General features: G+C 67.7%; 96 protein-coding genes, 1 tRNA gene, 1 other RNA gene and 1 riboswitch (2 of these 99 only partly in view). Of the genes, 45 read left to right on the top strand and 53 right to left on the bottom strand.

Annotation, left to right across the window (positions count from 1 at the left end; genetic code table 11):
- From recG to KK141_RS08375, 4 genes are all read left to right on the top strand, one after another.
- Window positions 1-717 carry the 3' end of an ATP-dependent DNA helicase RecG gene (gene recG, locus KK141_RS08390; protein ID WP_214569289.1) on the top strand. 1,386 nt of this gene lie to the left of the window's left edge, so only the last 717 of its 2,103 coding nucleotides appear in the window; its start codon lies beyond the left edge, outside the window; its stop codon occupies window positions 715-717.
- A 70-nt stretch (window positions 718-787) separates the two neighbouring features.
- Window positions 788-1,720: a nucleoside hydrolase gene (locus tag KK141_RS08385; RefSeq protein WP_214569288.1), complete on the top strand. Its 933-nt coding sequence runs from the start codon at window positions 788-790 to the stop codon at window positions 1,718-1,720.
- Between the two features lie 93 nt (window positions 1,721-1,813).
- Window positions 1,814-2,059 (top strand): type B 50S ribosomal protein L31, encoded by a 246-nt coding sequence (locus tag KK141_RS08380; RefSeq protein ID WP_214569287.1) that lies wholly within the window; start codon window positions 1,814-1,816, stop codon window positions 2,057-2,059.
- A 254-nt stretch (window positions 2,060-2,313) separates the two neighbouring features.
- Window positions 2,314-3,609, top strand: a complete 1,296-nt coding sequence (locus KK141_RS08375; protein ID WP_214569286.1) for a citrate synthase — start codon at window positions 2,314-2,316, stop codon at window positions 3,607-3,609.
- Window positions 3,610-3,679: 70 nt separating this feature from the next.
- On the opposite strand, the gene KK141_RS08370 is transcribed toward KK141_RS08375, so the two are convergent.
- Together KK141_RS08370 and KK141_RS08365 are read right to left on the bottom strand one after the other, a co-directional pair.
- Window positions 3,680-4,354, bottom strand: coding sequence for a hypothetical protein (locus KK141_RS08370; RefSeq protein WP_214569285.1), 675 nt, complete (start codon window positions 4,352-4,354; stop codon window positions 3,680-3,682).
- Window positions 4,355-4,447: 93 nt separating this feature from the next.
- Window positions 4,448-6,955, bottom strand: coding sequence for a penicillin-binding protein 1A (locus KK141_RS08365; RefSeq protein ID WP_214569284.1), 2,508 nt, complete (start codon window positions 6,953-6,955; stop codon window positions 4,448-4,450).
- A 276-nt stretch (window positions 6,956-7,231) separates the two neighbouring features.
- Here KK141_RS08365 and KK141_RS08360 point away from each other — a divergent pair, with 276 nt between their 5' ends.
- From KK141_RS08360 to KK141_RS08310, 11 genes are all read left to right on the top strand, one after another.
- Window positions 7,232-8,290, top strand: a complete 1,059-nt coding sequence (locus KK141_RS08360; protein ID WP_214569283.1) for a pilus assembly protein PilM — start codon at window positions 7,232-7,234, stop codon at window positions 8,288-8,290.
- The gene (locus KK141_RS08355; protein WP_214569282.1) at window positions 8,290-9,072 is read left to right on the top strand and encodes a PilN domain-containing protein; all 783 of its coding nucleotides are present in this window, start codon (window positions 8,290-8,292) and stop codon (window positions 9,070-9,072) included. Before KK141_RS08360 ends, KK141_RS08355 begins: the two co-directional genes overlap by 1 nt.
- The gene (gene pilO / locus KK141_RS08350; RefSeq protein WP_214569281.1) at window positions 9,069-9,722 is read left to right on the top strand and encodes a type 4a pilus biogenesis protein PilO; all 654 of its coding nucleotides are present in this window, start codon (window positions 9,069-9,071) and stop codon (window positions 9,720-9,722) included. The genes KK141_RS08355 and pilO overlap by 4 nt, the downstream gene beginning before the upstream one ends.
- Complete coding sequence (locus KK141_RS08345; protein WP_167252562.1) at window positions 9,719-10,249, top strand: pilus assembly protein PilP; 531 nt, start codon at window positions 9,719-9,721, stop codon at window positions 10,247-10,249. The genes pilO and KK141_RS08345 overlap by 4 nt, the downstream gene beginning before the upstream one ends.
- 56 nt (window positions 10,250-10,305) lie before the next feature.
- Window positions 10,306-12,504 carry a type IV pilus secretin PilQ gene (locus KK141_RS08340; RefSeq protein WP_214569280.1) on the top strand — a complete coding sequence of 733 codons (2,199 nt, stop codon included), beginning with the start codon at window positions 10,306-10,308 and terminating at the stop codon, window positions 12,502-12,504.
- 201 nt (window positions 12,505-12,705) lie between these two features.
- Entirely contained in the window at window positions 12,706-13,701 is a 996-nt protein-coding gene (locus tag KK141_RS08335) for a MoxR family ATPase (protein WP_214569279.1), read from the top strand.
- Complete coding sequence (locus KK141_RS08330) at window positions 13,698-14,636, top strand: DUF58 domain-containing protein (RefSeq protein WP_214569278.1); 939 nt, start codon at window positions 13,698-13,700, stop codon at window positions 14,634-14,636. Before KK141_RS08335 ends, KK141_RS08330 begins: the two co-directional genes overlap by 4 nt.
- On the top strand, window positions 14,633-15,157 hold the full coding sequence (locus tag KK141_RS08325) for a DUF4381 domain-containing protein (protein WP_214569277.1): 525 nt from the start codon (window positions 14,633-14,635) through the stop codon (window positions 15,155-15,157). Before KK141_RS08330 ends, KK141_RS08325 begins: the two co-directional genes overlap by 4 nt.
- A complete protein-coding gene (locus KK141_RS08320) occupies window positions 15,150-16,136 on the top strand; it encodes a VWA domain-containing protein (protein WP_168648014.1) in 987 nt (328 codons plus the stop codon). Before KK141_RS08325 ends, KK141_RS08320 begins: the two co-directional genes overlap by 8 nt.
- Window positions 16,133-18,019, top strand: a complete 1,887-nt coding sequence (locus tag KK141_RS08315) for a VWA domain-containing protein (protein ID WP_214569276.1) — start codon at window positions 16,133-16,135, stop codon at window positions 18,017-18,019. Before KK141_RS08320 ends, KK141_RS08315 begins: the two co-directional genes overlap by 4 nt.
- The gene (locus KK141_RS08310) at window positions 18,019-19,695 is read left to right on the top strand and encodes a BatD family protein (protein WP_214569275.1); all 1,677 of its coding nucleotides are present in this window, start codon (window positions 18,019-18,021) and stop codon (window positions 19,693-19,695) included. The genes KK141_RS08315 and KK141_RS08310 overlap by 1 nt, the downstream gene beginning before the upstream one ends.
- On the opposite strand, the gene KK141_RS08305 is transcribed toward KK141_RS08310, so the two are convergent.
- Window positions 19,682-20,203 carry an O-acetyl-ADP-ribose deacetylase gene (locus tag KK141_RS08305; RefSeq protein ID WP_214569274.1) on the bottom strand — a complete coding sequence of 174 codons (522 nt, stop codon included), beginning with the start codon at window positions 20,201-20,203 and terminating at the stop codon, window positions 19,682-19,684. The two genes, KK141_RS08310 and KK141_RS08305, sit on opposite strands and share 14 nt — an antisense overlap.
- Before the next feature lie 115 nt (window positions 20,204-20,318).
- On the opposite strand from KK141_RS08305, the gene KK141_RS08300 reads away from it, so the two are divergent.
- The 3 genes from KK141_RS08300 (at window position 20,319) to KK141_RS08290 (ending at window position 25,214) form a co-directional block, all read left to right on the top strand.
- Complete coding sequence (locus KK141_RS08300) at window positions 20,319-20,783, top strand: MarR family winged helix-turn-helix transcriptional regulator (RefSeq protein ID WP_167252553.1); 465 nt, start codon at window positions 20,319-20,321, stop codon at window positions 20,781-20,783.
- A 197-nt stretch (window positions 20,784-20,980) separates the two neighbouring features.
- Window positions 20,981-22,114 (top strand): efflux RND transporter periplasmic adaptor subunit, encoded by a 1,134-nt coding sequence (locus KK141_RS08295; RefSeq protein ID WP_214569273.1) that lies wholly within the window; start codon window positions 20,981-20,983, stop codon window positions 22,112-22,114.
- Between the two features lie 4 nt (window positions 22,115-22,118).
- Window positions 22,119-25,214, top strand: coding sequence for an efflux RND transporter permease subunit (locus tag KK141_RS08290; protein ID WP_214569272.1), 3,096 nt, complete (start codon window positions 22,119-22,121; stop codon window positions 25,212-25,214).
- Window positions 25,215-25,235: 21 nt separating this feature from the next.
- Here KK141_RS08290 and KK141_RS08285 read toward each other — a convergent pair whose 3' ends face one another.
- From KK141_RS08285 to KK141_RS08270, 4 genes are all read right to left on the bottom strand, one after another.
- Window positions 25,236-26,573: a PAS domain-containing methyl-accepting chemotaxis protein gene (locus KK141_RS08285; protein WP_214569271.1), complete on the bottom strand. Its 1,338-nt coding sequence runs from the start codon at window positions 26,571-26,573 to the stop codon at window positions 25,236-25,238.
- 399 nt (window positions 26,574-26,972) lie between these two features.
- Window positions 26,973-28,415: a M20/M25/M40 family metallo-hydrolase gene (locus tag KK141_RS08280; protein WP_214569270.1), complete on the bottom strand. Its 1,443-nt coding sequence runs from the start codon at window positions 28,413-28,415 to the stop codon at window positions 26,973-26,975.
- A 196-nt stretch (window positions 28,416-28,611) separates the two neighbouring features.
- Window positions 28,612-29,025, bottom strand: coding sequence for a large-conductance mechanosensitive channel protein MscL (gene mscL, locus KK141_RS08275; RefSeq protein WP_214569269.1), 414 nt, complete (start codon window positions 29,023-29,025; stop codon window positions 28,612-28,614).
- A gap of 105 nt (window positions 29,026-29,130) precedes the next feature.
- The gene (locus KK141_RS08270; RefSeq protein ID WP_214569268.1) at window positions 29,131-29,817 is read right to left on the bottom strand and encodes a fumarylacetoacetate hydrolase family protein; all 687 of its coding nucleotides are present in this window, start codon (window positions 29,815-29,817) and stop codon (window positions 29,131-29,133) included.
- A gap of 268 nt (window positions 29,818-30,085) precedes the next feature.
- Between KK141_RS08270 and KK141_RS08265 the strand changes: the two genes are divergently transcribed.
- From KK141_RS08265 to KK141_RS08250, 4 genes are all read left to right on the top strand, one after another.
- Entirely contained in the window at window positions 30,086-31,327 is a 1,242-nt protein-coding gene (locus tag KK141_RS08265; protein ID WP_345777538.1) for an efflux RND transporter periplasmic adaptor subunit, read from the top strand.
- A 65-nt stretch (window positions 31,328-31,392) separates the two neighbouring features.
- Complete coding sequence (locus KK141_RS08260; RefSeq protein WP_214569459.1) at window positions 31,393-32,079, top strand: ABC transporter ATP-binding protein; 687 nt, start codon at window positions 31,393-31,395, stop codon at window positions 32,077-32,079.
- Between the two features lie 12 nt (window positions 32,080-32,091).
- Window positions 32,092-33,255: an ABC transporter permease gene (locus KK141_RS08255; protein ID WP_214569266.1), complete on the top strand. Its 1,164-nt coding sequence runs from the start codon at window positions 32,092-32,094 to the stop codon at window positions 33,253-33,255.
- Between the two features lie 12 nt (window positions 33,256-33,267).
- Window positions 33,268-34,599, top strand: a complete 1,332-nt coding sequence (locus tag KK141_RS08250) for an ABC transporter permease (RefSeq protein WP_214569265.1) — start codon at window positions 33,268-33,270, stop codon at window positions 34,597-34,599.
- 49 nt (window positions 34,600-34,648) lie between these two features.
- On the opposite strand, the gene KK141_RS08245 is transcribed toward KK141_RS08250, so the two are convergent.
- Complete coding sequence (locus KK141_RS08245; RefSeq protein WP_214569264.1) at window positions 34,649-36,073, bottom strand: MFS transporter; 1,425 nt, start codon at window positions 36,071-36,073, stop codon at window positions 34,649-34,651.
- A 91-nt stretch (window positions 36,074-36,164) separates the two neighbouring features.
- Here KK141_RS08245 and KK141_RS08240 point away from each other — a divergent pair, with 91 nt between their 5' ends.
- Complete coding sequence (locus KK141_RS08240; RefSeq protein WP_214569263.1) at window positions 36,165-37,043, top strand: LysR family transcriptional regulator; 879 nt, start codon at window positions 36,165-36,167, stop codon at window positions 37,041-37,043.
- Window positions 37,044-37,145: 102 nt separating this feature from the next.
- On the opposite strand, the gene KK141_RS08235 is transcribed toward KK141_RS08240, so the two are convergent.
- The 4 genes from KK141_RS08235 to KK141_RS08220 form a co-directional block, all read right to left on the bottom strand.
- On the bottom strand, window positions 37,146-38,561 hold the full coding sequence (locus tag KK141_RS08235) for a TIGR00366 family protein (RefSeq protein WP_214569262.1): 1,416 nt from the start codon (window positions 38,559-38,561) through the stop codon (window positions 37,146-37,148).
- A gap of 65 nt (window positions 38,562-38,626) precedes the next feature.
- A complete protein-coding gene (gene yedA, locus KK141_RS08230) occupies window positions 38,627-39,547 on the bottom strand; it encodes a drug/metabolite exporter YedA (RefSeq protein WP_214569261.1) in 921 nt (306 codons plus the stop codon).
- A gap of 148 nt (window positions 39,548-39,695) precedes the next feature.
- Complete coding sequence (locus KK141_RS08225) at window positions 39,696-40,553, bottom strand: methylated-DNA--[protein]-cysteine S-methyltransferase (protein ID WP_214569260.1); 858 nt, start codon at window positions 40,551-40,553, stop codon at window positions 39,696-39,698.
- Between the two features lie 78 nt (window positions 40,554-40,631).
- On the bottom strand, window positions 40,632-40,913 hold the full coding sequence (locus KK141_RS08220; protein WP_214569259.1) for a hypothetical protein: 282 nt from the start codon (window positions 40,911-40,913) through the stop codon (window positions 40,632-40,634).
- A gap of 78 nt (window positions 40,914-40,991) precedes the next feature.
- On the opposite strand from KK141_RS08220, the gene KK141_RS08215 reads away from it, so the two are divergent.
- Window positions 40,992-41,333 carry a Rieske (2Fe-2S) protein gene (locus KK141_RS08215; RefSeq protein ID WP_214569258.1) on the top strand — a complete coding sequence of 114 codons (342 nt, stop codon included), beginning with the start codon at window positions 40,992-40,994 and terminating at the stop codon, window positions 41,331-41,333.
- A 16-nt stretch (window positions 41,334-41,349) separates the two neighbouring features.
- On the opposite strand, the gene KK141_RS08210 is transcribed toward KK141_RS08215, so the two are convergent.
- The 5 genes from KK141_RS08210 to KK141_RS08190 form a co-directional block, all read right to left on the bottom strand.
- The gene (locus KK141_RS08210; RefSeq protein ID WP_214569458.1) at window positions 41,350-43,167 is read right to left on the bottom strand and encodes an SLC13 family permease; all 1,818 of its coding nucleotides are present in this window, start codon (window positions 43,165-43,167) and stop codon (window positions 41,350-41,352) included.
- Between the two features lie 180 nt (window positions 43,168-43,347).
- A complete protein-coding gene (gene trmB / locus KK141_RS08205; RefSeq protein ID WP_214569257.1) occupies window positions 43,348-44,049 on the bottom strand; it encodes a tRNA (guanosine(46)-N7)-methyltransferase TrmB in 702 nt (233 codons plus the stop codon).
- 2 nt (window positions 44,050-44,051) lie between these two features.
- Entirely contained in the window at window positions 44,052-44,852 is an 801-nt protein-coding gene (locus tag KK141_RS08200) for a thiazole synthase (RefSeq protein WP_214569256.1), read from the bottom strand.
- 31 nt (window positions 44,853-44,883) lie between these two features.
- Window positions 44,884-45,084 (bottom strand): sulfur carrier protein ThiS, encoded by a 201-nt coding sequence (thiS, locus tag KK141_RS08195; protein WP_026633771.1) that lies wholly within the window; start codon window positions 45,082-45,084, stop codon window positions 44,884-44,886.
- Between the two features lie 72 nt (window positions 45,085-45,156).
- On the bottom strand, window positions 45,157-47,589 hold the full coding sequence (locus KK141_RS08190; RefSeq protein WP_250901618.1) for a DUF6600 domain-containing protein: 2,433 nt from the start codon (window positions 47,587-47,589) through the stop codon (window positions 45,157-45,159).
- Between the two features lie 240 nt (window positions 47,590-47,829).
- On the opposite strand from KK141_RS08190, the gene KK141_RS08185 reads away from it, so the two are divergent.
- The 10 genes from KK141_RS08185 to KK141_RS08140 all read left to right on the top strand — a co-directional run bounded on the left by KK141_RS08185 (window position 47,830) and on the right by KK141_RS08140 (window position 61,117).
- Window positions 47,830-47,903 (top strand) — tRNA-Gly (locus KK141_RS08185).
- A gap of 50 nt (window positions 47,904-47,953) precedes the next feature.
- Window positions 47,954-48,406 (top strand): RimK/LysX family protein, encoded by a 453-nt coding sequence (locus KK141_RS08180; protein WP_214569255.1) that lies wholly within the window; start codon window positions 47,954-47,956, stop codon window positions 48,404-48,406.
- Window positions 48,403-49,293 carry a 30S ribosomal protein S6--L-glutamate ligase gene (rimK, locus tag KK141_RS08175; protein ID WP_214569254.1) on the top strand — a complete coding sequence of 297 codons (891 nt, stop codon included), beginning with the start codon at window positions 48,403-48,405 and terminating at the stop codon, window positions 49,291-49,293. The genes KK141_RS08180 and rimK overlap by 4 nt, the downstream gene beginning before the upstream one ends.
- 310 nt (window positions 49,294-49,603) lie before the next feature.
- On the top strand, window positions 49,604-50,290 hold the full coding sequence (locus KK141_RS08170) for a response regulator transcription factor (RefSeq protein ID WP_026633768.1): 687 nt from the start codon (window positions 49,604-49,606) through the stop codon (window positions 50,288-50,290).
- Complete coding sequence (locus KK141_RS08165) at window positions 50,274-51,557, top strand: HAMP domain-containing sensor histidine kinase (protein ID WP_214569253.1); 1,284 nt, start codon at window positions 50,274-50,276, stop codon at window positions 51,555-51,557. The genes KK141_RS08170 and KK141_RS08165 overlap by 17 nt, the downstream gene beginning before the upstream one ends.
- Before the next feature lie 606 nt (window positions 51,558-52,163).
- Window positions 52,164-56,192 (top strand): non-ribosomal peptide synthetase, encoded by a 4,029-nt coding sequence (locus tag KK141_RS08160; RefSeq protein ID WP_214569252.1) that lies wholly within the window; start codon window positions 52,164-52,166, stop codon window positions 56,190-56,192.
- A complete protein-coding gene (locus KK141_RS08155; RefSeq protein ID WP_214569251.1) occupies window positions 56,189-57,514 on the top strand; it encodes a glycosyltransferase in 1,326 nt (441 codons plus the stop codon). Before KK141_RS08160 ends, KK141_RS08155 begins: the two co-directional genes overlap by 4 nt.
- Complete coding sequence (locus tag KK141_RS08150) at window positions 57,511-58,857, top strand: condensation domain-containing protein (RefSeq protein WP_214569250.1); 1,347 nt, start codon at window positions 57,511-57,513, stop codon at window positions 58,855-58,857. The genes KK141_RS08155 and KK141_RS08150 overlap by 4 nt, the downstream gene beginning before the upstream one ends.
- Window positions 58,854-59,831, top strand: coding sequence for a glycosyltransferase family 2 protein (locus KK141_RS08145; RefSeq protein WP_214569249.1), 978 nt, complete (start codon window positions 58,854-58,856; stop codon window positions 59,829-59,831). The genes KK141_RS08150 and KK141_RS08145 overlap by 4 nt, the downstream gene beginning before the upstream one ends.
- Window positions 59,828-61,117, top strand: a complete 1,290-nt coding sequence (locus KK141_RS08140; RefSeq protein ID WP_214569248.1) for a condensation domain-containing protein — start codon at window positions 59,828-59,830, stop codon at window positions 61,115-61,117. The genes KK141_RS08145 and KK141_RS08140 overlap by 4 nt, the downstream gene beginning before the upstream one ends.
- 104 nt (window positions 61,118-61,221) lie before the next feature.
- Here KK141_RS08140 and KK141_RS08135 read toward each other — a convergent pair whose 3' ends face one another.
- The 4 genes from KK141_RS08135 to ahcY form a co-directional block, all read right to left on the bottom strand.
- A complete protein-coding gene (locus KK141_RS08135; RefSeq protein ID WP_167252527.1) occupies window positions 61,222-62,139 on the bottom strand; it encodes a branched-chain amino acid transaminase in 918 nt (305 codons plus the stop codon).
- Between the two features lie 108 nt (window positions 62,140-62,247).
- The gene (locus KK141_RS08130; RefSeq protein WP_214569247.1) at window positions 62,248-62,829 is read right to left on the bottom strand and encodes a DUF4124 domain-containing protein; all 582 of its coding nucleotides are present in this window, start codon (window positions 62,827-62,829) and stop codon (window positions 62,248-62,250) included.
- A gap of 48 nt (window positions 62,830-62,877) precedes the next feature.
- Complete coding sequence (gene metF, locus KK141_RS08125; RefSeq protein WP_214569246.1) at window positions 62,878-63,705, bottom strand: methylenetetrahydrofolate reductase [NAD(P)H]; 828 nt, start codon at window positions 63,703-63,705, stop codon at window positions 62,878-62,880.
- A 269-nt stretch (window positions 63,706-63,974) separates the two neighbouring features.
- Window positions 63,975-65,423, bottom strand: a complete 1,449-nt coding sequence (ahcY, locus tag KK141_RS08120) for an adenosylhomocysteinase (RefSeq protein WP_214569245.1) — start codon at window positions 65,421-65,423, stop codon at window positions 63,975-63,977.
- 42 nt (window positions 65,424-65,465) lie between these two features.
- A riboswitch (S-adenosyl-L-homocysteine riboswitch) is annotated at window positions 65,466-65,570 on the bottom strand.
- A 148-nt stretch (window positions 65,571-65,718) separates the two neighbouring features.
- Between ahcY and KK141_RS08115 the strand changes: the two genes are divergently transcribed.
- The 3 genes from KK141_RS08115 to KK141_RS08105 all read left to right on the top strand — a co-directional run bounded on the left by KK141_RS08115 (window position 65,719) and on the right by KK141_RS08105 (window position 71,812).
- On the top strand, window positions 65,719-68,199 hold the full coding sequence (locus KK141_RS08115) for a prolyl oligopeptidase family serine peptidase (protein WP_214569244.1): 2,481 nt from the start codon (window positions 65,719-65,721) through the stop codon (window positions 68,197-68,199).
- Between the two features lie 223 nt (window positions 68,200-68,422).
- Complete coding sequence (gene ppc / locus KK141_RS08110; RefSeq protein WP_214569243.1) at window positions 68,423-71,131, top strand: phosphoenolpyruvate carboxylase; 2,709 nt, start codon at window positions 68,423-68,425, stop codon at window positions 71,129-71,131.
- A gap of 72 nt (window positions 71,132-71,203) precedes the next feature.
- Complete coding sequence (locus KK141_RS08105; protein ID WP_214569242.1) at window positions 71,204-71,812, top strand: TIGR00645 family protein; 609 nt, start codon at window positions 71,204-71,206, stop codon at window positions 71,810-71,812.
- Window positions 71,813-71,842: 30 nt separating this feature from the next.
- Here KK141_RS08105 and KK141_RS08100 read toward each other — a convergent pair whose 3' ends face one another.
- Window positions 71,843-73,705, bottom strand: coding sequence for an ATP-binding cassette domain-containing protein (locus KK141_RS08100; protein ID WP_214569241.1), 1,863 nt, complete (start codon window positions 73,703-73,705; stop codon window positions 71,843-71,845).
- 216 nt (window positions 73,706-73,921) lie between these two features.
- On the opposite strand from KK141_RS08100, the gene KK141_RS23115 reads away from it, so the two are divergent.
- Both KK141_RS23115 and KK141_RS08090 read left to right on the top strand, forming a co-directional pair.
- A complete protein-coding gene (locus tag KK141_RS23115; RefSeq protein WP_345777537.1) occupies window positions 73,922-74,302 on the top strand; it encodes a Fic/DOC family N-terminal domain-containing protein in 381 nt (126 codons plus the stop codon).
- Window positions 74,299-74,460 carry a hypothetical protein gene (locus KK141_RS08090; RefSeq protein ID WP_214569240.1) on the top strand — a complete coding sequence of 54 codons (162 nt, stop codon included), beginning with the start codon at window positions 74,299-74,301 and terminating at the stop codon, window positions 74,458-74,460. Before KK141_RS23115 ends, KK141_RS08090 begins: the two co-directional genes overlap by 4 nt.
- Before the next feature lie 66 nt (window positions 74,461-74,526).
- Here the strand turns inward: KK141_RS08090 and metK are convergent, their stop codons facing one another.
- Window positions 74,527-75,726: a methionine adenosyltransferase gene (gene metK / locus KK141_RS08085; protein WP_167252519.1), complete on the bottom strand. Its 1,200-nt coding sequence runs from the start codon at window positions 75,724-75,726 to the stop codon at window positions 74,527-74,529.
- Window positions 75,727-76,103: 377 nt separating this feature from the next.
- Here metK and KK141_RS08080 point away from each other — a divergent pair, with 377 nt between their 5' ends.
- Both KK141_RS08080 and KK141_RS08075 read left to right on the top strand, forming a co-directional pair.
- Entirely contained in the window at window positions 76,104-77,978 is a 1,875-nt protein-coding gene (locus KK141_RS08080; protein WP_214569239.1) for a protease pro-enzyme activation domain-containing protein, read from the top strand.
- 75 nt (window positions 77,979-78,053) lie between these two features.
- The gene (locus tag KK141_RS08075) at window positions 78,054-78,749 is read left to right on the top strand and encodes an SGNH/GDSL hydrolase family protein (protein WP_214569455.1); all 696 of its coding nucleotides are present in this window, start codon (window positions 78,054-78,056) and stop codon (window positions 78,747-78,749) included.
- Window positions 78,750-78,931: 182 nt separating this feature from the next.
- Here KK141_RS08075 and KK141_RS08070 read toward each other — a convergent pair whose 3' ends face one another.
- From KK141_RS08070 to KK141_RS08055, 4 genes are all read right to left on the bottom strand, one after another.
- Window positions 78,932-79,762, bottom strand: a complete 831-nt coding sequence (locus KK141_RS08070) for a class I SAM-dependent methyltransferase (protein ID WP_214569238.1) — start codon at window positions 79,760-79,762, stop codon at window positions 78,932-78,934.
- 99 nt (window positions 79,763-79,861) lie between these two features.
- Complete coding sequence (dusB, locus tag KK141_RS08065) at window positions 79,862-80,848, bottom strand: tRNA dihydrouridine synthase DusB (protein WP_214569237.1); 987 nt, start codon at window positions 80,846-80,848, stop codon at window positions 79,862-79,864.
- A 32-nt stretch (window positions 80,849-80,880) separates the two neighbouring features.
- A complete protein-coding gene (locus KK141_RS08060) occupies window positions 80,881-83,097 on the bottom strand; it encodes a TonB-dependent siderophore receptor (RefSeq protein ID WP_214569236.1) in 2,217 nt (738 codons plus the stop codon).
- A gap of 183 nt (window positions 83,098-83,280) precedes the next feature.
- Complete coding sequence (locus KK141_RS08055) at window positions 83,281-84,543, bottom strand: nucleoside permease (protein WP_214569235.1); 1,263 nt, start codon at window positions 84,541-84,543, stop codon at window positions 83,281-83,283.
- A 255-nt stretch (window positions 84,544-84,798) separates the two neighbouring features.
- On the opposite strand from KK141_RS08055, the gene KK141_RS08050 reads away from it, so the two are divergent.
- Window positions 84,799-85,434, top strand: a complete 636-nt coding sequence (locus tag KK141_RS08050) for a homoserine/threonine efflux transporter (RefSeq protein ID WP_214569234.1) — start codon at window positions 84,799-84,801, stop codon at window positions 85,432-85,434.
- Window positions 85,435-85,516: 82 nt separating this feature from the next.
- Here the strand turns inward: KK141_RS08050 and KK141_RS08045 are convergent, their stop codons facing one another.
- The 26 genes from KK141_RS08045 to KK141_RS07920 form a co-directional block, all read right to left on the bottom strand.
- A complete protein-coding gene (locus KK141_RS08045) occupies window positions 85,517-86,014 on the bottom strand; it encodes a hypothetical protein (protein WP_214569233.1) in 498 nt (165 codons plus the stop codon).
- Window positions 86,015-86,019: 5 nt separating this feature from the next.
- Window positions 86,020-87,819, bottom strand: a complete 1,800-nt coding sequence (locus KK141_RS08040) for a reprolysin-like metallopeptidase (RefSeq protein WP_214569232.1) — start codon at window positions 87,817-87,819, stop codon at window positions 86,020-86,022.
- Window positions 87,820-87,986: 167 nt separating this feature from the next.
- Complete coding sequence (locus tag KK141_RS08035; RefSeq protein ID WP_214569231.1) at window positions 87,987-89,357, bottom strand: FAD-linked oxidase C-terminal domain-containing protein; 1,371 nt, start codon at window positions 89,355-89,357, stop codon at window positions 87,987-87,989.
- 58 nt (window positions 89,358-89,415) lie between these two features.
- Window positions 89,416-91,095, bottom strand: a complete 1,680-nt coding sequence (locus KK141_RS08030) for a type IV secretory system conjugative DNA transfer family protein (protein WP_214569230.1) — start codon at window positions 91,093-91,095, stop codon at window positions 89,416-89,418.
- A gap of 175 nt (window positions 91,096-91,270) precedes the next feature.
- Entirely contained in the window at window positions 91,271-92,713 is a 1,443-nt protein-coding gene (locus KK141_RS08025; protein WP_214569229.1) for an XVIPCD domain-containing protein, read from the bottom strand.
- Complete coding sequence (locus KK141_RS08020; RefSeq protein WP_214569228.1) at window positions 92,710-93,234, bottom strand: hypothetical protein; 525 nt, start codon at window positions 93,232-93,234, stop codon at window positions 92,710-92,712. Before KK141_RS08020 ends, KK141_RS08025 begins: the two co-directional genes overlap by 4 nt.
- Before the next feature lie 89 nt (window positions 93,235-93,323).
- Window positions 93,324-93,974, bottom strand: coding sequence for a hypothetical protein (locus KK141_RS08015; RefSeq protein ID WP_214569227.1), 651 nt, complete (start codon window positions 93,972-93,974; stop codon window positions 93,324-93,326).
- Window positions 93,975-94,033: 59 nt separating this feature from the next.
- A complete protein-coding gene (locus KK141_RS08010; protein ID WP_214569226.1) occupies window positions 94,034-95,416 on the bottom strand; it encodes an XVIPCD domain-containing protein in 1,383 nt (460 codons plus the stop codon).
- 32 nt (window positions 95,417-95,448) lie between these two features.
- Window positions 95,449-96,153 carry a hypothetical protein gene (locus tag KK141_RS08005; RefSeq protein WP_214569225.1) on the bottom strand — a complete coding sequence of 235 codons (705 nt, stop codon included), beginning with the start codon at window positions 96,151-96,153 and terminating at the stop codon, window positions 95,449-95,451.
- Window positions 96,154-96,319: 166 nt separating this feature from the next.
- Window positions 96,320-97,600, bottom strand: a complete 1,281-nt coding sequence (locus tag KK141_RS08000) for a peptidoglycan-binding protein (protein WP_214569224.1) — start codon at window positions 97,598-97,600, stop codon at window positions 96,320-96,322.
- A 49-nt stretch (window positions 97,601-97,649) separates the two neighbouring features.
- Window positions 97,650-98,240 carry a hypothetical protein gene (locus KK141_RS07995; RefSeq protein WP_214569223.1) on the bottom strand — a complete coding sequence of 197 codons (591 nt, stop codon included), beginning with the start codon at window positions 98,238-98,240 and terminating at the stop codon, window positions 97,650-97,652.
- A gap of 333 nt (window positions 98,241-98,573) precedes the next feature.
- A complete protein-coding gene (locus tag KK141_RS07990) occupies window positions 98,574-98,912 on the bottom strand; it encodes a hypothetical protein (protein WP_214569222.1) in 339 nt (112 codons plus the stop codon).
- A 146-nt stretch (window positions 98,913-99,058) separates the two neighbouring features.
- Entirely contained in the window at window positions 99,059-99,556 is a 498-nt protein-coding gene (locus KK141_RS07985; RefSeq protein ID WP_214569221.1) for a DUF4189 domain-containing protein, read from the bottom strand.
- A gap of 5 nt (window positions 99,557-99,561) precedes the next feature.
- Window positions 99,562-100,644, bottom strand: a complete 1,083-nt coding sequence (locus tag KK141_RS07980; protein WP_250901617.1) for a type IV secretion system protein — start codon at window positions 100,642-100,644, stop codon at window positions 99,562-99,564.
- Between the two features lie 52 nt (window positions 100,645-100,696).
- Window positions 100,697-101,479: a hypothetical protein gene (locus KK141_RS07975; RefSeq protein WP_214569220.1), complete on the bottom strand. Its 783-nt coding sequence runs from the start codon at window positions 101,477-101,479 to the stop codon at window positions 100,697-100,699.
- Window positions 101,480-101,508: 29 nt separating this feature from the next.
- The gene (locus KK141_RS07970) at window positions 101,509-103,986 is read right to left on the bottom strand and encodes a VirB4 family type IV secretion/conjugal transfer ATPase (RefSeq protein ID WP_214569219.1); all 2,478 of its coding nucleotides are present in this window, start codon (window positions 103,984-103,986) and stop codon (window positions 101,509-101,511) included.
- A 68-nt stretch (window positions 103,987-104,054) separates the two neighbouring features.
- Window positions 104,055-104,360 carry a VirB3 family type IV secretion system protein gene (locus tag KK141_RS07965; protein WP_214569218.1) on the bottom strand — a complete coding sequence of 102 codons (306 nt, stop codon included), beginning with the start codon at window positions 104,358-104,360 and terminating at the stop codon, window positions 104,055-104,057.
- Window positions 104,353-104,694: a TrbC/VirB2 family protein gene (locus KK141_RS07960; protein ID WP_284733865.1), complete on the bottom strand. Its 342-nt coding sequence runs from the start codon at window positions 104,692-104,694 to the stop codon at window positions 104,353-104,355. The genes KK141_RS07965 and KK141_RS07960 overlap by 8 nt, the downstream gene beginning before the upstream one ends.
- A gap of 222 nt (window positions 104,695-104,916) precedes the next feature.
- Entirely contained in the window at window positions 104,917-105,969 is a 1,053-nt protein-coding gene (locus KK141_RS07955) for a lytic transglycosylase domain-containing protein (RefSeq protein ID WP_214569217.1), read from the bottom strand.
- Window positions 105,970-105,993: 24 nt separating this feature from the next.
- Window positions 105,994-107,028: a P-type DNA transfer ATPase VirB11 gene (virB11, locus tag KK141_RS07950; RefSeq protein WP_214569216.1), complete on the bottom strand. Its 1,035-nt coding sequence runs from the start codon at window positions 107,026-107,028 to the stop codon at window positions 105,994-105,996.
- A gap of 18 nt (window positions 107,029-107,046) precedes the next feature.
- Window positions 107,047-108,288: a TrbI/VirB10 family protein gene (locus tag KK141_RS07945; protein ID WP_214569215.1), complete on the bottom strand. Its 1,242-nt coding sequence runs from the start codon at window positions 108,286-108,288 to the stop codon at window positions 107,047-107,049.
- On the bottom strand, window positions 108,285-109,016 hold the full coding sequence (locus tag KK141_RS07940) for a TrbG/VirB9 family P-type conjugative transfer protein (RefSeq protein ID WP_243867853.1): 732 nt from the start codon (window positions 109,014-109,016) through the stop codon (window positions 108,285-108,287). Before KK141_RS07940 ends, KK141_RS07945 begins: the two co-directional genes overlap by 4 nt.
- A gap of 38 nt (window positions 109,017-109,054) precedes the next feature.
- Window positions 109,055-110,029, bottom strand: a complete 975-nt coding sequence (locus KK141_RS07935; protein ID WP_214569214.1) for a type IV secretion system protein — start codon at window positions 110,027-110,029, stop codon at window positions 109,055-109,057.
- A gap of 42 nt (window positions 110,030-110,071) precedes the next feature.
- Complete coding sequence (locus tag KK141_RS07930; protein WP_167252749.1) at window positions 110,072-110,509, bottom strand: hypothetical protein; 438 nt, start codon at window positions 110,507-110,509, stop codon at window positions 110,072-110,074.
- Between the two features lie 623 nt (window positions 110,510-111,132).
- Entirely contained in the window at window positions 111,133-111,489 is a 357-nt protein-coding gene (locus KK141_RS07925) for a YraN family protein (RefSeq protein WP_214569213.1), read from the bottom strand.
- A gap of 10 nt (window positions 111,490-111,499) precedes the next feature.
- Window positions 111,500-113,323, bottom strand: coding sequence for a penicillin-binding protein activator (locus tag KK141_RS07920; protein ID WP_214569212.1), 1,824 nt, complete (start codon window positions 113,321-113,323; stop codon window positions 111,500-111,502).
- An 89-nt stretch (window positions 113,324-113,412) separates the two neighbouring features.
- Here KK141_RS07920 and rsmI point away from each other — a divergent pair, with 89 nt between their 5' ends.
- The 3 genes from rsmI to mraZ form a co-directional block, all read left to right on the top strand.
- Complete coding sequence (gene rsmI, locus KK141_RS07915) at window positions 113,413-114,246, top strand: 16S rRNA (cytidine(1402)-2'-O)-methyltransferase (RefSeq protein WP_214569211.1); 834 nt, start codon at window positions 113,413-113,415, stop codon at window positions 114,244-114,246.
- 35 nt (window positions 114,247-114,281) lie between these two features.
- An RNA gene (rnpB, locus tag KK141_RS07910) (RNase P RNA component class A) lies at window positions 114,282-114,647 on the top strand.
- Between the two features lie 324 nt (window positions 114,648-114,971).
- Window positions 114,972-115,343, top strand: the 5' portion of a protein-coding gene (gene mraZ / locus KK141_RS07905) for a division/cell wall cluster transcriptional repressor MraZ (RefSeq protein ID WP_214569210.1). It continues 75 nt past the right edge of the window; 372 of the gene's 447 nt are visible here — the first part of the coding sequence; its start codon is at window positions 114,972-114,974; its stop codon lies off the right edge, out of view.

Here is a 115,343-nt window from a genome sequence, read left to right as displayed (position 1 = left end):
CGCACGCCGGTGCAGACCATCGCCATCTCCAACGCGCGCCGCATCGACGTGATCGAGCGCATCCACGCCGCCTGCCGCGAAGGGCGCCAGGTCTATTGGGTGTGCACCCTGATCGAGGAAACCGAGCAGTTGCGCGCGCAGGCCGCCGAAGTGGCGCATGCGGAGCTCTCGGCGGCGCTGCAGGACTGCAAGGTGGGCCTGATCCACGGCCGCATGAAGCCGAAGGAAAAGCAGGCGGTGATGGACGCGTTCAAGGCCGGCGAGCTGGCCGTGCTGGTGGCCACCACGGTGATCGAGGTGGGCGTGGACGTGCCCAATGCCAGCCTGATGGTGATCGAGAACAGCGAGCGGCTGGGCCTGGCCCAGCTGCACCAGCTGCGCGGCCGCGTGGGCCGCGGCGCGGTGGCCTCCAACTGCGTGCTGCTGTACCAGCCGCCGCTGGGCATGCTGGCCAAGGAGCGCCTGCAGGTGATGCGCGACACCAACGACGGCTTCCGCATCGCCGAGAAGGACCTGGAACTGCGCGGCCCCGGCGAAGTGCTCGGCACGCGCCAGACCGGCCAGCTCAGCTTCCGCATCGCCGACCTTTCCCGCGACGCGCACCTGCTGCCGGCGGTGCAGGAAGTGGGTGCGGAGATGCTGCGCCACCACGCCGCCCAGGCCGAGCGGCTGATCGAGCGCTGGATCGGCGGCGCCGCGCGCTATGCGCATGCGTGAGGGCAGGGCGCGGCCGCTTTTGCCTTGCCGCTCCGCGCCGTAAGCTAGCCGGCTCACCGAAGGAAAGCCCATGACCAAGCCCCAGCTCCTGATCGACACCGACCCCGGCGTGGATGACGCGCTCGCGATCCTGATGGCCCATGCCCATGCCGACATCGCCGGCCTGAGCATCGCCGCCGGCAACGTGGGCCTGGGGCATACCGTGCGCAATGCGCGCACCCTGGTCGATCTGGTCGGCGGCGGCGTGCCGGTATTCGCCGGCTGCCCCACGCCGCTGGTGCGCGGGCCGGAAGAAGACGCCGCCTTCGTGCACGGCATGGACGGCCTGGGCGACGTCGGCTTCGCCGAGCCGGCCGCGGCGGCCGAAGCGGAGCAGGCCGCCCTGGCCCTGCTGCGGCTCACCCGCGAACGCCCCGGCGAGCTGACCCTGGTGGCGCTGGCGCCGCTCACCAACGTGGCCCTGGCGCTGCGCCTGGATCCGACCCTGCCGCAGCGCGTGAAGCGCCTGGTGGTGATGGGCGGCGCGGTCACCGGGCATGGCAATACCGGCAACATTCCGGCCGAATTCAACGTCGGCTTCGATCCGGAAGCCGCCCACGTGGTGTTCGAGGCCTTCCCGCAGTTCGACCTGGTCGACTGGGAAGCCACCCTGCGCCACGCCTTCGACGAGGCGGAATTCGACCAGTGGCTGGCCGCCGGCGACAAGCGCGCGGCATTCTTCGGCCAGGTGTTCCGCACCGCCCGCGCCTTCAACGCCAGCAGCAAGCGCCGCGGCATCATCGCGGCCGACGCGCTGGCCATGGCGGTGGCGATCGACCCCTCCATCGTCACCCGCAGCGAAGAGCGTCACGTCGCCGTGGAACTGGACGGCCGCCTTACCCGCGGCGCCACCGTGGTGGACTGGGGCGGCCGCCTGGGCCATGCGGCCAATGCCCGCATCGTGCTGGACGTGGACCAGGAGCGCTTCGCGGCCATGGTGAGACGCGCGCTGGGCGCGGCCTGAGCGGCTTTTGCGGGGCAAGTGACTGACGCGCTTGCCCCTGGGGCGAAAGGGTCGCTATAATGCCACTCTTTCGCCCACCGCTTTGAGTCCGTCATGAAGCCCGATATCCATCCGAATTACCGCCCGGTGGTGTTCCAGGACCTGTCGTCCGACTTCGCGTTCCTGACGCGTTCGACGATCGCTTCCAAGGAAACCGTCAAGTGGCAGGACGGCAACGAGTACCCGCTGGTCAAGGTGGATATCTCCAGCCACTCGCATCCGTTCTACACCGGCAAGCAGAAGAGCATCGAAACCGGTGGCCGCGTGGACAAGTTCCGCCGCCGCTACGCGCAGAAGTAATCTTCGCGCGACCGGTCAGCCGGGTTTCCGGCTGGCGATAAAGCAAAGCCAGTACACGGAGCATGGGGCGAGCGCAAGCTCGCCCCATGCTTTTTCGCGTCCGCCATCCGACCATTCGCCAAGGGATGTTCGCCGGGTGATGTGTGATAATGGGCGGCGTTGCATCGCGCCTTCCCCAGCGCGGTGCGCTTAATTCCCCCGCCTGGCGCACCACCCCCGGTGACCGGCGGCGACATTCGCTGAAGGAGGTTTCCGTGTCCGATACCAAGACCGTCAAGCTGGTGGATGAGTCGAACAAACGCAGCAGCGAGCTGCCCCTGCTGAGCGGCACGCTCGGCCCGGCGTGCATCGACATCGGCAATCTGTACAAGGACACCGGCCACTTCACCTACGACCCGGGCTACGGCAGCACCGCCAGCACCAAGAGCGCCATCACCTACATCGACGGCGACCAGGGCGTGCTGCTGTACCGCGGCTACCCGATCGAGCAGCTGGCCGAGAAGTCGAGCTTCCTCGAGACGTCCTATCTGCTGCTCAACGGCGAGCTGCCCAGCAAGAGCGAGTTCGCCAAGTTCGAAGACGACATCACCCATCACACGATGATGCACGAGTCGCTCAAGGACTTCTTCAAGGGCTTCCACCACGACGCGCATCCGATGGCCATGCTGGCCGCCTCGGTCGCCTCGCTGTCGGCCTTCTATCACGACGACATCGACGTCGATAACGCCGAAGACCGCAAGCTGGCCGCGATCCGCCTGATCGCCAAGATGCCGACCATCGCCGCTGCCTGCTTCCGCTATTCGATCGGCTGGCCGTTCCGCTATCCGCGCAACAACCTCGAATACGTCGACCGCTTCCTGCACATGATGTTCGAAGTGCCGAGCGAGCCGTTGACCCTCAGCCCGGTCGCCGCCAAGGCCCTGGACCTGCTGTTCATCCTGCACGCCGACCACGAGCAGAACGCTTCCACCTCCACCGTCCGCCTGGTCGGTTCGACCGGTGCCAACCCGTACGCTTCCATCGCCGCGGGCATCACCGCGCTGTGGGGTCCGGCGCACGGCGGCGCGAACGAAGCGGTGCTGAAGATGCTCGAGGAGATCGGTACGGCCGACAAGGTCGAAACCGCCGTCAAGCGCGCCAAGGACAAGAACGACAACTTCCGCCTGATGGGCTTCGGCCACCGCGTGTACAAGAACTTCGACCCGCGCGCCAAGATCATCCGCGAGATGACCCACAAGGTGCTGGGCGAACTGGGCGTCAACGACCCGCTGCTGGAAGTGGCGCTGAAGCTGGAAGAGGCGGCGCTGAAGGACGAGTATTTCGTCGAGCGCAAGCTGTATCCGAACGTCGACTTCTACTCGGGCATCATCTACAAGGCGCTCAACATTCCGACCGAGATGTTCACCGTGATGTTCGCCATCGCGCGTACCGCCGGCTGGATCGCCCACTGGATCGAGCAGCACGAAACCCCCGGCGCCCGCATCGGCCGCCCGCGCCAGATCTACACCGGCGCCGACGTGCGCAACTACGTGCCGGCCGACAAGCGCTGAGCGCTTAAGGCGCCGCCACACGAAAACGCCCGGCCATGCCGGGCGTTTTCTTTTGCGTGGAAGGAAAACCTCAGCGCAGGGCCGCCGCCAGCTTGCGTTCGAATTCGTCCTCGTCGTCGCCCTCGGCGACCAGGGCTTCCACCCCGGCTAGCGAGGCGCGCCGCATGGGTTTCTCGTCGATGCGGTCCAGCGGCGGCTGGCGCAGGGAATTCACCGGCAGCACGGTGAGGTCGAATGGCAGTTCGTCGGCGGCGAACAGCAGCACCGGGTATTCGGCCTGTTCGTCGCGGCTCAGGCGCAGGCGGCGCGTCTGCGTTTCCACCGGCACGCCGTGCTCGCGCAGGTGCAGGATGACGGCCTCCGGGTCGTCGCTGAAGACGTGCAGGCACACGGCCGAATGGCTGTCCGCGGTGCCTTCCAGTACCGCGCCGACCAGGCGCGGCTCGTAGTCGCTGAGGAAACGCATGGCGTCCAGGGCCGCTTCGCGGCGCTTCTGCAAAAGCTGCGGCTGGCTGTGCGCCTGGAAGATGCGCTGGTGCTCGCGCAGCGCTTCCTCGATCTCGTTGTTGCGGGGCAGCGCCTGGGTGTCGAAGATGCCGAGCCGCTCGGCGGCCTTGAGCTTGGCGTGATGAAAATCGCGGATGCCATGCTCGCTCATGAGGCGCGCGGCCTCCTGGGCGATACGCAGGCGGTTGCGCTGGACGCGGTCCTGCGCGTGGATGCGGTGGTGCTCGCCTCGAGCCATGATCCTGGTCCCTCCTGGTCGTTGGTTGGAGGTGCGGCCGTTCGCTGACGGCCTCGCGGCGAAGCGGGTGGACCGGGCCACCCGCCTGTCGCGTCAGAAGATGTCGTACGCGTGCTGCTGGTCGGGATCCTCCTGCTGCTGGCTGGCCTGCTGGCGCAGGCGGTCCACGTCTTCCACCTTGAACATTTCCGGCATCGCATTGGGGTTGCCGGGTTCCGAGGGCAGGCCGCTGGAGCGGTCGATCTGTACCGTAGTGATGCCGGGGGGCATCGACAAGGTGGAGGAGGGGCGGTCCTTCAGGGCCGCGCCCATGTAGTCCATCCAGATCGGCAGGGCCGCCTTGGCGCCGAATTCGCCGCGGCCGAGCGAGCCGAAGTCGTCGAAGCCCACCCAGACGGCCGTGGAAAGGTCGCCGTTGAAGCCGACGAACCAGGCGTCGCGGTGCTCGTTGGTCGAGCCGGTCTTGCCGGCCAGGTCGTCGCGGCCCAGCGCCATGGCGGCTGCGCCGGTACCGCGCCGGATCACGTCCTTCATCAGCGAGGTGACCAGGAAGTCGTTGCGCACGTCGATCACCTGCGGGGCCAGCGTCGGCGGGTGGTTGCCCTCGTGCGCGTCGGCCGGCAGCACCGCGCCGCCCGTGCTGGCGGCGCCCGCCGGCGTGCCGGCGGCGGCCACCGGGTTGGCCGGGGCGGCGGTGGACGAAGGCGGACCCGGCGGGCGGGTATCGAGCAGGCGCTCCTGGCAGGTGCGGCAGGCGCGCGCCGGGTTGGCCACATAGACCGGCTTGCCGTCGCGGTCGTCGATCTCGCTGATGAAGTACGGCGTGACCAGGTAGCCGCCATTGGCGAACACCGCATAGCCGCGCGCCATGCCCATCGGCGACACCGAGGCGGTGCCCAGGGCCATCGAAAGGTTCGGCGGCAGGGCGTCGGGCGAGAAGCCGAAGCGGGTGACGTAGTCGCGCGCATAGCGCACGCCGATGGCGTCGAGCAGGCGCACCGAGACCAGGTTCTTCGATTTCACCAGCGCTTCGCGCAGGCGGATCGGGCCGTCGAACTTGTCGTCATCGTTGGACGGCGTCCACAGGCCGTCCGGGCGCGACGGGTCGGGCAGGGCCAGCGGGGCGTCGTTGACGATCGAAGCCGGCGTGAAGCCGCGTTCGAACGCCGCCGAGTAGATATAGGGCTTGAAGCTGGAACCCGGCTGGCGCGCGGCCATCACCGCGCGATTGAACTTGCTGCGCAGGAAGTTGAAGCCGCCGACCAGGGCCTGCAGCGAGCCGTCCTCCGGGTTCACCGAGGCCAGCGCGCCCTGCACCTTGGGGATCTGCGCCAGTTCCCACTCGCCCTTGGCATTGCGCGCCACGCGGATGATGTCGCCGCGCTTCAGCACCGCGGCCACGTTCTTGGGCGGGGCGCCGACGCGGGTTTCATTGACGTAGGGCTTGGCCCAGGCCACCGCGTCCTGGCCCAGCTGCACCTGCTCGCGGGTGGACAGATAGACCGTGGCGTCGCTGGCGCCCACGCCGGTGACCACGCCCGGGCGCATCCCGGCGATGTCGGTATAGCTGGACAGGATGCGGTCGAAGTCCTCGTTGCCGGCGTTCTCGGCCAGCTCCTGGTGGTCCTCGGGGCCGCGCCAGCCGTGGCGGTGGTCGTAGTCGATCAGGCCGGCGCGCATGGCGTCCACGGCGGACTGCTGGCGGGCGCTCTGCACCGTGGTCTTGATCACATAGCCCTCGGTGAGGGCGTCGTTGCCCAGGCGGTCCAGCGCCTGCAGGCGGACCATTTCGGCCAGGTAGGGCGCGTCGACCTCGATCGGCGGCTCGTGCGGGAAGGCGTTGTTCGGCTCGGCGAGGGCCTGCTGGTACTCGGCCTGGGTGATGTAGCGGTTCGCCAGCATCTGCCCCAGCACCCAGTTGCGGCGCATCAGGCCGCGCTTGGGGTTGTTGATCGGATTGACCACCGAGGGCAGCTGGAAGGTCGAGGCGATCATCGCGCACTCGGCCACGCTGAGCTGGTCCAGCGACTTGCCGTAGTAATACGAGGCGGCCGCGGCCACGCCGTAGGAGCGGTGGCCGAGGAACATCTTGTTCAGATAGAGCTCGAGGATCTGGTCCTTGCTGAGCTCGTTCTCCATGCGCAGGGCGATGAAGATTTCGGTGAGCTTGCGCGAATACAACTTCTCGGGGCTCAGGAAGAAGTTGCGCGCAACCTGTTGGGTGATGGTCGAGCCGCCGGGGCCCTTGTCGCCGCCGGAGACGATCACGTGCCAGCCCGCGCGGGCGATGCCGTGCCAGTCGACGCCGGGGTGGCGGTAGAAATCGCCGTCCTCGGCCGAGAGCACGGCATGCTTCAGCCGGTCGGGCACCGTGGCGATGCCGACCGGGATGCGCCGGGTTTCACCAAAGGTGGCGATCAGCTTGCCGTCCGCGCTTACGACGCGCAGCGGAACCTGCATGTGATAGTCCTTCAGGACCGCCACCGAGGGGATGCGGGGGGAGACCAGCCAATACGCCACACCGACCGCGGCGATCGCCAGCAGCAATCCGGTGAAAGCAAGGATCAGCACCCAGCGCAGCAGACGCTTGAGAATTTGCATGGTGTGGATATTGCGAGACCTGAGTCAAAACACGGCACAGTATAGATGTAGCACCATTTGCTTAACGGTACCGGCTGGCAGATTCCCACCTGCGGGTCACTGTTACGTCACAAAAAAGGCCGGGACGTGATTGGCGTTAATTGTGGATGCCGTCACGCCAAAACAGTCGAGATAGTTCGTGTAGGCCGTTGCCAATACGTTAATTTTTGGATTTAATGCCGTCGCGCACTCACCACTCAAATACGGTGCAGGCGTCCAGGGGCAAGGGGGAAAATCGTGGGGCTCTTTACACCCAAGAAGCCGCCGCTGATTGGCGTCGACATCAGTTCGACCGCCGTCAAGCTGCTGCAGCTCAGCCAGGCCGGTGGCCGCTATCGCGTGGAACACTACGCGGTGGAGCCACTGCCCCCCAATGCCGTGGTCGAAAAGAACATCGTCGAAGTCGAGGCGGTGGGCGAAGCGATCCGGCGCGCGGTGGCCCGTTCGGGCACCAAGTTCAAACACGCTGCCGCGGCCGTCGCCGGTTCCGCGGTGATCACGCGCATCATCCCGATGTCCAGTGACCTGTCCGAAGAAGATCTCGAAGGACAGATCCAGGTCGAAGCGAACCAGTACATCCCGTATCCGATCGAGGAAGTCAGCCTCGATTTCGAGGTGCTGGGTCCGGTGCGCGACAACCCCGAAATGAACAACGTGCTGCTCGCCGCGTCGCGCACCGAGAACGTCGACATGCGCGTCGCCGCGCTCGACCTCGGCGGCATCAGCGCCAAGGTGGTCGACGTCGAAGCCTTCGCGATGGAAAACGCCTTCGCGATGGTGGCCGACCAGCTCAACGTCGGCCGCGACGCGCTCGTCGCGGTGATCGACATCGGCGCCACCATGACCACGCTGTCGGTGCTGCGCAACCAGCGCACCATCTACTCGCGCGAGCAGGTGTTCGGCGGCAAGCAGCTCACCGACGAAATCATGCGCCGCTACGGCCTTTCCTACGAGGAAGCCGGCCGCGCCAAGCGCAAGGGCGGCCTGCCGGAGTCCTACGAGACCGAGGCGCTGGAGCCGTTCAAGGAATCGCTGATCCAGCAGATCAGCCGCCTGCTGCAGTTCTTCTTCGCAGGCAGCGAATACAGCAAGGTCGACCAGGTAGTGCTCGCCGGCGGCTGCGCCTCCATCGAAGGCCTGTGCCCGATGCTCGAGGAGCAGCTGGGCGTGTCCTGCGTGGTGGCCAATCCCCTGGCGCGCATGTCGCTGTCGCCGCGCGTGCAGGCGCAGCAGCTGGCCCAGGATGCGCCGGCGCTGATGATCGCGGTCGGCCTCGCCATGAGGAGCTTCGACTGATGGCACGCATCAACCTACTTCCCTGGCGCGCCGAACGCCGCAAGCATCGCGAGCGCGAGTTCTTCATGCAGCTCGGCGCGGCGATCGTCGCGGCGATCCTGTTCGTGCTGGTGTGGATGACCTGGATGGACCAGCGCATCGGCAACCAGAACGAGCGCAACACCTATCTGCAGGGCGAGATCGCGCAGCTCGACGAACGCATCGCCAAGATCAAGGATCTCGAGAAAGTCCGCGAGCGCCTGCTGGCGCGCAAGCAGATCATCGAGCAGCTGCAGGCCAACCGCTCGCAGATGGTCCACCTGTTCGACGAACTGGTTAAGACCATCCCCGCCAGCGCGCGCCTCAGTGGCCTCAAGCAGGTCGGCGAGTCGATGTCGCTCGACGGCGTCGCCCAGTCCAACGCCAGCGTCGCCGAATACATGCGCAACCTCGAAGCCTCGCCATGGATGGGCCACGCGGACCTGCGCAAGACCGAGAACACTCACGGCGATTCGCGCATGCCTTACGTGTTCGGCCTCGACGTCGCGCTCAGCAAGCCCAAGCCCGACGACGGTGCGGACGCCGAGCACACGCCGGTGCAGCCGGCCGGCGCCGCCAGCGCCGCGGCTCCCGCCGCTCCGGCTCCGTCCGGCACGGCGGCCCGCCAGGCTCTCGGCTCCGCCGCGCAGGCGCTGACCGCTCCGCCGGCCAAGCCCGCCCAGCCCGCCGCTGCCGCACCGCAGGCTCCCAAGCCGACCAACGCGCCGCCTAGTGCGCCGGCCAACGGGGGGGCCAAGCCATGAGTTTCGTCAGCGATCTGCGCAACCTCGACCGCAACAACATCGGCGGCTGGCCCAAGTCGGCCAAGATCACCTTCATCGTGCTGTTGTTCGCGGTGGTCAGCTTCATCGGCTGGTACTCGATCATCAGCAACCAGCAGGACGAGCTGACCCAGCTCGCCGGCAAGGAAGAGCAGCTCAAGCAGGAGTTCGCCCAGAAGCAGGCCAAGGCGGTCAATCTCGAAGCGCTGCAGCAGCAGCTCGACGAGATGCAGGACATGCTGCGCCAGCTGCTGCGCCAGCTGCCGAGCCGCACCGAAATGCCTGAGCTGCTGGTCGACATCTCCCAGACGGCGCTGTCCGCGGGCCTGGAGACCGAGCTGTTCCAGCCCGGCGCCGAGATCCCGAAGGACTTCTACGCTGAGAAGCCGATCCAGCTGCGCATGGTGGGCAACTACCACCAGTTTGGCACCTTCATCAGCGGCGTGGCCTCGCTGCCGCGCGTGGTGATCCTGACCCTGCACGACGTCTCGCTCACGCCGAAGGACAAGAGCGGCACCCTGGTGCTGCAGGGCACGGTCAAGACCTATCGCTATCTGGAAGACGACGAAAGCGCGGAGGCCAAGGCCGCCAATGCCAAGTCGTCCGCTGCCAAGAACGGGGGGCAGAAATGAGCAAGACCACAGCCCTCCGCGCCGCACGCGTCGCGCTGGCCATCGGTGCCGTACTGATGCTGGCCGGCTGCACCCGCGGCATGTCGGACCTGCGCGACTGGGTTTCGCAGGAAAAGCAGAAAAAGGGCGCGCCGATTCCGCCGCTGCCCGTCATCAAGACCTTCGAAACCTTCCTCTACAACGACCAGGACCGCCGCGACCCGTTCAGCCCCAGCACCGCTGAGCTGGACAACGGCGCCTCCAACGGGCCGCGCCCCGACCAGGACCGCACCAAGGAGCCGCTGGAAGCGTTCGCGCTGGACAGCCTCAAGATGGTCGGCACGGTCGGCACCGGCAACGGCATCGAAGTGCTCATCAAGGATCCCACCGGGGTGATCCACCGGACCCACCGCGGCGAGTACATGGGCCAGAACTACGGACACGTCACCGCCATCGCCGAAGACCACATCGAGCTGGTCGAACTGGTGCCTAACGGCAACGGCGGCTGGATGGAACGCTCAGCCAGCATCGCGCTTGGCGAGAAATAAGAATCACAGGGGCTGATGCAATGACGAACCTCAACAAACCAGTCCAGGGCCGTGTCATGCGCCATGCGAGTCGTCGCTTGTTCACCGCTCTGCTGATCGCAGGCGCCGCGTGGTCGGGGATCGCGGCTGCCGCGACCAACACCTTGCGCGAGATCAGCTACGACACCCTGCCGGGCGGCAAGGTCGAGCTGCACCTGAACTTCGCCCAGGGCCCCGTGCCCGAGCCGAAGATCTTCACCACCGGCAACCCGCCGCGCATCGCCATCGACCTGCCCGATACCGAGAACTCGGCCGCGCGCCATCTCGACATCGGCAAGGGCTCGACCATGGGCGTCTCGGCGATCGCCGCCGGCGGCCGCACCCGCGTGGTGGTCGAGCTGATCCGCGACTCGTCCTACCGCTCGCGCGTCGAAGGCAACAGCCTGGTGTTCACCGTCAACAACGGCACCGACGCGCAGACCACCACCACGGCGTCCAACATCGACCCGTCCAAGGCGCTGCCGTCCTCGGCCGCCGGTCCCGCGGTGTCGAACATCGACTTCCGCCGCGGTCCGAATGGCGAAGGCCGCGTGCTGATCAACTTCAGCGGCGCCGGCGCCAATGCGGACATGAAGCGCGAAGGCGACAAGGTGGTGGTCAATCTCGACCACGTGAACCTGCCCGCCAACCTCGCCCAGCGCCTGGACGTGCTCGACTTCGCCACGCCGGTGCAGTCGGTCACCACCAAGGCCGGCGCGCGCGGCGGCGCCCGCATGGAAATCGCCTTCAAGGGCAATGTGGACACCTCGGCCTACCAGACCGGCGACCAGTACGTGGTCGAGGTCGCGCCGAAGAAGGTGGCCCCGGGCACGGGTCCGGACGGCAAGCCGCTGCACGGCCAGGAGCCGACCTACAGCGGCAACCGCGTCACCTTCAACTTCCAGGACATCCCGGTCCGCTCGGTGCTGCAGCTGATCGCCGACATGTCCGGCCAGAACCTGGTGGCCTCCGACACCGTCGGCGGCGCGATCACCCTGCGCCTCGTCAACGTGCCGTGGGACCAGGCGCTGGACGTGGTGCTGCGCGCCAAGGGCCTGGACAAGCGCCGTAACGGCAACGTGATCTGGATCGCTCCGCAGGAAGAACTGGCCAAGTACGAGCAGAGCGTGGCCGAGGCCCGCCTGAAGGCCGAGGACACCGCCGAGCTGGTCACCGACTACGTGCCGATCAGCTACGGCAAGGCGCAGGACATCGCCAAGCTGCTGACCCAGGGCAGCATGGCCGGCGGCGGTTCGGGCGGCGGCGGTGGCGGTGGTGGTGGCCGCGGCTTCCTCTCCTCGCGCGGCAGCGTCTCCTTCGACGAGCGCACCAACACCCTGCTGATCAACGACAACCCGCAGAAGATCCGCGAGCTGCGCGAACTGATCTCGGTGCTCGACCGTCCGGTGCAGCAGGTGCTGATCGAGTCGCGCATCGTGGTGGCCACCGACACCTTCACCCGCGAGCTCGGCGTGAAGTGGGGCGTGCAGGCCACGCATACCACCAGCGGCGGCAACGTCATTTCGACCAGCCCGACCGGTACGAACGCAGGTGGCCTGGCCATCAACCAGGGCAACATCAACAACGCGGGCGGTACCGGCACCACGACCTACCAGACCGGCCAGGGCGGCTTCAACGTGAACCTGCCGGCGACGAACGCGCTCGCCAGCACGCTCGGCCTGGCCATCCTGGGCAAGAACTACCTGGTCGATCTCGAACTGTCGGCGGCCCAGAGCGAAGGCCGCGGCGAAGTGATCTCCAGCCCCCGCGTCATCACCGCCAACCAGCAGGAAGCGGTGATCCGCCAGGGCCAGGAGATCGGCTATGTGACCTACCAGAACAGCGGCGGTACCGGCACCGCGCCGACCGCATCGGTGCAGTTCAAGGACGCCGTGCTGGAACTGAAGGTGACGCCGACCATCACCGCCGATAACCGCGTCTACCTCGCCATCAACGTGAAGAAGGACGCGCTGGCCCAGTTCGTCACGACGCCGAACGGTCAGGTGCCGCAGATCGACACCCGCGAAATCAACACCTCCGTGCTGGTGGACAACGGCCAGACCGTGGTGCTCGGCGGCATCTACGAGATCACCAAGCAGAACACCGTGACCAAGGTGCCGGGCCTCGGCGACATCCCCGGCATCGGCATGCTGTTCCGCACGACCAAGCGCCAGAACGACAAGGCCGAGCTGCTGATCTTCGTCACCCCGCGCATCCTGAGCGACAGCCTGCGCTGAGCGGAGTAGACGATCGAACGAAGAAGGGCGGCCATCGGCCGCCCTTTCTTTTTGTGCCGGCCCATGGCCGCCCTTTTTTGCGCGCGGGCTCCGGGCATCGCCCTTGCTGTGCCATCAGTCGCGCCCCCGCCCTTGCGCCGGCTCGCTAAACTTCCAGGACGTACCGCTGTCTGTAGGCGGATCAAGCCGGATGGAAACCTGATGGATATGCCCGAGAGTCAACCGTCGTCGCGGCTGCAGCAGGCCTTCACGCGTCTGCGCGAAGAACTGCAGCAGAGCATCGTCGGCCAGCCGCACCTGATCGACTGCCTGCTCGTCGCGCTGCTCGCCGACGGCCACCTGCTGGTGGAAGGCGCGCCGGGCCTGGCCAAGACCACCGCGGTGAAGGCGCTGGCCGGGCGCATCGAGGCGGATTTCCACCGCGTGCAGTTCACTCCGGACCTGCTGCCGGCCGATCTCACCGGCACCGACATCTTCCGTCCGCAGTCGGGCAGCTTCGAATTCGAACGCGGCCCGCTGTTCCATAACATCGTGCTGGCGGACGAGATCAACCGCGCGCCGGCCAAGGTCCAGTCCGCCCTGCTCGAAGCGATGGCCGAGCGCCAGATCACCATCGGCCGCAGCACCTGGCGGCTGCCCGAGCTGTTCATGGTGATGGCCACGCAGAATCCGATCGAACAGGAAGGCACCTTCGCGCTGCCCGAAGCGCAGCTCGACCGCTTCGTGATGCACGTGACCATCGGTTATCCGGACGCCGCCGCGGAACTGGCCATCCTGCGCCTGGCGCGCGAACAGGCGCGGCGCAGCTTGCATCCGCAGCCGGAGCCGCCGCCGACCTTGAGCCAGTCCGACGTGTTCGCCGCGCGCGAAGCGGTGCTGGCGGTGCATATGGCGCCGGCGCTGGAGTCGTACATCGCCCAGCTGGTGCTGGCCAGCCGCGATGCCGACGCCTACGGCCCGCAGCTGAAGCGCTGGATCGCCTGGGGCGGCAGCCCGCGCGCCACCATCGCGCTGGACCGCTGCGCCCGCGCGCATGCCTGGCTGGCCGGCCGCGACTACGTGCTGCCGGAAGACGTGCATGCGCTGGCCCACGACGTGCTGCGCCATCGCATCCTGCTCAGCTACGAGGCCGAAGCCGAAGGCATCCGCAGCGACCAGGTGGTGACGCGCCTGCTGGAGCTCGTGCCCCTGCCGTGAGCGCCGTGTTGCCACCCGCCGCGGACGGCGACGGACGCGCCAGCGTCGCTCTCGCCGAACTGCTCGCCCTGCGTGCCCGCGCGGCGCGCAAGCCGCTGTCGCCGCGCCGCAGCCGCGCCACGCCGTCCGGCCCGCAGGCCAGCCGCGTGCATGGCCGCGGCATGGATTACGCCGAATCGCGCGCCTACCAGCCCGGCGACGACATCCGCCGGCTCGACTGGCGCCTCACCGCGCGCAGCGGAAAATTGCACACCAAGCTGTTCCAGGAAGAACGCGAAGGCCGCCTGCTGGTGCTGCTGGATACGCACGGCAGCATGCGCTTCGGCACCCGCGCCCGCTTCAAGTCGGTGCAGGCGGCGCGTGCCGCGGCGCTGGCCGGATGGCTGGCCGCGCGTGCCGGCGAGCGCGTCGGTGCGCTGGCCTTCGGCGAACGCCGGCATCTGCTGCGTCCGCAGGGCAGCACACGCGGCGCGCTGGCGCTGTGCGGCGCGCTGGCGGCGTGGGATGCGGAACGCAGCCCCGCCGCCGCGGCGGAGCCGCTGTCCGAAGCGTTGATGCGCGCCGGCCGCCTGATGCACGGCGCCAGCCGGGTGCTGCTGATCAGCGACGGCCTCAGCGCCGACGAAGCCGCGAAGGGCCGGCTGATCGACCTCGCGCGCCATACCGACGTGTCCGTGCTGATCGTCGGCGACGCATTGGAACTGGCTTCGGCGCCGCCCGGCCGCTATCCGCTGGAACACGGCGGCCTGCGCCGCGAAGTGGTGCTGTTCGGCGATCGCCAGCGCCGCGATTTCCAGCAGGCGCTCGGCGCCGGACAGATGAAGCTGGCCGCGCTGGCGCGCTCGCTCGGCCTGCCGCACCGCGTGATCGACACCGTCGCCGATCCGCTCGACCCCGTCGCCGCGCTGCTGGCCGGCGCGAAGGCCGGCGCATGATGCCCGCCGCCACGCCGCCGCCGGACGGCCCGGTCCTGCGCGATATCCATCTGCCGCCGGATCCTTCGTGGTGGCCGCCCGCACCGGGCTGGTGGATGCTCGCCGCGCTGCTCCTGATCGCCGGCGCGCTGACCTGGTGGCTGCTGCGCCGGCGCCGCCTGCAGCGCGAACGCATCGCCGCCGCGCTCGCCGGTATCGACGCGCTCGAACGCGCGCACGCCGAGCAGCCGCAGCGCCTCGCTGCCGAATTGCATCAACTGCTGCGGCGCGCAGCGCGCGCCTACGATCCGGCCGCCACGCATCATCGCGGCGACGCATGGCGTCGCTGCCTTGCACGGATTCCCGTCGATGCAACAACGCTGGATCGCCTCATCGCACTCGAAGACGCCATGTTCCGCCCGTCCACGCGCAGCGCGGACGTCGCCGACATCGCTGCCGCCACGCGCCGCTGGCTCGCGCTGGCACTGCAGCCGCGCCGCACCAGACGGCTGATCGCAGCGCAGGGGGCCGGCCGTGCTTGAATTCGCCTGGCCCTGGATCGCCTTGCTGTTGCCGCTGCCCTGGCTGCTGTGGCGCTGGCTGCGCCCGGCCGCGCCGGGGCAGGCGCTGCATCTGCCGCATCCGCAATTGCGCCTGGCGGTGGTCGCGCAGAATGCGCGCGAGGGCGGCCGCATGTGGTGGCTGGTGCTGGCCTGGATCTGCCTGGTCGCCGCGGCCGCGCGGCCGCAGTGGGTGGGTCCGCCGCAGGCGCAGCAGCGCAGCGGGCGGGCCATGATGCTGGCGGTCGACCTGTCCGGCAGCATGCGCCTGGAAGACATGAAACTCGCCGGCCAGGCGGTCAGCCGCTTCGGCGCGGTCGAAGCGATCGCCACCGACTTCATCGCGCGCCGCAGCGGCGACGAAATGGGCCTGATCCTGTTCGGCACGCGCGCCTTCCTGGTCACGCCGATCACCTACGACCTCGGCGCGGTCAGCGCGCAGCTGCAGGGTTCCACCGTCGGCCTGGCCGGCACCGAGACGGCGATCGGCGATGCGGTGGCGGTGGCGGTGAAGCGTCTGTCCGCGCTGCCGGAACAGGCGCGCGTGCTGGTGCTGCTCACCGACGGCGTCAACAACGCCGGCAGCATCGCGCCGCTGGATGCGGCGCGCGCCGCCAAGGCGGCCGGCGTGCGCGTGTACACCATCGGCATCGGCGCCACCGAAATGCGCGTGCCGGATTTCTTCGGTTCGCGCGTGGTGAATCCCTCCGCCGACCTGGACGAAGGCATGCTGCGCACGATGGCCTCGCAGACCGGCGGCCGCTATTTCCGCGCCACCGACACCAGCGAGCTGGCCGCGGCGTACCACACCATCGACACGCTCGAACCGATGCCGCAGCACGGCCCGGAACTGCGCCCGCGGCACGAACTGTTCGACCGCCCGCTGCTCGCCGGCATGGTCTGCTTCGTGTTCGCCATCGTGCTCACCCGGCGCCGTAGCGGCGCAAGGGCGGCCGCATGATGGCCGCCTTGCACGACTTCCACTTCCTGCATCCGTGGTGGCTGCTCGGCCTGCTGCTGGCGCCGCTGGCCTATGCGCTGGCCGCGCGCGGCGGACAGGAACGGCGCGAGCTGGCGCGGCTGGTCGATCCGGAGCTGCTGCCGCACGTGCTGTACGGGCAGGGCGGCCACAGCCGCTGGCCGGCGGCCTTGCTGGCGTCCGGCGCGGTGCTGGGCTTTCTCGCGCTGTCCGGGCCGGCCTGGGACCGCGTGGCTTCGCCGCTGTACGCCAGCCGCGCGGCGCAGGTGGTGGCGGTGTCGTTGTCGCGGCACATGCTGGCCAAGGACGTCGCGCCCAGCCGCATCGACCGCGCGCGCTACAAGGCGCGCGATCTGCTGGCGGCGAACCGCGGCGGCCTCAACGGGCTGGTCGCCTATGCCGGCGAATCCTTCAGCGTGGCGCCGCTCACCTCCGACGCGAACGCGCTCGACGACCTGCTCGACTCGCTTGCCCCCGACACCATGCCCACCGACGGCAACGACGCCGCTTCGGCGATCGAACGCGCCGCCGGCATGATCCGCGCGGCCAAGGCCGGCAGCGGCCGCATCGTGCTGATCACCGACACCGCCGATACGACCGCGCAGGAAGCCGCGCGCAAGGTGCGCAACGAAGGCATCAGCGTTTCCGTGCTCGGCGTCGGCACGCCGCAGGGCAGTCCGGTGCCGGACGGCGACGGCGGCCTGCTGCGCGACGCTCATGGCGAAGTAGTGGTGACGCGCCGCGACGACGATGCGCTGCGCGCGCTGGCCGCCGCCGGCAACGGCCGCTATGTGCCGATGAGCGACGACAACCGCGACATCGCCGCGCTCAAGCCGGGCGATGCCGGCACGCAGGACATCGTGCGCGCCGACGGCGAGCACGGCGACCAATGGCAGGACCGCGGCCCCTGGCTGCTGCTGCCGCTGCTGGCGGTGCTCGCGCTGGCGTTCCGCCGCGGCTGGCTGCTGCTGGTGCCGCTGGTGGCCTTGCCGCTGCTGCCGTCGACCGCGCAGGCCGGTACATGGAGCGATCTCTGGCGCCGGCCGGATCAACAGGCTGCCGCCGCGCTGCGCCAGGGCGATGCAAAACGCGCGCAGGAACTGGCGCGCGATCCCTCGCTGCGCGCCGCAGCGGCCTACCGCAGCGGCGATTACGCGGGTGCCGCGGCCACATGGCAGGACAAGGCCGGCGCCGATCCGGCCTACAACCTCGGCAACGCACTGGCCAAACAGGGCCGCTATAAGGAAGCCATCGAAGCCTACGACCGCGCGCTGAAAGCCGACCCCGCGAATGCCGACGCCAAGGTCAACCGCGACGCCGTCGAAGACTGGCTGCGCAAGCATCCGCCGCAGGACCAGCCCAGGCAGGACGACAAGCAGAAGAAGAAAGGCGACGGCAAGGGCAGCGACAAGGACCAGGCCGGCAAGGGCGACGACCGTCCCGACGAAAAGAAAGAAGGCGAGCAGAAACCCGGCCAGAACGAATCGAAAGACGGCGGCGGCCCCGATTCCAAGCGCGACTCTTCCGGCCAGGCCAAGCAGGACGGCAACGCGGCCGAGAAACCCGGGCAGGGCGAAGCCAAGCCGCCTTCTGCACAGGAACAGGCCGAACAGAAAGCGCGCGCCGAAGAGGCGCGCAAGGCGCTGAGCGCGCAGATGGATCAGGCCCTGCGCGAAGGCAAGCAAGGCGAGCGCGAAGGCACCCACGAACTCGGCGCGATGTCGCCGGACGACCCGCAGGCCAAGCTGCCCGCCGACGTGCGCCGCGCGCTGCAGCGCGTGCCCGACGACCCCGGCGCGCTGCTGCGCCGCAAGTTCGAACTGGAATACCGGCAGCGCCATGGCGGCGCCGGGGAGGAAGATTGATGGCTTCGTCGCGCCTGCGCTGGTGGCTGTGCCTGCTGCTGTGCTGCCTGCCCTGGCTGGCTTCCGCGGCCGACGTGCGCGCGGTGCTCGACCGCGGCAGCGTGCAGCTCGGTGAAACCGTCACCTTGAATCTGAAGGTCTCCGGCGGTTCGGTCGGCACGCCGGATCTGTCCGTGCTTGAAAATGATTTCGAGGTGCTGGGCACCTCGAGCAATTCCAGCCTCAGCATCGTCAACGGCAAGCGCACTTCGGAATTCACCTACGGCATCGCGCTGCGGCCCAAGCATGTCGGCCGCCTGACCATTCCCGCCATCGCGCTCGCCGGCGGCAGCACCGAGCCGGTGCAACTGGAAGTGACGGCGCCCGATCAGCAGGCCGCCGCGGCCGCGGGCAAGGACGTCTTCGTCGAAGCGGTGGCCGAGCCGCGCAGTGCCTATGTCGGCCAGCAGATGTCCTTCGTGGTGCGGCTGTTTTTCGCCGCCAGCCTCAGCAATGGCGCGATGGACGAGCCGCAGGCCGACGGCGCGGAACTGAGCAAGCTCGGCGACGAGGGCAACTACCAGGCCGAGCGCGGCGGCCGCCGCTACAACGTGATCGAGCGCCGCTATGCGCTGATCCCGCAGCACGCGGGGCATATCCAGGTCGGCCCGGTCTCGTTCCAGGGCGAGCTGATCGACATGGCCGACCCCAACAGTTTCTTCGGCAGCACGCGCGCGATGTCGGCCGCATCCGCGCCGGTATCCATCGACGTGCGCGCCGTGCCCGCCGCCGCGGGCAAGACCGCGTGGCTGCCGGCGCGCGCACTGTCGCTGGCGATGGAAGCGCCGCCGGAATCGACCCAGCTGCGCGCCGGCCAGCCGCTCAATCTCACCATGACGGTGCAGGCCACCGGCCTGCCGTACGAATCGCTGCCCGCACTGAGCCTGCCGCAGATCGACGGCGCCACGGTGTATCCGGACAAGCCGGTCAACGGCACGCGCGTCGACGGCGTCTGGTTGTCCGGGCGGCGGCAGCAGTCGTTCGCGGTGGTGCCGGGCAAGCCGGGCGAGTTGGTGATTCCGGCCACTACGCTGACCTGGTGGAACACGCAGACGGACAAGGCCGAGGTCGCCACCATTCCCGAGCACCGCTACACCGTGCTGCCGGCCGTGGGCGCACCTGCCACGGCGGCGTCGGCCGCGGCACCGGAAGCGACGGAAGCACCGGTCGCCGCCACTACGTCGGCAGGCGCCACGCCGTGGCGCTGGATCGCGCTGGGCAGCATCGGATTGTGGTTGGCCACCTTGCTCAGCTGGTGGGCACTGCGCCGCGCCAAACCGGCGCAGCGCAAGCCCGCGGCGGAAGCCCCGGCCAGCGACCGCCAGCGCCGCGCCGCCTTCCTCGCCGCCGCGCGCGGCAACGATGCGGCTGCACAGGCGCACAGCTTGCTTGCGTGGGCGCAGACCGAACGTCCCGGCCTGGCGAATCTCGGCGCGCTTGCCGTAGCACTCGCTTCGGCGCCGCAGCGCGAAGCCATCGCCGTCCTGCAGAAGCGCCTGTATGCGACCGATGGCGCCGCGCTTTCCGGCGAGGCGCTCGCCGCGGCTTTCCGCGACGGTTTCCAGTGGCATACCGCGGCGCCGCCGCCGGCCGATCCATCCGGCCTGCCGCCGCTTTATCCGTTCAAGCTGGACTGAGCGCCGCGCGCCACACCGCAGCCATGCGCGCGTCGAAGCAGCACAGCAATACACGCAGATCGCCATGCTCGCGCAGGTCTTCGCGCAGCGTGGCGGTAGCCACCGCCGCGGCCTGTTCCGCCGGATAGCCATACACGCCGCAGCTGATGGCAGGAAACGCGATGCTGGCGATGCCGCGCGAGCGGGCTAGGCGCAGGCTTTCCCGGTAGCAGCTGGCCAGCAGCGCAGGTTCGCCCTCGCCGCCGCCGTGCCATACCGGCCCCACCGTGTGGATCACATAGCGCGCGGGCAGGGCGAAGCCCGAAGTGATGCGCGCCAAGCCGGTCGGGCAGCGCACGCCGGGCGAGACCTGCGGCAGCGCGCGGCAGGCTTCCAGCAGGGCGGGGCCGGCGGCGCGGTGGATGGCGCCGTCCACGCCGCCGCCGCCGAGCAGGCCGGAGTTGGCCGCGTTGACGATGGCATCTACATCGAGCTGGGTGATATCGGCGATGATGATTTCGATGGCCATGGCGATAAACGCTATAACGAAAGCCGCTATGTCGTGATTGGCGTGGTCTCGCAGGTTTTTGCGCCGTATGCTTGCCGCCGGGGCGCCCCGGAGGGGCGGAGGGTTCGGGAAACACATGAAGACTGAAGACATCTCGTTCGGCTATCTGCTCAACGACGTCACCTTGCTGTTCCGCAAGCATTTCGACCGGCGCGCGGTGAAATTCGGTTTGACACGCGCGCAGTGGCGCGCGACCAAGGTGCTGTACCACCGCGAAGGCCTGCGCCAGACCGAGCTGGCGGAATTCCTGGAAATGGAGCCTATTGCCGTGGGCCGCGTGATCGACCGCCTGCAGGCGGCCGGCTTCGTCGAGCGCCGCGCCGATCCGCGCGACCGCCGCGCCTGGCGCCTGTACGTGACCGAGCAGGCGCGCGGAGTGATCGCGGACATGGAGCTGATCGGCCGCGGCCTGCGCAAGGACGCCACCAAGGGCATCGAGCTGCACGAGATGCAGCAGGCCATGGACGTGCTCAATCGCATCAAGGACAACCTGCAGGCGCTGGACCAGCCCGGCGACTCGGAAGATCCTGCGACGGGCTAACCTTACGCCATGCTTACGCCGGTCATGCCAGTGCCATTGGTCCTTGTGAGACTTTAGGAATTCTCCCGGCATAGTACGGGTCTTTTGAGCGTGCACGACGCGCCCTTCCTTTAAGTCCCGGCGAAGGATCGCGGGTCAGCATGCGTTGCGATCCTGGGAGGGAGCGCGGCGCCGGCCGAACAAGTCTGAGAGTTCCCATGCCCTGGAAGAAACTGCTCCTCATCGTGCTGGCAGTGGCGCTGCTGGGCGTCGCCATGCTCGTGTTCCGCGGCCGCCACGAAGCCACGCCTGCGCTGGGCAAGGGCGGCGGCGCACAGGCCGGCGAAGTGCCGGTGCAGGTGGCCACCGCCACGCGCGGCGACGTCGACCTCAGCCTGAAGCTGGTCGGCCGCGCCGAAGCCTTCTCCACCGTGACCTTGCGCTCGCGCGTTTCCGGCCAGCTGCAGACCCTGGCCTTCAAGCCCGGCGCGCAGGTAAAGCAGGGCGAGCTGCTGATCCAGATCGACCCCAGCCTGCTCAAGGCGCAGCTCGACCAGGCGCGCGGCACCGTGGCCAAGGACCAGGCCCAATTGGTAAAGGCGCAGGCCGACCAGCAGCGCTACACCGACATGCTGGCCAAGGGCTTCGTCTCCAAGGCCGACTACGACACCTACCAGGCCAACCTCGGCGTGGCCAAGGCCACCTTGCAGAGCGACCAGGCCCTGCAGGAAACCGCGCAGACCCAGCTCGACTACGCGCGCATCGTCGCGCCGTTCGACGGCGTGATCGGCTCGCCACTGGTGTGGCCGGGCGCGCAGATCACCGCCGACAGCACCGACATCGTGGTGCTCAACCAGATCGAACCGATCCGCATCGCCTTCAGCATCCCCGAGGAAAGCCTCGCCGCGCTGCGCGCCGCGCAGGCGCGCGAACAGGTCGCCGTGCAGGCGGCCATTCCCGGCGACAAGGGCCAGCCGCTCGGCGGCACGCTGGAATTCATCGATAACGCGGTGGATGCCACCACCGGCACCATCGTGGTGAAGGGCCGCTTCGAGAACACCGACCACCGCCTCACCTCCGGCCAGTTCGTGCAGGTGACCCTGCCGACCACGCGCATCGCCAACGCGGTGAGCGTGCCGGTGGAAGCGCTGCAGAGTTCGGCCAAGGGCAGCTTCGTGTTCGTGCTGGGCCACGACGGCAAGGTGCAGCAGCGCTACGTCACGCCGGGCCCGACCGCCGGCCAGCGGCAGGTGGTCGACAAGGGCCTGGAGGCCGGCGAGCAGGTGGTGACCGAAGGCCAGATGCTGCTGGTCGACGGCGCGCGCGCCAAGGTCAAGGCGGGAGGCGGCTGACGCCATGAGCCTGCCCGAGCTGTGCATCCGCCGACCGGTGATGACCACGCTGCTGATGGCGGCGCTGCTGGTGTTCGGCATCGCTGCGTATCCGCGGCTGGCGGTGAACGAACTGCCCAACGTCGACTTTCCCACCATCAGCATCAGCGCCAGCCTGCCGGGCGCTTCGCCGGAGACCATGGCCTCCGCGGTGGCCACGCCGCTGGAGTCCCAGCTGTCGACCATCGCCGGCATCAGCTCGATGAGTTCGACCAGCGCGCTGGGCTCCACCAGCATCACGCTGACCTTCGAGCTGGACCGCAGCATCGACGGCGCCGCGCAGGACGTGCAGTCCGCCATCTCCGCCGCGCTGCGCCAGCTGCCGAAGGAAATGACCACGCCGCCCACCTTCCGCAAGGTGAATCCGGCTGACGCGCCCATCATGTACCTCACGATGACCTCGTCCACCCTGCCGATGTCGCAGGTGGACGAGTACGCCGAGACCGAACTGGCGCAGCGCCTGTCGATGGTCGACGGTGTGGCGCAGGTGAACGTGTACGGCTCGCAGAAATACGCCGTGCGCGTGAGCGTGGATCCGGCGCGGCTGGTCGGCACGGGCGTGGGCATCGACCAGGTGCAGGCGGCGATCGCCGCGGCCAACGTCAACCAGGCTACCGGCTCGCTGTACGGCACGCGCCAGCAGCTGCCGATCCGCAGCGAAGGCCAGCTGATGCGCGCCGCCGCCTATAACGACGTGGTGGTGGCCTACCGCAACGGCGCCCCGGTGCGCATCCGCGACCTGGGTCGCGCCTTCGACAGCGTGCAGAACGACCTGGCGGCGAGCTGGTACAACGGCGAACGCGCCATCGTGCTGGCGATCCAGCGCCAGCCCGGCGCCAACACGGTGGAAACCGTGGACCGCATCAAGGCGCTGCTGCCGGGCTTTACCGCCGGCCTGCCGCCGTCGGTGAAGCTCAACACGCTGTACGACCGCTCGGTGTCGATCCGCGCCTCGGTGGACGACGTGCAGTTCACCCTGGTGCTGGCCGGTGTGCTGGTGGTGCTGGTGATCTACCTGTTCCTGGGCAATCTCTCCGCCACGCTGATTCCCGCCATCGCGCTGCCGATCTCGGTGATCGGCACCTTCGGCGTGATGTACGGGCTGGGCTACAGCCTGGACAACCTCTCCCTGCTGGCGCTCACGCTCGCGGTCGGCTTCGTGGTGGACGACGCCATCGTGATGCTGGAAAACATCGTGCGCCACATGGAAGCCGGCCTGCCGCCGTACGAGGCTTCGCTCAAAGGCGCCGGCGAGATCGGCTTCACCATTTTCTCGATGACGCTGTCGCTCATAGCCGTGTTCATCCCGGTGATGTTCATGGGCGGCATCGTGGGGCGTCTGTTCCACGAGTTCGCGGTGACCATCAGCGTGGCGATCCTGATCTCCGGCGTGGTGGCGATCACGCTGACGCCGATGCTGTGCAGCCGCTTCATCCGCGCGCACGACCATGAGAACAAGAACTGGCTGATCGCCGGCTTCGACCGCGGCTTCAACGCCGTGCAGCGCGGCTATGCCGGCAGCCTGCGCTGGTGCATGGACCGTCCGCTGGTGGTGCTGGCCGGTTTCGCGCTCAGCCTGGCGGCCACCGTGCTGCTGTTCTACGTGACGCCGAAGGACTTCATCCCCGCCGGCGACACCGGCCAGCTGCGCGTCACCACCGAAGGGCCGGAGGACGTGTCGTTCGACAGCATGGTGGCGCGGCAGCAGAAGCTTGCAGAGATCGTCGCTGACGACCCGAACATCGCCGGCTACATGTCCAGCGTCGGCGCGGGCGGCCCGCGCAGCACGGTCAACAACGGCTCGCTGCTGTTGCTGCTCAAGCCCGCGCAGGACCGCAAGCTCGGCCCGGACGGCATCATTCAGGAGCTGCGCAAGAAGTTCGCGCAGGTGCCGGGCATCCGAACTTATCTGCAGAACCCGCCGTCGATCCAGGTCGGCGGCCGCCAGTCCAAGGCGCAGTATCAGTACACGCTGCAGTCGATCGATCTGCCGCTGCTGTACGACTGGAGCGGGCGCATCACCCAGGCCTTCCAGCAGCTCGACGGTTTCCAGGACGTGACCAACGACCTGGATCTCAACAGTCCGTCGATCATGGTCGACGTCAACCGCGAGAAGCTCGCCACCCTGGGCCTGACCATGGCCCAGGTACAGTCGGCGCTGGGTTCCGCCTTCGGCCAGAACCAGATCTCCACCATCTACGGCGCGGCGACGCAGTACTGGGTGATTCTGCAGGTGTCGCGCACGCTGCAGAACGATCCGGACGTGCTGTCGCGCCTGTACGTCACCTCCGCCAGCGGCACCCTGGTGCCGCTGGATACGGTGGCTACGTTCCGCCGCCAGCCGCAGGTGCTCACGGTGAACCACCAGGGCCAGCTGCCGGCGGTGACGGTGTCGTTCAATCTGGCGCCGGGCGTAAGCCTGAGCCAGGCGGTGCAGCGCATCGATGCGTCGATGGACAAGATCGGCCTGCCCGCCACCATCAGCGGCAGCGTGCAGGGCACCGCGCAGGCCTTCCAGGATTCGATGCAGGGCATGGGCCTGCTGCTGTTGCTGGCGGTGTTCGTGATCTACCTGGTGCTGGGCATTCTGTACGAGAGCTTCATCCATCCGCTGACGATCCTGTCCGGCCTGCCGGCCGCGGCGGTGGGCGCGCTGCTGACGCTGGTGATCTTCAACGCCTCGCTGGACCTGTTCGCCTTCGTCGGCATCGTGATGCTGATCGGCATCGTGAAGAAGAACGCGATCATGATGATCGACTTCGCGCTGGAGCGTCAGCGCGACGAGGGGCTCGCGCCCGCGCATGCCATCTACGAAGCCTGCAAGGTGCGTTTCCGCCCGATCATGATGACGACGATGGCGGCCTTCGCCGGCACCTTGCCGATCGCGCTGGGCATCGGCGCGGGCGCGGAAACGCGCCGGCCGCTGGGCCTGGCGGTGGTGGGCGGCCTGGCGGTGTCGCAGGTGCTGACCTTGTATCTGACGCCGGTGATTTACCTCTATCTGGACCGGGTGCAGACGCGGTTTTCGAAGAAGAAGCAGGGGCCGGTCGAGGCGACCTGAAAACGCCCGGCGTAGGTTGGATCAGGCGCGCTGCCGCAACTGCTCGATCGCCTGCCTCACCTGCACCAGCCCCGCCGCCTGCGCATGCGCCGCATCGGCAATCTGCCCCACGCGCGCATTCACCTGTCCGGCCGAATCGACGATCGCATGCATCGCCGCACCCGCCTGCCGCGCGCGCTCGCTGCCTTCGCCCAGGGACTCGATGGTGTTCTGCACCAGCTCGCGGATCTCCTTGGCCGACTGCGCGCTGCGCTGCGATAGCGCGCGCACTTCCTGCGCCACCACGCCGAAGCCGCGGCCCTGTTCGCCAGCGTGTGCAGCTTCGACCGCGGCATTGATCGCCAGGATGGTGGTCTGGAACGCGATCGAATCCATCACGCCGATGATCTCGGCCATGTTCTGCGCGCGCCGGTCGATCTCGCCGATGGTGTCCACCAGCCGGTCCACCATCGAGCCACCCGAGCTGGCGCTGCTGCTGGCGTCGTGCGCCAGGCGGTTGGCGTTCTGCGCGTCGCCGGCGATCGCCGGTACGGTTTCGGCCAGCGAGCCGAGCGCGCTCTGCAGCATGTTCATCGCCACTGTCTGCTGGGTCACGTCGGTGGCGTACTTGACGATCTTGAACGGCTTGCCGGCCATGTCGAAGATCGGGTTGTAGGTGGCCTGGATCCACGCCTCCGAACCGTCCTTGCGCACGCGCCGGTACAGCCCCGCGTTGTATTCGCCGCGGCGCAGGCGCTGCCAGAAGCGCGCGTATTCCTCGCTCTCGCGTTCGCGCGGCTCGACGAACATGCGGTGGTGGCGGCCGGTCACCTCTTCGCGCGCATAGCCCATGGTGGCGAGGAAATTGTCGTTCGCCTCGAGAATGACGCCGTCGAGGTCGAAGCTGATCACCGCCTGTGCGCGGTCGATCGCCGCCAGCCGGCCTTCCATGTCGGCCGACTGCAGGCGCAGCTGGGTCACGTCGGTGGCGTGCTTGATCACCTTGCGCGGGCGGCCCGCGGCGTCGAGGATCGGGCTGTAGCTGCCCTGGATCCACACGCGGCGGCCGTCTTCGGCGATGCGTTCGAACTGGCCGGTGTAGTGCTCGCCCTGGCCCAGGCGTTGCCAAAAGTCGCGATAGGCCACGCCGTCGCGTTCCTCCGGCGTGACGAACATGCGGTGGTGCTGGCCGACCACGTCGTCGCGCGCATAGCCCATGGTGCGCAGGAAGTTGTCGTTGGCGTCGAGGATGTTGCCCGCGAGATCGAATTCGATGATGGCCTGGGCGCGGTGCAGTGCGGCGATCTGGCCTTGCAGGTCCGACAGCGAATGCGACGGATCGCGACGCGGCGCGAGCCGGTTCCATAGTTGATTCAGCACGACGTCCCCTCCCCGAGGTACGTACGACGGTAGTGATGGTCTTTCCCTGCCGCACCCCGCCGTCTTGCGCAGCGCCCCTCCGAAGGCGATGCGCAGACCCGCCGTGCCGGGACGGGTTCGCGATGGGCAGTCGCAAGCTGTATCGGCGCAGCGGGCAGGGACTTGAACGCACTGCGTAGGTTGGGGTGAGCCGAAGGCGACTGCGAAGGCAGGATGCCGTAGCGAACATCCGCGTAGCGGATGGCCCGAAGGGCTGGCTGCTGATGCAGCCAGTAACCCCAACGCTGCGATACGCCTCGATGTGACGATGTTGGGGTTCGCCTTCGGCTCACCCCAACCTACGCCGAGCCAAAAAAAGCGGCCCGAAGGCCGCTTTTCATCTCGCGATGCAGCAGGAACTCAGTCGCGCGCGCCATCGTTCTTGAACGCATCCGGCGCCGAACCGAAGTCTCCATCCGCCTGCGCCGCCATGTACGAGAACGCCGCGTACACCGCCACGTTCTGCGCCAGCTCGCGCGGGTCGATCTTGTCCAGCGTGTCGTTGGCGGTGTGGTGGTAGTCGAAGTAGTCGGTGCCGTCCTGGGTCAGGGTGAGCGCGGCCATGCCCTTGGCGTGCATCTGCGACAGATCGGAACCGCCGCCGCCCGGATGCTGCGGGTCGTAGGCCACGCCGACCGGCTCGACCACCTTGGCGATCTGCTCGATGGCGCCGCGCGCCGACGGCTTCACGCTGGCGGTCATGCGCCAGATCTTGCGCGCGCCGAAGTCGGACTCGGTGCCGAGCTGGTGCTTGCTCACTTCCGCGGCATGCTTGTCGGCATAGGCGCGGCCGCCGAACAGACCCATTTCCTCGTTGGCGAAGGCGATCACGCGGATGGTGCGGTCGGGGCGCTGCGGCAGGCTCAGGATCATCTTGCCCGCGGCCATGGCGATCGCCACGCCGGCGCCGTCGTCGATGGCGCCCGTGCCCGGATCCCAGGAATCCAGGTGGCCGCCGATCGGCACGATCTGGTCGGGGTACTTCTTGCCGGTGATCTCGCCGATCACGTTGGCGCCGGTGTAGGTGCCGGTGATGCCGCAGTCCAGGTCCAGCTTGATGCTCACCGGCTTGCCGGAGGCCAGCACGCGGTCGAGCTGGTCGGCATCCGGCAGCGACAGCGCGGCGGCGGGGATGGCTTCCTTGGGATCGCGGAAGCCGGTGACGCCGGTATGCGGCGTGCGGCTGTGCTCGTCGGTGCCGGCCGAGCGCAGCAGGAAGGCGGCGGCGCCCATCTTGGAGGCGATCACCGGGCCGCCCGTGCGCACGGCCGAGCCGATGCCGTAGTCGTGGCCGTCCTTGTGGCGCTGCATCTTGGCGTCGACGAAGACGATCTTGCCCTTGACGCTGGCCGGGTCGGCTTTCTTCAGCGCGTCGAGGCTGTCGAACTTCACCACCTCGGCGGTGAGGCCGCCCTTGGGCGTGCCGGCCGAATAGCCCAGCGCGATCACGGTCAGCGGCTGCGGGTAGGGGCCAACGATGGCGGCGTGCTCGCTGCGGCGTTCCCACAGCGGGTAGGTGACGGTCTCGGTATAGACCTTGTCGTAGCCCAGCTCTTTGAACTTGGCGATGGCCCATTCGCGGCCGCGCTGGTCGTTCGGGCCGCCGGCGATGCGCGGGCCGACTTCGGTGGTGAGCGATTCGACGATCTTGTAGCCGGTGTCGTCCGCCATGGCCTTGTCGCGCAGCTGTTCGGCCGTCTTTACGGCGGACTGCGGAATGGTGGTGGCCTTGTCGGCGGCGCTGGCGGCGCCAGCGGCGAAGGCGAGGCTGGCGGCGAGCAGGGTGAGAGGCAGGCGGCGCATCGGGGACTCCTCGGTGTAAACCCCGATTATCGCGCCGGTCCGTGCGGCCGCTTAGGCCAGAAGTCACGAGTGCATGGCACAACACGCGCGAAATTCGCGCGTTTTGGTCGCGGCGAACGCGGCCTGTCCGCTTAGGCCCTGATTAAAGGCCAAAAAGAAGGGGAATCGCGGCGGCGATTCCCCTCGTCGAGCGTACTTACGATTGCTGCTTCTTGAGCAGGTCGCGGATCTCGGTCAGCAGGGTCTCGGTCGGCGGCGGCGGGGCCGGCGCGGCTTCCTCGCGGCGGGTCAGGCGGTTGATTGCCTTGACCACCAGGAAGATGGCGAACGCGATGATCACGAACTGGATCAGCACGTTGATGAAGGAGCCGTACTGGATCGCGACCTCGGCGATCTTGTGCTTGGGATCGCTGTCGTCGCCGGGCTTGAGCACCCATTTCATGGCGGAGAAATCGACGCCGCCGGTGAGCACGCCGATCGGCGGCATGATGATCTGATCGACCAGCGAGGTGACGATCTTGCCGAACGCGCCGCCGATCACGACACCGACCGCCAGGTCGACGACGTTGCCGCGCATGGCGAAGTCCTTGAACTCTTTCATCATGCCCATTGCTGCTCTCCCTCTTGAGTGGATGTTGTTGCCCCCTGGGATGGGCGGCGAGCGCAACGCATTCCGCGCGCCGCCAGCTTGCCGCCGCTGATGTTGCGATGCCGTTTACGCGATGCGGCCGTCCAGTGTGGCGACGCCTTCCAGCGCCGCATGGAAGCTGTCGCCACGCTGTAGCGCGGCGACGCCGGCCGGTGTGCCGGTAAAGATCAGGTCGCCGGCTTTCAGTTCGAACAGGGTCGACAGGATGGCGATGATGCCGGCCACGTCGTGGACCATCTCGCCCAGCGTGCTGTGCTGGCGCACCGCGCCGTTGACGCTGAGGCTCAGGCCCGTCGCCGCCGACAGCTGTGCTTCGGCGGCCGGGCGCAGCGCCGACACCGGCGCCGAATGGTCGAAGCCCTTGGCTACGTCCCAGGGATGGCTCTTGGCCTTGGCCAGCGCCTGCAGGTCGCGGCGGGTCAGGTCCAGGCCCACGCCATAGCCCCAGATCAGGGCGGCGGCATGTTCGGCCGGAATATTTTTTCCGCCCGCACCCAGCGCCACCACCATCTCCACTTCGTGGTGCAGGTCCTGGGTGGCCTGCGGGTAGGGCACGTCGGCGCCGTCGGTGACGATGGCGTCGGCGGGCTTGCAGAAGAACAGCGGCGCGTCCTTTTCCACCACCGCGCCCATCTCGCGGGCGTGGTCGGCGTAGTTGCGGCCGATGCAGAACACGCGGCGCACGGGGAAACGCAGGTCGCTGCCGTACACCGGCAGGCTGGGCTGGAGCGGGGCGGGGATGGCGTAGGTCATGCGCGGAAGGGTAGCAGCTAGGCGGGGCGGCCCGGCAGGGATACGTGCCGTGTCAGCTATCGCCGGCGCGTACGGAGCGCTATACCCCTTTGTCGATTTCGCGCGGCGTCGTTCGACGTAAGGGAAACAGCGGTCATCACGAGGCCGGTTCGGCCCGGATGACAGCTGTCATTGCCATCGGCTGATGAGGCGTTCTGCAAAGCCATGCGGGCTTGCTTCATCGTGCCGGCCATCGGTAGCCGGGGGAACCGGCTTTTGGGGAGCAGGTGTGAAGAACGCGGAACTGCTGAAGGAATTGCGCATCGAGCGCCATGAGCGCGAGGACCATGGGCATGGTCCCGGGCGCTGGCCGTGGATCGTGGGCGGCGTGCTGGTGGTTGTGCTGGCCGCTGGCGCCGGCGGCTGGATGCTGTGGGGCCACCCGGCCCTGGAAGTGAAGACCGCTGCCGCGGTCGCGCCCACCGCCGCGGCCGGCCCCGGCGCCGTGCTGCAGGCCACCGGCTACATCACCGCGCGCCGCCAGGCCACGGTGTCGGCGCAGATCACCGGCACGCTGACCGAGGTGCTGATCGAGGAAGGCGACCGCGTGCAGAAGGATCAGGTGCTGGCGCGCCTGGACGACAACGCCTACCGCGCCGGGCTCGACGCGGCCGAAGCCAACGCACGCGCCACCGAGGCGCAGGTGCTGCAGCTGCAGGCCCAGCTCGACCAGGCCAACCGCGATGCGGTGCGTGCACACACGCTGGCGACGAGCGGCCTGGTGCCCAAGCAGCAGGACGAGCAGGCGCGCACCCTGGTCAACACCACCGCCGCCCAGCTCAATTCGCAGCGCAAGCTGGCGGCCGCGGCGCAGGCCCAGGCCAAGCAGGCGAAAGTGAACTTCGACTACACCGTGGTGCGCGCGCCGTTCACCGGCGTGATCACGGTGAAGGCGGCCCAGGTCGGCGAAATCATTTCGCCGTTGTCGGCCGGCGGCGGCTTCACCCGTACCGGCGTGGGCACGATCGTCGACATGGATTCGCTGGAAATCGACGTCGACGTCAACGAGGCCTATATCGGCCGCGTGCAATCGGCGATGCCGGCCGAAGCCGTGCTCGATGCCTATCCGGACTGGAAGATCCCCGCCCACGTGATCGCCATCGTGCCCGCCGCCGATCGCGGCAAGGCCACGGTGAAGGTGCGCGTGGCGCTGGACCAGAAGGACCCGCGCATCGTGCCGGACATGGGCGTGCGTGTTTCCTTCCTCGAAAAGGCCGCACCGAAGCAGGCCAGCGAGCCGCCCAAGGGCGTGCTGGTGCCGGGCGCCGCGATCGCGCAGCGCGACGGCCACGATGCGGTGTTCGTGGTGAGCGGCGACACCGCCCGCGAGCACGTCGTGCAGCCGGCCGCGCAGGCCTACGGCGAGATGCGCCTGCTGCCCGCGGGCGTGCAGGCGGGCGACACGGTGGTGCTGTCGCCGCCGGCGGAACTGAAAGACGGCATGCGCGTGAAGAGCGCGGCCAATCCTTGAGCGCGGCCGGTGCCGCGCAAGATCACTACGAAAGCCAACGCAGTTTCGGGAGAACAGGCATGAGCATGGGCACGCTGATCGAAGTCCGCGATCTTTCCAAGGTGTACGAGCGCGGCAAGCAGAAAGTGGAAGTGCTGCACCACATCAACCTCAACATCGCCGAGGGCGACTTCCTCGCGCTGATGGGTCCGTCGGGCTCGGGCAAGACCACCTTGCTCAACCTGATCGGCGGCCTGGATTCGCCGACCGGCGGCAGCATCAGCGTGGGCGGGCAGCGCATCGACCAGCTCGGCGCCGGCGCGCTGGCCAAGTGGCGCGCGGCCAACGTCGGCTTCGTGTTCCAGTTCTACAACCTGATGCCGATGCTCACCGCGCAGCGCAACGTGGAACTTCCCTTGCTGCTGACCAAGCTGTCGGCCGCGCAGCGCCGCAAGAACGCCGCCATCGCGCTGCAGCTGGTGGGCCTGGACGAGCGCTCCACGCACAAGCCGAGCGAGCTTTCCGGCGGCCAGCAGCAGCGCGTGGCGATCGCGCGCGCGATCGTGTCCGATCCCACCCTGCTGGTCTGCGACGAGCCGACCGGCGACCTGGACCGCCAGTCCGCCGAGGACGTGCTGGGCCTGCTGCGCACGCTCAACCGCGAGCACGGCAAGACCATCGTGATGGTCACCCACGATCCCAAGGCGGCCGATTACGCCAACCACACGCTGCACCTCGACAAGGGCACCCTGGTCGAGCAGGCGCTGGCCTAAGGGGATGCCGAGATGAAATATCTTCATCTGATCTGGGCGGCGCTGTTCCGGCGCAAGACCCGCACCATCCTCACCCTGGTCTCGATCGTCACCGCGTTCCTGCTGTTCGGCATGCTCGACGCGGTGCGCACGTCGTTCGACCAGGCCGGCCAGAGCGCGAACGGCGCGCAGCGGCTGCAGACCGGCTCGCGCCTGTCCTTCATCCAGACCTTGCCTTCCGGCCTCAACAGCCAGATCGCGCAGGTGCCGGGCGTGAAGTCGGTGGCCTATGCCAACTGGTTCGGCGGCGCCTACCAGGACCCGCACAACCAGGTCTTCAGCTTCGCGGTGAGCGACAACTATCTGGACCAGTATCCGGAAGTCGAAGCCAGCCCCGAGGCGCGCAAGGCGTTCGAGAACACGCGCACCGGCATCCTGGTGGGCGAGAAGCTGGCGCAGCGCTTCGGCTGGAAGGTAGGCGACAAGATCCCGCTGCAGTCGACCATCTTCCCGCTGCACGACGGCAGCAAGAACTGGAGCTTCGACATCGTCGGCACGCTCAAGGCGAAGGAAGCCAGTGCGGGCTGGTACGACCAGATCGTGCTGATGCACTGGAAGTACTTCGACGAAGGCACCGCGTACAACCGCGGCATGGTCGGCTGGTACGTCACCCGCGTCAGCGACGTGAACCAGGCCGACCGCGTAGCCAAGGCGATCGATGCGATCTCCGCCAACTCCGACCACGAGACGCGCACGCAGACCGAGCAGGCCGCCACCGCGGCGTGGATGAAGCAGCTGGCCGATATCGGCCTGATCGTCGGCGCCATCATGGGCGCGGTGTTCTTCACCCTGCTGCTGCTGTCGGGCAACACCATGATGCAGGCGGTGCGCGAGCGCACGTCCGAGCTGGCGGTGCTCAAGACCATCGGCTTCACCAGTCCTTCGGTGCTGATGATGGTGCTGGCCGAGTCGGTACTGTTGCTGTTGATCGGCGGCGTGATCGGGCTGGGCCTGGCCTCGCTGCTGATTCCGATCGTGGCCAAGGGCAGCGGCGGCATGCTCAACCTGCCGGGCGTGACCGGCGGCAGCTGGATGCTCGGCCTGGGGATCATGGTGCTGATCGGATTGCTGGTGGGTGCGCTGCCGGCCGTCCGCGCGATGCGCCTGAATATTGTCGATGCACTGGCAGGACGCTGAGGAGCCGACGCCATGTCCAAATCCAAGAATTTCCTGTTCGGCTTCGGCCTGTTCGTGCTGGTGATCGTGTGCCTGGCGGTGTGGATCAACCTGCCGCCGCTCATCGTCGGTGTGCTGGTGCTGGCTTTCGCGCTGTGGATGGGCCTGACCCGCCGCGGCAAGCAGGCCGCCTCGGTGACCGGCGTGGGCATCAGCACCTTGCGGTCGCGGCTCGGTTCCTCCGCGGTGGTGGTGATCGGTATTGCCGGCGTGGTCGGTGTGCTGGTCGCGCTGCTGGCGATGGGCGAAGGCTATGCGGAAACGCTGCGCAAGACCGGCAGCGCCGACACCGCCATCGTGATGCGCGGCGGTTCCGCCAGCGAAGTGATGTCGGTGCTCGACCGCGACAGCATCGTGGTGATCCCGCAGACCGCGGGCATCGCGCGCAATGCCAAGGGCGAGCCGATCGCGTCGTCCGAAATCGTGGTCGCCGCCAATCTGCCGGTGAAGGGCGGCAAGGGCGCCGACGACGAGGGCAGCGTGCAGCTGCGCGGCATCGACCAGCAAGGCTGGGAGCTGCGGCCCAACCTCAAGATCGTCGCCGGCCGCAAGTTCAACCCCGGCATGCGCGAGCTGGTGGTGGGCAAGGGTGCGCAGCGCCAGTTCGCCGGCCTGGAGCCGGGGCGCGAGATCAAGCTGGGCAGCCAGCAGTGGACCGTGGTCGGCGTGTTCGCAAGCGACGACGCGCTGGAATCGGAAGTGTGGGGCGACGCCGCGGTGGTGTCCGACACCTATCGCCGCGGCAGCAGCCGCGCCTCGGTGACGGTGAAGCTGGCCGATCCGAACGGCTTCAAGGCCTTCGAGTCGACCCTGGCCGCCGACCCGCGCCTGAAGGTCGATGCCAGCACCACGCTGGATTACTTCAGCAAGCAGTCCGAAGGCACCAGCAAGGTGATCCGCATCATCGGCATCACGGTGGGCCTGATCATGGCGATCGGCGCGATCTTCGGCGCGCTCAACACCATGTTCGCCGCGGTCGCCTCGCGTGCCCGCGAAATCGCCACGTTGCGCGCGATCGGTTTCCGCGGCCTGCCGGTGGTGGTGGCGATCATGCTGGAGACCATGCTGCTGGCCTTGCTCGGCGGCGTGCTCGGCGGTGCGCTGGCGTGGCTGATCTTCAACGGCTACACCGCGTCGACCTTGGCGCAGGGTTCGGTAGGGCAGCTCACCTTCGAGTTCCACGTCTCGCCGGCGCTGCTGTGGACCGGCGTGAAGTGGGCGCTGGCGATCGGCTTCGTGGGCGGTCTGTTCCCCGCGGTGCGCGCGGCGCGACTGCCGGTGACGACGGCCTTGCGCGAGCTGTGATGCGCTGAATCGAAGTTGGAAGAAAGGGCCGCATCTGCGGCCCTTTTTTTTATGCCTCCGGCGCCACCTGCGCGCTGGCATTGGCCACGCCGTGGCGGCCGAGCCGGCTGGCCAGCAGCGCGATGACGGCGAGCGCGACGACGTTGCAGCCCAGGCCCGTGGTGAAGGCGTGCGCATACGCCGACGGGTCGCGCGCCGTGCCCAGCGTGCTGTAGAACACGCCGCCGATCATCGCCACGCCCAACGCGGCGCTGATCTGCAGCGCGGTGATCACCATGCCGGAGGCGAGGCCGGCGTGGCGTGCATCGACGCTGCCGAGCACGGCGCGCATCAGCGATGGAAACGCGAAGCCGAAACCGATGCCGGAGACGATCAGGCCCGTCTGCATGGCGGAAGCGTTCCTGATGCCGGCGATGATCAGCGCGAAGCCGACCGCCTGCGCCGCGAGCGACAGCGGCAGCGCGGCGCGTCCCAGCCGGTGCATCACAGGCGCAGCCGTTACCGAGGCGAACAGATAGCCGAGCGTGAACGGCAGCGTCGCCAGGCCCGTATGCAAGGCATCGCGGCCCTGGCCGCCTTGCAGATAGGCCGCATAGGTGAACATGAAAGCCGAAGTCAGATAGAAGCCCAGCGTGACGACGATGCCGAGCATGAACTCGCCATGCCGCAGCAGGCTCACGTCGACCAGCGGCGCGCCGCCGCGTGCGGCCAGCGTGGCCTCGAAGCGCAGGAACAGCGCGAACAGCAGCAGCGAGGCGCCGAGCATGGCCCAGGTCCACAGCGGCCAGCCCTGTTCGCGGCCTTCCACCAGCGGATAGACCAGCGCGGCCAGCGCCATGGAGAGCAAGGCCATGCCGCCGAGATCGAGCTTCTTCGCATGCGCCTCGCGCGATTCGCGCAGCCAGCGCAGGCCGCCGGCAAACGCGGCGATGCCCACCGGCAGGTTCACCAGGAAGATCCACTGCCAGCTCATGCCCCACCAGCCGGCCGCGATCAGCACGCCGCCCAGCACCTGGCCGAGCGTGGCCGCCAGGCCGAACGTCGCCGCATACAGCGCCAGCGCACGCGGCTGCTCGGCGCTGGGGAACATCACGCGGATGGAAGCGAGCACCTGCGGCGCCAGCGCGGCTGCGGCCAGCCCCTGCAGCAGGCGGCCGGCCAGCAGCGCATCCGCCGACCAGGCCAGGCCGCACAGCAGGGAGGCCAGCACGAAGCCGGCGATGCCGAGCAGGAACAGCCGGCGCCGCCCGAACAGATCGCCCAGGCGGCCGCCGGTGATCAGGCAGACGGCGTAGATCGCCGCATAAGCCGAGATCACGAACTGCGTCTGCGCCGCGCTGGCATGCAGCGCGCCGCGGATCGAGGGCAGCGCCACGTTGACGATGAAGAAATCCAGCGGCGGCAGGAAGGCGCCGGTCAGCAGCACGGGCAAGGCCAGCCAGCGGCGCGGGTCGCCCGCGTCGGTCGGGGTCATGACGGTCTCCTCGATGGGGAAGGAGGTGGGAATGGCGCGGAGCTTAGTGCGGACTTAAGATAAGAAAAACTGATCGACGGATATTTCAATCATGACGATCGAAAATGGATCGCTGATCCGCCCGCTGGACCTCGATGCCGTGCAGGCCTTCGTGCTGGTGGCGGATCTGAGCAGCTTCACCCGCGCGGCCGAGGCGCTGGACACCACCCAGTCGGCGGTCAGCCTCAAGCTCAAGCGGCTGGAAGAACGGCTGGGGCGGCGGTTGCTGGAGCGCACGCCGCGGCGCGTGCGGCTGTCGCAGGAGGGCGCAGCGTTTCTCGATGCCGCCCGCGATCTGCTCGAAGCGCACGAGCGCGCGCTGCATGGTCGGACGGAAGCACGGCTCAGCTTGCGTGTAGGCATCAGCGATCAATCGGCCGGCACCGAACTGCCGCAGTTGCTGGCGAAGATCGGCGCTTACGACCGCTCGCTGCGCATCGAGGTGCGCATCGGTTCTTCCGCCAGCCTGATGGCGGCCTACGAGAACGACGAACTCGACGCGGCGATCGTCTGCGCCGCCGACGGCCGCCCCGGCGGCGAGCTGCTCTTCAGCGAGCCGTATGCCTGGTACGCGCTGCCGGACTGGAAGCAGCCGGCCGGCGAGCCGCTGCGTCTTGCCGCACTCGCGGCACCTTGCGCGGTGCGCGCGATGGCCTTGAAGACGCTGGACGATGCGGGCGTGGCGTGGACGGAAGTATTCGTCGGCGGCGGTCTGCCGGCAGTAGTCGCGGCGGCCTGTGCGGGCCTGGCGGTGGCGCCGTTGCCGCGGCGCGTGTGTCCGCCTTCGATCGTCGACGTGGGCGAACAGTTGGGTTTGCCGCGCATGCCATTGACGCGGATCGTGCTGTATCAGCGTGCTGCCGATCCGCGTACGCGCGAGGCGGTGCGCATTCTTGCCGCGGCCCTCAAAGCCAGCGTCAACGCAGCCTGATGTGTAGGTTGGAGTGAGCCGTAGGCGAACTCCAACGTGGCGCCCGGGTACATCGGGACATCCGTTGGGGTTCGCTGCGCTCACCCCAACCTACGCTGCGCGTTATGGCATCACTGGGGGCACATAAGTCAGGGTCATGCCCAGCAGCCACAGCAGACCCAGCACCAGCGGCACGTGCACCACCAGCTGGATAAAGGTGAAGCCCACGATGTCGCGCGCTTTCAGACCCAGCACGCCCAGCAGCGGCAGCATCCAGAACGGATTGATCAGGTTCGGCAGCGCCTCGGCCGCGTTGTAGACCTGCACCGCCCAGCCCAGGTGCACGTGCAGGTCGTTCGCCGCCTGCATCACGTACGGCGCTTCCACCAGCCATTTACCGCCGCCGGACGGCACGAAGAAGCCGAGGATGGCGGAGTACACGCCCATCACCAGGGTGAAGCTGTCGGTGGAAGCGACATGCACGAACAGGCCGGACAAGCGATGCGCCAGCGTGTCGCCACCCAGCCCCGGCGCATGCGTGAGCAGCGCGGCGATACCGCCGTACAGCGGGAACTGGATCAGCACACCGGCCGTGCTCGGCACCGCGCGCGCCACCGCGTTGAGGAAACTGCGCGGACGCCAGTGCAGCAGCAGGCCGACGGTGAGGAACAGAAAGTTGTAGGTGTTGAGATTGGCGATAGCGGTCACTGCCGGCTTGCTGGCGAACTCATAACCGAGCCAGCCCAGCCCGAGCAGGCCGATCAGCAGCGACAGCAGCGGGCTGTATTCCAGCCATTCGCCTGGCCGGGTGCGCGGCGGCAGCGGCGGCGTGGCGGTGGCTTCGCTCACGCCGAAATCTTCCGCGGTGCGCGCGCCCGCTTCCGACGGCGCGGTGAACCAGCAGATGAGCAGCGACACCGCGATCAGCACGGCGGTGAGCACGATCGACTGCCACAGGAAAATGGTCTGGCTGAAAGGCAGCACGCCGGTGATGTTGAGCAGCCCCGGCGGCATGCTCTTGGGATTGGCCTGCAGCTGCGCGGCGGACGATGAAAGCCCCATCGCCCACACCGCGCCAAGGCCCAGGTATGCCGCGGCGCCGGCCGCGCGATAGTCCATGCGCAAGTCGCCGCGCCGTGCCAGCGCACGCACCAGCAAGCCGCCGAATACCAGCGAGAAACCCCAGGACAGCAGCGAAGCCAGCATGCTGACCAGGCCCACGTAGCACACCGCGCCGCGCCCGCTACGCGGCACGCGCGCCAGCAATTCGATAAAGCGCGCGACCACCGGTGCGGTGGCCACGACATAGCCGCCGATCACCACGAAGGCCATCTGCATGGTGAAGGGAATCAGGCTCCAGAAGCCGTCGCCGAAGGCATTGACGGTGACCGTGGGCGTGGCGCCGAAGGCCAGCGCGGCCCCGGCGACGAGAATCACGCCCAGCGCGGCAAATACCCATGCATCGGGAAACCAGCGTTCGGCCCAGGCGGAACTGCGCAGGGCCGCGCGGGCCAGGGCACCTTCGTTCGCATTCGGCATGACCGCCCTCCCCAAATGCGGGGAGGGTGGCGCAAGCCGCGCACAGCGGCAATACGATCTTGGTCTCAGCCCTTCGCGCGCTGCTTGAACAGCGTGATGATCGCCACGCCGAGCAGGATCACCGCCATGCCGGCGATGTCGTACGGGCCCACGTGCTCGCCCGCGATCAGCACGCCGAACAGCACCGCCACCGGCGGGTTCACGTAGGCATAGCTGGTGGCGACGGCGGGGCGCGCGTTCTTGAGCACGTAAAGGTAGGCGCTGAACGCGATGAGCGAACCGAACACCACCAGGTAGCCGACCGCCAGCGTCGCACGCAGGGTCGGATGCGCGGGCAGGTGTTCACCCGTGCCGAAGCCCACCAGCAGCAGCGCCACGCTGGCCACCAGCATCTGCGCGGCGGTGTTCATCGGGCCGGCGGGCATGTCCTGGCGCTTGCTCCAGATCGAGCCGAAGGCCCAGCTCGCCGCCGCCACAATGAGCGCGATCGCGCCGATGCGCGAGGCCGACAGGCTGCTGCCCAGGTTGAGCACCACCACGCCGGCGAAGCCGATCACCAGGCCGACGGTTTCGCGCGCGGTCGGCCACTGCCCGTACAGGCCGGAGAACAGCGCGGCGAACAGCGGCAGGCTGGCCACCGCCACCGCGGCGATGCCGGAACTGACGCTCTGCTCGGCGAAGCACACCAGGCCGTTGCCGAAGCCCAGCAGCAGCACGCCGGTGATACCGGCATTGCGCCACTGCCGCGCGGTGGGCATGGCCACGCCGCGCAGGCGCAGCAGGCCGAACAGCAGCACGCCGGCGCACAGGAAGCGGATGCCAGCGAGCAGGAAGGGCGGATAGCTTTCCAGCGCCAGGCGGATGCCCAGGTAGGTGGAACCCCAGATGATGTACAGCGCGAACAGCGCGAGCGGAATCATCACGCGCGTGTCGGCGAACGGGCCTTGCGCCGCGCGGGCGGCGTTGGAAACGGACTGGTCGGTCATGGCGGGGATGGCGCGGGAGGGAAGGGGCGCGGCGACTAGTCTAGCGATCCAGCAAGATAATGCGTGGCCGGGGAGGCGAGTAGCGAGCGGTTTGCAAGGCTACCTTGAGACAGCATCAAGGCGCAGCCGGATTTACCCGGTTTTAGGCTCAGGCCGAAGCCCGCCGCCGTTCCCGCGCCAGCAGCTCGCGCTTGCGTTCCACGCCCCAGCGCCAGCCGCCGATCGAACCGTCTTCGCGCACCACGCGGTGGCAGGGCACGATCAGGGCCACCCGGTTGTTGCCGCAGGCCTGGCCCACCGCGCGCGCCGCCTTCGGCAGGCCGATGTCCGCGGCGATCTCGCCATAGCTGCGCGTGCTGCCGGCGGGGATGCGGGTAAGGGCATCCCAGACGCGCCACTGGAACGCGGTGGCGGCGATATCCAGCGGCGGCAGTTCCGGCGCGGCGGCGTCGGTCCAGCCCAGTTCGGAAGCGATGCGCGCGATCACCGCGTCCAGCCATTCCTCGCGGCCGGCGTCGACGCGTTCCAGTTCGGCCTGGGGGAATTCGTCGCGCAGGCGGCGCTGCAGATCGGCGTCGCCGTCGCCCAGGGTCACCGAGCAGATGCCGCGCGCGGTGGTCGCCACCAGCAGGCGGCCCAGTGGGGTGTCGGTGGTGGTGTAGCGGATGCTGGCGCCGAGGCCGCCGGCGCGGTAGCTGGCCGGGGTCATGCCGAGCAGGCGGTTGCTGTGCTCGTAGACGCGGCTGCCGGAGCCGAAGCCGGCGTCGTAGACCGCGTCGGTTACCGCGGCGCCGTCGCGCAGCGAGGCCTTGAACTGGCCGAAGCGGCGGGCGCGGTGGTATTCGGCCGGACTCATGCCGTAGCGGCGGCGGAACGCACGCTGCAGATAAGTGGGGCTCAAGCCCGCGGCTTCGGCCAGGGTGTCCAGGCTGGGCGCCTGTTCGGCGTCCTCGATCAGCGCACGCACGCGTTCGAGCGCGGCTTCGGTGCCCTGGCGGTGGTTCATGGGAGCGGTGCGGATGTCCATGCCATCAGGCTAGCCATCCGGCGTGGACGGGACTATCCGCTTCTTGCGCGAACGCGCTCAGCGCGCGGCGTGGTGGTGGGACTGGTGCAGCACCACGAACTCGCCTTCCAGCACTTCCGGCTGGTGCGCGCCGGCGGCGCGCGGCGCCGCGGCGGAGGCATTACTCTTGCGGGTCCAGTGGCGCAGGGCCAGCCACAGGCCGCCACCGACCAGCAGCACGCCGGCCACGACCAGACCGAACACCAGCAGCACGCCCACCAGCGCCACGCCGACCAGCAGCGACAGGGCACGGACCAGCGGGTGGCGGGAACGACGCGGAGACGGCAGCGTGAAGCGCATGTGTTAAAAATCCGTGTGGTAAAATCAATGACTTACGTGCGTAACGATGGGGCTTTCACCCCCGAGAGACAAGTGCCGATGGATACAGCCACCCCCGCCCCGCCGCTCTGCCGCCTGGACGAAATTATCGACGGCGAAGCGATCGCCGTCGACGCCGCGCTGCCGGAAGGGGAAGAAAGCCTGATCGTGGTGCGCCACGGCGCCGCCGCGCAGGCCTATCTCAACATCTGCCCGCATGCGGGACGCCGGCTGGACTGGGCGCCGGGCAAGTTCCTGATCCGCGATGGCGTGCTGGTCTGTGCCGCGCACGGCGCCAGCTTCAACACCGCCGACGGCCTGTGCATCGGCGGCCCCTGCCGCGGCGAGCACCTGCATGCGGTGGCGGTGGACGTGGTGGACGGCGAAGTGCGGCTCGGCTGAGCGGGCGTGGCCTGAATCAGCGGAACATCAGGTTGATCGCCACCAGAGTGATCACCAGCACCATCGCGGTCAGCGGCAGGCCCACGCGCAGGAAATCCTTGCCGCGGTAGCCGCCGGGGCCAGCCACCATCATCAAGGCGGGGTGGCCGGAGGTGAGCAGGAAGGTGTTGGACGAGGACACCGCCACGATCAGCGCATATGCCGACGGGTTGCCGCCGGTGGCCACCGCCACGCTGATGGCGATCGGCACCATCATCACCGTGGCGCCCACGTTGGACATCACCTGCGAGAACAGCAGGGTGAGGATGGCCAGGCACAGCTGCAGCACGTAAGGCGAGGCATTGCCCAGATGCTGCAGCACCTCCTGCGCCAGCCACGCGGCGGTGCCGGTGGCGTCCATCGACCAGCCCAGCGGAATCAGGCAGGCGGTGACGAAGATGGTCTTCCAGTTGATCGCCTTGTAGGCCTCGTCCATGTTCAGCACGCCGGTGAGCAGCATGCCGATGGCGCCGGTCATCATCGCCACCGACAGATCCAGGTGGGTGAACAGGGCCAGGCACTTGGCCAGCACGAAGAAGCCCACCGCCTGCCAGATCTTGCCGGGGCGCTGTTCTTCCTTCGGGATGTCGGTGACGACGACCAGGTCCTTGTCCTCCGACGCCAGCCCCAGGTCGCGCCAGCTGCTGTGCAGCACCAGGGTGTCGCCGGCCCGCAGGCTCACCGCGCGCACGTCGTCGCGGAACACCTGGTCGCCGCGGTTCACCGCCAGCACCGAGATGCCGTAGCGCTTGCGCAGGCGCAGCTCGGCGACACTCTGCTTGATGAAGCGCGAGCTGGGCGGGATCACCGCCTCCGAAATGCCGGCGCGGCTGGAATTGAACAGCTCGCCCAGCTGGCGCATGCGCGGCGACAGCTTGCACAGCTGGTTGTTGGCGAACTGGCTCAGCTGTTCGCGCGGACCCAGCACGCCCAGCACCGAACCCACCCAGATCACGTGGTCCACCGGCGGCGCCATGCGCGCCTCGGTGCCGCTCTTGATCGCCAGGATCAGCGGCGCGCCGTACAGCTGTTCCACCTCGCCGATGCTCATGCCCACCAGCGGGCTTTCCGCGGTGACAGTGAGCTCGGCTGTTTCGCCGCCGATGCCGTAGGTGTCGGCGAAGTAGCTCTCGGTGCGGCCCGGCGTCACCTTCAGGCGCTCGTCCTCGCGCTCCGGCAGCAGCTTGGGCGTGAACAGGTAGAAGAACAGCACGCCGCACAGCGCCAGCACCAGGCCGACCGGGGTCACGCTGAACAGGCCGAACTTCGGAATGGTGTGCGCGCCCGGCGGCAGGTTGGCGTTCGCGCTCGCGATCAGGTCGTTGAGCACGATCAGCGGCGAGTTGGCGATCAGCGTGGTGTTGGTGGCGGTGAGGATGCAGAACGCCATCGGCAGCAGCAGGCGCGACAGCGGCACGCCGGTGCGCGCGGCCAGGCGGCTGGTGACCGGGATCATCAGCGCGGCCAGCGCCTGGCTGGGGATCACCGCGCTGAACAGGCTGGTGACCAGGTTGATCACCACGCCCAGGCGCGATTCCACGCCGCGCGCCATGCGCATCACGAAGTTGGCGGTCAGGCCGAGCACGCCGGCGCGGTCGAGCCCTGCGCCCATGATCATGATCGCGATGATGGCGATCACCGCGTTGCCGGCGAAGCCGTTGAACACGCGGTCGGAGGGAATCAGGCCGGTCAGGCCGATCACCACCACCACCAGCAGCGCCACCATGTCGGCGCGGATCCACTCCAGCACCAGCATCAGCATGGTGAAGCCCACCAGCCCGAGCACCAGGATCATTTCGGGGGTGAGCGAGAGTCCCACTAGCTGGCTTCCTGTCGGACCAGAGGGCGAAGGTGGATGGCGTTAGGCGGTGCTTGCGTCACGCTGCGAAGACTCGTCCCTGCTCTGGTCGGCGAGTATAGGCGGTGTGGCTGCTTCACTGGTGAATCGGAGCCGTCCCTGGCGACACGCCGCACATCATGCGCGGCGATAGAGCAGATCCCACACGCCGTGGCCCAGCTTCAGGCCGCGCCGCTCGAAGTGGGTCTCGATGCGCCATGCCGGTTTCTCGGCGTACTGGCCGGGGCCGACGTCGTTGCGCCAGTCCGGCGCCGCTTCCATCACTTCGAGCATGTGCTCCGCGTAGGGCTGCCAGTCGGTGGCCAGGTGCAGCAGGCCGCCGGGCGCCATGCGCGAGGCGAGCAGGGCGACGAACGGCGGCTGCACGATGCGGCGCTTGTTGTGGCGTTTCTTGTGCCAGGGGTCGGGAAACCAGATGCGCGCCTCGGCCAGGCTGCCGGGGGCGATCTCGTGTTCCAGCACTTCCACCGCGTCGTGCTTGTACAGCTGCACGTTGGCGGCGTCGCGCGCGGCCAGCGCATTCATCAGCCGGCCCACACCCGGGCCATGCACTTCGATGCCGAGATAGTCGCGCGCCTGATCGTGCTCGCTGGCCCAGGCCAGCGCCTCGCCGTTGCCGAAGCCGATCTCCATCACCAGCGGCGCCTGGCGGCCGAAGCGCGCGGGGTAGTCCTGCGCGGTGCCGCTGTAGTCGATGCCGAAGCGCGCCCAGTGCTCGTCGAAGGCGCGCTGCTGCGCCGGCGTCATGCGGCCTTCGCGCAGCACGAAGCTGCGGATGCGGCGCAGGTACGGCGCGCTGTCTTCGCTGTGCTCGCCCATGCTCAGCCGATGGTGCCGTCGATCGGGCTGGATGCCGAGGCGTAGCGCTTGCGCGGGATGCGGCCGGCGCGGAAAGCGGCGCGGCCGGCCTCGATCGCCAGCTTCATCGCGTGCGCCATCAGCACCGGGTCCCTGGCGCCGGCGATGGCGGTGTTCATCAGCACGCCGTCGCAGCCCAGCTCCATCGCGATGGCGGCGTCCGAGGCGGTGCCTACGCCGGCGTCGACGATGATCGGCACCTTGGCGCTCTCGATGATTTCCAGCAGGTTGTAGCGGTTCTGGATGCCCAGCCCCGAGCCGATCGGCGCGGCCAGCGGCATCACCGCCACGCAGCCGATCTGTTCCAGGCGCTTGGCCAGGATCGGGTCGTCGCTGGTGTAGACCATCACGTCGAAGCCGTCGGCGACCAGGGTCTCGGCGGCTTTCAGGGTTTCCACCACGTCGGGGAACAGGGTGCGCTCGTCGCCGAGCACTTCCAGCTTCACCAGCTTGTGGCCGTCCAGCAGCTCGCGCGCGAGGCGGCAGGTGCGCACGGCGTCGACCGCGTTGTAGCAGCCGGCGGTATTGGGCAGCAGGGTGAATTCGCTGGGCGGCAGTGCATCGAGCAGGTTGGGCTGGCTGGCGTCCTGGCCGATGTTCACGCGGCGGATCGCCAGGGTGACGATGTCGGCGCCGGCGGCCTGGGTGGCGCGGCGGGTCTCGTCGAAGTCCTTGTACTTGCCGGTGCCGGTGAGCAGGCGCGAGCCGTAGCTCTTGCCGGCGATGACGAGCGGGTCGGCGACGTCGTGGGTCTTGGTGTTCATGGGGTCTCGGACGCGGGGGAGGGGCGGGGCATCAGCCGCCGCCGATGGCGTGCACGATCTCGACCTGGTCGCCCTCGGCGAGGACCCAGCGGATGTGCATGCTGCGGGGGACGATTTCGCGATTCACTTCTACCGCGACGCGGCGGTCGCCGTAGCCGGCTTCCTGCAGCAGTTGGGCGACGGTGATGGCGTTGGCGCAGTCGCGTGGGCTGCCATTGAGCATGATCTGCATTACGCCATTGTAGCCGCTGCCGGCGTGATGCCCAAAGAAAGAGCCCGGCGTGTGCCGGGCTCTTGGGGGACCTCAGTTCTGGTGCTCGTCCTTGCCGCGCGGCGGCGGACGGTGTTCGCCGCCGCCATGGTTCTGGCCCTGGGCCGGCTGCGGACGGGCCTGCTCGCGCTGCGGCTGCGGCGGCGGGTTCGGCCGCTCGTACGCAGGCCGAGCTTCGCGCAGGCTGGGCTGCGGCATTGGCTCGGCCCGCTGCGGCGGGGCGCGTTCGATGCGCTGCTCCGGCTGCGGCTCGCTGCGCTCCTGGCGGAACGAGGGCTGCGGCTGCGCCTGGCGGAAATCGCGCGGGGCAGCGTTCTGCGGCATGGGCTGCGGGCGGTCCAGCTGGCGTTCCGGCTGCGGACGGTCGTCCTGGCGGTTGGGCTGCGGCTCGTAGCGCGGCTGGCGCGCTTCGGGTGCGGCACCCGGCTCGTCGCGGCGGTTGAAGCGCTGCACGTCGGGCAGGGTGCGCGGCTGCGGGGTGGCCTGCGGCTGCGTCTGCGCCTGGCGGGCGCGGTCCTGCTCGGGGTTGGTGACGAAGCTCACGCCGGGGCGCGGATTGTTGTTGCGGCCGTTGTCGTTGCCGATCGGCTGTCCGCCGTCGCGGCGGTTCTGCACGGCGGCGCGGTCGGCGGCGTCGGGGTGGGCGAAGCGGGCCGAGGGCAGTTCGTTCGGGCGCATGTCCGGGCGTGCATTGGGCGCGTTTGCGGCGTTGTCCGGGCGGTTATTGGCTTCGAAGCGGCGTGGTCCGTTGTCGACGTTGGCGTTATCGGGGCGATTACCGACCGGCGGCAGGCGCGCCGGCACGGTGGCGGCGGTGTCGCGGCCCGGCATCGGACGATTCGCTCCGTTCGGGCCCACTGGACCGGTGCTGCCCAGCACGCGCACGTTCGACGGCGGCGCCACCGGCATGCCGGGGCGCTGCTGGCCGAGTCGGTTCGGCCGCACATCGTCGGCCACCGGGCGCGCCATGGCGTTGGCCGGCGGCGCGCGGCGTGCGACCACTTCACGCTGGAAGCCGGCGGCCGGCAGCGGCCGCGCATTGGCCGGACGCGGCGGCGCGAAGCTGGCGCGGGTCGGCTGGATCGCCACGCCGCGTGCGAGCACCGGCGCGGCGGCGAAGCGGCCCGGATCGGCCTGCACCAGGTTGCGGCGCACGTTCTGCGCGCTGGCGAAGGTCCGGCCCGGCACGGCGCTGAAGGCGTGCGGCACGCCGCGGTTGGCGTAGGCGACGTTCGGCGCCGGGCGCCCGTTGCGGAAATAGTTGTACTGGTTGTTGATGTTGTTGATCACCGTGGTGCGGTTGACGTTGCGCACATAGATATTGGTGACGTTGACGTTGGTGTAGTAGTTGCGGCTGGCGCGGTACCACGGGTTGTAGACCTCGCGCGGGCCGAGCGGGAACCAGCCCACCGGCGCGCCGCCGCCGACACCGATCGACACGCTCCAGTTGCCGCCGCCGACGAAGGCGACCAGCGCCGGCGCGTACACCGGGCGCACCGCCACCGGCCCCGGCACCCAGCCCCAGCGGTGTCCGACGAAGGCCCAGCGGCCGTAATGGAACGGGGCGAAGCCCCAGGGCGCATCGTCCACCCAGGTCCAGCCCCAGGGGCCGACCCAGGCCCAGTGACCGTCGCGGTACGGCGCCCAGTCGGCTGCCACCTGCGACGGGTACCAGACGGCGCCGTAGTCGGGGTCGGTCTGCCAGTCGCCGTGATCGTCCAGGTCCTGGTAGCCGACCACTTCGTCGGAGACATAGCGGCGGCTGGGCGAATTCGCGTAGCGCTGGTCGCGCTGGTAGCACCAGTCGTCGAAGGCGTCGCCGCGGTCGCCGATGTCTTCCAGCGACACCTGGTTCAGCGCCGCATCGCCGATGACATAGCGCGTGCCGGCATTGACCATGCGCTGCGCATTGTTCTCGCCGTACAGCGTGGCCTGGCCGCGGAACACGGTGACGTCGGTGGTGTGGCCGTCGCGGTCGATGTCGACGCGGAAGGTGCCTGGCTGGGTGATCACCAGCGCGGCGGTGGGCGTGTCGATCTCGTAGCTCTCGCCTTCGCCGAGATTGCGCACGGCGAGGTTGAGCGTGCCCTGGGTCAGTTCCACCTGGGCGACCTGATCGTTCAGATCGAGCAGGCCGAAGTCGGTGTTCTGCGCCATGCGCAGGCTGCCGCCGCCGAGCTCGAGCTCCGCGCGGCCGTCGGCACCGGTGGACAGGCGGTCGCCGCTGGTGAGCGGGCGGTTGAGGCTGGCGTCGCTCCAGTCCTGCGTGCCGGAGGGGAGCATGCCGAGGTCGCCGGACTGATAGGAAAGCCGGGCGACGCGCGACGGCGGATCGCCGGCGTCGCTGTCGGGTGGCTGCGACTGGGCCTGGACCAGGCCGGCCGCGCACCACAACGGCGCCAATAAGAGCAGCGCCGCCGCGGCGCGCGGCCAGGCGCGTGTCATGAAGGAAGAGGGAAGACGCATGACGTTCTCCAGAGCGTTGCGCGTTGATGACGTCCGTAAAAACGCATGGGATGGCCGGACGCCGACGGCCCGATTATGTGCATGCCGCGATGCGCGCCGTGCGCAAGGAATTCGTTTAGCCCGCAGAGCGATTCAGCCGGCCGCCATCTGTGGTTCACCGCGCGTTAGGACGCGGCCGCCGGGCGCCCGCCGCCGGGTTGTTCCCAAGCGCACGGCTCCCGGTTACCATCCGCCGTCGTTGCGGGTGTAGCTCAATGGTAGAGCTGTAGCTTCCCAAGCTACTGACGAGGGTTCGATTCCCTTCACCCGCTCCATTCCCGCCCTCGCCCCACCGAGCCCCCTCTCCCGAATCAGTGCGCTGAAGATGGCGGATGTGATCACACTCGGCTGGCGGGAGCGCCTGGCATTGCCGGACCTCGGCATTCACTCGCTCAAGGTCAAGCTCGACACCGGCGCGCGCAGCAGCGCGCTGCACGTGGAAGAACTGGAAACCTTCGAACGCGATGGCGCCACCTGGCTGCGCTTCGTCGTGCGCACCGGTCGCGGTCATCGCGTCGGGCGGCTGTGCGAGGCGCCGGCGCACGACCGGCGCGTGGTCATCGATACCGGCGGCAAGCGCACCGAACGCTGGTTCATCCGCACCGGCCTGGTACTGGCCGGGCGCAGCTTCAACGTCGACGTCAATCTGACCGATCGGCGGCATATGCTGTTTCCCATGTTGCTGGGACGCACGGCGCTGCACGGGCGCTTCGCGGTGGACCCGGCCCTCTCCTACACCCAACCGCGCCATCCCCTCGCGGCCACGGATGTCCCATGAAGATCGCCATCCTCTCGCGCAATTCCCGCCTGTATTCCACCCAGCGCCTGGTCGAGGTGGCGCGCGAGCGCGGCCACGTGGTGCGCGTGCTCGACCCGCTGCGCTGCTACGTGCGCATCGCGCCCGGCGACGTGGCGATCCGCTACAAGGGCAAGCCGCTGAAGGACATCGACGCGGTGATCCCGCGCATCGGTACCACCAGCACCTTCTACGGCACCGCGGTGCTGCGCCAGCTGGAGATGATGGGCGTGTACACGCCCAACCCGTCCGACGCCGTGCTGCGCGCGCGCGACAAGCTGCGCGCGCTGCAGATCCTGGCCTCGCAGGGCCTGGACATGCCGGTGACGGTGTTCGGCGACAACCCCGACGACACCGCCGACGTGCTGGCCATGCTGGGCGACCCGCCGCACGTCATCAAGCTCAACGAAGGCAGCCAGGGCACCGGCGTGGTGCTGGCGGAAAAGCGCAGCGCCTCGCAGAGCGTGATCGAGGCCTTCCGCGGCCTATACGCCAACTTCCTGGTGCAGGAGTTCATCGGCGAAGCCAACGGCAGCGACCTGCGTTGCTTCGTGGTCGGCAACAAGGTGGTGGCGGCGATGCAGCGCGACGCCAGCCCCGGCGACTTCCGCGCCAACCTGCATCGCGGCGGCAGCGCGCAGGCGGCCACGCTCAGCGCCGAAGAACGGCAGATCTCGATCCGCGCGGCCAAGGCGCTGGGCTTAGGCATTGCCGGCGTCGACCTGCTGCGTTCCAAGCGCGGCCCGCTCATTCTCGAAGTGAATGCGTCGCCCGGACTGGAAGGCATCGAAGCGGCGACGGGCGTCGACGTGTCGGCGCACATCATCAAGCACCTCGAGCAGCATCAGCGGAAAGCCGCCGCCCGCTGAACGGTTAACGGTGGCCTCAGTACGGGTTAACCACACCGTAACTCCACCGCCCCTATAAAGGTCCCACTGCAATTTGCTTGGCACTTCAACCGCTATGGTCTAGTGACAGCAGATTACGGTATCGGGGCAGTAGCTTGGGCCCGGATGGAGCGGCTTCCCGCCGCGCCTCCGGGCCTTTTCTTTTGGGCCGGATTCGCGGCCGCGCAAAAGATTGCAGCCTGCTGCCGGCTTCGCGCCCACCTTCCCCGGCGCAAATTGTTAAGCTTGCCGCCATGGCCGGACCCAAACCGGCGGCGACACGGAGTGGCGTATGCGCGTACTGGTGATCGAAGACAACAGCGATATCGCGACGAATATCGGCGATTACCTGGAGGATCGCGGCCATGTGGTCGATTTCGCCGGCGACGGCGTGACCGGCCTGCATCTGGCGGTAGTGAACGAATTCGACGTGATCGTGCTGGACCTGACCCTGCCCGGCATGGACGGCCTGGATGTGGCGCGCAAGCTCCGCCACGAGGCGCACAAGCAGACCCCGGTGCTGATGCTCACCGCGCGCGACGCGCTGGAGCAGAAGCTCACCGGCTTCGAGTCCGGCGCCGACGACTACATGACCAAGCCGTTCGCCCTGCAGGAACTGGCCGCCCGCCTGGAAGTGCTGGCGCGCCGCGGCAAGGGCCCGCAGAGCCGCGTGCTGAAAGTGGCCGACCTCACCTACAACCTGGACACGCTCACCGTCACCCGCGACAGCAAGTCGATCCAGCTCAACCCGATCGGCCTGAAGCTGCTGCAGGCGCTGATGGAAGCCAGTCCTTCGGTGGTCACCCGCCAGGATCTGGAACAGCGCGTGTGGGGCGAGGAACTGCCCGACAGCGACAGCCTGCGCGTGCATATCCACGGCCTGCGCGCGGCGATCGACAAACCTTTTGACAAGCCGCTGATCCACACGCGGCACGGTATCGGATATCGCATGGTCGACCCGGATGCGGTCCAGACGTAAGCTTCGTTTTCGCCTGGTCCTGAGCTTCGCGCTGTTCGGGTTCGGCCTCAGCGCCCTGTTTGCCTTCGCGGCGCTCAACATCCGCGAGCGCGTCGAGAACCAGCTCATCACCTCGGCCTTGCAGGACGAGGTGGACCGCCTCAACGAACAAGTCCTGGCCCACCCGGACCGGGCGCCTGCGTTCGAAATCATCAAGGCGGCTTCCTGGAGCGACCGCACCATCTATAAGGCGCCGCTGTCCTGGCAAAGCCTGGATACCGGCGTGCACGACCTGTTCGAGACCGGCCCGGACGGCAAGCCGCACCACTACAAGCTGGCCGTGCGCCGCAAGGACGGCGTGATCAGCTTCGTGCAGTACGACGTCTCGCGCGACGAACTGGGCAAGCGCCAGCTGCTCACCGCGGTGCTCGCCGCGGTGTTCCTGTTCGGCCTGATCTCGCTGGCGCTGGGGCTGTGGCTGTCGCGCAAGGTGCTCAAGCCGGTGAGCGAACTGGCGCAGCGCCTGCGCGAGTTCCGCAAGAACGGCAAGGCCGAGCCGCTGGCCCCGCATTTCGCCGACGACGAAGTGGGCGAGCTGGCGCTGGCGCTGGACGAATACGCCAACCGCCTGACCTCGATGGTGGAGCGCGACCGCGAATTCAATTCCGACGTGAGCCACGAGCTGCGCACGCCGCTGGCGGTGATCGCCAGCACCACGGAACTGCTGCAGGGTTCGCCCGATCTCACCGACAAGCTGCGCGAACGCCTGAAGCGCATCGAGCGCGCCTCGCGCCAGGCCACCGAACTGATCGAAGCGCTGCTGCTGCTGTCGCGCGCCGAACGCCGCGGCCCCACCCGCGGCGAGACCACCGAAGTGGCCAAGGTCGCCTCCGACGTGATCGAAAGCCAGCGTCCGCAGATGCGCGACAAGCCGCTGAACGTGGAGCTGGTGGTGAACGGCGGTCTGAGCATCAATGCGCCGGCTTCGGTGCTGTCGGTGGCGCTCACCAACCTGATCGGCAACGCCATCAAGTACACGCTGGAAGGCCAGGTCACGGTGAAGGTCGAGAAGGACCGCATCGAAGTGATCGACACCGGCCCCGGTATCAAGCCCGAAGACGCCGAGCGCCTGTTCCAGCGCGGCGTGCGCGGCGAAGGCGCGGGCGGCAGCGGCGCGGGGCTGGGCCTGGCGATCGTGCGGCGGCTGTGCGAGCTGTATGGCTGGGACGTGTCGATGCGTCCGCGCCCGGATACCAACGGGGCGATTGCCTGCATCGTGTTTCAATGACGTGGCACCTCGGCATGATTATCAAGTCATGCCGATCCGCTATTTCACATTAGTGAATTGACGGCCGTTTCATGATTGGCCTGTTAATGCCGGAAGATAATCTGCGCATTGACGCGATTTTCATGCGTTGAAATAGTCTGCATTAACCCCGCGCTTCGTTGACATATCCTTCGCCATTAATTTCTCATTTTCCCGGCAAACTCGTGCTGCGCCGCACAAGCTGTGATGCAAAGCACATTTTCCCCGGTGGACAAGCTCCCGTTCAGGCATGGACACTCCAAGCCGGGAACAGGGTAGGGGAAAAGTCTTAGCGTATTTTCCAATACGTCATGCGGAATCCCCCATTCCGTCTCCCGTGTCACCCAGCAGATCCGTCACGGCTCATCCCGGCAGGTTGCGATGCCGGTGCCGGTAGCCGTCTGCGTCATAAAAATCGATGGCACGCGACATTTTGAAACATGGCCGTCTTGGCCGTGGCGGACCCTTTCGGTCGCGATTATCCGATATTTCAAATGCATTACCTGGGCGATTAACGCCGACTGACGTGTGCCTGCTTTTCATGCTGCAACGGATCGTGTGGCTGAGCGGGCCGCAGGGGGAAAAACCATGAGTGATGTGCGCGACGACGTGCTGCTGCCTTTGACCACCGCCCAGCGCGGCCTGTGGATGAATCACAAGATCGGCGGCGACGGCGCGATCATGAATATCGCCGAGGCGGTGGATATCCGCGGCCCGGTGCAGCCGCCGCTGTTCCGCCAGGCGCTGTACCGCCTCGTCTACGAAGCCGAAATGATGCGCGCCAACGTGATCGAGCGCGACGGCAAGCCGCTGCTGGTGGTGCGCCAGGTCTACGGCGGCCAGTTTCCCTATTTCGACATGAGCGCCGAAGCCGATCCGCGCGCGGCCGCCGAGGCGTGGATGCACGAGGAGTACTCGCGCAACCCGGATCTCGAACACGACCCGCTGTGGGTCAGCGTGCTGTTCAAGCTCGCCGGCGATCACTACGTCTGGTACCAGCGCGCGCACCACATCGTGCTGGACGGCTACGGCGGCGGCCTGCTCGCGCGGCGCCTGGCCGAGCTGTACACCGCCCTGGTGCAGGGCAGTGAACCGCCGCCGTGCGAGTTCGCGCCCGCCGCCACCGCCAGCGCGCTGGAAAGCGCGTATCGCGAGTCGGACCGCTTCCGCCGCGACCGCGACTACTGGAAGGAACTGCTCGCCGACCTGCCCGAAGCGGTCACGCTGTCGCGCCGCCAGCATCGCCCCGGCCTGGCCGACAGCCTGTGCCGCAGCACGGCGATCCTGCCGCCGGAAACCTCGCGCCGCCTGGCCGAACTGGGCAAAGCCACCGGCGCCAGCCTGCCGCAGGTGCTGATCGGCCTGGTGGCGGCGTACTACCACCGCGTCACCGGCGCGGAAGACCTGGTGTTCGGCATGCCGGTGACGGCGCGGCTTAACGCCGAGGCGCGCCGCATGCCGGGCATCTTCGCCAACGTGGTGCCGATCCGCCTGCAGTTCAGCGCGGAGCTCACCGCCGGCGGCCTGTTCGAACAGGTCTCGCGCGCCGTGCGGCAGACGCTGCGCCACCAGCAATACCGCTACGAAGACCTGCGCCGCGACCTGGGCCTGGTCGGGCAGGGCCGTGCCGTGGCCTGGCTGGGCATCAATATCGAGCCGTTCGATTACCAGCTCGACTTCGCCGGCGCGGGCACTTCTTCGCACAACATGTCCAACAGTTCGGCGGAAGACCTGATGGTCTTCGTCTACGACCGCGGCACCGATGCCGGCCTGCGCATCGACCTCGACGCCAACCCGCTGCTATACGACATGGACGAACTGGACGAACATCGCCGCCGCCTGTGCCGCCTGATCGAAGGCGTGCTGGCCGAACCCGAGGCGCGCCTGCGCGACATCGACCTGCTCGGCGACGAAGAACGCCACCGCCTGCTGATGGCCTGGAACGACACCGCCGCGCCGGTCGAACTGAGCGGCCTGCCCGCGCACGTGGCGCAGCAGGCGGCGCTGCGGCCGGATGCGCCGGCGGTGATCGCGGGCGACACCGTGCTGAGCTACCGCGAACTGCACCGGCGCAGCGTGGCGCAGGCGCGGCAGCTGATCGACGACGGCGTCGCGCCCGGCGACATCGTGGCCGTGGCCCTGCCGCGCAACGAGCAGCTGCTGATCGCGCTGCTGGCGATCATGCGCGCCGGCGCCACGTATCTGCCGATCGACCCGGACGGCCCGGCCGAACGCACCGCACTGCTGCTGGACGATGCCGCGCCGATCGCGCTGATCGCCACCCGCGCCATCCACGAGCGCCTGCCCATGGGCGGCGGCATGCAGCTGCTGCCGGAACAGCTCGATGTTCCTGCGCTGGAAGCCGCGCACGAGCCGGACCTGAGCCATCCCGACGGCGTCGCCTACGTGCTCTACACCTCCGGCTCTACCGGCCGCCCCAAGGGCGTGGAAGTCACCCACCGCAATCTCGCCAACTTCCTGCAGGGCATGGCGCGGCTGCTGGAACCCGCACCGGGCCATCGCTTCCTCGCCGTCACCACGGTGATCTTCGATATCGCGGGGCTGGAGCTGTACCTGCCACTTACCGCCGGGGCCTGCGTGGTGATGGCCGGCAGCGGCGCCGCGCAGCAGCCGGTGGAACTGGCGCGGCTGATCCGCGCCAGCGGCGTCACCCATGTGCAGGCGACACCGTCGCTGTGGCGCATCCTGCTGGGCAGCGCGGAAACGCAGCTGGATCACGTGCACGCCATGGTGGGCGGCGAGGCGCTGGGCGCGGAACTCGCAGCGCGGCTCAAGGCCGCGGCCGCGCGGGTGACGCAGTTCTACGGCCCCACCGAAACCACGGTGTGGTCCACAGCCTACGAGCTGGAAGTGATCGGCTCCGGCATTCCGCCGATCGGCCGCCCCATCCTCAACACGCGTCTGTACGTGCTCGATGCCGCGCGGCGGCCGGTGGTAACCGGCGCGACCGGCGAGCTGTATATCGGCGGCGCGGGCGTAGCCAAGGGCTATCTGCATCGCCCGCAGCTCACCGAGGAACGCTTCCCCGCCGACCCCTTCGCCGCCGACGGCAGCCGCATGTACGCCACTGGCGACCTGGTGCGCTGGCGCGACGACGGCCTGCTCGAATTCATCGGGCGCGCCGACAGCCAAGTGAAGATCCGCGGCCACCGCATCGAGCTGGGCGAGGTCGAGAACCTGCTGACCCAGCACACCGGCATCGCCGCGGCGGCGGTCACCACCTTCCGCGATGCGAACGGCAGTCTCGCCGTGGCCGCCTACGTGGTGGCGCGCGAAGCTGCCGCCTTCGATCCCGACCAGTTGCGCGTGTTCCTCGCGCGCCGCCTGCCGGAGCCCGCGCTGCCGTCCAGCTTCACCCTGCTGGATGCGCTGCCGCTGACGCCGAACGGCAAGCTCGATCGCCGCGCGCTGCCGGCGCCGGACCGTATCGCTCGCGCCGCGTTCGTGGAGCCTTCCACGCCGGTCGAGCGCAAGCTGGCGGAACTCTGGCAGCGCCTGCTGCGCATCGAACGCGTCGGCCTGCACGACAACTTCTTCGAGCTCGGCGGCGATTCGCTCACCGCGGCGGAGATGGCGGTGGGTTTCCCGGCGGAGTTCGGCGTGGAGCTGCCGCTGGGCAGCCTGTTCGAAGCGCCGACGGTGGCCAACCTGGCGGCCTTCGTCGACCGCCTCGGCGGCGAGAGCGACGATCCGCTCGGCGAGGTGATCGTGCTGCGCGCGCCGCCGCGGCTGCGCGAAGTAGGCAAGGCGCCGGCGCGGCCGTTGTTCTGCATCCATCCGATGATGGGCCTGAGCCTGGGCTTCTCCGCGCTGCTGCGGCATCTCGACCCGGCTGTCCCGGTATATGGCCTGCAGTCGCGCGGCCTGCGCGGCGATCTGCGCCTGCCCGGCAGCATCGAGGAAGTGGCGGCGGATTATCTGGCGCAGATCCGGCGCATCCAGCCGGAGGGGCCGTACCGCCTGGTCGGGCGTTCGATGGGCGGCCTGATCGGCCACGCCATCGCCGAGCAGTTGCTGGCGATGGGCGAGCGCGTCGAACTGCTGGCGATGATCGACAGCTATCTGTTCACCGCCGGCGAGCGCTCGCGCCCGCGCGAGGAAGCCAAAGAAGTGCGCGCCGCGCTGAACTTCCTCGGCCTGCACCAGCATGCCGGCGAAGACGCCCCGCAGACGCTGAAGGAGCTGGCCTCGCTGCTGCTGCACAGCTACAACGCGCGCTCGATCCCGCTGGTGCAGGAGATCATCAAGAGCCACCCGCAATTCATCGAGCATCTGTTCGCGGTGATGCGCAACAACCTGGAGCTGGCGCGCCAATACACGCCGCGCCGGATCAACCTGGACCTGCTGTTCTTCCACGCCACCGAGCGCGAGGGCGACCTGGACGGCATCCTCGACCACCGCCCCTCGGCCTGGCGGCCATTCATCGGCTGGCGCATCGAAGTGCAGGAATTGGCCTGCCATCACGAGGCGGTGCTGGAGCAGGCGCCGGCGGAGACCATCGGCACGGTGCTGCGCCACCGCCTGTTCGATATCCCGGACGAACGCGCCGGCACCGCGCCGCCGCTGGCGCCGCAGCCGGGGCTGGCCGCCGCATGAGCGCGCCCAAGCCGATCGTCATCTTCACCATCGGCACGCAGGGCGACGTGCGGCCCTGCGTGGCGCTGGGGCAGGGGCTGCAGCGCGCGGGTTATCCGGTGCGCATCGCCACCAGCGGCAATTTCGAGCCGCTGGTGCGCGAAGCGGGCCTGGAGTTCTTTCCGCTCACCGCCGATTTCCAGGCCATGCTGGAAGCCGACCGCAGCATCGCCGAGCAGGGCCTCAACCTGCGCGCGATGGCGCGCATCTTCCGCCAGCGCTATGCGCTGTGGGCCGAGCACTGGGCCGAGGAGGGCATGGCGGCGAGCGAAGGCGCGGGCCTGCTGATCGGCGTGAGCAACAGCACCTTGCTGGCCAAGGCGCTGTCGGAGCGGCGCGGCGTGCCGTTCGCCATTGCGCGCCTGCAGCCGCTGACGCCCTCGCGCCTGCTGCCGCCGATGGTGCTGAGCGGTTCGCGCGACCGCCTGCCCGGCCCGGTGAGTCTGGCCGCGCATCATCTGCTGTGGCTGCTGGTGTGGCATGTGATGCGGCCGGCGATCAACGACATCGTGCGGCCGCGGCTGGGCTTGCCGCGCTATCCCTGGCATGGCCCTTATCTCGGCCGCCATGCGCTGGACGAGAAGGTGATCAACGGTTTCAGCCGCCAGGTGCTGCCGCGGCCGGCGGACTGGCCCGACAGCTCGCAGGTCACCGGCTACTGGTTCTTCGATCCGCCGGCGTGGGCGCCACCGGTGGAACTTGCAGAGTTTCTCTCCGCCGGTCCCAAGCCGGTCTATATCGGCTTCGGCAGCATGGTGAGCAGCCGCGCCGCCGAGTTCACCCGCATCGTGCTGGACGGCGTGCGCAAGAGCGGCCGCCGCGCGGTGCTGGCGGCGGGCTGGGGCGGGCTGGAGATCGCCGAAGGCGCGCTGGACGGGCAGATCTACGGCCTGCGCCAGGCGCCGCACGACTGGCTGTTTCCGCGCATGGCCGGCGCCGTGCATCACGGCGGCGCGGGCACCACGGCAGCGGCGGCGCGCGCCGGCATTCCCGCGGCGGTGGTGCCGTTCTACGGCGACCAGCCGTTCTGGGCGCGCTGCCTGCAGCGCCGTGGCGTGGCGCCCGCCGCACTGGACCGGCGCAGCTTGAACGCCGATGCGTTGGCCGCGGCGCTCACCGCGATGGAGCAGCCAGAGATGCTGCGCGAAGCCGAAGCACTGGGCCGCGCGATCCGCGCCGAAGACGGTGTGGGCGAAGCGCTGCGGCATCTGCGGCGCTGGGGCTTGCTGGGTGAGGTTGAAATGATGGAGACCGCGATGGAACCGCAGCGGAGCGTGGCATGAGCGCGCGCCGGCCGTTCGCACTGTTCGAGCGCGGCATGTACCTGGACGGACAGCGCGCGGTGGCGCTGGTGCTGCCCGCCACGCTATCCGGCACGCTCGACGAGCCACGCCTGCGCCTGGCGCTGGAGCGTGTGCAGGCGCGGCACGCCGTGCTGCAAAGCCTGGTGGAGCACGCTGCCGATGGACGCCCGTGGTTCGTGCAGCAGGACGCGCCGCCGCCGATCGCGCTGCGCATCGTCGAACGGCAGGGCGATGACGACTGGCAGGAGCAGGCGCGGCTGGAATGCGAGCGCCTGTTCGATGGCGCGCGCGAGCCGCTGATCCGCATGGTCTGGCTGCGCGGCGCCGGGCGCAGCGATCTGCTGCTGAGTTGCCATCACTGCATCTGCGACGGGTTGTCGGCGGTGAATCTGCTGCGCGACATCCTTACCGTGTGCGGCCGCCCCGACGCCAGGCTGGGGCCGCGCTTCGAGCTGCAGGGCAGCGCCGACGTGGTGCCGCCGGAAGCGCAGCGCAATCGCTGGCTGCAGCGGCGCGCGCGCCTGAAGGCCGCGCTGTTCGGCGCCTTTATCCGTACGCGGCGCATCGGCGCGCCGGTAAGTTATGGCGCCGCCTATACGCAGCGCTGGTCGATCGAGCCGGTGGCGGTGCAGGCGCTGGTGCGGCGGGCGAAGGACGCCGAGGTCGGCGTGTTCGCGGCGCTGTGCACAGCTTTCATGCTGGCCTGCTGGTCGGTGCGCGGCATCCGCGGCGTGGAGAAGTTTGTCGCCCCGGTCGATGCGCGCCGCTATCTGCCGGCGTTGCAGGGTGGTGCCTTGTTCACCATGGCGCCGACCGTGCGGCTGACATTCGGCGGGCGCAAGTCGCGCGATGCGGATTTCTGGGTGCTGGCGCGTGCGCTGCACGAGGATATGCGGCGGCAGATCGACCGCCTCGGGCCGGCGGTGTACGAACAATTGCTGGGACTCGAACGGCTGCATCCGCTGTTCGACCAGCTGCTCGCGTGGTCGCGTTCGAAGCGCAGCGGCGGCGGTGTGTCGCTTTCTTACCTGGGCCGTCTGGACGACTCCTCGCGCGACGAAGGCGGCGTCCGCCTGGAGGCGATCCACGCGCCGTCGGCCCTGCTCGAACCCACGCCGGCCAGCCTGATCACCATCGTCGGCTTCGCCGAGCGCCTGGACCTCGCCTTTATCTCCGACGAAAGCTCGCTGCCCAGCGCGCAGGCCGCGCAGATCCGCCAGTTGGCGATGGAGTTGCTGCAGGCGGCTTCGGCCCTGCCTGCCCCGGCCGCCGCCGGCCTGTCCGCTCCCGTACCCGTGGAAAGCCCCGTGGAAAGCGTATGAAAAGCTATGGCGTGATCTTCGTGCTGTACCACCCCAGCGAGGCCTTTCTGCGCAACCTGGAGAAAGCGGCGGCGTTGGGGCAGAACGTAGTGGCGATCGACAACTCGCCGCAACCGGATCTGGCCCTGTACGAAGTGCTGCAGCGGCAGGGTTGCACGGTGCTCCACAACGCCAATCGCGGTGGCCTGGCCGGCGCCTACAACCGCGGCGCGGAGCTGCTGCTCGAACGCGGTTGCGAGGTGATCTTCCTGCTCGACCAGGATTCTGACATCGGCGACGACTTCTTCGCCGCGATGATGCAGGCCTGCGAGCGCGAACAGGGCGAGGCCTTCATCCTCGGGCCGAAGATCTACGAGATCAATCTGGAAAAGTTCATGGTGGTGATGCCACCGGGACGTCGCTGGCCGAAGCCGCAGAAGATGCGCGAGCCGAACGAAGGCGTGTTCGACACCTTGTTCGTGATCTCGTCCGGCTCGGCGGTTTCCGCGCAGGCATACCGCCAGCTCGGCGCGTTCCGCGAGGATTTCTTTATCGAGTACATCGACATCGAATACGGCCTGCGTGCGAACACGCTGGGTGTGCCGGTGCGCATGAATGCGGCGGTGACGATGCGCCAGACCACCGGGCAGATCGAACGCCACGGCCGCCTGTTCACCACCAACCACGCGGCGTGGCGCCGCTACTACGGTGCGCGCAACGGCGTTTACACGCTGCGCTTGTATCGCGCGCATTGGGGGCTGCATTGGCTGGGCGGACTGCTCGCGCTGCACCAGGCGTTCAACGTGCTGCTGTTCGAGCCGCAGAAGCTGCGCAAGGTGCTGGCGATTGCCTGCGGTTACGTCGACGGGCGCCGTGGCCGGCTGGGTACGTTCGAAAGCCTGCATCCGCGCATCGCCGCGTTCTGCAAGAAAGAGCCGGCGCGCGGCAACGCGCTTGCCGGCGCTGCGGCCGTCGCGACGGAGCAGGCGCCATGATGCGCAAGCTCACCACCATCGAGCGGCTGATCGACGGCAATATCACCTACCGCCTCACTATCGAAGGCGCGCTGCCGGTCGAACGCCTGCGCGCGGCGCTGGACCGCGTGCAGCGCAAGCATCCGGCGCTGCGCATGCTGCTGCGCGAGGAAAGCGACGGCTTGTACTACGCGCTGGACGCGGCCGGCCCGGTGCCGCTGCGTGTGGCGATCTGCACCTCCGAGCAAGTGCTGGCCGGCGAGATTGCGCGCGAGGAAGCCAGCGTCTTCGCAGCCGACGAACCGCTGCTGCGCGTGGCCTGGTTGCGCACGGCGCGCGGCGGCGTGCTTTTGATCACCACCGCGCACCGTATCTGCGATGGCATGAGCATCCTCACCCTGGCGCGCGAACTGCTGGCGGGTCTGCACGGCGATGCGCCGCTGCTGCCGTATGCGCCGATCAGTCCGCTGGACGTTGCCGCTCCGCCGGGTGGCGCGGAAGAGCGCAAGCAGCGCATGGTCGCCGCGGTGATCAATGGGCTGATCGCGGTGGTTCCGTCGTCGCGCCGGCCGCCGCGCCACGACACCTTGCGGCGGGAATGGCATGTGGATGCGGGGCTGACCGCGGTGCTCAAGCATCGCTGCCGGGTCGAGCAGGTGTCGATGCATGCGGCCTTGCTGGCGATCCTCGACCTGGCCTTGCAGTCGGCGCTGGGCAAGCGTGCACCGACGCGTATCGACAACCCGATCGACGCGCGCCGCGGCCGGCTGGCGCAGCTGAAGGACGACATGCTGTTCTTCGGCGGCGGCAGCTTCAAGATCGAAGTGGGGCGCGAGCGCGGCGCGGATCTGTGGGAGCGGGCGCGCGACATCTATCGCGAGATGGCCGGCAAGATGGAGCAGGAACTGCTGGCGATTCCCGGCAAGTACCGCTTCTGCGAGATGCTGAAGCCGCCGTCGGAGCACAAGTTGAACTCCATCGTGCGGCTGGGCGATGCGCTCAGCCGCAATGGCAACTGGAACCAGTTTTCCTTTTCCAACCTGGGGCCGATCGATCTGCTGGAGGCGCAGGCGCCATTCCGGCTGGAGGACTTCACCTTGTCGGTGCGCTCCTTCGGCGTGCGTCCGCTGGGCCTGGTGGCGTTCGCGCTGCACGGGCGGCTGCGCTTCGTGTTCATCGGCGAGGAGCAGTGCATGAGCGCAGCGCAGGTGGATGCGCTGGAGCAGGCGTTCATGGGGGTGTTGCGGGAGCAGGCGACGCATCGCAGGCGCGGCGTCGAGCCGGTGGAGGCATTGGCTGCGGAGTAGGTTGGGGTGAGCCGAAGGCGAACCCCAACGAAGCTGGATCGCATCCGAGGTGTTGGGGTTCGCTGCGCTCACCCCAACCTACGCAGGCTGTGTCGCTATGCCGGTTACACCGGCTCCAGCCAACCCCACTGGTCGTTGGTCTTGCCATTGAACAGCCCGAAGAACAGCTCCTGCATCCGGCGCGTGACGCGGCCGGCCTTGCCCGAGCCGATCTTCTTGCCGTCGACCGAGCGGATCGGGGTGATCTCCGCGGCGGTGCCGCACATCAGCAGCTCGTCGCACAAGTACAGGTACTCGCGGGGGATGTCGCGCTCGATCACTTCGATGCCGTCTTCGCGCGCCAGCGTCATCAGCGTGTGGCGGGTGATGCCGGTGAGGATCGAGGCGCTGGCCGGCGTGGTGTGCAGCACGCCGTCGAACACCAGGAACAGGTTCTCGCCCGCGCCTTCGCTGAGCAGGCCGGTATTGGCCAGCGCGATGCCTTCGCCAAAGCCCAGGCGGCGCGCTTCACGCGCGATCAGCTGGCCGGAGAGGTAATTGCCGCCGGCCTTGGCGCCGGCCGGAATGGTGTTCGGCGCGAAGCGCTGCCAGCTCGACACGCAGGCGTCGATGCCGCTTTCCAGCGCTTCCGGCCCGAGATACGGACCCATCGGCCACGCGGCCACCGCCACGTCGATCGGCGTTTCCGCCGACAAGCCGAAGCCGCCGAGGCCGCGGTAGGCGACAGGACGCAGATACGCGGCGCCCAGGCCGTTCTTCTTGATCACGTCACGGCAGGCCGCGGCGATCTCGTCCTGCGAATAGGGCAGCACCATGTCGTAGATCTTGGCCGACTGGTACAGGCGCTTGAGATGGTCGGTGAGGCGGAAGATCGCGGCGCCGTCCGGCGTGGCGTAGCTGCGGATGCCCTCGAACACCGACGAGCCGTAATGCAGCGCGTGCGACATCACATGCGTGGTGGCCTCGCGCCAGGGCTTGATCTGGCCGTTCTGCCAGATCCATTCGGGATACTGCTGCGCCATGTCGATTCTCCGAAAAATGAGCGACATGATAACCGCTGCCGGGCGGCCTCATCTTTCAGCCGCCTTGCAGGGGTTCAAGCGCTCGTTCGAATCGCGGCGATGCGCGGCTCAGCCGGCGCTGCGCAGCCACAGGCAGCCGGAGCGGCGCACGATGTCGAAGCGCGTTTCCTTCGGCTCGCCGCTGGCGTCGTCCGAGGCGGTGTGCACCACCAGCTGGTGCTCCTGCGGCGCGGGATGTTCGGCGGGCGGCGCATCGGGATCGTTGCCGCCGGCCTGCTCGGCCGCGTTCTGTTCGCCGAAATCCAGCAGCGGGCGTTTCATCAGCGCACCCAGCGAGCGGATGTCGGACACCACCGCATTGCGCCCCGCGCCTTCCCACAGCATCAGGCCGGCGAGGCGGTTGGGATCGCGCGTGGCGAAGGCGTCGGTGACGCTCTGGCGCAGCTCGGCCACGCTGGTGGCGCACAGGATCGGCGGCGGCGCGGAGGGCACCGGCGCGTTAGGCGCGGGAGCGGCGGATTTCGGCGCGGCCTGCACCGGCGTGGCCTTCAGCGCGGCGCAGGGCTGGTCGGTGAACAGCGGATTGCCGTCGGGGCCGATGCAGCGGTGCACGCCCTCCTGCGCGTTGGCGGGAGCGGGCAGCAGCCAGAGGGAGAGGAACAGTGCGGAAGCAACAAGGAAGAGACGCATGCCGCGCAGGATAACCCGCGCGGCCTGACTGAAAGCTCGACCTGCCTCTTAAATCGACAGCCGCTCCAGCACCGACTGCGTCGCCTTGGCGCGGTTGAGCGTGTAGAAGTGCAGGCCCGGCGCACCGCCGTCCAGCAGGCGCTGGCACAGCTGCGCCACTACGTCGGCGGCCAGTTCGCGGATCGATTCGGCATCGTCGCCGTGCGCCTGCATGCGCTTGGCGATCCAGCGCGGGATCTCCGCGCCGCAGGCGTCGGAGAAACGCTTGAGCTGGGAGAAATTGCCGATCGGCATGATGCCCGGCACCACCGGCACGTCCACGCCAAGGCGGCGCACGTCGTCGAGGAAACGGAAGTAGGCGTCGGCGTTGTAGAAGTACTGGGTGATCGCGCCATTGGCGCCGGCGTCGACCTTGCTCTTGAAGTGGCGCAGGTCGGCCAGCGCGTCGTCGGCCTGCGGATGGGTTTCCGGATAGGCGGCCACTTCGATATGGAAATGCTCGCCGCTGTGCTGGCGGATAAAGCCGACCAGCTCGGCCGCATAGCGGAAGTCGCCGGGCGAGGCCATGCCCGAGGGCAGATCGCCGCGCAGCGCCACGATGCGGCGGTAGCCGGCAGCGCGGTAGCCGTCCAGCAGCTCGGCGATCTCGGCGCGGGTGCCGCCCATGCAGGACAGGTGCGGCGCCACGTCCAGGCCGTGCTCGCGGTGCAGGCGCGCCACCGTCTCGCCGGTGTAGCTGAGGGTGGAGCCGCCGGCGCCGAAGGTCACCGAGACGTAGTCCGGCCCGCGCCCCTTGAGCAGGCGGGCGGTGCGGTCGAGCTGGTCGCGCTGCTCGTCGGTCTTGGGCGGGAAGAATTCGAAGCTGATGGCCGGCATCGTCGGACTCTCGGGTAGGAATGGCGGGGAGTATATATCTCTTGGTCGCGATGAAGCGATATATGTGAATCAATCTTCCACGGGTGAAGCCCTTCTCCCTCCGGGAGAAGGTGCCGGCAGGCGGATGAGGGTACGGGCGGAGCGGTGCGCCTCGCTCCGCCCGCACCCTCACCCCAACCCCTCTCCCGGAGGGAGAGGGGCTAAAAGCCAAGGCACAAAAAAAGCGCGCGGTTTGCACCGCGCGCCTTTCGTTCCCGCTGGACCGCCGCTCAGTAGCGGTAGTGGTCCGGCTTGTACGGGCCTTCCACCGGCACGCCGATGTAGGCGGCCTGATCCGCGGTCAGCTTGGTCAGCTTCACGCCGATCTGCTCCAGGTGCAGGCGGGCGACTTCCTCGTCCAGCTGCTTGGGCAGGCGGTAGACGGTCTTCTCGTAGACGTCCTTGTTCTTCCACAGGTCCAGCTGCGCCAGCGTCTGGTTGGAGAAGCTGTTGGACATCACGAAGCTCGGATGGCCGTGGGCGCAGCCGAGGTTCACCAGGCGGCCTTCGGCCAGCATGTAGATGCTGTGGCCGCCGCTCTTACTTTGCGTGGCGGCGAAGGTGTAGCGGTCGACCTGCGGCTTGATGGTCTCGCGCGACACGTCCTTGGCGCCGTTCAGGCGGTCGATCTGGATCTCGTTGTCGAAGTGGCCGATGTTGCAGACCAGGGCGTTGTTCTTCATCGCCGCCATGTGCTCCAGCGTGATGATGTCCTTGTTGCCGGTGGTGGTGACGTAGATGTCGGCCATGCCGAGCGTGTCTTCCACGGTGGTGACCTGGAAGCCTTCCATCGCCGCCTGCAGGGCGTTGATCGGGTCGATCTCGGTGACGATCACGCGCGCGCCGAAGCCCTTCAGCGAGTGCGCGCAGCCCTTGCCCACGTCGCCGTAGCCGCACACCACGGCGACCTTGCCGGCGACCATCAGGTCGGTGGCGCGCTTGATGCCGTCGGCCAGCGACTCGCGGCAGCCGTACAGGTTGTCGAACTTGCTCTTGGTGACCGAGTCGTTGACGTTGATCGCCGGCACCAGCAGCTTGCCCGCTTCCATCATCTGATACAGGCGGTGCACGCCGGTGGTGGTCTCCTCGGAGACGCCCTTCCAGTCGGCCGCGACCTTCTTCCAGAAACCGGGACGCTCCTTGGCGGTGCGCTTGAGCAGGTCCTTGATCACCTGCTCCTCATGGTTGCCGCTGGGCGTGTTGACCCAGTCGTCGCCGTTCTCCATGTCCAGACCCTTGTGGATCAGCAGGGTGGCGTCGCCGCCGTCGTCGACGATCAGCTCGGGGCCCTGCATGCCCGGGTGGGTGAGCATGTCCAGCGTGCAGTCCCAGTACTCCTCCAGCGTCTCGCCCTTCCAGGCGAACACCGGGATGCCGGCGGCGGCGATGGCTGCGGCGCAGTCGTCCTGGGTGGAGAAGATGTTGCAGGAGGCCCAGCGCACCGAGGCGCCCAGGGTGCTCAGGGTCTCGATCAGGACCGCGGTTTCCTTGGTCATGTGCAGCGAACCGGACAGGCGCACGCCCTTGAGCGGCTGCTCCTTGGCGTAGCGGGCGCGGATCTGCATCAGGCCCGGCATTTCCTCTTCCGCCATGCGGATACGGCGGCGGCCGAGGTCGGCGAGGGAGATATCGCGGACCTTGAAGTCCTGGCCGGCGGCTTCTTTGCTTACTGCGTTCATGGTGTGGCTCCGGAAATTTGTGCGGCAGGGAATGCCGCATCGGTTGACCGGGCGCCGTTTGACGATGAAAACCATCGAGCCTGGCCGGACTCGTGCCGCCTCTTAACTGGGCAAGACACAGCCGCGGTCGCAGCGCCCCTCGATGGGAGTTCGGAAGTATAGCCGCTGCGGCGTTCGGGATTCGTCACGCCGGCCCGGGCGCCCAGGCGGCCCCGACCATGACGGATGGCCTAGGCCCGGCCGGCGCCGGGCCGGTAACGTCGCAAGTTTCTTCGTCCAGAGGCCGTCTGCCCCCATGAACCGTCCGCTCCGGCGTCTCGCCCTCGTTGGTTTCCTGCTGGCGGCACTGCCGCTGGCCACCTCCGCCCGCACCCCGCTGGCCCCGCCCGCGGCGGCCGCCCCGGCCGACGGCTACCGCCTGCCGCCCGCGCCGCTGCAGGCGCTGGTGGACGCGCCGCGTCCGCCGCAGCTGTCGATCAGCCCGCACCGCGACCTGCTGGCGCTGATCCAGACCCCCGCGCTGCCCGGCATCGACTTGGTGGCGCAGCCCGAGCTGAAGCTGGCCGGTCTGCGCATCAATCCGCGCACCTATGCGCAGAGCCGCTTTTCCTTCGGCACCGACCTGTGGCTGCTGGATATCGCCAGCGGCAAGGAGCAGCGCCTGCAGGGCCTGCCGGCGCCGCTGTCGATCGCCACCACCAGCTGGTCGCCGGACCAGCGCTTCCTGGCCTTCAACCAGGTGGATGCGAAATCCGGGCGCAACGAGCTGTGGGTAGTCGACGTCGCTGCACACAGCGCGCGCCGCCTGACCGAGCTGCCGCTCAATACCGTGTCCGGCCGCGGCTACCGCTGGATGTCCGACAGCAAGCGCCTGCTGGTGGAACTGCGGCCCGACGGGCAGGGCGAGGCGCCGGCCGGTGGCGGCATTCCCACCGGCCCGAACGTGCAGGAGACGCGCGCCGGCGGCGGCGTGAGGTCGCTGCCCACCTACCAGGACCTGCTGCACAACGAGAACGACGCACGCGTGCTGGAGCACTACCTGCGCGCGCAGGCCGCCCTGGTCGACCTGGACGGCAAGGTGACCAGGCTCGGCGAACCCGCGCTCACGCTGTCGCTCGCGCCCTCGCCGGACGGCCGCTATGTGCTGCGCGAGCGCGTCGAGCGGCCGTTCTCCTACCTGGTGCCGGTGGATTACTTCCCGCGCCGCATCGAAGTGCTGGATCTGGACGGCAAGCTGGTCAAGGAGATCGCGCACCAGCCGCTGATCGACGGCCTGCCCACCGGCAACGACGCCGTGCGCACCGGCGTGCGCGACATCGACTGGCGCGCCGACGCACCCGCCACCCTGGTCTGGGCCGAGGCGCAGGACGGCGGCGACCCCGCACGCCAGGCCGAGGTGCGCGACCTGGTGAAGACCCAGGCGGCGCCGTTCACGCAGGAACCCACCGTGCTGGCGCGCCTGGCCAGCCGTTATGCCGGCGCCTATTGGGGCTCGGGCGAGCTGGCGCTGATCGAGGAGTTCTGGTGGAAGACGCGCCAGGTGAAGGAATGGCGCATCGCGCCGGACCGTCCGCAGCAGGCGCCGAAGCTGGTGCGCGAAGGTTCCTCCGAGGACCGCTACAAGGACCCGGGCCTGCCCGCGACGGCGATCGACGAGCACGGCGAGCAGCGCCTGGTGGTCACCGCCGACGGGCACGGCATCTTCCGCCTGGGCAAGGGCGCTTCGCCGGAAGGCGATCGTCCGTTTATCGACAAGGTCGACCTGGACAGCGGCAAGAGCGAGCGCCTGTTCCATTCGCAGGCGCCGTACTACGAAGCGCCGCAGGTGCTGCTCGATGCGCAGGGCAAGCACGCGCTGACCTCGCGCGAAGCGCCCACGGAGACGCCGAACTTCTACGTGCGCGAACTGGCCTCCAGCAGCGCGCCGCGCGCGCTCACGCACTTCGCGCATCCCACGCCGCAATTGAAGGAAGTGAAGAAGGAGCAGATCCGCTACAAGCGCAAGGACGGTGTCGAACTCACCGCCACGCTGTTCCTGCCGCCGCACTACGACCCGAAGAAGGACGGTCCGCGCCCGATGCTGATGTGGGCCTATCCCACCGAGTTCAAATCGGCCGACGCGGCGGGCCAGGTCACCGATTCGCCGTACCGCTTCAACCGCATCAGCTACTGGAGTCCGCAGGCCTTCCTGGCGATGGGCTATACGGTGCTGGACGATTTCTCCGTGCCGATCGTCGGCGAGGGCAGCAAGGAGCCGAACGACACCTACGTGCAGCAGCTGGTGGCGAGCGCGGAAGCGGCGGTGGACGAAGTCGTGCGCCGCGGTGTGGCCGAGCGCGGCCGCATCGCGGTGGGCGGGCATTCCTACGGCGCCTTCATGACCGCCAACCTGCTCGCGCATACGCGGCTGTTCAAGGCGGGCATCGCGCGCAGCGGTGCATATAACCGCACGCTGACGCCGTTCGGCTTCCAGTCGGAGGAGCGCAATTACTGGCAGGCGCAGGACGTGTACAGCGCGATGTCGCCGTTCAACTACGCCGACCACATCAAGGACGCGCTGCTGCTGATCCACGGCGAGCAGGACAACAACTCCGGCACCTTCCCGATCCAGAGCGAGCGCCTCTACGCGGCGGTGAAGGGATTGGGCGGCACGGCGCGGCTGGTGATGCTGCCGAACGAAGCGCATGCGTACCGGGCGCGCGAATCGATCATGCAGATGCTGGCGGAGTCGAACGATTGGCTGGAGCGGTATGTGAAGAACCCGCCAGCACATTGACGCTTGGCGCCAACGCCTGGCGTAGGTTGGGGTGAGCCGCAGGCGAACCCCAACATCGGTGCCTTCGTACCCTTCGCCACGTTGGGGTTCGCCTGCGGCTCACCCCAACCTACCCTGGCTTATTCGTTTCATAAGCAACTTTACGAGCTCATGCGGCGCTGCACAAAAAGCCGTTCGTTCGGGGTAGTCTTGGACGTCCAGACATCCGCCGACCCAGGTTCCGATGGCCCAGCAACGCAGTCCCGAGTTCGCTCCGCACGACGCCCCCCTGCGCGAAGACGTCCGCCGTTTAGGCACCCTGGTCGGCAACATGCTCGCCGAGCAGGTGGCGCCGGCGTTCCTGGATGAAGTCGAACGCGTGCGCACCGCGGCCATCGCGCGCCGCCACGAGGGCGCGCCGCTGGCGCTGCTGGCGGAACCGCTGACCGGTGTGGAGACCGCGCATGCCGAGGCGCTGGCGCGCGCCTTCGCCACGTATTTCCAGGCGGTGAACATCGCCGAGCGCGTGCACCGCATCCGCCGCCGCCGCGACTACCAGCGCGAGGACCGCGCGCCGCAGCCCGAATCCCTGCTCGATGCACTGGGCCGCCTGAAGGAGCAGGGTGTCGGTGCGGCCGAGCTGCTGGAATGGCTGGCGCGGCTGCGGGTGGAACCGGTGTTCACCGCGCATCCGACCGAAGCGATGCGCCGCTCGCTGCTGGAGAAGGAACAGGCGATCGTGCGCGCGCTGATCGACAACTTCGATCCCAGCCGCACGCCGCAGGAACGCAAGGAAGACGACGACCGCATCTTCATGGCGCTGTCCTCCGCCTGGCAGACCGCCGAAGCTTCGCCGGTGCGGCCCAGCGTGCAGGACGAGCATCACCACGTCGGTTTCTATCTGGCCAACCCGATCTACCGCATCGTGCCGGCGCTGTACGAATCGCTGGCGGATGCGCTGCAGCAGGTCTACGGCGTGGCGGTGGCCCTGCCGCGCCTGCTGTCGTTCGCCACCTGGGTGGGCGGCGACATGGACGGCAATCCGAACGTGGGTGCGGACACCATCGCGGCCAGCCTCGCCAACCAGCGCGCGCACGTGCTGGAGCATTACATCGACGACATCGCCGGGCTGGCGCGGCTGCTCAGCCAGACCGAAGGGCGTGTGGGCGTCGACGATGCACTGGCGCGGCGCCTGGCCGATTATCGCCAGCGTTTCCCGGAAGCCGCGGCGCAGGTGCGGCCGCGCCATGCGGACATGCCGTACCGCGCCTTCCTCGCCGTGGTGCAGGCGCGCCTGCAGGCCACGCATGACGACGATCATCCGGAAGCCTACGCGTCACCGCAGGACCTGCTGGCGGATCTGCAGCTGATCGCCGACAGCCTGCTCGACCATCGCGGCCTGCATGCCGGCGCCTATGCGGTGCAGCGCCTGATGTGGCGCGTGCGCAGCTTCGGTTTCCATCTGGCGCGGCTGGACGTGCGGCAGGATTCGCGCGTGCACGACGATGCGCTTGCCGCATTGTTCGGCGAGGCGGATTGGCCGGAACGCGACGAAGCCTCCCGCGCGCAAGCCTTGCAGCCGTATGCCAGTGGCGAACGCGCGTTCGGCGGCAGCGACGATGCCGGTGCGCAGTCATTGAAGGCGGTCTTCGCCACGCTGCGCGATGCACGCAAGCGTTACGGCAGCGACGCGGTGGGCCTGTACATCATCAGCATGGCGCGCTCCGCCGCCGACGTGCTGGCGGTGCTGGCGCTGGCGCGGCATGGCGGCCTGGTGGCCGACGAAGACCGCGTGCCGCTGGACGTCGCCCCGCTGTTCGAAACCGTGGACGACCTGGCCAATGCGCCGGCGACCTTGCGCGCGCTGTTCGGCGACCCGGTCTACCGCGCGCACCTCGACCAGCGCGGCGGCCGCCAGTGGGTGATGCTGGGTTATTCGGACAGCGGCAAGGACGGCGGCACGCTGGCCTCGCGCTGGGGCCTGCAGCGCGCGCAGGTGGAGCTGCTGGAAGTGGCGAACGAGGCTGGCGTGCGGCTGTCGTTCTTCCATGGCCGCGGCGGCTCCGCCAGCCGCGGCGGCGCGCGCATCGCGCCGGCGTTGATGTCCTCGCCGCGTGGTTCGGTGGCCGGCGTGCTGCGCGTGACCGAGCAGGGCGAGGTGATCCATCGCAAATACGGCATCCGCGCCTTGGCGCTGCGCAATCTGGAACAGACCGTGGGCGCGGTGCTGCGCGCCAGCCTGCGTCCGCGCGAGCAGGACGAGCGCGAGGCGATATGGCGCGAACGCATGGGCGAGCTGGCGGCGAACAGCCGCAAGACGTATCGCGCCTTCGTCGACCGCGACGGCTTTATCGATTACTTCCGCAGCGCCACGCCGATCGACGTGATCGAACGCATGACCCTGGGCTCGCGTCCTTCGCGCCGCCGCAGCATGCGCGGCGTGCAGGATCTGCGTGCGATTCCGTGGGTGTTCGCGTGGACGCAGTGCCGCTCGATCATCACCGGCTGGTACGGACTGGGCACGGCGCTGGAGCAGGGCGCCGCGGCGTTCGGCGAAGCGGCGCTGGCCGAGATGGCGCGCGACTGGCCGTTCTTCGCCAATATGCTGGACGACGTGGAGATGGTGCTGGCCAAGAGCGACCTGGATATCGCCGAGGCCTTCTCGCAGCTGGCCGGCGAACTGCACGAGCCGTTCTTCGCGCTGATCCGCGAGGAATTCGAACGCACCACGCGCTGGGTGCTGCGGCTGAAAGGCGCGGACGAGCTGTTGCGCGATGCGCCGAAGCTGAAAGTGTCGATCCGCCTGCGCAATCCCTACATCGATCCGATGAGCCTGTTGCAGGTGGACTTGCTGCGCCGCTGGCGCGCGGGCGGCAGCGAGGACGATGCCTTGCTGCGCGCGCTGGTCGCTTGCGTGAACGGCGTATCGCAGGGGCTGCAGAACACGGGTTGAAAGGCCCGTGGGGAACTTGCGCAAAATCTTTCGATCTCGCTAGGCTGGACGCTTTAAACGACGAGTTTTTCCATGAATGACGCTCCCCGCCGCCTCGGCCCCTTGCCCTGGCTGATCTTCGGCTCCCGCTGGCTGCAGCTGCCGCTGTATCTCGGCCTGATCGTGGCGCAGTGCGTCTACGTGTTCCTGTTCGCCAAGGAGCTGTGGCATCTGATCTACGAAGCGCCGTCGCTGGGCGAGCAGGAGATCATGCTGATCGTGCTCGGCCTGATCGACGTGGTGATGATCTCCAACCTGCTAGTGATGGTGATCGTCGGCGGCTACGAGACCTTCGTCTCGCGCCTGCGCCTGGAGAACCATCCGGACCAGCCGGAATGGCTGTCGCACGTGAACGCCTCGGTGCTGAAGGTGAAGCTGGCGATGGCGATCATCGGCATCTCCTCGATCCACCTGCTTAAGACATTCATCGCCGCCGGCTCGCTGACCGGGCTGCCGTTCTGCTCGGCGGAGATGCTGGCGAGCATTGCCGAGAACGGGCCGGGCACGGCGCTGAAATGCGCCACGCTCACGCCGGTGGGCGTGATGTGGCAGACCATCATCCACCTGATCTTTATCGTGTCGGCGATCGGGATTGCATGGACGGATCGGTTGATGCAGAGCGGCAAGAAGGACGAGCACTAAAAACTGCGTCCGGCGTAGGTTGGGGTGAAGTCAGCCTTCCAGCTCAGTCCACCGCGCGTACGCCACTTCCAGCTCCGCCTGCACCTTCGCCAGCGCATCGTTATGCCGCTGGATCGCCGCGTTGTCCTGCTGGTAGAACGCCGGATCATTCATTGCCGCCGAACGCTCGGCGATGTCCGTCTCTAGCTGCTCGATGCGCGCCGGCAACTGCTCCAGCTCACGCTGATCCTTGTAGCTCAGCTTGCGCTTCGGCTTCTCCGGCTCCGCGGCGCGGGGCGCTTCCGCCGCCTTCACCGGCACCGCTTCCACCGCACGCGTCGCCGGTCGCTGCCGCAGCCAGTCGCTATAGCCGCCGACGTAGTCGCCGACCTGGCCTTCGCCTTCCAGCACCAGCGTGCTGCTGACCACGTTGTCGAGAAACTCGCGGTCGTGCGACACCAGCAGCAAGGTGCCCTGGTATTCGGTCAGCAGTTCTTCCAGCAGCTCCAGCGTTTCCACGTCCAGGTCGTTGGTGGGTTCGTCCATCACCAGCAGGTTGGACGGTTGGGCGAACAGCTTGGCCAGCAGCAGCCGGTTGCGTTCGCCGCCGGAGAGGCGGGTGATCGGTGCGCGGGCGCGTTCCGGCGAGAACAGGAAATCCTGCAGGTAGCCGATGATGTGCTTGCGCTGGCCGTTGAGCTCGATGTATTCGCGCCCGCCGGCCACGTTGTCCAGCGCATTGAGCGTGTCGTCGAGCTGGCTGCGGTGCTGGTCGAAGTAGGCGATCTGCAGGCCGGTGCCCAGCGTCACCTCGCCGCGCTGCGGCGTGAGTTCGCCCAGCAGGATCTTGAGCAGGGTGCTCTTGCCGGCGCCGTTCGGGCCGACGATGCCGACGCGGTCGCCGCGCATGATCACGGTGTCGAGCTGGTCGATCAGCACGCGCCCGCCGTAGGCCTGGTGCACGCCGCGCGTCTCGATCACCTTCTTGCCTGAGGCCTGCGCATTGGCCAGGGTGATCCTGGCGTTGCCGCCCAGCTCGCGCCGCTCGGCGCGCTCGCGGCGCAGCGCCTTCAGTGCGCGCACGCGGCCTTCGTTGCGGGTGCGGCGCGCCTTGATGCCCTGGCGGATCCACACTTCTTCCTGCGCGAGCTTCTTGTCGAACAGCGCATTGGCCTGCGCCTCGGCGTGCAGGCGTTCCTCGCGGCGGCGCAGGTAGTTGTCGTAGTCGCCCGGCCAGCTGGTGAGCTGGCCGCGGTCGATCTCCACGATGCGCGTGGCCAGCGAGCGCAGGAAGGAGCGGTCGTGGGTGATGAAGACCAGGCTGCCGGCGAAGGACTTGAGAAAACCTTCCAGCCAGCCGATCGCCTCGATATCCAGATGGTTGGTCGGCTCATCCAGCAGCAGCACGTCCGGCTTGCGCACCAGCGCCTGGGCCAGCAGCACGCGGCGCTTCATGCCGCCGGACAGCGCGGCGAAGTCGGTGTCGGCCGGCAGTTCCAGCCGCTCCAGCACCTCGTTGACGCGGCGGTCCAGATCCCAGCCGTGCCGCGCCTCGATCTGCGCCTGCACGTCGCCCAGCGCGTCGAAGTCGTGCTCGGCCAGCAGGTGGTGGTAGCGCGCCAGCAGCGCGCCGAGGTCGCCCAGGCCCGCGGCGACCACGTCGAATACGCTGCCGGCGGTGTCCTGCGGCACTTCCTGCGCCATGCGCGCGACCACGGTACCGGTCTGCAGGCGCAGCTCGCCGTCATCGGGCTTGAGGTCGCCCGCGATCAGCTTGAGCAGGGTGGATTTGCCTTCGCCGTTGCGGCCGACGATGCACACGCGCTCGTTCGCCTCGATCGACAGATCGACGTGTTCGAGCAGGAGGGGGCCGCCGACGCTGAAGTCGACACGCTGGAGTTGGATCAGGGACATCTGCCTATTGTAGCCGTGGGTGGACTTCACGGACGAGGCAAGGATTCGGACTGCGGGCGATTGGCCGGCGCGGCCGCGGCTGCGACGATCCCGCTTATCCAGAGGACGGGACAGGCAATGAAAAAGCGTTTTCCATGTTTGTCAGGCTTTGAAAGAATTTTGTATAAATTTTCAAAGATGGCCAAAACTGCGATATCGCAGGCAGGCAGGTGAGCCGTGGACGCCGCAAGATACAAATCGCCTCAGGCCGGCCGCATCGTGCGCTGCGCCGAAGGCTACGCCGCCTTCCTGCCCGCGCCGCTGCCGCCCCGGATCGCCTGGGACGGCGAGCTGGCGCTGGCCCTGTCCCGCACTGACGCGGCGCTCAGCGAGCTTTCCGGGCTGGGCCGCCAGCTGCCCAATCCGCATCTGTTGATCGCGCCGTACCTGCGCCGCGAAGCCGTGCTTTCTTCCCGCATCGAAGGCACCCAGGCCACCCTGGCCGACCTGCTTGCGGACGAAGCCGGACAGGCGCCGCAGGCGCCGGCCGATGACGTGCTGGAGGTGCGCAACTACGTACATGCCCTGCGGCGCGGGTCAAGGAATTGCTCGGCGTGACCGACCCCACGGCGCGCGCCGCCCTGGGCGAGCTCGAACAGGCGGGCCTGATCGAGGAAACCAGCGGCCGTCAGTGGGGCCGCCAGTACCTTGCGCGCGGCGTGCTGCGCGCCATCGATCAGCCGGCGGAAGACGAGCGGGACGACACCGCTGCCTGAGCGGACGTCCCAACGAAAACGGGCCGCTCGCGCGGCCCGTTTTCTTGCAGCGGATGCGAAACCCGCTTACTTCAGCTTGGCGTCCGCGCGCAGCGCTTCGGCCTTGTCCGTCTTCTCCCAGGAGAAAGCGGTGTAGGTCTTGCCGTCCGGGCCCTTCACTTCGTACGGCGAGCGGCCGAAGTGGCCGTAGCTGGCGGTCTGCTGGTACATCGGATGGATCAGGTCCAGCATCTTGATGATGCCGTACGGGCGCAGGTCGAAATGCTTGCGGATCAGCTTCTCGATCTTGTCGTCCGAGATCTTGCCGGTGCCGAAGGTGGTCACCGAGATCGAGGTCGGCTCGGCCACACCGATGGCGTAGGAGACCTGCACTTCGCAGCGGTCGGCGATGCCGGCGGCCACGATGTTCTTGGCCACGTAGCGCGCCGCGTAGGCAGCCGAACGGTCGACCTTGGACGGATCCTTGCCCGAGAACGCGCCGCCGCCGTGGCGGGCCCAGCCGCCGTAGGTGTCGACGATGATCTTGCGGCCGGTCAGGCCGCAGTCGCCCACGGGGCCGCCGATCACGAACTTGCCGGTCGGGTTGATGTGGAACTTGGTGCCCTTGTGCAGCAGCTTGGCCGGCAGCACGGGCTTGAGGATGTGCTCGCGCACGGCCTCGACCAGGTCCTTCTGCTTGATGTCCGGATCGTGCTGGGTCGACAGCACCACGGCGTCGATCGCCACGGCCTGGTCGTTCTCGTAGCGCAGGGTGACCTGGCTCTTGGCGTCCGGGCGCAGCCACGGCAGCGGCGACTTCTTCGCCTTGCGCACCTTGGCCTGCTGCTCGACCAGGCGGTGCGAGTAGTACACCGCCGCCGGCATGTAGTCCTTGGTCTCGTTGGTGGCGTAGCCGAACATCAGGCCCTGGTCGCCGGCGCCCTGTTCTTCCGGCTTCTTGCGGTCCACGCCCTGGTTGATGTCGGGGGACTGCTTGCCGATCAGGTTCAGCACGCCGCAGGTTTCGCCGTCGAAGCCGACGTCGGACGAGTTGTAGCCGATGTCGACGATGACCTTGCGGGTGAGCGCCTCGAGGTCGATCCAGGCGCTGGTGGTGATCTCGCCGGCCACGATGGCCACGCCGGTCTTCACCAGGGTCTCGCAGGCCACGCGCGCACGCGGATCCTGGGCCAGGATGGCATCGAGGACGGCGTCGGAGATCTGGTCGGCGACCTTGTCCGGATGGCCTTCGGAAACCGATTCGGAGGTGAAGAGGAAGTTGCTCATCGCGGGTTATATCCTTCCTTACGGATAGAGAGATAAATAGAGGGTGCGGCATGATACATGCCGGTCCCCGGTTTTGCAGCTACAGCATGCAGCCGGCAGGTGACGATTTCATGCCGATTCAGCCGCTTGGACGGCCAGGAGGCCGTTTGCGCGGCCTTTCCGGCACGTCCCCAGAGGCTGCCCGAAAGCGGGCAAGAATAGCTCAGGCCGGTCGCAATGGCGGGCTGGACGGCCTGCTGGCGCCCGGTCCGGCACTTCACGACGCCAATCACAGTATTCGAAGGTTCTCGCGTTTCGCGGCCGCCCCGGGGCGGGGATGGGCCTAGACTCGCGCCCCGCGACAGGGGGAAGCCGGGCTTCACGCCACGGAGTTCGCCATGCCGCTTACGATCCGCCCCCGCACCCTTCGCCGCATCCTTTTCCCCGCCGCGCTCAGCCTCGCGTTTGTCGCACAGGCCGACAGCGGCTGGGTCTCCACCGCCACGCCGCAGGCGCTGATCCCTCTGCCGGTGCCCGGCTGCGAGTACGCCGGCAGCAACGCCTGGTCGGTCAACAGCGCGTTCTACGGCAACGTCTTCTATGGCGGCACCGACCCGTACTGCGTCGATGCCAGCGGGCTGGCCCCGCTCGATCCGGACCAACCGCTGCACCTGGTGATTTCGTTGAAATTGCGGCACCGGCCGGAGCTGCTGAGCTTTCTGCACGACGTGGTGCAGCCCGGCAGCGCGGTGTACGGGCAGTACCTGAGCCGCGCGCAGTTCCAGGGCGCCTACGCGCCGACTCCGGCGCAGGCGCTGAAGGTCGCGACCTATCTGGTGGCGAGCGGCTTCACCCACGTCGAAGTGGCGCCGAACCGCCTGCTGGTCGCCGCCGACGGCACCGTGGGCCAGGCCAGCAAGGCGTTCAACACCACCATGAAGCGGTGGAGCCTGTACGGCGCGACGGGCTACGGCAGCGCCAGCCCGGTGCAGGTGCCTGCCGCGCTGGGCGACCTCGTGGACGTGGTGCAGGGCCTGCCGGGCCTGGGCCGCGGCAGCAAGTACCACGCGGCCCTGCCGCTGCCATCGACGCCGGTGGCCGGCAACGGCTACAGCCCGGTCGATTACGCCGGCATCTACAACGCCTCCGGCGTCGGCCCGGGTACCGCCACGCCGGTGGCCGTGATCGCCCAGGGCGACATGAGCCAGACCATCAGCGATCTCAGCGTATTCACCACCAGCCACCAGTTGCCCACCGTGCCGACCACGGTCATCGCCACCGGCTCCGGACCGCTGGGTGAGGGCAGCGCGCACGACGAGAGCCAGGCCATCGTCGGCGCCGCCGGCGGACTGGCCGGCCTGAGCTTCTATGCCATGCCGAACAGCGGCAGCGCGCCGACCACGGCTGACCTGACCTGGGCCTACAACCGCGCCGTGGCGGACGACACGGCCAAGATCATCCAGAGCTCCTGGCAGGTAGAAGAGCCGATCGCCTACCTCAGTGGGGCCCAGCAGCAGGACGATGCGATCTTCATGGCCGCGCAGGCGCAGGGCCAGGTGTTCGTCGCGCCGATCGGCGAGGCCAACCAGGTGAACGCGCAGATCAACGATGTCTATCAGTTTCCGCCCGAACCGGCGACGTCGCCCTATGTGGTCGCCATCGGCGGCTCGCAGGCGAATACCGACAGCAGCAAGCGATGGAACGGCGAAACGCTGTGGTCGGAGCTGTCGGCGCTCGATAGCCCTGGCAACACCGCGTACGACTACTGGTACAGCCACAGCGGCTACAGCCTGCACGAGCCGGTGCCGCCATGGCAGGCGGCGCAGGCGCTGACGGTACGGCCCACGCCCAACCAGCCGGTGCAGCTGCCGACGACGCAGCGCTATGTGCCGGACCTGGCCTTCGACGCGCACATGGCCATTCCCGGCAGCTGGCCGAACGCCGATACGCCTGCCGGTCCGACGAATGGCGCGCGCATCATCGTGGGCGGTGTGGAGCATCACCTGTACAACGGCACCGAACTGGCGGCAGCGGTGTTCGCAGGACTGTTCGCACGCGTCGAATCGGCGCACGGCAACGCGTTGGGCCTGCCGACGCCGCAGATGTATGCGAGCTTTGCCCAGGACCGCACGCCGCTGCACGATTTCAGCGCTCCAGCGACGTCGCCCTACAACTATCAGTGCCCGCCGCCAAGCTGGACCGCCTGCTCCGGCTGGGGCAGCCTCGACATCGGCAAGTTCAACGCCTACGTGACGCAGCACTGGGGCCTGTAGATAGCGCAGGCATAATCGGCCGGCGAATCCGCGGAAACCGACGAGGTGACGACAGTGCGATCGATCAGAAGCGCAATGGTGTGGATGGTGTGGCTGCTGCTGGCGGTGTCTGCGGCGGCGAATGCGCAAGAGGCAGGTCCCGCGCCATGGCGCGACGCCATGGACGCCTTCGCCAAACAGGACCAGGCCCAACCCCCGCCGCAGCACGCCGTGCTGTTCATCGGCAGCTCCTCGATCAACTACTGGCATTCGCTGGCCGAGGATTTCCCCGGCGTGCCGGTGATCAACCGCGGCTTCGGCGGTTCGGCGATCGAGGACAGCACCTACTACGCCGACCGCATCGTCACGCCCTACCACCCGCGCCTGATCGTGATGTACGCCGGCGACAACGACGTCTACGAAGGCCATTCCGCGCAGCAGGTGGCGGACGATTTCAAGGCCTTCGTGGCGCGCGTGCGCAAGGACCTGCCGGCGGTGCCGGTGGTGTACATCTCGATCAAGCCCAGCGTGGCGCGCTGGTCGCTGTGGCCAGCTATGAGCCAGGCGAACGGCTTGATCCGCGACTGGGCGGCGACGCAGCGCGGCGTGCGTTTCGTGGATATCGCGCCGCTGATGCTCGACGCGCAGGGCAAGCCGCGTGCGGAGCTGTTCCGCGACGACGGCCTGCATATGAAGCCGGCCGGCTATGCGCTGTGGATCCAGGCGCTGCGTCCGGTGCTGGCTTCGTATGGCTTCAAGGCGAAGCAGCCAGCCGCCAAAGCATCGCGATAACGGGTAGGTTGGGGTGAGCCGCAGGCGACTGCGAAGGCAGGATGCCGTAGCGAACATCCGCGTAGCGGATGGCCCGAAGGGCTGGCTGCTGATGCAGCCAGTAACCCCAACGCCGGCACCTTCATACGCCTCGCAGCGTTGGGGTGCGCCTGCGGCTTACCCCAACCTACGACAAGGCACGGTCAGTACACGCTGGCCCGCGCCTGCACGAAGGCGAAGAAGAACACCGCGTTCGGGTCGTTGCGCACCGCCTGCAGCTCCTTGCGCATGCCGGCGACGGTGGCTGCGTCGACCTGGCCGCCGTCGAGCAGCGCTTCGGCCGCCGACAGCAGCAGTTCTTCCCAGAACTCGATCATGTGCTTGCGCCGGCCCGGCTGGCGGTTGTCGAGGTGGATGGTTTTCACCTCGGTATGCACGTCGTGGTAGCCGCCGGCCAGCAGCAGGTTGCCGAGTTTGGCGCCGATGAAGGGATCGCCGCCGGCGTCGTACTGGTGGTCGTTGAAGGCCATCCAGTAGCGCAGCAGGTGGGGTGAGTAAGGGTCGAGGAAGAACGAGGCATTCAGCACCTCGGTGACGTAGAGGGTGGCGCCGGGACTCAGCACGCGCCGCACTTCGCTGAGCACGCGGGCGGGGCTGGGCATGTGCTCCAGCACCCAGCACAGGTAGGCGGCATCGAAGCTGCGTTCGCCGAACGGCAGGTCGGTGGCGTCCGCCTGCTTGAGCGTATAGCGCGCCTCGCACCAGGCGGTGGTGGCGAGGTTGCGCTCGGCGGCGGCCAGCTGGGCCGGCGAGCGGTCGATGCCGGTGACGTGCAGCTGCGGAAAGCGGCGCAGCAGGATCTCGGTCTGCGCGCCGACGCCGCAGCCCACTTCGAGCAGGCGGGTGGCGTCGCTGTAATCCACGTGGCTGAACAGGCTCGGCTCGAACATGCGCGCCTGGTGCACGAGGCGGGCCTGTTCCTCGCTGGAGAAACCGTGGATATAGGGGAAATCGCCGGTGGGTTCGGTGGCCATGGGGCCTCCGCAGCGGGGCGGGAAAGAAAGCTTAGGCTCCGCGTTTGACGCTCTCAATCGGCCGTCGGCCAGATCGGTACGTATGCCGGCGCGGCAGCGTCAGGCCGCCAGCTCCAGCCCGCTCTCCAGCGCCTGGAAGTATTCGCGCGTCAGACGCAGCTGGTCCTGCGCGCTTTCGGCACGGTTGACCACCTCGCGGAAGGCGGCGTTTTCCGGGCGGTCCTTGGCGTACCAGCCCAGGTGCTTGCGCGCGATGCGCACGCCAGACTGCTCGCCGTAGAACGCGTACAGATGTTCCAGATGCGCCAGCAGGATCGCGGCCACTTCCGCCGGACCCGGCTCGGGCAGGCGCTCGCCGGTGGCGAGGTAGTGCGCGATCTCGCGGAAGATCCACGGCCGGCCCTGCGCGCCGCGGCCGACCATCACCGCGTCGGCGCCGGTGGCGTCCAGCACGTGTTTGGCCTGCTCGGGCGTGGTGACGTCGCCGTTGGCGAAGATCGGAATGCACACGGCGGCTTTGACCGCGGCGATGGTGTCGTATTCCGCCTCGCCTTCGTATTTGTCGGCGCGGGTGCGGCCGTGCACGGCCAGCGCGGCGATGCCGGCGTCCTCGGCGATGCGCGCGATGTTCAGCGCGTTCTTGTTCTGGCGGTCCCAGCCGGTGCGGATCTTCAGCGTCACGGGGATGTCGACCGCATCGACCACCGCCTTGACGATGCGCGCCACCAGCGGCTCGTCCTGCAGCAGGGCGGAGCCGGACCACACGTTGCAGACCTTCTTGGCCGGGCAGCCCATATTGATGTCGACGATCTGCGCGCCGTGCCCGGCGTTGTAGCGCGCGGCCTCGGCCAGCATGGCCGGGTCGTAGCCGGCGATCTGCACGCTCACCGGTTCGGGTTCGCCGGCGTGGTCCATGCGGTGCAGCGACTTGCGCGTCTGCCACAGGCGCGGGTCGGCGGTAGTCATCTCGGACACGGCCAGCCCCGCGCCCAGCCGTTTGCACAGCAGGCGGAAGGGCTTGTCGGTGACCCCCGCCATGGGCGCGAGCACCACGGGCGGGTCGATGCGGTAGGGGCCGATCTGCATCCGGCTATTTTAGCCGGGAGCGGCCCCGCCGGTCAGAAATCCACCGAGGCCTGCACGAAGAAGGTGCGCGACTGGCCCACGTAGAGGCCGTTGTTGTTGTCGGTGGAACGGGTGAAATAGCGCCGGTCGAACAGGTTCTTCACGCCCACGCCGAGCTTCAGATACGACAGCGCCGGGCCGAAGCGGTACTCGCCGCGCAGGTTCCAGGTGGTCCAGCCGGGGATGTCGCCGTAGTCGCCGGCGGGCGTGCCGACGGTGATGTACTGCGAGGGCTTGGTCGGATCGAAGCTGGGCGAACCGGGCGAATGCTGGCGCGACTGGGTGAAGGCATCCAGGTTCAGCGTCCACGGACCGCGCTCGTAGCGCACGCCGAGATTGGCGATGCGGCGCGAATAGAACGGCAGGTCGCGGCCGGCGAACGAGCCGTAGTTGTAGGTGGCCTTGGTGTAGGTGAAGGTGCCCCACAGGGTGAGGCCGCGCAGGTTCGGATCGAACGCGCCGGCATCGAGGTGGGCGGCGGTTTCCAGGCCCTTGTGGGTGGTGGCGCCGAGGTTGGTCCAGCCGTCGTGCGAATCGGCCACGCCGGGAATCTTGCCGACCAGCTGCAGCTCATGGTCGAAGTTGATGCGGAACAGCGTGGCTTCCGCGCCCCAGGCGCCGTTGTCGTAGCGTGTGCCGGCTTCGTAGGTGCGCGCGGTTTCCGGGGCCAGGCCGCTGGCGAACTGGTTGTCGGCGTTCTTCTGGCCGATCTGGAAATACTGCAGGCTGCCGAACGAGGTCTCGGCGTTGGCGTAGAGCTTCCAGCGCTCGGACAGGTGATAGATCACATTGAGCGACGGCAGCGGCTTGGAATATTTCTCGCGGCGGAAGGTCGGGCCTTTCACGATCACCGTGGCGTCGGGCAGGGCGCGCCACCAGGTGTTGATGCGCTCGTAGCGCAGGCCGGGAGTGATGGTCCAGCTGCCGGCGTTGATGGTGTCGTCGATGTACAGCGCATGCGCTTCGGTGCCGCCGACATTGTTGCCGGAGCGCACGTACGCGCCGTTGTAGGGATCGCTGTCGAACGGCGTGTAATACAGCGGCGAGTCGTACTTGTTGTTGCGCAGCGTGCGCTCGTGCATCGCTTCGTTGAGATAGCGGTAGCCGACGCCGATCTCCTGCGTCCAGCTGCCGAAGTCGAACAGCTGCGAATAGCGCGGTTCGATCGCGAAGGTGTGGTAGTTGCGCGGGTAGGCGTTGAGCTGGTGCGTGTAGATGCCGGTCTTGGCGTTCTGCGTGATCGTTTCGATGTGGCTGCCGCGGAAGCTGTCGGTGTAGTAGGTCTGCACCTCGAAGCTGCGGGTGTCGTCGACGTGGCTGTACTTCAGCACGGCGTCCTTGCGCAGGCCGCGGAAGTCGTCGAACGGGCGGCGCGACTGGAACGGGTTGGCGTCGTAGTCGGCCTGGCTGAGGCCCCCGGGCATGCCGGCCTGGCCGCGGTAGTAGTGCAGGCTGCCGCTGAGCGTGTCGGTGGCGCTGAAGCGGTAGCTGGACTTCAGCATCACGTCGTCGATGTTCGTGTTGTTCTCGTGCTCGCGGTAGCTCGGTCCCTTGGTGCCGGAGTAGAGCAGGGCGAGGCCCAGTCCCTGCGCGGTGGTGCCGCCGATGAAAGCGTTGCTCTGGGTCTGGATGCCGCCATGCGCGCCGCCCTGCAGCAGCACGCCGGCGCTGCCGCCGAAGGTCTCGGGAATCTCGCGGGTGACGAAGTTGACGATGCCGCCCACGTTCTGCGGCCCGTAGCGCACCGAACCGCCGCCGCGCACCACGTCCACCGCTTCGAGGTTGGCCACCGCCATCGGCATCATCGACACCTGCGGCTGGCCGTACGGCGCCACCGCCACGGGGATGCCGTCGAGCAGGATGGTGGAGCGCGGCGACAGGCGCGCGGTCAGGCCGCGCACGCCCACGTTAAGCGACACGTCGCTGCCGCCGGTGCCGTTGCTTTCCTGGATCTGCACGCCGGGGATGCGGCGCAGGATGTCGCGCACCTGGGTGGGCGCGGCCTCGACGATCTGCTCGCGGCGGATCGTGGTGCGCGCGCCGGGGTGGTTCTGCACGTCCCGCGCGGTGGCGTCGCCCAGCCAGTCGCCGGTGACGCGCACGGCCGCCAGGTCTTTCGCCTGCTGCTGGTCCGGCGTGTCGTCGGCGGCATGGGCGGAGGCGGCGCTGGCCAGCAGGGCCAGGGCGATGGCGCGGGAAAGACGAAGCATGGTGTTAGGAGGCCGTGAAAACGGGCATCTTAAATGAGAATAATTCTCACCACAAATTCATGCGCCGGCCCCGCCAGATGTAGGTTGGGGTGAGCCGTCAGGCGAACCCCAACAGTGCGAGGCGTATGCAGGTGGCCGTGTTGGGGTTCGCCTGACGGCTCACCCCAACCTACGCCACGTGTTTCAGTGCGCCGCGCGCGCCGCTGCCATCGCCTTCGGGTCGTGCTTGTGCTTGAACAGGAACACGAACAGCACCGCCACCACCAGCGAGTACGCCGAGAACGCCGTCCAGATGCCGTGCCAGTCCTTGCTGCCGTCGGCGTGGGTGAAGAAGGCATCGATCATCCAGCCGCTGACCGAACTGCCCAGCACCGCGCCGATGCCGTTGGTCATCAGCATGAACAGGCCCTGCGCGCTGGCGCGGATCGACGGGTCGGCCTGGCCTTCCACAAACAGCGAGCCGGAGATATTGAAGAAGTCGAAAGCCATGCCGTACACGATGCACGACAGCACGATCATCCACAGCCCCGCGCCGGGGTCCCCATAAGCGAACAGGCCGAAGCGCAGCGTCCAGGCCAGCATGCTGATCAGCATCACGGTCTTGATGCCGAAGCGCTTGAGGAAGAACGGAATGGCCAGGATGAACAGCGTTTCGGAAATCTGCGAGATGGACATGATGATCGCCGGGTAGCGCACGGCGATCAGGTCCTTGTACTCGTCCATCTTGGCGAAGTCGTGCAGGAAGGTATCGCCGTAGGCATTGGTCAGCTGCAGCGCCGCGCCCAGCAGCATGGCGAACAGGAAGAAGACGGCCATCTGCGTATTGCGCAGCAGCGCGAACGAGGTGAGCCCCAGCGTGTCGAGCAGCGACTGATGCTCCTTGCGCTCGAAGCGCGGCGGGCACTTGGGCAGGGTGAACGCGTACAGGCCCAGCACCAGCGCGGCGGCGCCGGCCACGTGGAACTGGCCCTCGGTGGTTTCCAGATGCAGCAGGCTCACCGTCCACAGCGCGGCGATGAAACCCACCGTGCCCCACACGCGGATCGGCGGAAACACGGTGACGATGTCTTCGCCGCTGGTCTTCAGCGCGTTGTACGCCACCGCTATCGAAAGCGAGATCGTCGGCATGTAGAACATCATGTTGAGCAGCATCACCCAGAACATCAGTCCGGGCGAATTGATGGTCGGCACGATGAACAGCATGATCGCGCCGCCGATATGCATCAGGCCGAGCAGCTTCTCGGCGTTGATCCACTTGTCGGCGATCACGCCGGCGATCGAGGGCATGAACAGCGAGGCGATGCCCATGGTGGAGAAGATCGCGCCGAATTGCGTGCCGGGCCAATGCTTGTTCTGGAACCAGTACGCCCCGATGGTCAGCAGCCACGCCCCCCATACGAAGTACTGCAGGAAGTACATGGTGACGAGGCGGAGTTTGATGCTCATCGGGCTTTATAGGTCCTGGTGATTCGTTAATATCGCGGAGCGGTCCGTCGGGCACACGCCGGGCGGGGCAGCCAGCCGAGCTGGTGCTGCCCTTCCGGTGAACGCGCTGATCCCCCGCGGGCGGCCTTAGGACTGGTCTTAGGTCCTGGCCAAACGTCCGCCAGCGTAGGGAATCGGCCCGGCGGGAACAAGTTGCGCAGCCGCAAAATACCCGTGCCTTATCCCGAGTGTCCTTTCCACGCCGAGAGCGACCCCATGAGCCTCTTCCTCACCATCGCCGCGATCCAGCTGATCGCCCTGGCCAGCCCCGGCCCCGATTTCTTCTTCGTCTCGCAGACCGCGGTCAGCCGCTCGCGCCGGCAGGCCATGTTCGGCGTCGCCGGCATCACCCTGGGCGCGCTGGTGTGGGCGGCACTGGCCCTGCTGGGCCTGCAGATCGTGTTGCATCAGATGGCCTGGCTGTCGCGCCTGATCGCCATCGCCGGCGGCCTCTACCTGGCCTGGATGGGCGTGAAAATGCTGCGCGGCGCGTGGAAGGCGCCGGCCGGTGGCGCCACCCAGACCGTCGTGGTGGAGCGCAGCGACTTCGCCGCCCTGCGCGCCGGCCTGCTCACCAACCTGGCCAACCCCAAGGCCCTGGTCTACTTCGGCTCGGTGTTCTCGGCCTTCGTCGGCGACGGCGTGGGCGCGGCGGCACGCTGGGGGCTGTGGGGCATGATCATCGCCGAGACGTTTCTGTGGTTTTCGCTGGTCGCCGCCTTCTTCGCGCTGCCGGCGATGCGCCGCGGCTATCTGCGGCTGGTCCGCTGGATCGATGGCTTCGCCGGTGCGGTGTTCGTGCTGTTCGGGCTGCACCTGATCCTGCGCGGGACGGGTAATCGCACCAGCTGATCTTGGCGAGCAGGCCGCGTCACCCCGGCTGGGTGGCGCGGCCGCCAAGGGCTGGCCGTTGCGGCCGGCCTGGCTGGGCGGTTCAGGACGTTATCCAGCCGACGCCGTTCTTCCCGACGAAGCAGTAGGACCGGTCCTGGAGCTGCACGCATCCGGTCAGTTCCGAGCCGCCTTGCCGCATGGTGAAGCGGAACATGCCCAGCTTTCGTCCGTCCGGCGCCTGGGACCGGATATCGCCGTGCAGGCTTCGAAACGATGTCTGCGAGACCTGCGTGGTTTCTTCCCAGCGGACCAGGAAGTTCGCGGTGCCGACGTATTCCATGTCGATCCTTGCCGGGAAGGAATCGCCTGGGCGGAATCCGGCCAGCTGTTCGTTGCGGTAGATCACATACGGTGGCGGCTCGCTGGAAACGATCGGGCGAGTGAACAGCCACGCCGAATCCAGCCCGCTGCTTTCGATGACGCGCCGATCGACGCCGGCCTGGAAAACAGGGCCTTCCCAGGCGTGCGCGCCAAGGGACAACGCCATGCCAAGACAGGTACCGAACAGGACGGCCGTTCGCTTGATGAACTGGTTCATGGGGATCACCGGAATTTGGAGACGAAAGACGAATTCAGGTTGAGCGCGTTGACCGCGTCGTATTGATCCTTGATGCCCATCGGCCGGCCGTAGTCCTGCGTATATCGTTCGGGCGTGGAATAGAAAGCCGTTCTTCCACTGGCCATGACGGTGCCGGCAATCGGATAGCCGACATTGCCGTAGTCCCAGGGCCTTTTGCCGTCGAGCAAGCCCAGCAGGTGGCCGATTTCATGAGCCATGGTCTTGGTGCGGCAGCTGATCGACGTCGCCGCCGCGAAAGAGAGTTCCGAGACTTGGGAAGAGAAAGCCGCCCCGCAGATGCCGGGTTGATTCTTGGCGCCTTCGTAATAAACCAGATCGGCTTGAGTGTTATCTCGCCATTTCCGGATCTGAGGATGGTCGCCCAGCGACAGTGCGGCGGTTTCGATGTCGGTCCATTGCGCCGGCGCGTTGATCTTTCTGGTGCCGACCAGCCTCGTCCTGAAGTTGACGCCCGAATTCTCCAGGGCGTGATTCGTGTTCATGATGCCTTCGAGCAGTCGGGCACGCATGAGATCGTCGCCGTAGAAGGAAGCTGCTTCGCTGCTGTAGACACCGAGAACATCGATGATGACGGTCTCCCGCGCCCAGGTCCTGCCGTCGCTGACGAAGGCTGGCGTTTCGCCGATACGCACGGGATACGCCTTGCCGTTGCCATCGCCGGACGGCGCGATGACGTTGAAAGGATTGACGGCCTGGCCCTTGAACATGATCCGGGCTCCCTTCGGTGCTGCCTTCGGCAACTCGATGTTCGGCACATAGCGCGCCTGATCCGATACGTAGATGCTGCGAGGAGTCGCCGGGGAAGGCATGGCGCCGTTCTTAAGACTGGCCGCCGTATAGACGGTGTCCGGCGCGTCCTGCACGATCCATTGCTTCTTCTCCGCAACGTACATGAAGGTGTATTCCTGCCCTTGCGTGAGACCGAAGCTGCCTTTCGCTTCGATCCCGGCACCATCGATCAGGGCGGCCCGGGACGTGGATGAGCGGACGGTGATGCGGTCGCGGTCGCCGGCACGGGTCGGCAATCTGATCCGGGGGATCCACTGCTGATCGGTCAGCACGAAAAGAGAGCGCGGTGCGCTGGGATAGGCACCGGTGACGCGCAGGTCGATGGGCCGCTCGGGTGATTCCTCGATCGCCCACTTCTTGACGTCGGAAAGATAGCGAAGCCGGTACTCGTCTCCCGACCTGATCACACTGGTCGATGCGTAAAGCAGACTGTCCGGATGGATGCCGGACTCGCGTGCCGAGGACGACCGGATGAAGATGAGGCTGCCGTCATTGGCGGTGGCAGGCAGGTTGATCCGCTGGTGCCAGTCGCCTGGGCGGATGTCGTAGAACGCGTAATTCCAGCTTCCTTCCGGCACGGTATTGCGCACCGAGGAGTAGTACCTGATCTGAGGGCTTTCGACGCTCCACCGGCCGGATTTTTCTGCGTATCGGAAAATGCAGAACGCGCCGCAATGATGGAGCGATACACGGTTGCGCGGAAAATCGATCTTCTCATTGAGCACGGCGTGCGCCGAAGCGGCGGAGCTTGCGGCAAGCACCCAGGCTCCATCCTTCGGTTTCTGTGGAAGCCGGAACCGGTAAGGCTCGTCTCCCTTGGCGATATTGAAGATGATGCCGTCGTATCCGCTCGGCATCTGCCCATCGGGAATCGCGGCGGGCCTGAGGTCGATCGTTGCGGTGATCGCTGCCCGGCCGGTGATGCTGAAAAACAGCGCCGAAAGCGCGCATGCAAGCAGGCGTGACGTTTTCATGGGCTCGCTTCCTTTGGCTACAGCCGAGAAGTACCGGTGACGTCGATCCGGTACTTGTATGGAATGCGAGGCTGCTTGCCGGCGGCAAGCGAGTGGCCGGTAAATTCGGACAGGTCTGGTGAAGCGCGCGGTGGATCAGCCGCCGCAGTGGACTTATCGCAATGGATTCAAGGCAGCAGCTTGCCCGGATTGAGAATGCCGTCCGGATCGAACGCCGCCTTCACTGCGCGCATCAGCCCCAGCGTCGACGGCTGCAGCGCCAGCGGCATGAATTCGCGCTTGACCAGGCCGATGCCGTGCTCGCCGGACAGCGTGCCGTCGAGGCGGATCACCAGTGCGAATACCTCGGCCAGGCAGGCGTGCGCGCGTTCGCGTTCGGCTTCGTCGCGCGGCAGCAGGTTCACGTGCAGGTTGCCGTTGCCGGCGTGGCCGAAGCTGACGATCAGCACGTCGTGCTTCGCGGCGAGGCGCTTGATGCCGTCGACCAGCTCGGGCAGGCGGCTGACCGGCACCACCACGTCCTCGTTGATCTTGTTCGGCGAGATGGTGCGCTGCGCGGGCGACAAGGCCTTGCGCGCGGACCACAGCGCCTGGGTTTCCTCGGCGGTCTGCGCCACCTGCAGGCTTTCCAGGCCGTCGCCGCGGGTGGCGCGCGAGACGGCTTCCACGGCGCCATCGAGCGTGTCCGGCTCGCCGTCGACTTCGATCATCAGCATGGCGCCGGCTACCGGCACGCTGTCGCCGCCGTGGTCGCGGGCCAGCTTCAGCGCCACGTCGTCGATGAATTCCAGCGCGCAGGGCGTCACCGGCTGGGCCATGATGCGCGCCACCGCGTGAGCAGCGGCGCCGACGTCGCGGTAGGTGGCGCGCAGCGTGCGCAGGCCGCTGGGCTTGGGCGTGAGCTTGAGCGTGGCTTCGGTGATCAGCGCCAGCGTGCCTTCCGAACCGATCAGCAGGCGGGTCAGGTCGTAGCCGGTGGAGCCCTTGCTGGTGTAGGTGCCGCAGCGAAAGCCTTCGCCGGTGCCGGCCACCGCGCGCAGCCCCAAGGTGTTCTCGCGCGGGCTGCCGTACTTCACCGTGCGCGGGCCGGCCGAATTGCAGGCCAGGTTGCCGCCGATGCTGCACCAGGGCGAGGAGGTGGGGTCGGGCGGCCAGAAGAAGCCGTGCGGCTTCAAGGCCTGCTGCAGGTCGCCGTTGAGCACGCCCGGTTCAACCACCGCCAGGCGGTTGTCCGGGTCAATGCGCAGGATGCGGTTCATGCGCTCGAAGCTGGCCACCACGCCGCCGTCCACCGGCACCGTGGCGCCGGTGGTATTGGTGCCGCGGCCGCGCGCCACCAGCGGCACGCGGTGTTCGCGGCAGGCGCGCACCAGCGCTTCGGTCTGCTCGTGCGTGGTGGGGAACACCACGGCGTCGGGCAGGGCGTTGCGGCGGGAGTTGTCGTAGGCGTAGGCGAGGCGCTCGGCTTCGGCCAGCGACAGGGCGTCGCCGGCGAAGCTGGCATGCAGGGCTTCGAGCAGGGCGGAGGGCAGCGTCATGCGCCAAGTCTAGCGCCGACGCCGCCCGGGTTCGCCCAGGTTGGCCCGGTTTGCGGCCTCAGATCTTCAAGGTGGGAATGTCGACCTTGGGCAGCAGGCGCGAGGTGAAGTAGCTGTCCTTGTAATAGCGGATCTTCTCGCACATCACCGGATGCGGGATGCCTTCGTACAGGAACACTTCCTTGTCCGCGCCCATGGCCTTCAGTTCCTGCGGCAGCATCAGCGCGCGGCGCTCCTCGGACTCGCTGCGCGAGCGGTCGCCGCCCTTGCCGCGGGTGACGTTTTCCTTGCGCACGGTGGTGTAGCCGAGCATCTCGGAGTAGTCGTTGGCGTCCTGCTGCTCGCGCGGCGCATAGACGATCTGCAGCGCGTGGTTGGTGATCAGCGTGCGCGCCACTTCCTTGCCGTAGGTGGCATCGAGCTGGGCCACGCTCTGGATGATCGGCAGCAGGCGGATGTTGTAGCCGGCCATGTACGACACGGCGGAAGAGATGATGTCCACCTTGCCGATCGAGGTGAACTCGTCCATCAGCAGCAGGCACTGGTGCTTGAGCGCCTTGTTGTTCTGCGGCAGTTCCTTGGTGTTCTGGTTGATCAGCTGGCTGAAGAACAGGTTCACGATCAGCCGGCTCTCGGCCAGCTTGTTGGGCTGGATGCCGATATAGATGGTCATGCGCTTCTTGCGCACGTCGGTGAGCAGGAAGTCGTCGTCGCCGGTGGCCGCGTCCAGCACCGGGTTGATCCAGGCGTTGAGCGGCTCCTTGAAGGTGCCGAGGATCGAGGCGAAGGTTTCGTTCGCCTGCGACAGCAGGTTGGCGAAGGCCGACTGCGCATTGCTGCTGAGGAAGGGCTGCTGCGACATCCACTGGTACAGCTGGCGCAGGTCGGTGCCGTCGCCGGAAGAAAGCCGGTACACCGCGCCCAGGGTGGGCTTGTCGCGCAGCACCAGGGGCAGGCCCTTCTGCTCGTCGTGCTCCCACTTCTCGCACAGGTACAGGGTGAAGGCCATGAAGGCGTTGCGCGCCTGGCTCACCCAGAATTTCTGGTCGTCCGCGCCGTCCGGGTACAGCATCGCGGAGATGCTCATCAGGTCGGACACGCGGAAGGACGGGTCCTTGGACACGTAGCTCAGCGGATTCCAGCGATGCGAGCGGCGGTCTTCGGCGAAGGGGTTGAACAGGTAGATCTCGTGGCCCTGGCCGGCGCGCCAGCCGGAGGTGAGCTCGTAGTTCTCCTGCTTGATGTCCAGCACCACCATGGATTCCTGGTAGTCGAGCAGGTTCGGGATCACCACGCCCACGCCCTTGCCCGAGCGGGTCGGCGCGGCCAGGATCACGAACTGCTGGCCGCCAAGGCGCACCAGGTCACCCCGGTACTTGCCGACCAGGATGCCGTTGGCCTGCTCCTTGAACATGCCGGCCTTGCGCAGGTCGCCGCCGTGGGCGAAGCGCGCGTCGCCGTGCATGGAGGGCTTGTGCGTGCGGGCGATGAAGTAGAACACCACCATCCACAGCACCACCGGGATGCCGAAGCCGACGTAGCCCGCCGCCTTGATGCGGCCGGCGTAGGCCTGGTAGTCCGGCAGCTTCAGCGCCGCCACGTACTGGTAGTAGGTGTTCCACGACAGCGGAACCTCCACTTTCAGCAGCAGGCGCACCAGCCAGCCGGAAAAGAACATGCCGCCGACGAGGGCGGCCAGCAGCAGGCCGGCGGCCCAATACCATTTCGTCTTGCTCATGAGAACCTGACTCGCATCCATTGCTCCGAAGCAGGGTGCTTCGGCCCCTGTGGTCTTGCCATGCCGCGGTGGGTATCAGCCCCCGCGGCATCCGTTCCGACTGTCATTCCACCTAGTGTAAACGGGTTTCGGTGACAGGTCCGGTGATCGCCTTCGCGTCCGCGCCAGCCCGGCCTCAGGCGCCCTGATGCTGCGGCTGGCCGGGCGCCGGCCCTTGCTGCTGCCCCGGCTGGCCCGCCTGCTGCTTCTGCGCGGCGGCTTGTTCGAGCTGCGCGCTGCTGCGTTCCAGTGGCGTGTTCACCGCCTGCTGGGTCGGTACCTCGGCCACCCGCTTGAACGGCGAGTTCAGATCGCCCTGCACGGCGTAGGCGCGGCTGCCGTCGTCGCTGAGCACCACGCGGTCGATGCGCTCCAGGCCGGCCTGGCGCGAAGCCACCACCAGCGCGCCCGAAAGATTGTCGCTGCGCTGGTCCGAGGCGCGATGGTGCGAGGCATCCAGCACGTGCACCGCATCGCGCGCCTGCTGGAACAGGGCGTGGTCCGGATGGCCGGGCTGGTCGAGCGGCGGCTTGGCGTGATGCCACTCGCTCGGATGGGTGAGCGTGTGGATGGCATGAGAGGCACGGTCGCCGAGGTGCTCCAGCTTCTCCTCCACCTCGTGCACCGCATGGCTGACCGCGTTCCCGACGGCATGCACGCCTTCGGAGACTTTCTCGCCCACTTCCTGCGCCACGTGCTCCACGCCGTGCACCACGGCGCGCGGCACTTCCCACGGCGCCGACAGCACGGTGCGGATGTCGCGCACGTCCTCGCGGTAGCGGTCGATCATGCCCTTGTGTTCCTGGTACAGGGCGGCGTTCTCGGGGCTGACGATGGAATGGCCGAGCAGCTTGTTGTCCGGCACGAAGTTGTCGATCGCGTGCGCGCTGAAGTCGGTGGCCTTGAGCGGGTTGCGCGGGCTGAGCGGGCCGCTGTCGTCGCGGTAGCCGGCCTTGCTCAAGGTGTCGATGTCCTGCGGCGCGGCATAGATGCGCACCTCGCCGAAGTGCGGGCTGGCCGCGCTGACCAGGTCGCCGGCGCGGATATGGTCGATCACCTGGTGGCCGCCTTCGGGCAGGCCGTAGAGCAGGCCGGCGGCGCCGTAGGCGTTGAAGGTTTCGCCCTTCAGGTTCAGCCGCGCGGCGGTGAGTTCGGCCAGGGTGCCGCCGAGCGAATGGCCGGTGACGGTGACGTCGTACGGCACGCCCAGCTGTTCGGATTGCTGGTGCGCCTTGTCCATCACGCGCTGGGTGAAGGCGGTGGCGTCCGGTGCCTGCGCATTGAGGCCGGTGAGCACCATGCCGGCGTCGGTGCCGCCGTCCTGCAGCAGCTCGCGGTCGAATTCGGAGCCGCGGTGGGCGATCACGATCGCGCCGGTGTCCACGCGCTGGTAGGCAGTGCCCTGGTAGCCGGTGCGCGGGTCGTCGGTGTGATCGAAGACGCGGTATTTGATGCCGCCGAGTTCGACCGTCTGGTTGGTCTGGCGGTCCTGGTAGGCGTCGCGCGCGAGCAGGGCGTAGTCGGTGGTGCCGATCTCGGTGCCGATGCCGGTGCTGGTCCCGGTGCTGTCCGTGCTCATGGGGCCGTCTCCCTGGCCGTCAGCGTCATCGAGAAGATGTCGGTGCGCGTGGTGGGCTTGAACAGTGCGCGGTTGGGCGTGCCGAAGGCGGTGCGCTCGTCGCTGCTGTTGAAATATTCGCTGCGCACGAAATACGTGGGCACCGGCTTCTCCGCCAGCAGTTCGCGCGAATCCATCGCCGGCGAGAATTCCACGCCCTTGATCCGCAGCGTGGCCCAGGCGGTGTTCACCGCCCAGTGGCACACGCCCATGCCGTAGTAGTCCTCGTCCTGCAGCAGGTCGGCGTAGAGCGAGCCTTTGTACTCATGGTCGCTGATGCGGACGAAGTCGATGGCGACATCCTGCTCCGGCGTGAGCGTGGCGCCGCTGACCGGCGTGGCCGGCACGCAGCGTTCGTTCTGCACCTTGTAGTGCACGGTGCCCTTGATGGAATCGAACGGCCCCGGCGCGCCCTCGATGCTGAGCGTCAGCTCGTAGCGCTTGCGCGGATGCGGGTTCTGCTTGATCTCTGGAGTCTTCATGGGAGAACCGAAAGCGGTGGTGGACGCGAGCGCCAGCAGCAGCGCACAGGCGGCGCGGCGCGGTCGCGGATGCACGGCGGCACCCATGCTCAGTGCAGGGTGACCGTGAACGTAAGATGCTTGTCCGGGTCGGCCAGGCGGAAGTATTCGCCGCTGATGGCCAGGCCGTTCTTGCCGGCGAGGCGGAAGGCATCCTCGCCCTTGTCGACCCAGGCCGAGGTGGCCTCGGCCGCGCCGGGCATCGGCACCTCGCGGTTGCCGGTGACGCTCCCGGTGGCGGCATCCAGCTCGATCACGCGCAGCTGGGTCTGCGACAGCGACTGCGCCGCCTGCGTGTCGGCCTGCAGCAGCACGTAGACGGTGCCGCCCTTGTGCAGGCAATGGGTGGCGCGGCCCTGGAAGGTGTTGGAGGGCAGGTCCAGCGGGCGGGTCCACAGCACGCGGTTGGCGGCGGTGTCCTCAACGAAGACGAACGGCTTCTGGTTCATGCCGTCCGCGTCGGCGACGGCGCCGACCACGCACTGCTTGTTGTCTCCGGCCGGTTCCGCCGCATAGGAGGAAAAGCCCTGCGGCACGCTGGCGGCGGCGGGGGCGCTGACGGCGGCGGGCTTCGGCGGCGCGGTCTCCTTGGTGTCCGCGGCCGATGCGCCCTGCACGAGCAGGAGCAGCAGCAGAGGGAGAGTGAAGCCCTTCCCGGTTTTGAGTGATGGAGTTCTGATCGACGCGGTTCTGATCGACATGGCTGGTCTCTGCGGAAGAAGCCGGGCCTGTCCGTGCGGACAGGCCCGGGCGTTGCCGGTTAGTGGGAAACGCTGGGACCCGCCGGGGCGGGCGCCTGCTGCTGCTTCTGCTGCTGGTGCTGCGCGTTCTGCGTCTGCGTGCTGGCGGCGTGCTCCAGCGCCGTGGTGCTCTTTTCCAGCGGGGTATTCACCGCCTGGGCGGTGTCCACGCCGGCCACGCGCTTGAACGGCGAGTTCAGATCGCCCTGCACCGCGTAGGTGTGCTTGGCGTCGTCGCTGAGCACCGCGTGGTCGATGTGCTGCAGGCCTTCCTCGCGTGCGCGCGCCGCGAGCGAGCCGGCGAGCTGGCCGCTCTGGTGGTTCGGTTCGCGCTGGTGGGAGGCGTCGAGGCGGTGCACCGCATCCAGCGCCTGCTTGTACAGGGCGTTCTCCGGATGGGCCGGGTTGTCCAGGCGCATCGGCGCCTTCTGGTCGTGGTGCTTCTGCTGCTCGAGCTGGTGGCGCACCGCGTCCATGGTCTTGGGCCCGGCGACGCCATCGGGTTCCAGCTTGTGATCGTGCTGGAACTTGCGCAGCGCCTCGTCGGTGAGGCCGCCGAACTTGCCGTCGGGATGCACCGGATAGCCGAGCTTGGTCAGCTCCTGCTGCAGGCTCATCACGTCGCCGCCGCGCGCGCCCTTGTGCAGGTAGTTCTCTTGCGCGTGCTTGTGCTCCGCCGGATGGGCCGGCGGCTGGTGCGCAGGCGCTGCCGGCGCGGCGGGCTGGTGCGGGGCTGCGCTGTGGCTCGGCGGCGTGGGCGCGTGATGGCCGGCCGGGTGATGGCGCGTGACCATCGGGCCGTTCGGCGCCTCCGGGATATTGACCTTCTCATGCCCGTGCAGCGGCTGGTGCACCTGGAACTCGGGCTTGGGACGCATCGCGCCGACGATCTTGAAATCGCCGCCGTTCCAATAGCCCTCCTTGGTGTCGGTCGGGCCCATCGCCTTGCTCAGCGCGGGGCCGGTGCTGACCTGGGAGCCGTAGAACTCGATGTTTCCCTTGCCGTCGTAGCCCTTGAAGATGGCCACGTGGCGTCCGTGCTTGCTGTCGAACATCAGCAGGTCGCCCGGCTGCAGCGAGCCCGGCGTCTTGCGCGCGTCCTCGGCCGGCACGATGTCGAAGTGCTGCTTGGCGTAGCCGGTGAAGCCGCCGTCGTAGAGCTTGGACGTGGCGAACGGTTCGTTGCCGACGTCGTAGCCGGCGTTCTTCATGCCGCGCCAGACCAGGGACGAGCAATCGACGCCGTAGTAGCCGTCCTTGTCGAGGTCCTGCTCGGTGCGGCTTGAATCCGAGCGGTGATTGGGGGAGCCGTTCTTCAGGCTCATGTCGCCGCGGCCGTATTCGTACTTGCGGCCTTCCTGCGCAAAATGACGGTAAGCCTCATCCAGAATTTCGCGACCCATACATCCTCCGAGTGGTCAGAAAGAAAGGCTGCTTACAGTCCCATCGAGAACTCTGCGTACTGCGATGCGCTTACCCAGCCGGCGGCGCAATCCACGTACTGCCCGTGCTCCAGCCGGCAGGCGCCGTGCGGCGCCGGCTTGATCCATTCCACCTTCGGCGCGCCGGGCTCGCCGCACAGCTCGCTGTGCTTGCAGGCCGCGACGGATTCCGCCGGGATCGCCACCACGTAGTGCCATTCCGGCTGCCCCGCCTGCTTGTGCGCGTTGGCCATGACGCAGACGAACTGCATGTCGTGCAGCTTGGCCACCGGCGTGGACGGGAAGGGCGGGAAAGCCGTGGCCAGCACCGCGGAGGGCTGGTCGTTGGCCTGGATCTGGCCGTAGATGCCGTCCGCGCTGCAGCCTTCCGTGTTCACCACGATCTGGTACTCGCCGGCCGTGCATTCCGGCGCCCAGTCTTTTTTCTTCTGGGTGCAGGCAATGCCCGGCAGGTTGGCGACGGGTGGCGGCAGCGGCCCTTCCATGGGCATGTCCTTGGGCATCGATGCGTCGGCGGCCGGCGCGGTGCCGGCCGGTGCGGGTGCATGCGGTGCCGGCTGGGCGGAAACGGCGGTGGCCGGTTGCGTGGCAGCGGCTTCGCCGGAAGGCACCGGCAGCTGGCCCTCGCTCGCCGAATGGCTGCACGCTGCCAGCAGCAGGCAGGGCAGGAGGCGGAGGCTGGATCGGCTGACGGTCATGCGGATGTTTCCTTCCGGAGCGGACTTGCGGTGGTGCGGAGCGGGAGCGGCTGTCGTGTGAGCAACGGCCGCGTGCTGGGCATCGAAGTTCGACAGGTTGTTCAGGGACTTTCGCAGTTGGTGGACTGTGCCGCGGCCGGCGCCTGTTCCGGCCGCGGCACAGCGATTACCTGTGCTGCGGCGTAGTCGCCTGGGCCTGCTGAGCCTCGTGCGTCTGCGTCTGCGTCTGCTGCTTGCTGGCGGTGTGCTGTTCGCCGAGCTTGGCCATCTCGCGGCTGCTCTGCTCCAGCGACGTGTTCACCGCCTGCTGCGTCGGCACCTCGGCCATGCGCTTGTGCGGCGAGTTGAGGTCGCCCTGCACGGCATAGACGCGGCTGCCGTCCTCGCTCATCAGCACGTGGTCGATGCGGCTGAGACCGGCGCGCTGCGCGGCGACGGCGAGCGAGCCGGCCACGTTCTGGCTGATCTGGTCCGGCGTGCGCTGGCGGTCGGCGTCGATTTTGTGCACGCCGTCCAGCGCCTGCTTGAACACGCCGTGCGCGGGATGCGCCTGGTCGCCGAGCTGCTTGTCGCCGCGCTCGGCGTGCTGCTTCAGCTCGCGGTCGAGCGCGGCCTTGGTCTGCGGGCCGTACTGGCCGTCGGACTTCAGGCCGTGGTCGTGCTGGAAGGCCTTGAGCTTCGCTTCGGTCTGCGGGCCGAACTGCTTGTCGGCCTTCAGGTCGTAGCCCAGGCGGTTGAGTTCCTCCTGCAGCTTGCCGACCTCGGCGCCATGCGCACCCTGCTTGAGCACACCCGGTGCGCTGTCGCGGGCCGGTTCCGGGGTGTGCTGCCCGGGCGCGCGCTTCATCAGCTGGTCCAGGCCATCACGGTTGCGCGTGATGTCGTGCATGTAGTCGTAATTGCTGGTGCCGTTGCTGTCGCGCATCACGCGGCCGCCGGTGATCGCCGCCACGGCGCCGCCGTAGCCGGCGATATGGCGCGCCTTGAGGAAGCCGGCGATCTTCTCGGGCTTGTCGTCCTCGTGCAGCACACCGTTCTTCAGCGCCTGCTTGTAGGCGTGGTCGCTGTTGATGCGGAAGGCATTGTCCTGCAGCTCGGCGGAGCCCTTGTACTTCTCCAGGCTCAGGCCGTTCTTCCAGTTGGAAGGATCGTTGAGGAACTCGGTCATGCCGCCCTTGGACGCCCATGCCCATTCGCTGCGGCTGCCCTTCATGGCCTCCTGCAGTTTTTCCTTGTCGATGTAGCCTGCGTCCGCGAGCCAGCCGGCGCCGGCCTGGTAGCGGCCGACATAACCCTGCTTGTTGGTCACGCTGAGGTTGCCGCCGTTGCTCTCCGTCATGACGACGGAAGCGATCAGCCTGCGGGTCATCGCGTCGTCCAGACCGGCGATGTTGCCCTGGTGGTATGCCTGCGCAGTGGCCACTGCGTGCTCTCGTCTATCAGCCATTGCTTACTCCTTAGTGGATGACGATGCTGGTTGAGTTGTGGAGGAGGGTTTACGTCTCCTTACAGCGCATGGCCTCCATCCGCTGCGCCGGCTTGCTCCGGTAAAACACGAACGTGGTGCTGCCCGGACCCTGGTTGCCGCCGTCGTCGTCGATATAAGCCTCGGCGAAGACGGGCGCGGCGTTGGCCCCGAGCGTGATCTGGTAGAAGGCGTTCTTCTGCGTGTTGGCGGCGGTGGTGCCGAAGTCCAGCGCGCAGGAGCCGCCAATGGGCTTGATGGCGGCATCGCCGCTCAACTGGTGCTGCAGGATTTCCTGGTAGTTCTCGCTGGGATAGAACTTCACCAGCGCGATCGACTGCACCGCGGCCGCGTCGCCGTTGAGCGTGGCGCCGACGTTGCCTTCGTTGTCCTGCTTGGTCCCTGCTTCTTCGCCGGTCTTGCCGTCCGGCACGTCGACCATGCCGAAGCCCGCCAGCAGCAGGTTGCCGCTGCGGTAGTGCGACATGTCGGAGCCGGTGGCGTCGGGGTTGTCCAGCGGCTTGGCGTCGCGCCACTGCACGCCGGCCACGGCGTCGAAGGCCGTCCAGGGCGAGGCGTGGGTGGCGGCGAACACGCCAAGAAGGTTCTGCAGGGGAGACATGGCACTCTTTCCTTGAGTTTCGGCGGCGGCATGCGCCACAGGCGCGGAAGCCGCTGCTGCCGGTGCCTTCGCCGACGACGCGGTAGAAGGATCGGCCGATTGCGATGAGCCGCACGCGCTCAGCGAGGCCAGCAGCGCGACGAGCAGTAGCTTCCTTGGGCTCATGGAACGATGGGTCCTTTCAATCTGCCGTCCACGAGTGTCAATGCCGCGGCGGTGTAAGGCAAGTGCAAGGTATGTGCGGAATTGCCTGAAATTTGCTTTGCGTCCTGCGCTTCGTCACATCCGCCCACCTGCGGGCAGGTGGGCGGCATCTTTCCGTCGTGCCAGCGTTCAGCGGCTGGATTGGGTCGAGTCGGACGTGCCGTTCGCGGGGTTCGCGGGCGGCACCGGTTCCAGCGAGCTGCCGAGGTTGCCGGTCGTCGATGCGCCCGGGAACGCTTTCGGACAGATGTCCTCGTAGACGAGCGCGGACGTCGCGTTGAAGCACTCCCAGTCGGTGACCGTGAACGAGCCGGTCACCGGATTGGAGGGCAGCCAGCAGTCCGAGGGCATACCGAGGGTGCAGAACAGGTAAGGGTTGTTCCCGTAGTAGGGGATCGCCTTAAAGAACTGCGCGGACGCCGTGGTACTGACGGCCAGGAGCAGGATGAGCAGCAGTGCTTTCTTCATGGGCATTCCTTTGCGATGGGATGGTTATGCGGGTTTCAGAAGGAAAGACACGTGCGCCGTGGATCGCTTTGCATCTGCCGGTTCATGGATGTCTCACGCTACCTCTGGCGAAAGCTGTTCCATACATCGCCTGCATTCGATCGAGGCTAAAGGCGCAGCGCCGTGCTGCAGCTGCTAAAGACAACCTTGCATGACGCGTCATCACATAGGCCTATGACTACTTTCTCGGCCTCGGGCTTGGTCGGGCGGGTTGCGACGCTATAGTGGTTGTCAGCCTTCGCTACCGCGACGCAACTGTTGGAGAAAGCGGAGATCAGTTCACATTTCGTCGAACCGAGCGATTGACAGTTCGCCATGGCGATCTGCTCTGCCTCGGATCGACTGGCTTTGTTACGCGCAGCGCCGAGGTTGCCGGTGTACTGGGCGTCCAGCGCGACCGCTCCCCAACGCTCGACCCAAACGACATTTTGCGGCGCTCCCGGTATGGGCGCCTGACTCCCCGGCTGGCCATAACCGGGAATGGGGCGGCAGGAAACCGCGCCTTGCCCACCTTGCGGAACCATGCCAGGGGGGCAACCCCCTTCAGCATGAAGCACAGGGCTGAAGCAAAGGATGCAAAAGAGCAGGATCAGCAAGGATTTCATGGCGATCACGTTTCTCGATTCTGGCCAATCTTGACCTGATCGGCCGAGGCTGTCATTGGCGTACTGGGCGTACGCACCCCCAGGCCGGGTGTTGGCGAGGAGGGAATCGACCTCGTATCCGGCGTGGCCTGGGATTGAGGCGACGGCATATACGACCCCGGCGGCTGCCCCGCCTTGCCGGGCTGGCTGTTCGCGCCGCCCATCGCCGAATACGCCATGAAATTGCCCATGGTGCCCTGGAAGAACATCGCGGCCATCGGCGGCACGCTGACGATCAGCACCGTCATCAGCAGGCCGATGCCGCCCTGCTGCAAGGCCAGGCTGGACAGGCCTTCCGCGCCCTGGCCGGTGAGGCCATTGATCAGGTTGGCCGCCCACAGCGCCTCGGCGACGCTCAGGCACAGGCGCATGGCGATCGACGTCACCACCGCCAGCATAGCCATCGAGAACAAGGTGCCGATGCCGTACATCAACCATTTTCGGAAGAGTTCCTTGGTCTGCTCGAAGATCAGGCACAAGATGAACAATGGTCCCAGTCCGATGAATAGCGCCATAGCGAACTGGTAGAGCAGCAGCATCGCGCCGGCGGTCATCGGCGGACTGGCGGTGCCGAAGGTGGCCAGCAGTTCGGCCTTCGATTTCTGGCCCGCCATTTCGATGTCGGTGGGATTGACCTTGATCACCTCGATCGCCGACAGGGCCAGCTGGGTCTTGGCCAGGTTCTTGTCGATCATGTCCTCCGGCGAGCTGTCGTTGCCGGTGAACAGGAAGTTGATGTGCTTGCCGAGATCGGTGGTCAGCAGTTCCTGGATGTCGTTGCCCGCGACGGCCAGGGTGGTGGCCACGGAGACGATGAAGACGATCTTCGCCATGTTGGCGACCAGGGCCATCATCGGCTCGCGGCTCTGGCCGGTCACCATGCGATAGCCCTGGATCGCCACCCACAGGGTGACCAGGATGACCGCGAAGGTGGACGCCCACAGCGCCATGCGTCCGAGCACGTCCTGCTGGAAGTGGGCGATCTGGCTCTTCAGGTAGCTGTTGACCAGCGCGAAGAAAATATAATCGCCAGTAGTTGATGGAGGCATAGCACCCAGTTCCTTAGGTTCGTGTCGCGAAAAGCTTCAGTGCAGGAAGGCTTCAGTTGCCGCTGTTCAGTTCGTCGAAGGCGAGCTTCAGCGTACCGGCCTGGACGATGGTGCCCAGGATCGTGCTCTTGCCCTTCATCGCTTCCTGGCCGAGCTGGGCCTGCTGGCTTTCCAGATACTTGATGATCTGGTCGTCGCTCTGGATCTGCACCTGCCACAGGCGCATTTCGGTATCCATGCTGGCCTGGCCGCGCGCGATGTTGGCCTGCGCGCCGGCGAGTGCGCCCTGGCTGGTGCCGACCATCTGCGAGATCTGCTCGAACTGCTTCGCATACCCGCCATAGACGGTGTTGATGCGGTTGAGCATGTCCACGGTGACGTTGTACTGGTGGTTGCGCCGCATCACGATCTGCTGGCAGACCTTCATCTGGCTATCCACCACCGAATCCTGCAGCTTGGGCAGGGACAGCGTCAGCAGGCCGGGGATGATGGCCACGCCATCCTTGGGCGAGGGGCAGGCGTCCGCCACGCCGGCGTCGGGGGCGATCCTGGTGTAGGTGGTGTCCAGGCTCAGCACGCTGGAGAAGCTCATGCTCTGCAGCGAAATCAGCTGCTGCGCGTAGTGCTGCAGCACGGCCGCGTACTGCGCGACTTCCTTGCCGTACTGCGCCGCGGTCTGGATGAAGTTAGCGGCGTCCTGCGCGATATGCGCCGGGTCGATGACCGCCCACTGGGCCTGCGCCTGGTTGGCGTAGAAACCGCTGAGCGAGACCACCGCGAATGCCACGGCGGCCGGAAGCTTCAGAAGACGGGGGGTGCGCGTTTGCTTGGTCATGGCACGTTGTCCGTAGTCGAGGGTTGGGGTCAGCCGGCCGCGGTGCGGCGGGGGGTGCTCTGGTTGGCGCCGGCCGGCGAACTCGGCCGGCCCTTGCCGCTGCCCTTGCGGCGCTCGTAGAAGGTGGGCAGCCACTGGTCGGGCTTGAGATCGCCGGCGGGCACGCCGGCGGCGTTGGCGTGTTCGGCCAGCACCTGGTGCATGATCTCGATGTTGTCGGTGGAGGCGGAGATCACCGCCAGCGCATCGTCCAGGCCGCGCAGGTTGAGCTGGCATACCGACGAGGCATGGCCCTGCTTGACCAGGAAGCAGCGCGAGCGCTCGTCCAGTCCCACGACCACCTGGTATTCCGCTTCCGTCAGCTTGAGGCCGTTGATGTAGTCCTCGCGGCTGGCATTCGGGTTGGGCAGCAGCACCATGGTGGCGGTCTGCTCGATCAGCGCGGCGGAGATGTCGCTGGCCAGCGCGTCCTCAGGACTTTGCGTGGCGAAGATGCCCATGCCGTTCTGCTTACGGATGGTCTTCTGCTTGTTCTTGGCGAATTCCTTCAGGCCGCCCTTGCCGTCCAGGATCTTCCAGAACTCGTCCATCACGTAGATCAGGCGGCGGCCGTCGATCAGCGACTCCAGGCGGTGCAGCAGGTAGTTGATCACCGGCGAGCGCACTTCGGGGTTGTCGATGATGTCGGTGTAGTCGAAGCCGATGATGTTGGCTTTCTGCAGGTCGATGGTGTCGACCGGGTTGTCGAACACCCAGCCCAGCGAGTTGCCGGCGGTCCACTTGCGCATGCGCACGAACAGGCCGTCGTCGCCCATGTTGGGCAGGCTCTTCTGGAAGTTGGTCATGGTGCGCAGGTGCATCGGCGTGTCGAGGATGGCCTCGACCGCGCGGAAGATGTCGTCCTCCTCGCGCGAGCTGTACACGCTTTTGCCCGCCAGCACCTTGACCAGGTCGGACAGGAACTGCACGTTGCCTTCGTTGCGCTCGCACTGGAACGGGTTGAAGCCGGTCGGCTGGCCGTTCTCCAGCGCCAGGTAGTTGCCGCCGCAGGCGCGCACGAAGATTTCCGCACCCTTGTCCTTGTCGAAGAAGAAGATGGTCGGCGCAGGCTTGAGCTTCTGCACCTGGCTGAGCAGGAAGTTGATCAGCGCGGTCTTACCGGTACCGGACTTGCCGATGACCATGGTGTTGGCGATCGCCTTCTCGCCCAGCGAATTCTCGCCCGGGTGGGTGGCGTGGAAATTGAAGTAGTACGGCTGGCCGTTGGTGGTCTGCAGCGTGGTGACGCAGTCGCCCCAGGGGTTGTTCTCCTTCTTGCCCAGCGCGAAGTTGTGCAGCGGGGACAGGCCCAGGAAGTTCAGCGAGCTGACGTTGGCCAGGCGGGTGCGGAACTTCCAGTTGGCGGGGAACTGCGAGTAGTACGAAGCGGTGACCGCCAGGTCTTCCTTGATCGAGATGAAGCCGGCGTTCGAGAGTTCCGCGCGGGTGGCGGCGATCTGCTGCGAGAGCAGTTCGTGCGTGGCCGCATAGATGGTCATCATGAAGTGGTACTCGCCCAGCACGAAGTTGCCGGAGGCGAGCTGGTCCATGGCCTGATCCATCTCGATGATCTGGCTCACGGCCTTGTCGCCGGAGGAGATCATCATGCCCTTGGTGCGCTCCAGCGCCTTCAGCGCATCCTGGCGGCCCATCGGGCTGAACGAGTGGGTGACCACGTATTCGAAGTCGAGATACTTCAGGCCGTTGAGGATGCCCGGATAGGTGCCGTCCGGGTATTCCTTGATGTTGAGCACCGCACCGAAGTGATTCACGCCGGTGGGCGTGGTGATCACGAAGTCGCCGGTCTTGGCGGAGAAGCGCTGCTTGCTCACCGGCAGGTAGCGGTACACCGGCGCCTGCAGCACCGGCACCGGTTCGTCGATGCGGTTGAGCAGATAGCCGAAGAATTCCAGCGGCTCGGAGAACACGATGCCGTTGCTGGCCTCGTACATGCCCAGGCGGGTGGGCGAGTACTCCTTGAGCACGGCCTCGACGTTGCCGGCCAGCTCCAGGATGGTGGCGATCGCCTGCTGCTGCTCGGCTTCGAGCTGGCTGACGTTTTCCGTCTTGTCGGCGAAGCGCTTGCCGGACACCACCGGACGGTAGATCAGCGTGAGATACAGCTCGTTCTGCATCAGCTTCTGGGCCGACAGCGCGCTGTAGTAAGCGTCGGACAGGCCCTGGTTGAAGGTGTGGTCGAAGCGGCTGTTGTTGACCAGCTTGCGGCGGCGGCGCACGTCATGGACCCAGAAGGCCACGTTGACGAAGTCCGGCGCGCGCAGGGTCTGCAGCATGCGGTTGAAGGTGTTGTGCCGGTGCTCGAGTTCCCATTCCTCGCGTCCGACGAAGGGCAGGCCTTCCAGCCGCCATACGAGCATGTAGTCGCCGCCCGTGGTCTTGAGCACGGTCGGGGATACATGGGTGGACAGTGGCAGGAATTCGCTGATGGGTGCGTCTGACGTGAACATGGCTCGATGACCGGTGATGTGTCGAAAAGGCCGCCCCCGGCGAAAGTCTTCGCCGGGGGGCCCTTGGATTACTTGTCTTTGTGATCCCGATAGGCATTGGGGGTGAACACCCACATGCCTTCGTTCTGCTGCAGATTGCGCACCCGGGTCCGGAACTGCAGCCGCAGCCCCAGCAGGCGGAAGATCAGCTCATCGCGGCGCGCCATCTGGCGCATCACCATGATGATCGGCGGGATGATCGCCAGCAGCAGCATGTTGCCGGAGTACATGGCCAACAGCAGTCCGCTTCCCGCTCCGATGAAGAAGGGTATGTACGGCACGCCCATGAACATGGGCGGGCGCGTGCAGCCCCGGAAGAGCGCGTTCTTATGCATAGTGCTGCAGGATGTGGATCACGGCGGCCGAGCAGCTGTTGCCGGTGTCGCCGATCAGCATCTTGGCGATCTGGGCCGCCGCGCCGATCAGCACGCCGCCGATCAGGATCGGAGCCACGTCGCCGATGCGCTTGTGGGCGAAGGCGATCTGGTAGCCGGAGAAGATCACCGCGATGGTCACCACGGCGATCGACGCCATGTTGAGCAGGCCGTTGATGTTCTTGAAGAAGCCGCAGATCTTGGTGTCGGTGCCGCCGAAGTCCTGCGCGAACGCCAGGTCGGGCATGGCGATGGTGGCGACAAGAACCAGGCCCATGATCATCATGGCGAGCATGTTCTTGGTGTTCATGGTGGTCGGGATGTTGAGCTTGTTAGCCATTGGACGGTTCCTTCTGGGCGGTTCGGTGACGGGCGTCAGCCCGCGAGCATTGTTGATACAACGGACGGCCCGGCCTGGGCCGGAGCTTGCTGGCGGCCCGAGGGCCTTCGCGGCAGGCCAGGCGTACCCGCGCGCGAATCGTGGTGGCCGCGCCCTGCGGGCGGCAGCCGGAAGAGGTCAGAAAACGAAGGCGGCATCGCTGCCTCCCTGGCGCATGTCGGCGCGGTCGGTGCCCGGCGCCACGTTGGCGTTGGCCTGACGCGGCTGCTGCTGCTGTTGCTGCTGCGGTGCGCGGTCGTTGGGGCCCCGAACCTGCGGCGTGAACACCTCGTCGCCCTGCCCGGCGGGGCCGGCGACCGGATTGCCGGCGGGAGCGCCGCCGACGACGCCGGCCATGATCGGCTGGTTGTCGTTGGCCTGGCCCTGGAAGTTGCCCGGCATGGCCTGTGGCGCCATCTGGGCGTTGGCCTGGCCGTTGGGCGCCATGGCCTGCTGCATGGTCTGCGCGAAATTCGGATTGGGCACGCCCTGCGGCATGGCCTGCTGCGGCAGCGCATTGACCTGCTGCTGCGCCGGCTGCATGCCCAGGCGCGCGGCCACTGCATTCACCGCCGCCGTGGCGGCGGTATCGATCGCCACGCTGCGCAGCGCCACGCGGTACGAAGCGTCGTCGATCTGCGTGTTGACCACCGGCGGCACCACGCGGCGGTTGGTGTTCTGCGGCATGCCCTGGCCTTGGCCCTGGGTCTGCAGCGGAATGGCCTGGGCCACCTGGGTGTTGCTGGCCAGGCGCACGCCGCGGCCCATCGAGTCGTAGATCTTCTGGACGTAGCCGTCGCGGTAGCCGGTGGTGAAGTTGCCGGAGTAGTAGCAGCTGAAGGCCTTGCCCCAGTCGCCGCCCGCGCTGGCATAGCACTGCGCCAGGATGCGCGAGCCGGCGATCAGGTTGCCGCACATCGAGAACGCTTTCTCGTAGGTGTCCAGGCCGTACTTGCCGAAATTGCTGCGGTTGACCTGGGCCAGGCCGACCGAGAAGTTGTAGCCCTTGTTCTCCAGCATCTGGACGGTGGCGATCGCCTCGTCCAGGTTCTGCGGCTGGCGCACCAGCTGACCGCCCACCACGCCGATGGCGAAGGGGTTGGAGCTCGACTCGACATTGACGACGTGCTGCATCACCTCCGCCGGTACGGCGAGGTTCTGGCAGGCCATCATTTCCAGTCCGGTCAGCATGGTCGGTCCCTGTGCTCCTGTGCCTCAGCCGCCGGCGAACTGGCGGGCGGGGTTGAAGTCGATGCCGGTGATGTAGCGTCGGCCCGCGTGCGCCTTGATGTGCACCACGATGTCGATGGTCATCTGCAGCAGGCGCTTGATGGTGGCGAACTCCAGGCCCGAGCCTTCGGCCGAGGCCTTCACCATCAGGGCGAGCTGGTCCCAGGTCTGTTCCGGGCTACCGGCGTGGCAGCTGGTGATCGAACCCGGGTGGCCCGACGCGCAGTTGCGGATGAAGTAGAACGATTCGTCGCCGCGCAGCTCGGCCAGGATGATGCGGTCCGGCTTCATGCGCAGGCACGCTTCCATGCAGCTCTTCGCGGTGACGTTGCTGGTGCTCTGGCCGCCCTTGGAATAGAGCAGGTGCACCACGTTGGGCTGGTCCAGGAACAGCTCGCGCGCGTCCTCGATGCTCACCAGCCGCTCGTGGTGCGGGATGTGGTGCACCAGCGACTTCATGAAGGTGGTCTTGCCGCTGCCGGTGGCGCCGGAGACCACGATGTTCTTCTTGTACAGCACCGCCTGGCGGAAGAAATCCGCGTAGCGGCGCTGCGCGCGCAGGTCGAGCAGTTCCTGGTCCTGGCTGCTGACGCCGTGCGCGTCCTCGATGATTTCGCTGAAGAAGCCGTCCTCGTGGTACTGCGCCAGCGTCTTGGTCTGCTTGGACGGCAGGCGGATGGTGATCGAGACCTTGCCGGCCTCGACGGCCGGCGGGATCACGAACTGCGCGCGCTGCCCGGTAGGGAAGGTGAGCGACACCACGGGGTCGGCGTCGGTGATGCGCTGCCCCGTGTTGCTCTCGTTGACGACGGCGGTGCAGAACTGGCGCGCGCGGTCGAAGGTCAGCGACGGGACTTCCATCTTCTGCCATCCGCCCCGGCTTTCCAGGTACAGCTCGCCCGGCCTGTTGATGCAGATTTCCGTGACCTCGGGCGAGGCCATGAATTCCTTGATGCCCAGTACCTCGTACTGGTACTCGAGGAATTCGTTGGAAACCTGTGCGACTGCTCCGTCATCCATACCGGTTCGTCTCGTTCCTCAGAGCCGGGAGACCACGCCGCTGAAATCCACGTCCTTGGCGACGTAGACATACAGCACCGTACCCTGGTTGACGGTCACCGTCGGCAGCCGGTTGGCCGCTTCGCGCACGGCCTGGTTGGCCAGGCTCTGGACGGTGGCCGCGGTGTTGCTCTCGAACGGCGACTGCGTCACCACGCCATTGCTGACCGTGGTCTGGCGCGGGCCGTGCTCGGCCGCCTCGTACTTGAACGCGTCGCTGAGCAGGCTGATCAGCAGGGCCGCGCCGATGCGGCTGGGCCAATGCGCGTCGTACTGGCCGGGGTGGCCGGAGCTGCCGAGGTTGTCGATGCCGGGGCTGGACATGTTCACGTCCACGCCGTTGGGCGTGATGATGCGGTCCCAGATCACGGCGATGCGCGGGCCCTTCGGCACGGACTGGTACTTGCCCAGCACCTTCGAACCCTTCGGCAGCAGCAGCTTGTGGCCGTTGAAGGAGTACACCGGCTCGGTGACGATGCAGGTGGTGAAGCCCGGGAAGTCGCTGATGATGCGGGTTTCGAGCACGCAGCGGATGTAGGTGCCGCGCTGCATCAGCGTGTCGGGGTTGTGCACCGTCTGCGCACTGGCGTTCTTGTCCAGCGAGTTGAAGCCGAAGTCCGGACGGTTCGGGTCGCCCTGCGCCTGCGCCGGCTGGTTCGGATTGCCCATGCCCGGCATGCCCTGCAGATAGGGATTGCCCGCCGGCACCGGATTGCCCTGCGCGTCCGCGGCCTGCGCGGCGGAGTTGCCGGTCATCATGCGGCGCTCGATCAGGCTCGGACCGCGCGGACCTTCCTCGCGCTTGGGCTGCGGCGTGGTGTTGAGCGGCAGCGGCGGTGTCTGCGCGACCTGGATCGGCTCGGCCTGGCGCGGCGGCGGCGGGGGCGGCAGCGGGATCGGCTTGGGCGCGTCCGGCACCGTGATGGTTTCTTCCTTGGCCTTCTTCGGCTGGTCATGGCGCGAGGTGGCGCTATTGACCAGCCAGAACGCGAGCACCACCAGCAGCGCCAGGATGCCGCCCATGAAGCCGAGCGCGCGGCGGTTCATGCGCTTCAGGTCGTTGGAGCGCAGCTGCGGCGCGTTGGCGTCCAGGTCGGGGACGGACTGCTGCTGCTGGTAATTGGTGTGATAGGGATTGCTCGACAACGGCTCGCCGCTGCCTTGCGGATTGTCCTGCGGCGCGCCCTGGCCGCCGCCCTCGTATGGATTGTTCGAGCTCACTTTTTGGTGTTCCTTCGCAGGCCTACGACGTTGTCGCCGTGACGGATGACCAGGTACGGATAGGTGCCGTGCACGATGATGGTGTTGCCCTCGACGGTGGTGTTCACCAGCGAGTCTTCGCCATGCTCACGTTCGCGCATGTACACCACCGGGAAGTCGCCCGTGGGGAACTTCGCCAGGTCCGGCAGCTTGATGTAGGTGAAATGCGCGTCGTCGTAGACGTTCACCGGAATCAGCCAGGGCGACTTCTTGCCGCCGCGGGTGGCGTAGTCGTAGTCGAAGTTGTAGACACGGTCCTTGTGCAGTTCGGTGCTTTGCTCCGGCACGGCGGCGGTCTTCACCGCCTCGTCCGCGAACGCGGTGTCGCCCGGATAGGTGAAGCTGATGCGGTACTGCACGCCGGCGCGCTTGGCCTGGTCCAGCGCCTTCCAGTCGGTGGCGACGACTTTCAGCTCGAAGATGTACGAATGCGTCTCCGTGCGGATCATCAGGTTGGTGTCGACGTCGACGTTCTTCGGCTTCAGGTAGAACACGTTGTCGCGGCGCGACAGCTCCCAGCCGTTGGCAAAGCCGGTGCTGTAGTCCAGGATCTTCTCGTTCGGGCTGAGCTCGATCTGCGTGGTGATGCCCAGCGCGGTGCGCACCTGGTAGATGCGGTCTGGCTGGTATTCGTACTGCTGCACCACCTGCGCGTGAGCGTAGTGGGGCGCAAGGCCCATGGCGGCCATGCAGATGGCGCCAGCCAGGGCTAGTTTCCTCGTTCGGTTCATCGACGGCCGACTCCATTCGCGGTGTTACGGGGCGCCGGCGCGGCGGGCGCCGGTGCCGTGGTCCTGGGGGCTTCGCGTTCCGGAATCGGGGATTGCGGAACGGGAGCGGTGCGCAGTCCGTCGTCGGGCGCGGCGCCCGGCTGCACGGTCATGGTGCCTTCGGCCGGCGCGGCGCCTGCCGGCGCGGCGGCGGCCTGCTCGGCATTCGGGTCGGGCGCGGCGGCCGGCACCGGGACTTCCTCCGGCGGAGCCGTGGCGTAGTCGTTGTCGACGCGGTAGCTGGTGACCTGGAAGCCGAGCGGGTTCTCGATGCGGTACTGGTCGTCCATCTTCAGGTTCGCCTTGTAGGCGAACTCGATGGTGGCGATCTTGCTGTCCAGCGGCTGCAGCGTGCCGGACTGCTTGTTGTAGATGCTGCGCTGGAAGCGCACGGTGGCGCCCTTGGGCGTCTGGCCCTGGCCGCCGCCGATCAGCACGATGCTGAGGATCTTCACGCGGATCGCCCGCTCGCGGCCGTACAGCTTGTACGGGCTGGTCGGGTTGTTGGCCGAATGCAGCATGCGGAAGGCGTCGGCCACGTCCGGCGCCGACATCACCAGCACGGTGCCCCAGTCGCGCAGGGTCATGGTGGCGACGTCGAAGGACTCGCGCGCCAGCACGAAGTGCGCCACGTTGCTGCGGTTGATCGCTTCGCTGGTGCTGATCTGGCGGTTGGTGAAGTCCTCCGTCAGGCGCGCCACGGTGGCGGTGCCGGTGTAGGCGTCGGCCATCACCATGTAGGGGATCTTTTCCTTCAGCGGCAGCATGTAGAAATAGCCGCCGGCAAGGATCAGGGACATCACCACGGAGGAACCGGCCACCCACCACGCGCGGCGTTCGCTGCGCTTGGCGAGGTCGGCGACGGTCACCTCGAAATTGACCGACTTGGCCACGGCCTCGTCGATCTTCTTGCTCGATGTGCGCTTCAGCATCGGCGGAAACCCATAACGGAATTCACGACTAATCCCCTGTGTTTACTTCGCGCTCGGCGCGCTGGGCGCCGGGCTGTTCGGTGCATCCGCCGGCGCGCCGACGGAACCGCCCGCCGCCTGCACCAGGATCTGGCGCTCGTCCGCGCTCACCGACACGCCCTGGCTGGCGTAGATCGACGACAGCTCGGCCGTGGCGGACTGGATATCGGTGGTGTGCAGGTCGCTCACGCGCTTGTAGAGCGTGTAGTCGGACGGCAGCTGGTAGGACAGCTGCATGCCGGTATCGCGCGACCAGCGCGTCAGCATGTTCTTGAGCGTCTCGTCCATCGGCGAGGCGTAGAACGTGTAGTTCTTGGCAAGCGGAATCTCGGTGGGCGCGTCCTGGAAGCGGTTCACCTGTTTCCAGGAGCCGCCGAAGTCCTTGGCCGGCGTAGTGCCGCAGCCGGACAGTGCCAGGGTGGCGAGCAGCGAGGCGCCCAGCAGGGCCGGTTTGAAGAAATCCTTTTTCACGTCGTACCCACAAGTTGTAAGGAAAGCCGATATCGAGGCCGAGGATCGTTCGCCGCGGGGTCCGCAATACCCTGAAACCAGGGCATGCCGATGACACCGGCATGGGCCGGCGGCGTCAGATTCAGAGCAAGCGAAGAAGCGTCGGTGCGCGAGAACGCCCCGGAGTCCCCGAAGGTCCGGTGCGGAGGCAGGCGGTCGAGCCGCCGTTTGTTTTCCCCTGTCGCGCTACGGCGATGGCGGGCGACGCAAGCGCCCGCGAAGTGATGTGCATCGATTCCATTCAGACTCCCTGTCTAGTCTGGCTTCTTGCGACCGTCCTTAAACCTTGCATGTGGGCGGTTGGATGTGCGGCCAGCACACTTATTACAAGTAAACCGCACATTAATCTCCGGGGGCCAGACCCCGAGGGGCGGATTGTGACGCAGTGCGCCTAAATTTGGCAACGCGATGTGTAGGTACGGCTTTTGCTTAGTGTTTGAAACACTGTCGTAAATCAGCCATAAAACAGTGGCTTGGGCATTTGGACGTCTAAACGTCCAGGCTTAACAACGGCCTTGTTGCGGCGCGCTTTTCAGGCCATTCCTGAAGATTTGTCAACCGGCCTGAAAGGCGTCGCGCCACCACGACATCCGCGCGGTTTCAGCTGGCCCGTCGTAGCAGACCACGTCGAAGCGGCAGGGGTGCTGCGCATGCTTCGGATGGGCTGCCAGCCACAGCTGCGCGGCGCTGATCAGCCTGGCCTGCTTTGCCGCGGTGATCGAGCTGGCGGCATCGCCATGCGTGGCGCGCAGGCGGTGGCGCACTTCGACGAAGACCACGGTGTCGCCCTGGCGCATGACCAGATCGAGCTCGCCATGGCGCGTGGTGAAGTTGCGCGCCAGCAGCGCCAGCCCGGCCCCCTGCAGGGCCGCGCAGGCGCGTTGCTCGAACAGCGCGCCGGCGGCGCGCATCGGTGCCGGATCAGCCCTGGCTGGGCGGCGGCGCGGTGCTGCCGGCGGGGGCGGGCGGCTGGGCGGGTGCGCTGTCCATCTGCAGGCTGCCGCTGAGCGGGTGCGCCAGGCCGTCCTGGAACTTCGCCCATACCAGCACGCGGCGCACGCGCCCGAACTGGTCCGCGGTGAGCTGGCCGCTGGCGCCGGGCAGGTAGCTGCCGGCGTGCTCGCGCAGCCAGTCGACATAAGGAATGAGGTTCCACGCATCCATGCCGAAGGCGAACAGCCGCGCCGCGGGGCCGCGTGCGCTGGGCAGCTGCGCGGCGATCTCGGCGTGGTCGGGCAGGCCGGGCTGGGCGTCGAACAGCCAGGGCGCGTCGCAGAACTCGACGCCTTCCAGATCGTGGTTGGCGCCCGCGTCGTCCACGCCCGCATACACGTGCGAGGTGGCGAACACCGGCAGGTTCACGCGGGCCAGGCGCAGCTGGGGCAGCAACAGGCGCGCCTGCTGCGGACGCATGCTGATGAAGACGCCGGCATCGGAGCCCGCATCGGCCGCGTTGAGCCCGGCGATCAGCGAGGCGTAATTGACCCCGTTGCCGTTGAGCGTGGCCATGCGCGCCACCTTGCCGCCGCGCGCTTCCAGCTCGGCCTTGAAGGCGTTGGCGGCGCGCTGGCCGTAGTCTTCGCCGGTCACCACCACATAGGCGGTGAGCAGGCCGCGCTCGACCATGTGGTCCGCCGCCTGCGCGCCTTCGGTTTCCGGCAGCAGGCCGAATTCGGCGACGCCGCCGGCCGGCAGGCTCTTGTCGTCGGGATGGTTCAGCGCCAGCAGCTGTACCGGCAGCTCGGCCTGGCCGAACAACGCTGACACCTCGCCGCGGGTGAGCGGGCCCACCACCAGCTTGGCGCCGTCGGCCACCGCCTGCTGGTAGGCCTTGACCGCGCCGGCGGGTGTGCCGCCGCTGTCGTAGACCTTCACCGGCGGGCGCGGCGCGCGGTTGCGCGCGGCATCGGCATAAGCGGCGAAGAAGCCTTCGCGGATGGTGGCGCCGGCCGCGGCGAAGCTGCCGCTGGCCGGCAGCAGCAGGGCCACGCGCTCGGGCATCTTGTAGCCCTCGCGCACGTTGGCGTCCTGCCCGGGGATCATGGTGCCGACCTGCTGCTCCAGCGTCGGCTGCGGACGCGCCACGGCCACACCGAGCTGGCTCAGCGCCTCGTTGATCCACGGCAGCATGCGGTCGCCCTGCTGCATGGCGGCGGCGCGCTGCTTGAGCGGGTCGACGCCCAGCTTGGCCAGCTGGGCCAGGATCTGCTTGCGGTTCTGCGTCTGATCGATGCCGCTCAGGCGCTCGTCCATTTCCACCCGGCTGCGCGCGGCGCCCCAGGCATCGCCGGTGGCATCCATCGCCTTGGCGCGCAGTTCCAGCTGGCGCAGTTGCAGATTGGCCGGCACGGCGACGCCGGGCTGGGTGGTGAGCTGCAGCGCGCGCTGCGGGTTGTTCTGCTTCAGCGCGAACTCGGCCTGCAGGAGGTCCAGCCGCACCGGCTCGTCGCCGCTCAGGCGCGCGCGCTTGATGGTGGTCAGGAAGGTGGCGGCCTGTTCCAGGCGGCCTTCCTGGCGGTAGGCCTCGCCGGCCAGCAGGCGGTAGTGGTCGGCGGCGCCGGACGAGGTGCCGGCCAGGGCGAGATAGGCCTGCGCGGCCTGGTCGAAGCGGCCATCGCGCGCCATCGCGGCGGCGCTCTCCTCGGCGGAGACTTCGGCGGGAGTGCGCGTCGCGCTCGGCGGCACGCAGCCGGCGAGCGCCAGCGAGATCATCAGGCCGAGGCCTGTGGCGCGAATCAGGCGCATGCAAACGTCCTTGGATCTGTCGACACGAAGAACAATTGGGCGATCATAGCCGATCGTGTCGACCGCTTATGTCAGAGGAACTGCCGCCCATGTCTCAGCTTAAGCCCGGTTCTCTGTGGGTGGTGGCCACGCCGATCGGCCATCGCGACGACATCTCCGCGCGCGCCATCGAGACCCTGCGCTCCGTCGCCGTGATTGCTTGCGAAGACACCCGGCACAGCCGTCCGCTGCTCATGCATCACAACATCGGCACGCCGCTCACCGCCCTGCACGAGCACAACGAGCGCGAGGCGGTGGATGCGCTGGTGCGCCGGCTGCAGGGCGGCGAATCGGTGGCGCTGATTTCCGATGCGGGCACGCCGCTGGTCAGCGATCCGGGTTTCCGCCTGGTGCGCGCCGCGCGTGCCGCGGGCATCCGCTGCGCGCCGGTGCCGGGCGCCTGTGCCGCGATCGCCGCCTTGTCGGTGGCGGGGCTGCCCAGCGACCGCTTCGTGTTCGAAGGCTTCCTGCCGCCGAAGTCCGCCGCGCGCCGCGCACGCCTGCAGGAGCTGGAAGGGGAAGGGCGCACGCTTATCTTCTATGAGTCCTCGCACCGCGTCGCCGAAAGCCTGGCCGACATGCGCGACGTGTTCGGCGAGGCGCGCGAAGCGGTGCTGGCGCGCGAACTCACCAAAATGTTCGAAACCGTGCTCGGTGAGCCGCTGGGCGCGCTGGCCGCGCGCGTGGCGGCCGATCCGGACCAGCAGCGCGGCGAACACGTGCTGCTGGTGCATGGCCGCGGCGACGACGCCGATGCGCGCGTGGCCGAGGGTCGCCGCGTCTTCGCCATCCTGCGCGAGGAAATGCCGCCGACGCGGGCCGCCAAGCTCGCCGCTTCGATCACCGGCGCCTCGCGCCGCGCTTTATATGAAGGCGGCGACTGAAGCGCTCAGATGTCGCTCCGGTTACAATGCCGGGCGGAGTCGGCCGGGCAGTCGCGATACGCGCAAGCGCATCGAGGAAAGTCCGGGCTCCACAGGGCAGAGTGCCAGGTAACGCCTGGGCGGCGCGAGCCGACGGAAAGTGCAACAGAGAGCAAACCGCCGAACGGCATCTTCGATGCGCGTGGTAAGGGTGAAACGGTGCGGTAAGAGCGCACCGCGCGCGGGGCCAACGCCGCGTGGCACGGCAAACCCCACTCGGAGCAAGACCAAATAGGGGAACGATAACGCGGCCCGCGTTGTTCCCGGGTAGGTTGCTGGAGCCTGGCGGCGACGCCAGGCCGAGAGGAATGACTGTCGCGCCGCAAGGCGTACAGAACCCGGCTTACAGGCCGACTCCGCCTCTTTTTTCTCCCGCGCGCAGGCCGCTTGGCGGTGGCCTGGAAGGATCTCGCGTGGGATTTCCTGGAATGGCAGGCCGCATGAACGAGGGTTCATGCGGCAGGGTCGTGCGCCCGTCTCCAGGACTGCGAAATGGTTCGCAAGTTTTCCAAAATTTCCTAGCCATTCAAATACCTCGGGGTATTTCCTAAGAAAAGGCTGGAATTACTGCCACACCTCCGCCTTTCTCATTGATTCACAAGCAAAATTCCCTTGACAGTCTCAGGGGGCGAGACTATCGTGGGTTCCCGTGTGAAATCGTGGGAATTCGTGGGAGTTATCGGGCCGTGTTCCAGGGCGAAACCGCCATCACCGTCGACGACAAGGGCCGCCTGGCCATCCCGACCGCGTATCGGGATCAGGTGGCGGACGCGTGCGGAAATCGCCTGGTGATCACCTACAACCCCTTCGACGCGGGCTGCCTGTGGGTCTTCCCGTACGCGGAGTGGGAGCAGGTGCGCGACCAGGTCAACGCCCTGCCCAAGGTCAAGGCGGCCCATCGCGACATGCAGATGAAGCTGGTGGGCGCCGCGGCCATCGTCGAACCGGATTCCGCCGCGCGCGTCCTGCTGCCGGCGAGCCAGCGGGCGGCGGCGGGCATCGAGAAGAAAGCGGTCCTGCTGGGCATGGGCAACAAGTTCGAGCTGTGGAGCGAACAG

It is taken from the genome of Dyella sp. LX-66 (assembly GCF_018599165.1).
Lineage (GTDB): Bacteria > Pseudomonadota > Gammaproteobacteria > Xanthomonadales > Rhodanobacteraceae > Dyella_D > Dyella_D marensis.
This window is presented reverse-complemented; position numbering and strand designations above follow the sequence as displayed.

Coding starts and splice junctions, on each gene's coding strand:
- KK141_RS08385 (WP_214569288.1), top strand. CDS start 788: ATGACCAAGCCCCAGCTCCTGATCGACACCGACCCCGGCGTGGATGAC.
- KK141_RS08380 (WP_214569287.1), top strand. CDS start 1,814: ATGAAGCCCGATATCCATCCGAATTACCGCCCGGTGGTGTTCCAGGAC.
- KK141_RS08370 (WP_214569285.1), bottom strand. CDS start 4,354: ATGGCTCGAGGCGAGCACCACCGCATCCACGCGCAGGACCGCGTCCAG.
- KK141_RS08365 (WP_214569284.1), bottom strand. CDS start 6,955: ATGCAAATTCTCAAGCGTCTGCTGCGCTGGGTGCTGATCCTTGCTTTC.
- KK141_RS08355 (WP_214569282.1), top strand. CDS start 8,290: ATGGCACGCATCAACCTACTTCCCTGGCGCGCCGAACGCCGCAAGCAT.
- pilO (WP_214569281.1), top strand. CDS start 9,069: ATGAGTTTCGTCAGCGATCTGCGCAACCTCGACCGCAACAACATCGGC.
- KK141_RS08345 (WP_167252562.1), top strand. CDS start 9,719: ATGAGCAAGACCACAGCCCTCCGCGCCGCACGCGTCGCGCTGGCCATC.
- KK141_RS08340 (WP_214569280.1), top strand. CDS start 10,306: ATGCGCCATGCGAGTCGTCGCTTGTTCACCGCTCTGCTGATCGCAGGC.
- KK141_RS08335 (WP_214569279.1), top strand. CDS start 12,706: ATGGATATGCCCGAGAGTCAACCGTCGTCGCGGCTGCAGCAGGCCTTC.
- KK141_RS08325 (WP_214569277.1), top strand. CDS start 14,633: ATGATGCCCGCCGCCACGCCGCCGCCGGACGGCCCGGTCCTGCGCGAT.
- KK141_RS08315 (WP_214569276.1), top strand. CDS start 16,133: ATGATGGCCGCCTTGCACGACTTCCACTTCCTGCATCCGTGGTGGCTG.
- KK141_RS08310 (WP_214569275.1), top strand. CDS start 18,019: ATGGCTTCGTCGCGCCTGCGCTGGTGGCTGTGCCTGCTGCTGTGCTGC.
- KK141_RS08305 (WP_214569274.1), bottom strand. CDS start 20,203: ATGGCCATCGAAATCATCATCGCCGATATCACCCAGCTCGATGTAGAT.
- KK141_RS08300 (WP_167252553.1), top strand. CDS start 20,319: ATGAAGACTGAAGACATCTCGTTCGGCTATCTGCTCAACGACGTCACC.
- KK141_RS08295 (WP_214569273.1), top strand. CDS start 20,981: ATGCCCTGGAAGAAACTGCTCCTCATCGTGCTGGCAGTGGCGCTGCTG.
- KK141_RS08290 (WP_214569272.1), top strand. CDS start 22,119: ATGAGCCTGCCCGAGCTGTGCATCCGCCGACCGGTGATGACCACGCTG.
- KK141_RS08280 (WP_214569270.1), bottom strand. CDS start 28,415: ATGCGCCGCCTGCCTCTCACCCTGCTCGCCGCCAGCCTCGCCTTCGCC.
- mscL (WP_214569269.1), bottom strand. CDS start 29,025: ATGGGCATGATGAAAGAGTTCAAGGACTTCGCCATGCGCGGCAACGTC.
- KK141_RS08270 (WP_214569268.1), bottom strand. CDS start 29,817: ATGACCTACGCCATCCCCGCCCCGCTCCAGCCCAGCCTGCCGGTGTAC.
- KK141_RS08260 (WP_214569459.1), top strand. CDS start 31,393: ATGGGCACGCTGATCGAAGTCCGCGATCTTTCCAAGGTGTACGAGCGC.
- KK141_RS08255 (WP_214569266.1), top strand. CDS start 32,092: ATGAAATATCTTCATCTGATCTGGGCGGCGCTGTTCCGGCGCAAGACC.
- KK141_RS08250 (WP_214569265.1), top strand. CDS start 33,268: ATGTCCAAATCCAAGAATTTCCTGTTCGGCTTCGGCCTGTTCGTGCTG.
- KK141_RS08245 (WP_214569264.1), bottom strand. CDS start 36,073: ATGACCCCGACCGACGCGGGCGACCCGCGCCGCTGGCTGGCCTTGCCC.
- KK141_RS08240 (WP_214569263.1), top strand. CDS start 36,165: ATGACGATCGAAAATGGATCGCTGATCCGCCCGCTGGACCTCGATGCC.
- KK141_RS08235 (WP_214569262.1), bottom strand. CDS start 38,561: ATGCCGAATGCGAACGAAGGTGCCCTGGCCCGCGCGGCCCTGCGCAGT.
- yedA (WP_214569261.1), bottom strand. CDS start 39,547: ATGACCGACCAGTCCGTTTCCAACGCCGCCCGCGCGGCGCAAGGCCCG.
- KK141_RS08225 (WP_214569260.1), bottom strand. CDS start 40,553: ATGAACCACCGCCAGGGCACCGAAGCCGCGCTCGAACGCGTGCGTGCG.
- KK141_RS08220 (WP_214569259.1), bottom strand. CDS start 40,913: ATGCGCTTCACGCTGCCGTCTCCGCGTCGTTCCCGCCACCCGCTGGTC.
- KK141_RS08215 (WP_214569258.1), top strand. CDS start 40,992: ATGGATACAGCCACCCCCGCCCCGCCGCTCTGCCGCCTGGACGAAATT.
- KK141_RS08210 (WP_214569458.1), bottom strand. CDS start 43,167: ATGATCCTGGTGCTCGGGCTGGTGGGCTTCACCATGCTGATGCTGGTG.
- trmB (WP_214569257.1), bottom strand. CDS start 44,049: ATGGGCGAGCACAGCGAAGACAGCGCGCCGTACCTGCGCCGCATCCGC.
- KK141_RS08200 (WP_214569256.1), bottom strand. CDS start 44,852: ATGAACACCAAGACCCACGACGTCGCCGACCCGCTCGTCATCGCCGGC.
- thiS (WP_026633771.1), bottom strand. CDS start 45,084: ATGCAGATCATGCTCAATGGCAGCCCACGCGACTGCGCCAACGCCATC.
- KK141_RS08190 (WP_250901618.1), bottom strand. CDS start 47,589: ATGCGTCTTCCCTCTTCCTTCATGACACGCGCCTGGCCGCGCGCCGCG.
- KK141_RS08180 (WP_214569255.1), top strand. CDS start 47,954: ATGGCGGATGTGATCACACTCGGCTGGCGGGAGCGCCTGGCATTGCCG.
- rimK (WP_214569254.1), top strand. CDS start 48,403: ATGAAGATCGCCATCCTCTCGCGCAATTCCCGCCTGTATTCCACCCAG.
- KK141_RS08170 (WP_026633768.1), top strand. CDS start 49,604: ATGCGCGTACTGGTGATCGAAGACAACAGCGATATCGCGACGAATATC.
- KK141_RS08165 (WP_214569253.1), top strand. CDS start 50,274: ATGCGGTCCAGACGTAAGCTTCGTTTTCGCCTGGTCCTGAGCTTCGCG.
- KK141_RS08160 (WP_214569252.1), top strand. CDS start 52,164: ATGAGTGATGTGCGCGACGACGTGCTGCTGCCTTTGACCACCGCCCAG.
- KK141_RS08155 (WP_214569251.1), top strand. CDS start 56,189: ATGAGCGCGCCCAAGCCGATCGTCATCTTCACCATCGGCACGCAGGGC.
- KK141_RS08150 (WP_214569250.1), top strand. CDS start 57,511: ATGAGCGCGCGCCGGCCGTTCGCACTGTTCGAGCGCGGCATGTACCTG.
- KK141_RS08145 (WP_214569249.1), top strand. CDS start 58,854: ATGAAAAGCTATGGCGTGATCTTCGTGCTGTACCACCCCAGCGAGGCC.
- KK141_RS08140 (WP_214569248.1), top strand. CDS start 59,828: ATGATGCGCAAGCTCACCACCATCGAGCGGCTGATCGACGGCAATATC.
- KK141_RS08135 (WP_167252527.1), bottom strand. CDS start 62,139: ATGGCGCAGCAGTATCCCGAATGGATCTGGCAGAACGGCCAGATCAAG.
- KK141_RS08130 (WP_214569247.1), bottom strand. CDS start 62,829: ATGCGTCTCTTCCTTGTTGCTTCCGCACTGTTCCTCTCCCTCTGGCTG.
- metF (WP_214569246.1), bottom strand. CDS start 63,705: ATGCCGGCCATCAGCTTCGAATTCTTCCCGCCCAAGACCGACGAGCAG.
- ahcY (WP_214569245.1), bottom strand. CDS start 65,423: ATGAACGCAGTAAGCAAAGAAGCCGCCGGCCAGGACTTCAAGGTCCGC.
- KK141_RS08115 (WP_214569244.1), top strand. CDS start 65,719: ATGAACCGTCCGCTCCGGCGTCTCGCCCTCGTTGGTTTCCTGCTGGCG.
- ppc (WP_214569243.1), top strand. CDS start 68,423: ATGGCCCAGCAACGCAGTCCCGAGTTCGCTCCGCACGACGCCCCCCTG.
- KK141_RS08105 (WP_214569242.1), top strand. CDS start 71,204: ATGAATGACGCTCCCCGCCGCCTCGGCCCCTTGCCCTGGCTGATCTTC.
- KK141_RS08100 (WP_214569241.1), bottom strand. CDS start 73,705: ATGTCCCTGATCCAACTCCAGCGTGTCGACTTCAGCGTCGGCGGCCCC.
- metK (WP_167252519.1), bottom strand. CDS start 75,726: ATGAGCAACTTCCTCTTCACCTCCGAATCGGTTTCCGAAGGCCATCCG.
- KK141_RS08080 (WP_214569239.1), top strand. CDS start 76,104: ATGCCGCTTACGATCCGCCCCCGCACCCTTCGCCGCATCCTTTTCCCC.
- KK141_RS08075 (WP_214569455.1), top strand. CDS start 78,054: ATGGTGTGGATGGTGTGGCTGCTGCTGGCGGTGTCTGCGGCGGCGAAT.
- KK141_RS08070 (WP_214569238.1), bottom strand. CDS start 79,762: ATGGCCACCGAACCCACCGGCGATTTCCCCTATATCCACGGTTTCTCC.
- dusB (WP_214569237.1), bottom strand. CDS start 80,848: ATGCAGATCGGCCCCTACCGCATCGACCCGCCCGTGGTGCTCGCGCCC.
- KK141_RS08060 (WP_214569236.1), bottom strand. CDS start 83,097: ATGCTTCGTCTTTCCCGCGCCATCGCCCTGGCCCTGCTGGCCAGCGCC.
- KK141_RS08055 (WP_214569235.1), bottom strand. CDS start 84,543: ATGAGCATCAAACTCCGCCTCGTCACCATGTACTTCCTGCAGTACTTC.
- KK141_RS08050 (WP_214569234.1), top strand. CDS start 84,799: ATGAGCCTCTTCCTCACCATCGCCGCGATCCAGCTGATCGCCCTGGCC.
- KK141_RS08045 (WP_214569233.1), bottom strand. CDS start 86,014: ATGAACCAGTTCATCAAGCGAACGGCCGTCCTGTTCGGTACCTGTCTT.
- KK141_RS08040 (WP_214569232.1), bottom strand. CDS start 87,819: ATGAAAACGTCACGCCTGCTTGCATGCGCGCTTTCGGCGCTGTTTTTC.
- KK141_RS08035 (WP_214569231.1), bottom strand. CDS start 89,357: ATGACGCTGCCCTCCGCCCTGCTCGAAGCCCTGCATGCCAGCTTCGCC.
- KK141_RS08030 (WP_214569230.1), bottom strand. CDS start 91,095: ATGAGCAAGACGAAATGGTATTGGGCCGCCGGCCTGCTGCTGGCCGCC.
- KK141_RS08025 (WP_214569229.1), bottom strand. CDS start 92,713: ATGAGCACGGACAGCACCGGGACCAGCACCGGCATCGGCACCGAGATC.
- KK141_RS08020 (WP_214569228.1), bottom strand. CDS start 93,234: ATGAAGACTCCAGAGATCAAGCAGAACCCGCATCCGCGCAAGCGCTAC.
- KK141_RS08015 (WP_214569227.1), bottom strand. CDS start 93,974: ATGTCGATCAGAACCGCGTCGATCAGAACTCCATCACTCAAAACCGGG.
- KK141_RS08010 (WP_214569226.1), bottom strand. CDS start 95,416: ATGGGTCGCGAAATTCTGGATGAGGCTTACCGTCATTTTGCGCAGGAA.
- KK141_RS08005 (WP_214569225.1), bottom strand. CDS start 96,153: ATGACCGTCAGCCGATCCAGCCTCCGCCTCCTGCCCTGCCTGCTGCTG.
- KK141_RS08000 (WP_214569224.1), bottom strand. CDS start 97,600: ATGGCTGATAGACGAGAGCACGCAGTGGCCACTGCGCAGGCATACCAC.
- KK141_RS07995 (WP_214569223.1), bottom strand. CDS start 98,240: ATGTCTCCCCTGCAGAACCTTCTTGGCGTGTTCGCCGCCACCCACGCC.
- KK141_RS07990 (WP_214569222.1), bottom strand. CDS start 98,912: ATGAAGAAAGCACTGCTGCTCATCCTGCTCCTGGCCGTCAGTACCACG.
- KK141_RS07985 (WP_214569221.1), bottom strand. CDS start 99,556: ATGAAATCCTTGCTGATCCTGCTCTTTTGCATCCTTTGCTTCAGCCCT.
- KK141_RS07980 (WP_250901617.1), bottom strand. CDS start 100,644: ATGCCTCCATCAACTACTGGCGATTATATTTTCTTCGCGCTGGTCAAC.
- KK141_RS07975 (WP_214569220.1), bottom strand. CDS start 101,479: ATGACCAAGCAAACGCGCACCCCCCGTCTTCTGAAGCTTCCGGCCGCC.
- KK141_RS07970 (WP_214569219.1), bottom strand. CDS start 103,986: ATGTTCACGTCAGACGCACCCATCAGCGAATTCCTGCCACTGTCCACC.
- KK141_RS07965 (WP_214569218.1), bottom strand. CDS start 104,360: ATGCATAAGAACGCGCTCTTCCGGGGCTGCACGCGCCCGCCCATGTTC.
- KK141_RS07960 (WP_284733865.1), bottom strand. CDS start 104,694: ATGCTCGCCATGATGATCATGGGCCTGGTTCTTGTCGCCACCATCGCC.
- KK141_RS07955 (WP_214569217.1), bottom strand. CDS start 105,969: ATGCTGACCGGACTGGAAATGATGGCCTGCCAGAACCTCGCCGTACCG.
- virB11 (WP_214569216.1), bottom strand. CDS start 107,028: ATGGATGACGGAGCAGTCGCACAGGTTTCCAACGAATTCCTCGAGTAC.
- KK141_RS07940 (WP_243867853.1), bottom strand. CDS start 109,016: ATGGCCGCCATGGGCCTTGCGCCCCACTACGCTCACGCGCAGGTGGTG.
- KK141_RS07935 (WP_214569214.1), bottom strand. CDS start 110,029: ATGCTGAAGCGCACATCGAGCAAGAAGATCGACGAGGCCGTGGCCAAG.
- KK141_RS07925 (WP_214569213.1), bottom strand. CDS start 111,489: ATGCGCGCCGCCGGCGCGCTGTTCGAGCAACGCGCCTGCGCGGCCCTG.
- KK141_RS07920 (WP_214569212.1), bottom strand. CDS start 113,323: ATGCGCCTGATTCGCGCCACAGGCCTCGGCCTGATGATCTCGCTGGCG.
- rsmI (WP_214569211.1), top strand. CDS start 113,413: ATGTCTCAGCTTAAGCCCGGTTCTCTGTGGGTGGTGGCCACGCCGATC.